General features: G+C 41.3%; 100 protein-coding genes, 1 tRNA gene and 2 pseudogenes (1 of these 103 running past the window's edge). 57 read left to right on the top strand and 46 right to left on the bottom strand.

Annotated elements, in window-relative coordinates; translation table 11 throughout:
- Positions 1–301: 301 nt before the first annotated feature.
- Together ACQ4LT_RS00820 and ACQ4LT_RS00815 are read right to left on the bottom strand one after the other, a co-directional pair.
- Entirely contained in the window at positions 302–799 is a 498-nt protein-coding gene (locus ACQ4LT_RS00820; RefSeq protein WP_445664100.1) for a DUF4920 domain-containing protein, read from the bottom strand.
- 21 nt (positions 800–820) lie between these two features.
- Positions 821–1,297, bottom strand: a complete 477-nt coding sequence (locus tag ACQ4LT_RS00815; RefSeq protein WP_445664099.1) for a GAF domain-containing protein — start codon at positions 1,295–1,297, stop codon at positions 821–823.
- 124 nt (positions 1,298–1,421) lie between these two features.
- Here ACQ4LT_RS00815 and ACQ4LT_RS00810 point away from each other — a divergent pair, with 124 nt between their 5' ends.
- On the top strand, positions 1,422–2,096 hold the full coding sequence (locus ACQ4LT_RS00810) for a MarC family NAAT transporter (RefSeq protein ID WP_445664098.1): 675 nt from the start codon (positions 1,422–1,424) through the stop codon (positions 2,094–2,096).
- 129 nt (positions 2,097–2,225) lie between these two features.
- Here ACQ4LT_RS00810 and ACQ4LT_RS00805 read toward each other — a convergent pair whose 3' ends face one another.
- Complete coding sequence (locus ACQ4LT_RS00805) at positions 2,226–2,993, bottom strand: type III pantothenate kinase (protein WP_445664097.1); 768 nt, start codon at positions 2,991–2,993, stop codon at positions 2,226–2,228.
- Positions 2,994–3,129: 136 nt separating this feature from the next.
- Here ACQ4LT_RS00805 and ACQ4LT_RS00800 point away from each other — a divergent pair, with 136 nt between their 5' ends.
- From ACQ4LT_RS00800 to ruvA, 4 genes are all read left to right on the top strand, one after another.
- On the top strand, positions 3,130–3,597 hold the full coding sequence (locus ACQ4LT_RS00800) for a DinB family protein (RefSeq protein WP_445664096.1): 468 nt from the start codon (positions 3,130–3,132) through the stop codon (positions 3,595–3,597).
- 46 nt (positions 3,598–3,643) lie between these two features.
- Complete coding sequence (locus ACQ4LT_RS00795) at positions 3,644–5,047, top strand: alanine/glycine:cation symporter family protein (RefSeq protein ID WP_445664095.1); 1,404 nt, start codon at positions 3,644–3,646, stop codon at positions 5,045–5,047.
- An 85-nt stretch (positions 5,048–5,132) separates the two neighbouring features.
- Positions 5,133–5,714, top strand: a complete 582-nt coding sequence (gene ruvC, locus ACQ4LT_RS00790; RefSeq protein ID WP_445664094.1) for a crossover junction endodeoxyribonuclease RuvC — start codon at positions 5,133–5,135, stop codon at positions 5,712–5,714.
- A 213-nt stretch (positions 5,715–5,927) separates the two neighbouring features.
- Positions 5,928–6,530, top strand: a complete 603-nt coding sequence (ruvA, locus tag ACQ4LT_RS00785; RefSeq protein ID WP_445664093.1) for a Holliday junction branch migration protein RuvA — start codon at positions 5,928–5,930, stop codon at positions 6,528–6,530.
- Between the two features lie 5 nt (positions 6,531–6,535).
- Here ruvA and ACQ4LT_RS00780 read toward each other — a convergent pair whose 3' ends face one another.
- Both ACQ4LT_RS00780 and trkA read right to left on the bottom strand, forming a co-directional pair.
- Positions 6,536–8,032: a TrkH family potassium uptake protein gene (locus ACQ4LT_RS00780; RefSeq protein ID WP_445664092.1), complete on the bottom strand. Its 1,497-nt coding sequence runs from the start codon at positions 8,030–8,032 to the stop codon at positions 6,536–6,538.
- The gene (trkA, locus tag ACQ4LT_RS00775; RefSeq protein WP_445664091.1) at positions 8,029–9,369 is read right to left on the bottom strand and encodes a Trk system potassium transporter TrkA; all 1,341 of its coding nucleotides are present in this window, start codon (positions 9,367–9,369) and stop codon (positions 8,029–8,031) included. The genes ACQ4LT_RS00780 and trkA overlap by 4 nt, the downstream gene beginning before the upstream one ends.
- A 262-nt stretch (positions 9,370–9,631) precedes the next feature.
- Here trkA and ACQ4LT_RS00770 point away from each other — a divergent pair, with 262 nt between their 5' ends.
- The 4 genes from ACQ4LT_RS00770 to ACQ4LT_RS00755 all read left to right on the top strand — a co-directional run bounded on the left by ACQ4LT_RS00770 (position 9,632) and on the right by ACQ4LT_RS00755 (position 12,855).
- Positions 9,632–10,312, top strand: coding sequence for a response regulator transcription factor (locus ACQ4LT_RS00770; protein ID WP_445664090.1), 681 nt, complete (start codon positions 9,632–9,634; stop codon positions 10,310–10,312).
- The gene (locus ACQ4LT_RS00765; RefSeq protein WP_445664089.1) at positions 10,309–11,403 is read left to right on the top strand and encodes a sensor histidine kinase; all 1,095 of its coding nucleotides are present in this window, start codon (positions 10,309–10,311) and stop codon (positions 11,401–11,403) included. The genes ACQ4LT_RS00770 and ACQ4LT_RS00765 overlap by 4 nt, the downstream gene beginning before the upstream one ends.
- 18 nt (positions 11,404–11,421) lie before the next feature.
- Positions 11,422–11,673, top strand: coding sequence for a hypothetical protein (locus ACQ4LT_RS00760; protein WP_445664088.1), 252 nt, complete (start codon positions 11,422–11,424; stop codon positions 11,671–11,673).
- A gap of 96 nt (positions 11,674–11,769) precedes the next feature.
- On the top strand, positions 11,770–12,855 hold the full coding sequence (locus ACQ4LT_RS00755) for a mannose-1-phosphate guanylyltransferase (RefSeq protein ID WP_445664087.1): 1,086 nt from the start codon (positions 11,770–11,772) through the stop codon (positions 12,853–12,855).
- A gap of 265 nt (positions 12,856–13,120) precedes the next feature.
- Here the strand turns inward: ACQ4LT_RS00755 and ACQ4LT_RS00750 are convergent, their stop codons facing one another.
- The 3 genes from ACQ4LT_RS00750 to ACQ4LT_RS00740 are packed head-to-tail and all read right to left on the bottom strand — an operon-like array spanning position 13,121 to position 14,996.
- The gene (locus ACQ4LT_RS00750) at positions 13,121–13,882 is read right to left on the bottom strand and encodes an MBL fold metallo-hydrolase (RefSeq protein WP_445664086.1); all 762 of its coding nucleotides are present in this window, start codon (positions 13,880–13,882) and stop codon (positions 13,121–13,123) included.
- 3 nt (positions 13,883–13,885) lie between these two features.
- Complete coding sequence (locus ACQ4LT_RS00745) at positions 13,886–14,194, bottom strand: hypothetical protein (RefSeq protein WP_445664085.1); 309 nt, start codon at positions 14,192–14,194, stop codon at positions 13,886–13,888.
- Positions 14,195–14,198: 4 nt separating this feature from the next.
- Entirely contained in the window at positions 14,199–14,996 is a 798-nt protein-coding gene (locus ACQ4LT_RS00740; protein ID WP_445664084.1) for a hypothetical protein, read from the bottom strand.
- A 69-nt stretch (positions 14,997–15,065) separates the two neighbouring features.
- Here ACQ4LT_RS00740 and ACQ4LT_RS00735 point away from each other — a divergent pair, with 69 nt between their 5' ends.
- A complete protein-coding gene (locus tag ACQ4LT_RS00735; RefSeq protein ID WP_445664083.1) occupies positions 15,066–15,581 on the top strand; it encodes a glutathione peroxidase in 516 nt (171 codons plus the stop codon).
- 77 nt (positions 15,582–15,658) lie between these two features.
- On the opposite strand, the gene apaG is transcribed toward ACQ4LT_RS00735, so the two are convergent.
- The gene (apaG, locus tag ACQ4LT_RS00730) at positions 15,659–16,051 is read right to left on the bottom strand and encodes a Co2+/Mg2+ efflux protein ApaG (RefSeq protein ID WP_445664082.1); all 393 of its coding nucleotides are present in this window, start codon (positions 16,049–16,051) and stop codon (positions 15,659–15,661) included.
- Positions 16,052–16,175: 124 nt separating this feature from the next.
- On the opposite strand from apaG, the gene ACQ4LT_RS00725 reads away from it, so the two are divergent.
- Positions 16,176–16,249, top strand: a tRNA-Asp gene (locus ACQ4LT_RS00725).
- Between the two features lie 355 nt (positions 16,250–16,604).
- Here ACQ4LT_RS00725 and ACQ4LT_RS00720 read toward each other — a convergent pair.
- Positions 16,605–16,748: pseudogene (locus ACQ4LT_RS00720) on the bottom strand (transposase); the annotation flags it as partial.
- A 395-nt stretch (positions 16,749–17,143) separates the two neighbouring features.
- On the opposite strand from ACQ4LT_RS00720, the gene ACQ4LT_RS00715 reads away from it, so the two are divergent.
- A complete protein-coding gene (locus tag ACQ4LT_RS00715) occupies positions 17,144–17,518 on the top strand; it encodes a hypothetical protein (RefSeq protein WP_445664081.1) in 375 nt (124 codons plus the stop codon).
- 2 nt (positions 17,519–17,520) lie between these two features.
- On the top strand, positions 17,521–18,771 hold the full coding sequence (locus ACQ4LT_RS00710) for a glycosyltransferase (RefSeq protein ID WP_445664079.1): 1,251 nt from the start codon (positions 17,521–17,523) through the stop codon (positions 18,769–18,771).
- Positions 18,772–18,823: 52 nt separating this feature from the next.
- On the opposite strand, the gene ACQ4LT_RS00705 is transcribed toward ACQ4LT_RS00710, so the two are convergent.
- Entirely contained in the window at positions 18,824–20,299 is a 1,476-nt protein-coding gene (locus ACQ4LT_RS00705; RefSeq protein WP_445664078.1) for a histidine kinase dimerization/phosphoacceptor domain -containing protein, read from the bottom strand.
- Positions 20,300–20,693: 394 nt separating this feature from the next.
- Between ACQ4LT_RS00705 and ACQ4LT_RS00700 the strand changes: the two genes are divergently transcribed.
- The 8 genes from ACQ4LT_RS00700 (at position 20,694) to ACQ4LT_RS00665 (ending at position 35,205) form a co-directional block, all read left to right on the top strand.
- Positions 20,694–21,530, top strand: coding sequence for a DUF4382 domain-containing protein (locus ACQ4LT_RS00700; protein WP_445664077.1), 837 nt, complete (start codon positions 20,694–20,696; stop codon positions 21,528–21,530).
- 224 nt (positions 21,531–21,754) lie between these two features.
- Positions 21,755–22,582: a DUF4382 domain-containing protein gene (locus ACQ4LT_RS00695; RefSeq protein WP_445664076.1), complete on the top strand. Its 828-nt coding sequence runs from the start codon at positions 21,755–21,757 to the stop codon at positions 22,580–22,582.
- Positions 22,583–22,863: 281 nt separating this feature from the next.
- A complete protein-coding gene (locus ACQ4LT_RS00690) occupies positions 22,864–23,991 on the top strand; it encodes a PAS domain S-box protein (protein WP_445664075.1) in 1,128 nt (375 codons plus the stop codon).
- On the top strand, positions 23,918–26,086 hold the full coding sequence (locus tag ACQ4LT_RS00685) for a PAS domain-containing sensor histidine kinase (protein ID WP_445664074.1): 2,169 nt from the start codon (positions 23,918–23,920) through the stop codon (positions 26,084–26,086). Before ACQ4LT_RS00690 ends, ACQ4LT_RS00685 begins: the two co-directional genes overlap by 74 nt.
- A 921-nt stretch (positions 26,087–27,007) precedes the next feature.
- Positions 27,008–29,944, top strand: a complete 2,937-nt coding sequence (locus ACQ4LT_RS00680) for a PAS domain S-box protein (protein WP_445664073.1) — start codon at positions 27,008–27,010, stop codon at positions 29,942–29,944.
- A 115-nt stretch (positions 29,945–30,059) separates the two neighbouring features.
- Positions 30,060–31,406 (top strand): sensor histidine kinase, encoded by a 1,347-nt coding sequence (locus ACQ4LT_RS00675; protein WP_445664072.1) that lies wholly within the window; start codon positions 30,060–30,062, stop codon positions 31,404–31,406.
- A gap of 15 nt (positions 31,407–31,421) precedes the next feature.
- Positions 31,422–31,856 carry a response regulator gene (locus tag ACQ4LT_RS00670; RefSeq protein WP_445664071.1) on the top strand — a complete coding sequence of 145 codons (435 nt, stop codon included), beginning with the start codon at positions 31,422–31,424 and terminating at the stop codon, positions 31,854–31,856.
- 10 nt (positions 31,857–31,866) lie between these two features.
- A complete protein-coding gene (locus tag ACQ4LT_RS00665; protein WP_445664070.1) occupies positions 31,867–35,205 on the top strand; it encodes a PAS domain S-box protein in 3,339 nt (1,112 codons plus the stop codon).
- A gap of 20 nt (positions 35,206–35,225) precedes the next feature.
- Here ACQ4LT_RS00665 and ACQ4LT_RS00660 read toward each other — a convergent pair whose 3' ends face one another.
- The 7 genes from ACQ4LT_RS00660 to ACQ4LT_RS00630 all read right to left on the bottom strand — a co-directional run bounded on the left by ACQ4LT_RS00660 (position 35,226) and on the right by ACQ4LT_RS00630 (position 41,324).
- Complete coding sequence (locus ACQ4LT_RS00660; RefSeq protein WP_445664069.1) at positions 35,226–36,353, bottom strand: hypothetical protein; 1,128 nt, start codon at positions 36,351–36,353, stop codon at positions 35,226–35,228.
- Between the two features lie 21 nt (positions 36,354–36,374).
- Positions 36,375–37,004: a hypothetical protein gene (locus ACQ4LT_RS00655; RefSeq protein ID WP_445664068.1), complete on the bottom strand. Its 630-nt coding sequence runs from the start codon at positions 37,002–37,004 to the stop codon at positions 36,375–36,377.
- Between the two features lie 14 nt (positions 37,005–37,018).
- Positions 37,019–37,561 (bottom strand): type IV pilus modification PilV family protein, encoded by a 543-nt coding sequence (locus ACQ4LT_RS00650; RefSeq protein ID WP_445664067.1) that lies wholly within the window; start codon positions 37,559–37,561, stop codon positions 37,019–37,021.
- Between the two features lie 298 nt (positions 37,562–37,859).
- The gene (locus tag ACQ4LT_RS00645) at positions 37,860–38,759 is read right to left on the bottom strand and encodes a hypothetical protein (RefSeq protein ID WP_445664066.1); all 900 of its coding nucleotides are present in this window, start codon (positions 38,757–38,759) and stop codon (positions 37,860–37,862) included.
- 19 nt (positions 38,760–38,778) lie between these two features.
- A complete protein-coding gene (locus tag ACQ4LT_RS00640; protein ID WP_445664065.1) occupies positions 38,779–40,047 on the bottom strand; it encodes a glycogen-binding domain-containing protein in 1,269 nt (422 codons plus the stop codon).
- Complete coding sequence (locus tag ACQ4LT_RS00635) at positions 40,044–40,754, bottom strand: hypothetical protein (protein ID WP_445664064.1); 711 nt, start codon at positions 40,752–40,754, stop codon at positions 40,044–40,046. Before ACQ4LT_RS00635 ends, ACQ4LT_RS00640 begins: the two co-directional genes overlap by 4 nt.
- Positions 40,755–40,760: 6 nt before the next feature.
- Positions 40,761–41,324, bottom strand: a complete 564-nt coding sequence (locus ACQ4LT_RS00630) for an RNA polymerase sigma factor (protein WP_445664063.1) — start codon at positions 41,322–41,324, stop codon at positions 40,761–40,763.
- A gap of 274 nt (positions 41,325–41,598) precedes the next feature.
- On the opposite strand from ACQ4LT_RS00630, the gene ACQ4LT_RS00625 reads away from it, so the two are divergent.
- The 3 genes from ACQ4LT_RS00625 (at position 41,599) to ACQ4LT_RS00615 (ending at position 44,378) form a co-directional block, all read left to right on the top strand.
- Positions 41,599–42,867: a sensor histidine kinase gene (locus tag ACQ4LT_RS00625; RefSeq protein ID WP_445664062.1), complete on the top strand. Its 1,269-nt coding sequence runs from the start codon at positions 41,599–41,601 to the stop codon at positions 42,865–42,867.
- A 65-nt stretch (positions 42,868–42,932) separates the two neighbouring features.
- A complete protein-coding gene (locus ACQ4LT_RS00620) occupies positions 42,933–43,256 on the top strand; it encodes a hypothetical protein (RefSeq protein ID WP_445664061.1) in 324 nt (107 codons plus the stop codon).
- 141 nt (positions 43,257–43,397) lie between these two features.
- Positions 43,398–44,378, top strand: coding sequence for an NAD-dependent epimerase/dehydratase family protein (locus ACQ4LT_RS00615; RefSeq protein ID WP_445664060.1), 981 nt, complete (start codon positions 43,398–43,400; stop codon positions 44,376–44,378).
- Positions 44,379–44,390: 12 nt separating this feature from the next.
- On the opposite strand, the gene ACQ4LT_RS00610 is transcribed toward ACQ4LT_RS00615, so the two are convergent.
- Positions 44,391–45,161 carry a sugar phosphate nucleotidyltransferase gene (locus tag ACQ4LT_RS00610; protein ID WP_445664059.1) on the bottom strand — a complete coding sequence of 257 codons (771 nt, stop codon included), beginning with the start codon at positions 45,159–45,161 and terminating at the stop codon, positions 44,391–44,393.
- Positions 45,162–45,272: 111 nt separating this feature from the next.
- Here ACQ4LT_RS00610 and ACQ4LT_RS00605 point away from each other — a divergent pair, with 111 nt between their 5' ends.
- The 5 genes from ACQ4LT_RS00605 (at position 45,273) to ACQ4LT_RS00585 (ending at position 51,916) form a co-directional block, all read left to right on the top strand.
- Complete coding sequence (locus ACQ4LT_RS00605; protein WP_445664058.1) at positions 45,273–47,003, top strand: SulP family inorganic anion transporter; 1,731 nt, start codon at positions 45,273–45,275, stop codon at positions 47,001–47,003.
- Between the two features lie 159 nt (positions 47,004–47,162).
- Positions 47,163–49,052 (top strand): tRNA uridine-5-carboxymethylaminomethyl(34) synthesis enzyme MnmG, encoded by a 1,890-nt coding sequence (gene mnmG / locus ACQ4LT_RS00600; protein ID WP_445664057.1) that lies wholly within the window; start codon positions 47,163–47,165, stop codon positions 49,050–49,052.
- A gap of 213 nt (positions 49,053–49,265) precedes the next feature.
- Positions 49,266–49,901, top strand: a complete 636-nt coding sequence (gene rsmG / locus ACQ4LT_RS00595) for a 16S rRNA (guanine(527)-N(7))-methyltransferase RsmG (protein ID WP_445664056.1) — start codon at positions 49,266–49,268, stop codon at positions 49,899–49,901.
- A gap of 90 nt (positions 49,902–49,991) precedes the next feature.
- Positions 49,992–50,933: a helix-turn-helix transcriptional regulator gene (locus tag ACQ4LT_RS00590; protein WP_445664055.1), complete on the top strand. Its 942-nt coding sequence runs from the start codon at positions 49,992–49,994 to the stop codon at positions 50,931–50,933.
- Positions 50,934–50,965: 32 nt separating this feature from the next.
- Entirely contained in the window at positions 50,966–51,916 is a 951-nt protein-coding gene (locus ACQ4LT_RS00585; RefSeq protein WP_445664054.1) for an L-lactate dehydrogenase, read from the top strand.
- A 64-nt stretch (positions 51,917–51,980) separates the two neighbouring features.
- Here ACQ4LT_RS00585 and gyrA read toward each other — a convergent pair whose 3' ends face one another.
- Complete coding sequence (gene gyrA, locus ACQ4LT_RS00580; protein ID WP_445664053.1) at positions 51,981–54,437, bottom strand: DNA gyrase subunit A; 2,457 nt, start codon at positions 54,435–54,437, stop codon at positions 51,981–51,983.
- Between the two features lie 50 nt (positions 54,438–54,487).
- A complete protein-coding gene (gene gyrB / locus ACQ4LT_RS00575) occupies positions 54,488–56,413 on the bottom strand; it encodes a DNA topoisomerase (ATP-hydrolyzing) subunit B (protein ID WP_445664052.1) in 1,926 nt (641 codons plus the stop codon).
- Between the two features lie 287 nt (positions 56,414–56,700).
- Here gyrB and rpmB point away from each other — a divergent pair, with 287 nt between their 5' ends.
- The 6 genes from rpmB (at position 56,701) to tyrS (ending at position 59,764) form a co-directional block, all read left to right on the top strand.
- Positions 56,701–56,946, top strand: coding sequence for a 50S ribosomal protein L28 (rpmB, locus tag ACQ4LT_RS00570; RefSeq protein ID WP_445664050.1), 246 nt, complete (start codon positions 56,701–56,703; stop codon positions 56,944–56,946).
- 83 nt (positions 56,947–57,029) lie between these two features.
- Positions 57,030–57,194, top strand: a complete 165-nt coding sequence (gene rpmG / locus ACQ4LT_RS00565) for a 50S ribosomal protein L33 (protein WP_445664049.1) — start codon at positions 57,030–57,032, stop codon at positions 57,192–57,194.
- A gap of 22 nt (positions 57,195–57,216) precedes the next feature.
- Complete coding sequence (locus tag ACQ4LT_RS00560; protein ID WP_445664048.1) at positions 57,217–57,387, top strand: DUF4295 family protein; 171 nt, start codon at positions 57,217–57,219, stop codon at positions 57,385–57,387.
- A gap of 101 nt (positions 57,388–57,488) precedes the next feature.
- Positions 57,489–57,944: a GatB/YqeY domain-containing protein gene (locus ACQ4LT_RS00555; RefSeq protein ID WP_445664047.1), complete on the top strand. Its 456-nt coding sequence runs from the start codon at positions 57,489–57,491 to the stop codon at positions 57,942–57,944.
- Between the two features lie 11 nt (positions 57,945–57,955).
- The gene (locus ACQ4LT_RS00550; protein WP_445664046.1) at positions 57,956–58,522 is read left to right on the top strand and encodes a CvpA family protein; all 567 of its coding nucleotides are present in this window, start codon (positions 57,956–57,958) and stop codon (positions 58,520–58,522) included.
- Positions 58,523–58,528: 6 nt separating this feature from the next.
- The gene (gene tyrS, locus ACQ4LT_RS00545) at positions 58,529–59,764 is read left to right on the top strand and encodes a tyrosine--tRNA ligase (RefSeq protein ID WP_445664045.1); all 1,236 of its coding nucleotides are present in this window, start codon (positions 58,529–58,531) and stop codon (positions 59,762–59,764) included.
- 2 nt (positions 59,765–59,766) lie between these two features.
- Here the strand turns inward: tyrS and ACQ4LT_RS00540 are convergent, their stop codons facing one another.
- On the bottom strand, positions 59,767–60,120 hold the full coding sequence (locus tag ACQ4LT_RS00540) for a four helix bundle protein (protein WP_445664044.1): 354 nt from the start codon (positions 60,118–60,120) through the stop codon (positions 59,767–59,769).
- 147 nt (positions 60,121–60,267) lie between these two features.
- Here ACQ4LT_RS00540 and ACQ4LT_RS00535 point away from each other — a divergent pair, with 147 nt between their 5' ends.
- Positions 60,268–61,035, top strand: a complete 768-nt coding sequence (locus ACQ4LT_RS00535; protein ID WP_445664043.1) for an exodeoxyribonuclease III — start codon at positions 60,268–60,270, stop codon at positions 61,033–61,035.
- 72 nt (positions 61,036–61,107) lie between these two features.
- The gene (locus ACQ4LT_RS00530) at positions 61,108–61,554 is read left to right on the top strand and encodes a MarR family winged helix-turn-helix transcriptional regulator (protein ID WP_445664042.1); all 447 of its coding nucleotides are present in this window, start codon (positions 61,108–61,110) and stop codon (positions 61,552–61,554) included.
- A gap of 1 nt (position 61,555) precedes the next feature.
- On the opposite strand, the gene ACQ4LT_RS00525 is transcribed toward ACQ4LT_RS00530, so the two are convergent.
- A complete protein-coding gene (locus tag ACQ4LT_RS00525; RefSeq protein WP_445664041.1) occupies positions 61,556–62,782 on the bottom strand; it encodes an FtsX-like permease family protein in 1,227 nt (408 codons plus the stop codon).
- Positions 62,783–62,939: 157 nt separating this feature from the next.
- Here ACQ4LT_RS00525 and ACQ4LT_RS00520 point away from each other — a divergent pair, with 157 nt between their 5' ends.
- Positions 62,940–66,155, top strand: a complete 3,216-nt coding sequence (locus ACQ4LT_RS00520; RefSeq protein WP_445664040.1) for a WD40/YVTN/BNR-like repeat-containing protein — start codon at positions 62,940–62,942, stop codon at positions 66,153–66,155.
- Between the two features lie 66 nt (positions 66,156–66,221).
- On the opposite strand, the gene ACQ4LT_RS00515 is transcribed toward ACQ4LT_RS00520, so the two are convergent.
- Positions 66,222–67,100: a mechanosensitive ion channel family protein gene (locus ACQ4LT_RS00515; RefSeq protein ID WP_445664039.1), complete on the bottom strand. Its 879-nt coding sequence runs from the start codon at positions 67,098–67,100 to the stop codon at positions 66,222–66,224.
- A gap of 110 nt (positions 67,101–67,210) precedes the next feature.
- Positions 67,211–68,575 (bottom strand): alkaline phosphatase D family protein, encoded by a 1,365-nt coding sequence (locus tag ACQ4LT_RS00510; protein ID WP_445664038.1) that lies wholly within the window; start codon positions 68,573–68,575, stop codon positions 67,211–67,213.
- Between the two features lie 148 nt (positions 68,576–68,723).
- Here ACQ4LT_RS00510 and ACQ4LT_RS00505 point away from each other — a divergent pair, with 148 nt between their 5' ends.
- On the top strand, positions 68,724–69,284 hold the full coding sequence (locus ACQ4LT_RS00505; RefSeq protein ID WP_445664037.1) for an adenylate kinase: 561 nt from the start codon (positions 68,724–68,726) through the stop codon (positions 69,282–69,284).
- Between the two features lie 179 nt (positions 69,285–69,463).
- On the opposite strand, the gene ACQ4LT_RS00500 is transcribed toward ACQ4LT_RS00505, so the two are convergent.
- Together ACQ4LT_RS00500 and dtd are read right to left on the bottom strand one after the other, a co-directional pair.
- A complete protein-coding gene (locus tag ACQ4LT_RS00500) occupies positions 69,464–70,264 on the bottom strand; it encodes an alkaline phosphatase family protein (RefSeq protein WP_445664036.1) in 801 nt (266 codons plus the stop codon).
- A 219-nt stretch (positions 70,265–70,483) separates the two neighbouring features.
- Positions 70,484–70,924, bottom strand: a complete 441-nt coding sequence (gene dtd, locus ACQ4LT_RS00495) for a D-aminoacyl-tRNA deacylase (protein ID WP_445664035.1) — start codon at positions 70,922–70,924, stop codon at positions 70,484–70,486.
- A gap of 457 nt (positions 70,925–71,381) precedes the next feature.
- Here dtd and purM point away from each other — a divergent pair, with 457 nt between their 5' ends.
- The 4 genes from purM (at position 71,382) to ACQ4LT_RS00475 (ending at position 75,211) form a co-directional block, all read left to right on the top strand.
- Complete coding sequence (gene purM, locus ACQ4LT_RS00490) at positions 71,382–72,386, top strand: phosphoribosylformylglycinamidine cyclo-ligase (RefSeq protein ID WP_445664034.1); 1,005 nt, start codon at positions 71,382–71,384, stop codon at positions 72,384–72,386.
- Between the two features lie 150 nt (positions 72,387–72,536).
- Positions 72,537–73,091: a hypothetical protein gene (locus ACQ4LT_RS00485; protein ID WP_445664033.1), complete on the top strand. Its 555-nt coding sequence runs from the start codon at positions 72,537–72,539 to the stop codon at positions 73,089–73,091.
- A 12-nt stretch (positions 73,092–73,103) separates the two neighbouring features.
- Positions 73,104–74,921, top strand: coding sequence for a TIM-barrel domain-containing protein (locus ACQ4LT_RS00480; protein ID WP_445664032.1), 1,818 nt, complete (start codon positions 73,104–73,106; stop codon positions 74,919–74,921).
- A gap of 80 nt (positions 74,922–75,001) precedes the next feature.
- Positions 75,002–75,211, top strand: coding sequence for a hypothetical protein (locus ACQ4LT_RS00475; RefSeq protein ID WP_445664031.1), 210 nt, complete (start codon positions 75,002–75,004; stop codon positions 75,209–75,211).
- A 336-nt stretch (positions 75,212–75,547) separates the two neighbouring features.
- On the opposite strand, the gene ACQ4LT_RS00470 is transcribed toward ACQ4LT_RS00475, so the two are convergent.
- A complete protein-coding gene (locus ACQ4LT_RS00470; protein WP_445664030.1) occupies positions 75,548–76,393 on the bottom strand; it encodes a carboxypeptidase-like regulatory domain-containing protein in 846 nt (281 codons plus the stop codon).
- Between the two features lie 202 nt (positions 76,394–76,595).
- On the opposite strand from ACQ4LT_RS00470, the gene ACQ4LT_RS00465 reads away from it, so the two are divergent.
- The 3 genes from ACQ4LT_RS00465 to ACQ4LT_RS00455 all read left to right on the top strand — a co-directional run bounded on the left by ACQ4LT_RS00465 (position 76,596) and on the right by ACQ4LT_RS00455 (position 78,446).
- Positions 76,596–77,354: an alpha/beta fold hydrolase gene (locus ACQ4LT_RS00465; protein WP_445664029.1), complete on the top strand. Its 759-nt coding sequence runs from the start codon at positions 76,596–76,598 to the stop codon at positions 77,352–77,354.
- A 48-nt stretch (positions 77,355–77,402) separates the two neighbouring features.
- Positions 77,403–77,933 (top strand): DinB family protein, encoded by a 531-nt coding sequence (locus ACQ4LT_RS00460; RefSeq protein WP_445664028.1) that lies wholly within the window; start codon positions 77,403–77,405, stop codon positions 77,931–77,933.
- Positions 77,934–78,020: 87 nt separating this feature from the next.
- A complete protein-coding gene (locus ACQ4LT_RS00455; protein WP_445664027.1) occupies positions 78,021–78,446 on the top strand; it encodes an energy transducer TonB in 426 nt (141 codons plus the stop codon).
- Between the two features lie 26 nt (positions 78,447–78,472).
- Here ACQ4LT_RS00455 and fabF read toward each other — a convergent pair whose 3' ends face one another.
- Both fabF and ACQ4LT_RS00445 read right to left on the bottom strand, forming a co-directional pair.
- Positions 78,473–79,723, bottom strand: a complete 1,251-nt coding sequence (gene fabF, locus ACQ4LT_RS00450; RefSeq protein WP_445664026.1) for a beta-ketoacyl-ACP synthase II — start codon at positions 79,721–79,723, stop codon at positions 78,473–78,475.
- 198 nt (positions 79,724–79,921) lie between these two features.
- Complete coding sequence (locus ACQ4LT_RS00445; RefSeq protein WP_445664025.1) at positions 79,922–80,287, bottom strand: nuclear transport factor 2 family protein; 366 nt, start codon at positions 80,285–80,287, stop codon at positions 79,922–79,924.
- 157 nt (positions 80,288–80,444) lie between these two features.
- Here ACQ4LT_RS00445 and ACQ4LT_RS00440 point away from each other — a divergent pair, with 157 nt between their 5' ends.
- Positions 80,445–80,795: an AtuA-related protein gene (locus ACQ4LT_RS00440; RefSeq protein WP_445664024.1), complete on the top strand. Its 351-nt coding sequence runs from the start codon at positions 80,445–80,447 to the stop codon at positions 80,793–80,795.
- A 62-nt stretch (positions 80,796–80,857) separates the two neighbouring features.
- On the opposite strand, the gene ACQ4LT_RS00435 is transcribed toward ACQ4LT_RS00440, so the two are convergent.
- From ACQ4LT_RS00435 to ACQ4LT_RS00415, 5 genes are all read right to left on the bottom strand, one after another.
- On the bottom strand, positions 80,858–81,454 hold the full coding sequence (locus tag ACQ4LT_RS00435) for a MarC family protein (protein ID WP_445664542.1): 597 nt from the start codon (positions 81,452–81,454) through the stop codon (positions 80,858–80,860).
- A gap of 18 nt (positions 81,455–81,472) precedes the next feature.
- Positions 81,473–82,051, bottom strand: a complete 579-nt coding sequence (locus tag ACQ4LT_RS00430; protein WP_445664023.1) for a DUF2911 domain-containing protein — start codon at positions 82,049–82,051, stop codon at positions 81,473–81,475.
- A 38-nt stretch (positions 82,052–82,089) separates the two neighbouring features.
- Positions 82,090–84,957 (bottom strand): TolB family protein, encoded by a 2,868-nt coding sequence (locus ACQ4LT_RS00425; protein ID WP_445664022.1) that lies wholly within the window; start codon positions 84,955–84,957, stop codon positions 82,090–82,092.
- A gap of 131 nt (positions 84,958–85,088) precedes the next feature.
- On the bottom strand, positions 85,089–85,754 hold the full coding sequence (gene trhA, locus ACQ4LT_RS00420) for a PAQR family membrane homeostasis protein TrhA (RefSeq protein WP_445664021.1): 666 nt from the start codon (positions 85,752–85,754) through the stop codon (positions 85,089–85,091).
- A 58-nt stretch (positions 85,755–85,812) separates the two neighbouring features.
- On the bottom strand, positions 85,813–86,238 hold the full coding sequence (locus ACQ4LT_RS00415; RefSeq protein WP_445664020.1) for a hypothetical protein: 426 nt from the start codon (positions 86,236–86,238) through the stop codon (positions 85,813–85,815).
- A 71-nt stretch (positions 86,239–86,309) separates the two neighbouring features.
- Between ACQ4LT_RS00415 and ACQ4LT_RS00410 the strand changes: the two genes are divergently transcribed.
- The 5 genes from ACQ4LT_RS00410 to ACQ4LT_RS00390 all read left to right on the top strand — a co-directional run bounded on the left by ACQ4LT_RS00410 (position 86,310) and on the right by ACQ4LT_RS00390 (position 91,359).
- Positions 86,310–87,878: a S41 family peptidase gene (locus tag ACQ4LT_RS00410; RefSeq protein ID WP_445664019.1), complete on the top strand. Its 1,569-nt coding sequence runs from the start codon at positions 86,310–86,312 to the stop codon at positions 87,876–87,878.
- A gap of 211 nt (positions 87,879–88,089) precedes the next feature.
- Positions 88,090–88,608 (top strand): hypothetical protein, encoded by a 519-nt coding sequence (locus ACQ4LT_RS00405; protein WP_445664018.1) that lies wholly within the window; start codon positions 88,090–88,092, stop codon positions 88,606–88,608.
- 4 nt (positions 88,609–88,612) lie between these two features.
- Positions 88,613–89,044, top strand: coding sequence for a hypothetical protein (locus ACQ4LT_RS00400; protein ID WP_445664017.1), 432 nt, complete (start codon positions 88,613–88,615; stop codon positions 89,042–89,044).
- 73 nt (positions 89,045–89,117) lie between these two features.
- A complete protein-coding gene (locus ACQ4LT_RS00395; protein WP_445664016.1) occupies positions 89,118–90,008 on the top strand; it encodes a DUF72 domain-containing protein in 891 nt (296 codons plus the stop codon).
- A gap of 259 nt (positions 90,009–90,267) precedes the next feature.
- Positions 90,268–91,359, top strand: a complete 1,092-nt coding sequence (locus ACQ4LT_RS00390) for a Gfo/Idh/MocA family protein (RefSeq protein ID WP_445664015.1) — start codon at positions 90,268–90,270, stop codon at positions 91,357–91,359.
- A gap of 132 nt (positions 91,360–91,491) precedes the next feature.
- Here ACQ4LT_RS00390 and ACQ4LT_RS00385 read toward each other — a convergent pair whose 3' ends face one another.
- Both ACQ4LT_RS00385 and ACQ4LT_RS00380 read right to left on the bottom strand, forming a co-directional pair.
- On the bottom strand, positions 91,492–92,802 hold the full coding sequence (locus tag ACQ4LT_RS00385; protein WP_445664014.1) for an Nramp family divalent metal transporter: 1,311 nt from the start codon (positions 92,800–92,802) through the stop codon (positions 91,492–91,494).
- A gap of 116 nt (positions 92,803–92,918) precedes the next feature.
- Positions 92,919–94,109 (bottom strand): RtcB family protein, encoded by a 1,191-nt coding sequence (locus ACQ4LT_RS00380; protein WP_445664013.1) that lies wholly within the window; start codon positions 94,107–94,109, stop codon positions 92,919–92,921.
- A 152-nt stretch (positions 94,110–94,261) separates the two neighbouring features.
- Here ACQ4LT_RS00380 and ACQ4LT_RS00375 point away from each other — a divergent pair, with 152 nt between their 5' ends.
- The 3 genes from ACQ4LT_RS00375 (at position 94,262) to ACQ4LT_RS00365 (ending at position 98,999) form a co-directional block, all read left to right on the top strand.
- Positions 94,262–95,401, top strand: a complete 1,140-nt coding sequence (locus ACQ4LT_RS00375) for a baeRF7 domain-containing protein (RefSeq protein ID WP_445664012.1) — start codon at positions 94,262–94,264, stop codon at positions 95,399–95,401.
- Positions 95,402–95,569: 168 nt separating this feature from the next.
- Complete coding sequence (locus ACQ4LT_RS00370; RefSeq protein WP_445664011.1) at positions 95,570–98,182, top strand: M14 family metallopeptidase; 2,613 nt, start codon at positions 95,570–95,572, stop codon at positions 98,180–98,182.
- Between the two features lie 127 nt (positions 98,183–98,309).
- Positions 98,310–98,999 carry a DUF748 domain-containing protein gene (locus tag ACQ4LT_RS00365; protein ID WP_445664010.1) on the top strand — a complete coding sequence of 230 codons (690 nt, stop codon included), beginning with the start codon at positions 98,310–98,312 and terminating at the stop codon, positions 98,997–98,999.
- Positions 99,000–99,090: 91 nt separating this feature from the next.
- Here the strand turns inward: ACQ4LT_RS00365 and metK are convergent, their stop codons facing one another.
- The 5 genes from metK to ACQ4LT_RS00340 form a co-directional block, all read right to left on the bottom strand.
- The gene (metK, locus tag ACQ4LT_RS00360; protein ID WP_445664009.1) at positions 99,091–100,239 is read right to left on the bottom strand and encodes a methionine adenosyltransferase; all 1,149 of its coding nucleotides are present in this window, start codon (positions 100,237–100,239) and stop codon (positions 99,091–99,093) included.
- Between the two features lie 161 nt (positions 100,240–100,400).
- Entirely contained in the window at positions 100,401–102,122 is a 1,722-nt protein-coding gene (locus ACQ4LT_RS00355) for a fasciclin domain-containing protein (RefSeq protein WP_445664008.1), read from the bottom strand.
- Between the two features lie 156 nt (positions 102,123–102,278).
- A complete protein-coding gene (gene ruvB / locus ACQ4LT_RS00350; RefSeq protein WP_445664007.1) occupies positions 102,279–103,292 on the bottom strand; it encodes a Holliday junction branch migration DNA helicase RuvB in 1,014 nt (337 codons plus the stop codon).
- Between the two features lie 72 nt (positions 103,293–103,364).
- The gene (locus tag ACQ4LT_RS00345; RefSeq protein WP_445664006.1) at positions 103,365–104,183 is read right to left on the bottom strand and encodes a tetratricopeptide repeat protein; all 819 of its coding nucleotides are present in this window, start codon (positions 104,181–104,183) and stop codon (positions 103,365–103,367) included.
- A gap of 103 nt (positions 104,184–104,286) precedes the next feature.
- A complete protein-coding gene (locus tag ACQ4LT_RS00340) occupies positions 104,287–104,832 on the bottom strand; it encodes an RNA polymerase sigma factor (protein ID WP_445664005.1) in 546 nt (181 codons plus the stop codon).
- Between the two features lie 152 nt (positions 104,833–104,984).
- On the opposite strand from ACQ4LT_RS00340, the gene ACQ4LT_RS00335 reads away from it, so the two are divergent.
- Together ACQ4LT_RS00335 and ACQ4LT_RS00330 are read left to right on the top strand one after the other, a co-directional pair.
- Complete coding sequence (locus ACQ4LT_RS00335) at positions 104,985–105,743, top strand: segregation and condensation protein A (protein WP_445664004.1); 759 nt, start codon at positions 104,985–104,987, stop codon at positions 105,741–105,743.
- An 18-nt stretch (positions 105,744–105,761) separates the two neighbouring features.
- Positions 105,762–107,471: a M28 family peptidase gene (locus ACQ4LT_RS00330; RefSeq protein WP_445664003.1), complete on the top strand. Its 1,710-nt coding sequence runs from the start codon at positions 105,762–105,764 to the stop codon at positions 107,469–107,471.
- Between the two features lie 96 nt (positions 107,472–107,567).
- Here the strand turns inward: ACQ4LT_RS00330 and ACQ4LT_RS00325 are convergent.
- The 4 genes and pseudogenes from ACQ4LT_RS00325 to ftsY form a co-directional block, all read right to left on the bottom strand.
- Positions 107,568–107,947, bottom strand: a pseudogene (locus tag ACQ4LT_RS00325) (GxxExxY protein).
- 174 nt (positions 107,948–108,121) lie between these two features.
- Entirely contained in the window at positions 108,122–111,034 is a 2,913-nt protein-coding gene (locus ACQ4LT_RS00320; RefSeq protein WP_445664002.1) for a CHAT domain-containing protein, read from the bottom strand.
- 330 nt (positions 111,035–111,364) lie between these two features.
- Positions 111,365–114,469 carry a CHAT domain-containing protein gene (locus ACQ4LT_RS00315; protein WP_445664001.1) on the bottom strand — a complete coding sequence of 1,035 codons (3,105 nt, stop codon included), beginning with the start codon at positions 114,467–114,469 and terminating at the stop codon, positions 111,365–111,367.
- 118 nt (positions 114,470–114,587) lie between these two features.
- Positions 114,588–115,343: the 3' portion of a signal recognition particle-docking protein FtsY gene (ftsY, locus tag ACQ4LT_RS00310; protein WP_445664000.1), read on the bottom strand. Its footprint extends 198 nt past the window's final position; the window shows 756 of its 954 coding nt (coding positions 199–954); its start codon lies off the right edge, out of view; its stop codon occupies positions 114,588–114,590.

Raw genomic sequence — 115,343 nt, 5'->3', positions numbered from 1 at the left:
GAATTTGAGACCCAAGGAGCTGCCGCTGATGGGCGAACTACAAGGTGTGGACTTATAAAAGTATGTCGACTCACTTTTTGGAACTAACTACATGAAATCCATAAAAAACTCGAAACCAGTATTCCTATCAGCGTTATCCGCGTCATATTATTATTGATTTAAATCATTAAAACGGAATGTCATGTTATTCAGGGATTTGCTTGCGTGCTCATAACATGAAAAAAAGTAATACAAACTAACTTGCAGCAACCTAATGGATAGCCGCGATAATATGATCAGTTGGAGTAAAGATAAGCTTTTCCTACAAATCGAATATTTTAACTGAGTTTGCTACTATGGTATACTCTTTTTCTGTCATCTCCACGTCGTCCGGGTCTTCTCCGGCATCTTCGGCATAATGCTTTGCCTGCTCTTCGGTAAGCTCTTTAACCTTGAATACTCCCGTCAACTGGACTTGCGATCCGGCCGCATCAGTAGGAATAAAAAAATTATAATCTTTGAAGGTTACACGGATATTCTCTTCGCCAGCAGAGAGCATAAAAAAGCATCCCTTCTTTTGGCAAACCTGTTTAATAACACCCTTCGTCGCCACTTTTTGACCTTTAAATATATTACTGTTCCTAACTAAATATCCTGGAGCAAAAAATTGGGTGTTTTCCGCAAATTCACTGCCATATACCTTATAGTTTTCCCCTGTCTCTACTGGTTCCGCCAATCGAGAGACTTCATCTGTGTTTTGGGCAATGCTGATATTTGCTATAAATAATATTCCAACAATGAGAGTAGCTAAGTATTTCATAATTTATTTTATCCCTTTGTTTCAAAATAGTGGTGAAACAATTTTACAAATCTTCTCCAACATTTTTCGGTGTTCTTCGGTCATTGAATCTTTCTTGTGCGAATCAATATCCAGTTCGGCAACAAATTCTCCGTCCTTCTTAACCGGCACAACAATCTCTGCTTCCACCTGTACGCTGCACGCCAGGTAGTTATCTTCTTTGCTCACATCCTGTACCATAAACGTCTCGTTAGTTTCTGCCGCCTGTCCACAAATGCCTTTCCCAAACGGAATGCGCGTGTGGTCGGTTTCTTCCCCCACATATGGTCCAAGCACTAACTCACGTTCTGAGTCGGGATCAACAAGGTAAAACCCAACCCAGTCAAAAGCTTCAACATTTTCAGCCAGCAATTCACAGGTCTGTTGTAGTTTTTGATCCCGCGACGTGCCATCGCGACCCATAATTTGGCTAACGGTATTAACAAGTGATTCGTAATTTTTTCCTTCTTTTTGCTTCATCAATAATCTATTAAACACTTAAAAATTGGAATCTAAATCTAAGATTAAATTTAACATTTGAAAAGCGTATTTCATTTATAAAAACTGTTCACCTTGTATCCTTCATTTCATATCTTTGGCACTTATGTTTGAAGATTTTTTTACCCAAAGCGACATCTTTACATCCTACTTATCGGGACCGATCACTCTTTTTATAGCCGCCTTTACTTCTATTATTTCGGTTGCAAACCCCTTGGCGGCCATGCCGGTATTTCTTTCGCTAACTGATCATAATAGCGATAATGAACGGATATACGTTGCCAAGAAATCATCTTTTTACATGTTCTTGGTGCTGATCATTTTTCTTTTGATCGGAACCTATATCATGAGCTTTTTCGGCATTAGCCTGCCGGGAATCCGCATTGCAGGCGGACTCATCATTTTGCGCGCCGCCTATGCGATGTTAAATCCGGATGTCTCAGAGAAAAAAATATCTGATGAAGCACAAGAAGCAGCCAAAGACAAGGAAGACATTTCATTTAGTCCTATGGCCATGCCCATGCTGTCGGGACCCGGAAGTATAGCTGTTGTTATCGGTTTAGCTTCACAAGCCAGGGGAGTTTTTGACTTGCTCATTACGAGCGGAGCTATTGTGCTGGTAGCGCTCATTTCGTATGGAGTGTTACGACTGGCTCCCTTTTCAGCAAAATATATTGGTCCCACCGGAATGAATGCCATTACTCGTATGATGGGCTTTATCGCCATGGCCATCGGCGTACAGTTTATCCTCAATGGCATTTCAAGTTTTTTTGGAGTGTAGAAAGGCAAAAGTGAGAAGTGAAACTGCAAATGTCAGATGTGAAATATAAATGGCAGGCGACAAGTGATTTATATTATAAAAAAACAACTGTGTTTTACTTCTGTCTTTTCACGTCTCACGTTTGTCATCTTACGCTTCCTGCCTTTTCATAATCAGCCGCAAACCGTCGAGCGTTAGCATTGGATCTATGACATCAAAATAATCGGTGTGTTCGGCGATTTTTTCTGACAGGCCTCCCGTAGCAATTACTTTTGCCGATCCCCCCAACTGTTTTTGCATCCGGTCAACCAATCCTTCTATCATACATAAATGTCCCAATACCAGCCCCGACTGCATGGCCTCCATCGTGCTACCTCCTATAACTTGCTTGGGAGGCTCCAGCGGAATCTGGGAAAGCTGGGCCGTCTTTCCCACTAACGCATCAATGGTAACTTTTAGGCCCGCACAAATAGATCCGCCAATAAATTCTCCGGGAGTCCGCACAGCCATCACGGTAGTAGCCGTTCCAAAGTCCACAACAATACAATCATCCTTGAACAATTCATAAGCACCAACCGCATCTGCAATAAGATCCGCCCCTATACTTTTACGATTTACACGCTTAATAGCCAAGCCCGTCTCCACCTCACCGTTCAGGATAAGCGCTTCCGTATGCGATTTCTTCTCAAACATTTCGCTGATTATTTGAGTTAGCTGTGGTACTACACTGCTAATGATGATCTGATCAAACTTATCAAAGGTAAGATCCTCCTCAGAGAACAAACTGTTAAATAGTACAACATATTCATCAGCCGTTTTTTCCGTATCGGTCTGTATGCGCCATTGGTGTCTCCAATTTCCATTTTCCGAGGCACCAATAACAATATTACTATTTCCAATATCGAGAGCGAGCAACATAGCTGTACAGTCCTTTGTTGATATAATATTATTAAGCAACTAAAATAGGATGGCTCCCAACTACTTCAAAATTTGTATTATATTATCATTTCTGATATGCTCACCTTACCGAGCAACTGCAATAAAAGATAAAATCATGCAATCAGCGGATCATCTGCTTCGATTATTTGAATACGATAACTGGGCTAATGAACAGGTTTTATTGACTCTTCAGGATCATCTTGGGTTTGAGGAATCCGAAAAAGCAGTAGCATATTTTTCACATATTGCCGGATCGCAACAGATGTGGCTAAATCGCATCAAGGGCAAATCTTTGGATGATATTAAAATTTGGCCTGATTATGGATTACCCGAAGCACTGCAAAACCTTAAGACCCTTAACCAACAATGGAAGAAGTTAATTAGCGGCCGCAAGGGTAATTTAAATAAGATTATCTCCTATACTAATTCAAAAGGGACTCCCTACGAAACTTCTCTTTCCGATATTTTATATCATGTGGTTATTCACGGTCAGCACCACCGGGCACAGATCGCTAAATTGCTACGAAATGCAAAAATTGATCCCCCGGCCACCGATTTTATCTTCTTTACTCGCACTAATTAGTATATTCACGCTCCAAAACATCAATTAATTAAATACGGTTTTTAGTTTGGAACTAATAGAACAGGCACTTAGCGCTTTTTCGAGTTTTATGTGGGGCATGCCGCTCGTTTATCTGCTGGTAGGCGGCGGACTTTTCTTTCTTATTTATTCCCGTTTTGCCCCCTTCAAATATTTTAAACACGCACTCAATATTCTCCGGGGTAAATACGATGATCCTGATGATCCCGGCGACATTACCCACTTCGAAGCCTTATCCAGCGCCCTGGCTGCAACGGTTGGGATGGGGAATATCAGTGGCGTTGCGGTAGCCATCTTTATGGGCGGACCCGGCGCACTTTTTTGGATGTGGGTCAGTGCCTTTGTAGGAATGGCGACCAAATTTTTCACTTGTACTCTGGCTATTTTGTATCGCGGAGAAGATTCCGAAGGCAAAGTACAGGGGGGACCGATGTATGTAATCCGCGAAGGACTTGAAAAAAAATGGGGGGATAACTGGACATATCTTTTTAAACCATTGGCGGGATTATTTGCACTGGCCGGTATCTTCGGTCCACTCCCTATTTTCCAAGCCAATCAGTTGACACAAATCTTACGAGATAGCATTTATATTCCACAAGGCTGGGTGGCTAAAAATGCTCATATGGGCGGTGATCTCATTACCGGACTTGTTCTCGTAGTACTCGTATCACTGGTTATCTTTGGCGGAATTAAGAGAATTGGGAAAGTTACATCCAAGTTAGTTCCGGCCATGGTTGTCATTTACGTGGGATGCGTAATCGCTATCCTGGCTGCTCATATAACTGAAATCCCTCACTATCTCGGCTTAATTGTTACCGATGCCTTCACCGGCAAATCCGTAATGGGCGGAGCGGTAGGATCACTAATCGTCATCGGTATTCAACGTGGTGTATTTTCCAATGAAGCCGGACTCGGTACCGAAGCCCTGGCACATGGTGCGGCCAAAACCAAAGAACCTGTCCGTGAGGGACTCGTCGCCATGCTGGGACCTGCTATCGATACAATCATCACCTGTACCATGACCGCCCTGGCCATTCTGGTTACCGGCGTTTGGAAATCAACCGAAGCCAACGGTGTTACGCTTACCCTTAATGCTTTTGACCAGGCACTTCCTGAATTTGGTACATACTTACTTGTCATTTGTGTTGTATTCTTTGCCATCAGCTCTATGCTCACCTACTCCTACTACGGAACCAAATGTCTCGGCTATTTAATCGGTGCCGACAAACAACACTGGTACAATTACTTTTACGTAGCTTCCATCATTTTTGGATCTATTGCTTCCATTGGTGCAGTTATCGACTTGATTGACGGCATGTTTGCCTTGATGGCCATTCCAACAATGGTTTCCACGATCTTGCTGGCTCCCAAAGTCAAAGAAGCCGCCACCAGTTATTTTAAACGGATTGACAGCTTTGAAACCTTCAAATAGAATACACGGTCAATACCCTTTTTATAGATGAGAAATCCATCGTAAATCTGTTATATTCAAATAAACTAACTGAATACACTGTTTTATGGCTGATGTCATCCTTGGTATTGATCCCGGCTCACGTAATACCGGCTATGCCATCCTCACCGAAGAAGACAATAAATTAGTAGCCCTACGCTGCGATGTACTAAAGATGGCACACATGGATGATCATTCCGATCGGCTGCAATTTATTTTCGAGGAAGTTTCCAAAATCATCTCCTCTTTTAATCCCGACACCTGTGCCGTAGAAACCCCTATTTATGGAGTCGATCCGCTGGCCATGCTTAAACTGGGACGGGCGCAAGCAGCAGCCATGTTGGCTATTACCAATCATAATATTGGGGTCACAGAGTATTATCCCAAACAGGTAAAGAAATCAATTACGGGAAATGGCAACGCCAGCAAAGAGCAGGTAGCATTTATGCTGCGAAAAACCGTAACGCTGCCCGATGAAAAACTATCCAAAGATGCTACCGATGCGTTGGCCGTGGCATGGTGCCACCTGATGAAGCAAAATAGTTTTAACCGGCAGGCTCCCGAATCCAAAAAGAAAACGCACCAGAATAACAGTAAATCGAGCTGGGCCGATTTTGTAGCAAATAATCCCGACCGTGTTAAAGATTAATTTGCACAGTTTCTTACAAACTTTTTAGGTCAAACAAGTCGTCTGGCCTATCTTTTCTCACAACCTTGAGCTTTATTCAAATTTAAATCGTCAAAGCGTGTCATTCTAAACTTGTTTCAAAATCTAAAAGCTTTTATTTAAAGTTACTAAGATCCTGAAATTAATTCAGGATGACACTGAACCTTATTTACATTTACATAAAACTTTTAGTAAATGATAGCATATTTAAAAGGAACCGTCCACGACAAGTCTCCCCAGAAAGTTATTGTTGATGTCCGCGATGTAGGCTACTTGCTCGAGATATCTAATCAAACATATGACGAATTGCCAGCCACAGGTGAAGAGGTTGAACTGCTGGTTTATCATCATGTAACTGATAACGATCAGCGACTTTTCGGCTTTGCCAATCAAAATGAGAAGGACCTTTTTGAGCTCTTGATTACGGTTAAAGGCGTTGGTCCAAAGCTTGGGCTTACTATTCTTTCCGGACTACCAGCCCAGGAAATTACGGGCGCTATTGTGCAAGAGGATAAATCGGCCCTCTCGCAAATTAAGGGGATCGGTAAGAAAACGGCCCAGCGCATGATACTGGAGCTTAAGGATAAAATGTCTGAAATGGTGGACGCTACCTATTCGCCAGACAGTGCCGCAAACCTCAGCAGCAACGTAAAGGAGGAAGCGGTTTCGGCTCTGCAATCACTTGGTTTTAAAAAGCGGGATGCCGAAGAGTCGATTGAGCTTGCTGCCAAGGGTGAGGATTTTGATGGCAACGTACAAAAACTGGTTAAAAAAGCCCTCTCACAAATGGACAAATAACTGTTCTAATTTCGCCAGTATTTTGGGATAAATATTACAAAAAGCGTAAACAGTTCTAGACGTCCGGCCCACATCAAAAAGATCATTACAGTTTTTGAAAGCGGTGAAAAGGCAAGATAATTATTCATGGGTCCGACCAACCCAAACCCGGGCCCAATATTTCCTATACAAGCTGCAGAGGCACTCATTACTTCCAACGTTTCCAGCTCAAGACCAATACGGTACGACTCTATCTCTATAATTAATGCTCCTACCATAAAGGTAAATACGTACAGCATAATCATTATCGTGACGCGTCGCGCTGTTTCATTTTTAATAATATTATCCCCAACCCGTATAGATTGTACTGCGCGCGGATAAATAGTTGTAAAAAGCTGTTTAAAGAACGTTTTTATAGTAACAATCCAGCGGAACACCTTAATTCCACCCCCGGTACTTCCGGCACAGCCTCCGATAAACATCATCATAAATAACAGCGTTTTTGCCATCGAGTTCCATGTATTAAAATCGTAACTCGCATATCCGGTCGTAGTTACAAAAGTCAGCACTTGAAATAAACTATGGCGTATAGCATCCTGTGGTTTCTCAAAAGTATTACCCGAAATCATTACAAATATTATTACTCCTGTAAGAAGGAGGATAAAACCATAAAAGAGAAATTCGGTATCTCGATACAGTTTGCGAGGATTACCGGTAAACGCTCTCCACATCAAGGCAAAGTTAACTCCTGCCATGAACATGAAGGGAATAATTATCCATTGAGCTGTTGATGAAAAAGCAGCTATACTTTCAGCTTCAGGTGAAAACCCACCAGTTGGCATGGTCGTCAGTGCATGCGCTACTGCATTATAAAGATCCATTTCAGGGGAAAGCCCAATTAGATGAGATCCATAAAGTAAGCATCCAAGCGTTACGGTGAGAGCAACATAGAGCAACCATAAAATCCTTGCTGTTTCTACAATACGCGGCGTAATCCGATCAAACTCCGTACCTGGCGCTTCTGCTTCAATTAATTCTGAGCCACCAACGGATAATCGAGGTAAAATGGCTATTCCAAGGACTATTATTCCCATGCCTCCAAGCCATTGCGTAATTTGCCGCCACAGCATGATTTCAGGACTATGTGTATCAAATGAAATAGAAGCCATTACGGTAGCACCTGTGGTTGTAAAGCCACTCATACTCTCAAACAAGGCATTAATTGGTATAGCCACCGCACCTTCTCCGGCCAGCAAATAGGGAAGCCCCCCAACCAGGGTTACCCCCAACCAAGTTAATGATACCAGCAGAAAAGTCTCTCGCAATCCGAGTTTGGGATTGGTATCAAGTCGTTCCAGCAGAAAGCCAACTACTAATGATGCTCCCATTGGAATCAAAAAAACTAATGGATTTTCACGACCAGCTACCGAATAGAAAAAAGGTACGCTTAGTGGTACCGAAAGCCACTTTAAAATAGAGCCAAACAAGCTCAAGACACATAAAATATTAACCTGTTTTCTCATAGTTTTTCTATCATATCTTCAGCCTCACCAGTCGTCAGAACAACTAATTGATCTCCTAATTTTATGGATGTATCCGACTTGGGAATAATAGTATGGTTTTGGCGAACCATTGCTCCAATAACGAAAGGTGGGTCAAAGCTTTTTTGCAGCTCTTCAATAGTTTTATCCAGCACTAGGCTTTCTGCATCAATTTTTATTTCAAAGACCTCCCCAATCTCGTGCTCTAACTCCGTTATGTTTCCTGTATAACTATCCTGTATATAGTTGGTAATGCTGAAAGCAACGACTTCTCTGGGATGAACTACCCGTGTAATATCCAATGACTCAAATAGTGACAGATACTGCTGTTCATGAACAATACTTACCAATCGAGGGGTTTCATATTCCTTTCCTATTAACGTCGCCAATATATTTATGGCATCATCGTCTGTGCTAACCAATAGCATATCAGATTCAGGAATATTCTCTTCTTCCCAAATTGAACGTTCGGTGACATCCGCCTGCAGCACCATGGCCTGGGACAAGTGTTCTGATAGAAACTGGGCCCGGTCGGGATCCTTTTCGAAGATGCGAATACTCAACGGGGTATCTTCCAATAATAGCGCCGTTTGATAACCAATATCACCACCACCGAGAATATCAAACGTATCTTGCACCGGCTCCAACTCCGTGGATGCTATTGATATTCCAAATTCATCCACTTTCTGAGGTGCCCCAAATACTGTGATGCGATCTCCTTCCTCAAAAGTAGTATCCTTTGATATCAACCTGAAATCACTGTCCCGAAAAATTCCGGTAATATTAACTCCAGAATATTTATCACATTGCTGAATGGTTTTACCAATTAACTCACTGTCACTTTCCAACCTAAATTCTGACATTTTAACTTTTTTCTGGCAATACAACTCTTCATTGATTGATTCTTGCCGAGTGGACTGGAACCAGAGAAGATCCGTAATTTGTTTTGCTGTTAAGTTCGATCGGTCAATCATCGCATCAATACCAAATGCGCCTTCTCTTGTATCCCAGATGTTTGCAAAAGATGGGTCAGATACACGGGCAATCGTAAAACACTCAGTAAGGAGTTTAGCCATACTGCCAATAAGAACATTGGTGTGATCTTCGGAGGTCGTAGACATCACAATTTCAGCATCTTCTATACCCGCTGACTTCAATACCTCTTCCTCAAGTCCATTCCCAGAAGTTACATCAACTTCAAAAGGTATGCGATCCAAGTTACTGGCATCTTTATCAATCATTGAAATCTCATGGTTATCACTGAGATCTTCCATCACACTCATGCCCACCTGACCTGCACCAACAATTAATATCTTCATAACAATTTAATTTATACCACTGATAGACCAGTGGAACAGATAATAAATCAACAGCTCCATCACACTAAACTAAAATGATGAGAATTATATCCTATAGGGTTACCATTTCAAAATCATAAAAAGCTCTATCATCGCAAAAGAAATAACAATTATTTAACAGGCTTGCTGTTTCAATTGCGGAGGGGGCTTTGTACTATTGCGTCTTAATATTTAAGCAACGTTTTACTTACCTTAATTTAATACAGTAATTAATTTTTGAGCCGTGGCTGACAAACAAACCATCTTAGTAGTCGACGACGAACAAGATCTTCTCGATTTAATTGAATATAATCTCAAGAAAGAGGGGTTTAATGTGCTAAAAGCCGAAGACGGCAAAGAGGGTATGGAGATGGCCCGCGAGCACAACCCTAACCTGATGCTTTTAGACATCATGATGCCCAAAATGGATGGCATGGAAGTAGTTGAACGCATCCGCGCCGATAAAAATCTCAAACATATTCCTATCATTTTTCTGACGGCCCGTGGCGATGAAAAAACAGAGGTTGAGGGGTTGGACAAAGGAGGTGATGACTACATCACAAAACCGATCAGCACCACCAAATTGATCTCCCGCATCAAAGCTGTATTACGTCGATTTGAGGAAACGAGTCAAATGACAGATAAAATTAAGGTGCACGATATTGTCATTGATAAAGATCGATATATTGTAACCAAAGGTGATGAGGAGTTTCAAATGCCGCGCAAAGAGTTTGAGCTTCTGTACTTTTTAGCCAGCCGAAAAGGCAAAGTTATGGATCGACAAACGCTGCTTGATCAGGTGTGGGGTAATAATGTTTATGTCGTCGATCGTACAGTGGATGTTCACATCCGTAAAATTCGAGAAAAGATCGGAAGTAAGTATATTGAAACGGTTAAAGGAGTCGGTTACAAGTTTAAAGAATGAGGAAAAAACCTTTTCAAAAATCGTCTCGTCTTGCATTCCACAGTGCCTTCTACTCGGCACTGTTAATTGGCTGCGCTATTGGTGTTGCAGCTCAATTTTTGTTCAATACGACCTTAACAAACTCACTTCTTCTCGGCGGTGGAATGTTCGTACTATCGGGAATTACCATTTACCTGGTTATCTATACCCAGCAATTTGCCCGCCTGAAAACTCTCAATCAAATCAATAAAAATATCCTGAAGAAGCGTTTTCGGGATTACGAAGAACTTAATACGAAAAATCACGACGAGCTGGATTATCTGATCAAACAATCGGTGCGGGCCAGCAAAACAGTAGAGCGGGAAATACAACGCCTCAACAGAATTGAAAATTATCGCAAGGAGTTTATCGGGGATATTTCTCACGAGCTTAAAACACCTATTTTTGCAATCCAGGGCTTTATCGAAACCCTACTAAACGGCGCGATTGATGATGAGGAAGTCAACCAAAAATTTCTTGAGAAAGCGATGCGAAACGTCAATCGTCTTATTTATCTCACTAAAGATCTTATGGAGATCTCCAAACTTGAGACTGGTGAATTAAAGTCTGATATCCAAAATATTAATATCAAAGATCTGATTATGGAGGTTATTAACAATCTCCAATACAAAGCCGAAAAAGCCGACGTCTTACTTAAAACGGATATCTCACAAGATTATACTGTCAGTGCCGATCGCAGCCAAATTAAACAGGTCCTCATTAACTTGGTAGATAACGCCATCAAATACAATGTTAAAGGAGGTAAAGTTACCGTTGGCATTAAACCATGGTCGGAAGATGAAAGTCGCGTATTAGTATATGTGAAAGATACGGGCATTGGAATTAGTCAGCAACATATTGAACGAGTCACTGAACGGTTCTTTCGTGTAGATAAATCTCGATCTCGGGAAGACGGCGAAGGTACCGGCTTGGGACTGGCGATCGTAAAGCATATTATGCAGGCTCATAACGAAGAGCTGTTTATCGAAAGTACTCCCAATGTCAGCTCCTCATTTAGTTTTACGCTCAGCAAAGTTGATCTTACATCTGCAGAAGCTGAGCTTACCAATTAAGTATCACCAACTACTCTGATGAATAATCCAGAAACCACAATTCTTTTTCTTATTACCGGACTCATCACCGCCTGCGGATCACATGAGGCGATGCCCATTCTACAAAAAGCCCGGATGAAGGTTGTAAATAAACAATACCTCGAGGCTATTTTTACCGCTGAAAAAATTGTGGAGCACTATCCCGGTACGGCCTTTGAAGAATCTGCCCGAGAAATTATTTATCTCATCAATAAACATCATCTCGACGAAGAGTACACCGTCACCGTTTAAATATAGAATAATGCCGGGCAAAATTTCTTCACACTTGTTGGGATTTTCGATACCTTCCCTTTCCAAATTCATCAACACTAATATCCATTTACTTTTATGTTACATGCCGTAATTATGGCTGGTGGATCGGGCACCCGATTCTGGCCGCGAAGCACTGAAGCTCGTCCCAAACAATTTTTAAATATTTTCGGCAATCGCACCATGCTGCAAGATACTGTTGATCGGATTAAACCGCTGGTTGCAGCCGATCGCGTCTGGGTTATCACCAATGATAAATATGTAGATTTGGTGCAAGAGCAGCTCCCTGATGTTCCAGCCAACAATATCGTGGGCGAACCGGTGGGCAAAAATACCGCTCCCTGTGTTGCAGCGGCGGCCGCGCTTATCCAGGAAAAAGATCCCGATGGGACCATGGTTGTACTGCCTGCGGATCACCTAATCGGCAAGCCCAAAAAGTTCTTATCTGTTTTGGAAGCAGCCCAAGCCAAAGCCCAGGAACCCGGCGCACTCGTGACTATCGGCATTAAGCCCGATCATCCCGAAACCGGATACGGGTACATTGAGTTTGATTCCGGCTCTTCTGAAAAAGAAAAAGGACATGAAATTAAAAAAGTAAATCAGTTTCGTGAAAAACCCGACCTGGAAACAGCTAAAGAGTTTATTGACTCCGGCAACTTTTTGTGGAATAGCGGAATGTTCATCTGGAAAGCATCGACTATTCTGGAGAAGTTTAAACAGCATCTTCCTACCATTTTTGATGAGGTAAAGAAACTAAAACCGGCAGTAGGGTCAGACAATCAAAAAGAGGCTGTTGATGAGTTTTATTACGGCTGTACCTCTATTTCCATCGATTATGGGATTATGGAGCAGGCCGATAGCGTATTTGTTGTTCCCGGCTCATTTGAGTGGAATGATGTAGGAAGCTGGAGAGCGGTTTACGACTTGAGAGCCAAAGATGAGGAAGGCAATGTCATTCAAACCGATACCTCGGCTACCGCTGATTCCAAGAATAATCTTATCCAAAGTGACAGTGGCAAAATAATTGCGCTTGTGGGCGTCGAAAACCTGGCGGTTGTGGAAACGAACAACGCCATTTTGGTTTGCGATCTGGACAGTTCTCAGGGAGTTAAGAAAGTCGTTAATAAGCTACGCAAAGATGATGATCTGAAGCGATTTGTATAGTGGGGATTGTTCTCCAATAAATTCCTCCATGCGCTGCACTTAATCGAGATAACAGCAAGTCTTCAATTGAATTATTACCTCGACTGTCATTTCGAACGAGCATAGCGTAATGAGAAATCTTTGTTTTTATTGTATAATTTCAATTCAAAACATAGATCTCTCCCGCTGGTCGAGATGACATAGTCAGCATTTAGGATATAATTAATCTGCCCTATTTGTCATTTCGAACGGAAGTGAGAAATCTATGTTTAGATCATTAACAAGATCACTCAATGGTGAGTGTCAGCTGATCATAAGCCAAACGCACATGATCGGGTAGTCGCTTATTGGATTCCTCATGATTTACATACGAATTCATGTGACAGAGATAGGTTTGAGGAATATCAAGCTCATTGGCAATATCCACTGCTTCGGGAATGGTCATATGTGTGGGGTGCTCCGGTTTCCATCGCAGTCCATCCAACACCATCACTTTTGAGCCGCGAATACGCTCTTTCGTTGACTCATGCAACTCCTTGACATCTGTAATATAGGACACATCATTCACACGATAGCCCAATACGGTAACTTTACCATGAGTAGCCGGCAGTGGAGTAATTTCCAAATCCTGAAAGGAAATCGTATCACTAATCTCCTGCAGATTGATATCCGTTGCGCCAGGATAGCGATTAGGACCAAACATATACTCAAAGCGACGCCTTATAGCATCCAAACAAGTAGAACTGCCATATACCGGAATAGTTTGCTCCTGCTTATAACAAAACGGCCGCAGATCGTCGAGCCCTGCAATATGATCCATGTGCTCGTGAGTAATCAGCACCAGATCGATTTCTGAAAGTCCGGCCCGAATGGTCTGCAATCGGAATTCAGGACCCGTATCAATTACAATAGATGACTCGTCAGTTTGTATCCACGCCGAACAGCGCCAACGGATGTTACGCGGATCTCCATCGATTTGCTCTTTACCAAAACCTCCGGCCGTAGGTACGCCCATGGAAGTTCCGGTACCCAAAAACGTTAACTTCATCGTCTAAATATCAATATCCATTTCTTCAATTTCACTGCCCCTGTACTTCTCAAATCGATCCCAAAGTTCCTCAAGCTGCTTGCGAATTGCCGGTTTAATATAAATATCCGTTAATTCCTGCTTTTTATCCTTAAGAACGCGAGCCAGCAACCCTACCTGTTGCTGCTCAGGCTTCTTCTTGTTTAGAACCACCAGTTTTTGTCCCTCCATCACACAGGAATCACCTTGAAATGTTCCCTTTTCCTTACGAATAGTATAGCCGAGTTGCTCAATCAACTCTTCAAGTTCTAAAAGCAGTTTTTCGGTTTTCATCAGCTTAAAACGTGATTCCTATTTCAACACTATGTCCACTTAGATCGTAATCATAAACTTCATCTTCTACATCATAGCTTCGAAAATCATATTTGTAGCCAATTGATAATCCCAAATTGTTATACAGTCGATCAAAATAAAGCTTTCCAAAAGCATCTACTACGCCAATTGATCCCCCAAAAAATCCACCTGTTGCAAAAGAGAATCCATAACCCGGTATTGCTCCAAATTTTACACGTGCCTTTTTAGTGGGACGCAATTCACCGCGGAAACCCACGCCACCGGATATCATCCCATACTGAAATCTATTAACTGTTTGAGGATTAAATGTTTCATTACCTGTTATATTAGTATATCGGGATGATAATCGAAACGGTATTTTCAAAAGTAATATTTTACTACGGTATAGATTTATTCCAAAATCAAAATTACCCCCCGTATGAAAATAGGACGCCTCATCAACACCGGTAACTTTTCCACCTGTAGAAAGAAATAAATCAAGATCTGTAGTATTATAACCCAGCTTTATTACCGGTCCGGAATATTCAAATGCTCCCGGTCTAATTTGACTATTAACATTCTGTGCCCCCTTATATATAGCCTCCATCGATTCTAATCCAATATAAATCTCTGAAAGGGGCCCACTGTTTCGAGGACCAGTTTCGCCCACCGAGAACATTTGTGCCTGCAACGGTGTTGTGCTTCCTGCTATCAATACAAACAGCATTGATAAGAAGACGGCTAATATTTTATATCTTTTTTCAAAAAACAGGGAATTCTTTTTTGTAGCTTTACATTTCATATATATCATCCATTAAATAAGTGTGTAAAATCTATGAAAACCGTAGGACTCTTAATAATACTTTTATCAATGTCATTACATACTACTGATACAACTACAGATTCCGTTTACGAGTTCAAAACTACAAACATTGACGGAGAAGAAACATCATTAAATAAATATGAGGGAAAAGCTTTATTAATCGTTAATACGGCTTCGGAGTGTGGGTATACACCACAATATGAAGGTCTGCAGGCATTATATGAAAAATACAGCGATGAAGGACTTGTGGTATTAGGTTTTCCTGCCAACAATTTTGGTGGACAGGAACCGGGAACGGATGAAGAGATTAAACAGTTTTGTAAAGTGAACTATGATGTAAGTTTTCCGATGTTTTCGAAGGTATCGGTCAAAGGCGATGATCAACATCCCTTGTTCTCTTATTTAACAACGGCTGAAAATCCTGACTTTACTGGTGAAATAAAATGGAATTTTGAGAAATTTCTGATCGATAAGAACGGCAAATTGGTCCATCGCTACCGAAGTGACGTTAAACCACAGAGTGAGGAAATTTTAAAGGCAATAGAAAAGGAATTAAACAGTTGATATAATGTATCCCTAATACATCCCATCACCATCCCGACGGAGGACCGTAACTGATACTTGCGGTCCTCCTTTTTTATTTAGTTTAATGAATGTGATATAAGTAAAAATTCTGGTATTCGAACCTTTATTAATTTCCCATTCCTACGCTCCATGGTGTAATACCCACGCATACTGCCACGATACGATTTTAGCACACAAAAACTATTGTATTCATGCTCTTCACCCGACCCAATTGTTGGTTGTAATCCAATAATGCCTGCTCCATCAACTTCGTGATCTTGTCCGCCGGAGTCTTTAATTTGCCAATGTCTTCTTAACAATTGTACTGGCTGATCTCCCATATTTCGGATGGTAACGAAGTAAGCAAATACATGTTTATTAACAACAGGGCTGGATTCCTCTTCCAAATAGGTGGGCTTTACCTCAACACTAATATCGTGAGAAACCTCGACAAATGTGGGCTGATACATAAAATAGTTGGGCTTTGTTTTTTACCTATGGTAATAAAATCCCTATGTGAATCAAAGGATTGAAAATAGCGTAGATTGTGCTTGACATAGGAGGTAAAAGGTCGTTATATTTGGGCTCTCATTTGGTCCGGTAGTTCAGTTGGTTAGAACGCCTGCCTGTCACGCAGGAGGTCGCGAGTTCGAGTCTCGTCCGGATCGCAACACACTAAGCCGCTGGCTCGCAAAGAGTTAGCGGCTTTTTTATTTTTTAGGATCCCTCCCATTATTAGTTATATATTTATTCTGGTACTATAATGGTACTAGGTAAAACCACGCTCCTTATCCTCAGAGATATTAAAACTCCTTCGATTACCACCGTAATTATTGTGCTCGGCATTTCCAATCTCTCCCAGCTGCAATTAACAATATTATATAAACATATTATAGCAACTAGTCTTTACATAACATGATTACGTAATGTAGATTTTGCTCTTTGTATCTTTATTTAAGACACTTATTCCTTGAAACATAAAGATTTATACTATCATCTAGTTGAGATAATTATAGGTTAGGTCAACCCACCAAACTTCTTCTTCCAATTGTAAAAGGTTGCCTCGCTGATGCCCATCTTACGACAGACTTCCCCAACCTTGGTTCCGGTCTCGGCCTGATGGAGCGCAAAGACAATCTGAGATTCGGTAATTTTTGATCGTTTCATGGCAATTATGATTTGGTTGTAAGTTAGCACAATTGCCCGAAAACTCTACTTTACAGTGGACCAGTTTTTAGGGAGGAGGTCAATACTACAAAGTAGTGTTGGAGGGAAATAGGAAGTTATTTCATGGTGCTAATTCACTTCGTGACCCTATAAATTTTAAGAGACAACTCATTTCCCCTTGGTCTCAAATTTGTATTTCTAACTACCGATAATTGAAGAATATTCTAACCACACGCATATAGGAAATAGCTCTCTGTATTTACCCTAATCAAGTGTATAAGGGAATCCTTTTTACATCTCTGTATTTATTAAAAAAACATAATTCACTAATTGTGAATATATAAAATATATTAGATCGACAATTTATATAGTTTATAAATAAACAAAAGGGGAGTATGAATATTCGATTACTCTTGTTATCAGTCTTTTTGATAATAAGTATAACAGCAAATGCGCAATACAGAGCCCTCACACTTGAAGGCGGGGCAGGCAAAGGACTTGACAGTAATACAGAATTTTATGGGGGATCAGTAAATTTCCACTGGGGCTTTAATGAACATTGGTATCTCCTCAACTGGAATGGCATATCATATGATGTAGAACAGCCTTATCAACGATGGCTGGCATCTGAGGTATCGATGAATAGAGCTTTTGGGAAAGTAAATAATTATGGAATAGGTGCAGGTATTCAATATCGAAACTCGATGGTTGACGGTATTGATGGGTATTATGCTATTCTAAAAGTGCGGAAAACATTTTTATTTAAATAACTATGAACCTTTTTTGGTGGATACTTGGCTACGTAATTATTGTAACAGCTTTTCAGGTCTTTTTAATATTACGAGGAGCCCTAAGATATAATGATAAAAAGGACTTAGACCTCGATTTTAATCCGAAAGTTAGCATACTAATTCCTGCATACAATGAAGAAAAATCTATTATATCTTGTATTCAGGGAGCATTAAAACAAGATTATCACGATTTTGAAGTGTTAGTAATTGATGATGGAAGTGCAGACAACACGCTTCAAAAAGTGAAAAACTTCATTGATAATAATGATTACGGTAATTTAAAGGTAATTCATAAAGAAAATGGGGGAAAACATTCTGCACTTAATCGGGGAATTGAGGCATCAACAGGTGGTTGGATACTGGCAGTAGATGCCGATTCCTTTATTTTGCCAAGCACTATATCAACACTGGTTAGCAAGAAGCGAGTAGATACGGTTGCGATGACCGCTGGTATTGGATTCGTAAATAACTGTATTATCAAAGATGGTGTATTAGTAGATAGAAACGTTTCAAATAATCTGCTGGTTCTATCTCAAATGCTAGAGTACATACGGACATTTGTGATGCTGAAGATGTCCATGGACAGCATTAATGGGACAATTATCATGTCGGGGGCGTGTTCGTTCTTCAATAAGAAATATATCCAAGATATAGGTGGATATAGAAATAAGATCACTGAAGACTCTGAATTGACACTGCGGATTCATGCAGAAGGAGGAAAGGTTCAGTTCATAAACGATGTGTTATCATTTACGGAAGCACCCGAAACGGTAGGGGTGCTACATAAACAACGAATGAGATGGATTCGGGGATTATTAAATGATATGTGGGAATATAAAGGGAAGATGGATAAAAGTAGATCTGTCAAAAGATATATGATCCCCTATTTTTATATGTTAGATGTGATATTCCCTTGGATAGAATTATTGGGATGGAGTATGTTTTTTGCTTCGTTGTTATTTATAAATGAACTCTCCTTATCTGTATCATTGCTATTTTTATTAGCATTATATTCCCTGTTTTTAATTAATAACGTTGTATTACTTACCGTAGGGTTTAAGAAAATGGTAACGTCTTTTGACTACGGTGGTAGATGGAAACTGTACCTCATTGCATTCTTCGATATCATATATTATCGACCCATCATTATTTATTTTGTGGTCAATGCACACATAAAAGAGTTTTTCGATGCAAACTATAGTTGGGGAGATATGAAGCGTAAAGGATTTTAATTATAGAGAAGATGTGAAAAAACAAGCCAAAAATGAATTTATCCTCTTTTAATTAGTTCAATGGAAAACGAAATGTGAACGTACTTCCATTTTCACTTTCAATATCCCGTTCTGCCTCAAGCTGGGATGCAAACGTATCAATAAGCAGAGATCCCAGACTGTCAGTTTTATTATCAAAATCATCGGGTAATCCAGGCCCGTTATCTGATATGACGAGAGTTGCTTTATCTTGATGTTTGCTGAGCTCCACTTTCAACATACCTTGATCCTTCGAATCAAAAGCATGTTTAAATGCATTAACGACCAGTTCATTAACCAGCAATCCACAGGTTACGGCTTTATCAACCTTCATTTCTAATGGTTCAAGTGAAAAACGTAGCTCAACATCCTCCTGCTTATCAGAGAATGTTTGGTAAATAGCCTCAACCAGTTCTTGAAGATAGTTATCAAGACGTACCGATCGATATGATTCGGTTTGGTAGAGTTTATCGTGGATTAATGCCATCGATTGTATGCGAGACTTGCTGTCTTCTAATTTATCTTTAACTTCTTCGAGACTGGTTGTATCCATTTGTAAATCCAAAAGCCCAGCAATCATAGCCAAATTGTTCTTAACGCGATGATGGATTTCCTGCATCAGAATTGCTCTATCCTCAAGGGCCTGCTGTAGATCTTTCGTTTGGGAGCGAACTTGTTTTTTTAGTGACCATACCCATCCTCCAATAATTAGGATCAGGATTCCCGCTCCCCAAAGCAGAAGCATAACATACCTTTGGGGCATTCCCGAATATTGCAAGTCCTCCGGAGTTCGAGGCAGGATTTCATAGATTGTATTTCCTGATTCTTGGAACGTATAGGTATCCATAATTCCTGTTATGTGTATACGATCCCCAACACGAAGCATATCGAAATTAAAATCCTGCCGATAACTGTGTGCATCATCTACAAAAACCGTCAGAGAAGAGCCAGACGTATCCGAATGAGATATGGTTAAGGATGTATAATCAGAGCTCATGTTTTTGCGTGTAACAACTGCTTCCCCTTCTACAAGCATCCCCAAATATCGTTTGGGGCTCTTAAAGGCATCCTGAACAGGAATAGGAGTTGGATTTCGCGAATCAGTTTGAACAATTCTCAAACTGTCAACAACTACTTCCGGTTTTCCATAATACAGTTCCAATTTGCCCGCTACAATTAAACTATCCCCGCTGGTAATCTCTTGTTTTAGCGTATCAGAAAATACAAGTATGCCCGACTTGGTATCCTGTATATACACCGTCAAGTTCTGATCGCTAAATACTGATGACGCTACCGACGCTCTGCCAGAAACGGTAATATATTGATTCAGAAAATCGAATTCTCCATCGTTATTGGCATCAATCAATGCTTCGGATACCGATTTCACCTCCGTCGAATCAGAAATGCTTGCGCCCGCTTCTATTGGCAACAGTAGCATTATTCCCATTGCAACTGAGAATAGTCGCAATAAAAAGGAATACACAAATTCCTTCTTTCTTAGATCTCCCATCTAATACTACCCGAATATTTAATTGTTCAAAGCACTCCTAAATGCCTTATAAAAATTTGCGTAAAAACATACTAATAACTCCTAAATATTAAAAATTATTAATATTTAGCATGCCACGTGACTTTCAGATGACCCAATGAATCAGTTCTCGACTCTATTTCCCAACTCTACAAATAATAAAAGTATCTTACTTGCAAAATGGACATAACCAACACCCGGTAGAATATTAAAATTATTAATGATTTATAGTGAGTTTATTTATGGTCAGCATCTCTATAACAATTACTCCAAAATTAAATAAAATTTCTTTGTAACGATTGGCTGTAAAGCTCGTCATATGGACGAAATAAATCATAAAACCATTCTTTACAATTTACAAGTAACCAATAATATTATGATACAACAGAAACTACTTAGTATTCCAATAGCACTTATGTTAACGCTGTCAATTATCCTGGTCGGATGTGATGGATCGGGGACCGGGACAAGCGGCGAAACCGGTACCTTGGAAGTACAAATGCATGATGCTCCCGCTAATTATGACGAAGTCAACGTATTTGTAGAAAGCGTTGAAGTAAATAATGCTGACACGGACACCGGTTGGGTGGAAATAAGCAGTCCCCAGCAAAGCTATGATTTGTTGGAACTTGTCAACGGTGCCACAACTGTTCTCGGATCTGCAGAGTTGCCCGCCGGAACGTATGAACAAATCCGACTTATTCTAAGCAGGGAAAACAACAGTGTGGTCGTCGATGGCAAAAAGCACAGCATGTTTGTCCCAGGTGGAACAGAAACAGGTATTAAGCTAAATGTAAATGCTGATATTGAGCCTGACATTACCTATACCCTGCTGCTCGATTTTGAAGCTGGTCGTTCTGTGGTCGAACGTGGAAACGAGCAGTCCGGCGGCATAGAATACCTACTTAAGCCAGTAGTTAGCGCAACGAATGAAGCAGTAACTGGAAATATTGCCGGAACTGTTGAACCTGCTGACGCAGAACCGTTTGTATATGCAATAGACGATATTAATGCAACAGATCCTGATACGCTTTCTTCCACAAAGGCGAATGCGGATGACGGCTCATTCAAACTTATCGGTCTGGAAGAAGGTACCTATGACGTTTCAGTAAATCCTACGAATACAAACTACCAACCAAAGGATATCACAGGAGTTGACGTAGCCGTAGGTGGAACTGCTGAGTTAGAAATAATTGAGTTGTCCCAAAACTAAAGATGCTTCTCATACAGAAGCTTTTTTAGCCCTCAAGGAAAGGCCTGCAAATAGCATTGTAGGCCTTTTTTATTTCAGGAGTCTACATCCTTACTGAACCAAATCCATATTAAATTTTAGTGCAGTTTATTAGCGAAATAATCATGTAACCATTCGCCTTTACGGTCGTCATATAAGTAGGGAAAAGATACCTGAAGCAATTCAACTCAATAAAAACTTATATTATGTTACTAAAAAGAATAACACTTTTACCCATTGCACTACTCATAGGCTTATCTATGATGTTTGTCGGTTGTGGTACGGATTCCGATTCTGGATCAGGTACGATGACCGTTGAGATGGCTGATGCCCCGATCGATTCTGCCGATGCCGTAAACGTGTTCATTGAACGCGTGGAAGTAAACAGAGTAGGCAGCCCGGATGGCTGGGTCACGTTAAACGAACCGCAGCAGGAATATGATCTGCTGGAGCTTACTAATGGAGCCACCACTGTTATTGGTAGCGCTGAACTCGAAGCTGGGACCTACCCGCAAATTCGACTAATCCTGACTAAAAGTGGCCACAGTGTCGAAGTGGATGGCAGTACTTACGATATGTTTATACCCGGCGGTCCGCAAACAGGTATAAAGCTCAATATTAATGCAGAAATTGAAGAAGACATTGAATATGTCCTGCTGCTGGATTTTGATGCCAGCAAATCTGTTGTAGAGGCCGGTCAAAATGATCAGAATCCATATATATTAAAGCCCACAATAAAAGCAAAGGAAAAAGCTATTACCGGGAATATTGAAGGTACGGTCAATCCCCCTGAAGCTGAACCTGTTATTTATGCTATAGACGATGTCAATGCAACAAACCCCGATACTCTTGCATCTACTATAGCAAACACCACCGATGGCTATTTCAAGCTTATTGGCTTGGAGGAAGGTACTTATGACATATCAGTCAACCCAAGAAATGACGAAAACTACAGTTCAACTACAGTTGAGGATAAAGATATCACTGCTGGATCAACGAATAATATTGGAACGGTCGACGTACCGCAGAACTAACGTATAAGTTCTATTTATCATTTTATAGGCCCGCACTTTTCATTAAGTGCGGGCCTTTTCTATTTATATATCTTGTACTGGTCATCCTTTCTCTTGGCAGGTGACCATATTCTTGACACAGAAAACAAGAAACAAATACGAATTATAATAGCTTATAGGAGGTTATTCTATGGCTACCTATTGGATTTAAAGGCAAAATCTATTATGGTACATGCCACATAATTGTAAATAGATGTAAATCCTATTTTGGGGAACGCTGCTATTTTAAATAGGAGGATTTTATGGATGAGGTTCACAAAAAACAAGCCTATCAACTGGCAAACATTGGGCATTGGGAGTTCGACGTCCAGAATAATGATCTCCACTGGTCTGATCAGCTGAAACGGCTCCATGAAGTGGAATTGGATTATGAGCCAACCTTAGAGGCCGCCCTCTCATTTTATAAAGAAGGCGAACATCGCTCTAAAGTACTAAAGGCTGTTAAGAAAGCTATTCAAGAAGGCGAGCCGTTTACCGTTGAATCCCAAATTATTACAGCCAAAGGCAATTTGAGGTGGGTTAAAGCAATTGGCGAACCCAAAATAGAAGATGGTCGCTGTGTGCGAGTCTTCGGCAGCACCCAAGACATTACAGCACAACGGAAAGACAAAAGACAGTCTCAAAAAACATTACAAGAATTTCGGGAAATCATAGAACATAGTACCATTATGTTCTATCGGCACGATCCCAATCATAAACTTACGTATGTAAGTCCCCAATCAGAACAATTTTTAGGATGCCCTCCTGAACAGGCCAAACAAGAGTGGACTGATTTTCTAACTGACCATCCTAAAAACAAGGAGGGCCTGAAAAACACAGAAAAAGCAATACAAACGGGAGAGCCTCAACCACCATATGAACTCCAATTGAAACGAAAAGATGGAAAAGTAATATGGGTTCGAGTAAACGAATCACCTGTCGTAGAGAATGCAAAAACGACAGAAATCATAGGTTCCTTAACCGATATTACGGACCTGAAAACACAACAGGATGAGCTCAACAAACTGTCAAGAGTAGCCCGACAGACAAGCAACATGGTAATTATCACCGATTCAGATGAACGCATTGAATGGGTTAACAAGGCTTTTACAAACATTACCGGCTACTCAATAGAAGAGGCAAAGGGAAAGAATCCCGGAAATTTATTGCAAGGTCCAAATACTGACCCTAAAACCGTAAAACGCATTGCTCACAAAATTGATAGCCAACAGTCGTTTTCCGAAGTAATACGAAATTATACCAAAGACGGTCAACCCTACTGGTTAAAAATGGACGTTACCCCCATCACCAATAAAAATGGGGGACGTTATACAGTTCTTTTCCATCCAAGAAGACATAACCCAACAAGTAGAAACAGAACAACAACTTAAACGGGAGCGCGACCGGTTGGAAGAAGCTCAAAAGATTGGGAAAATCGGAGATTGGTTTTTTGATGCGTCGACAGAACAAATAACATGGTCTGATATGGTATATGAAATCTACGACCGCGATCCTCAAAAAGGGCCTCCACCCTATGAAGAACTTTTTTCATATGTCCCCGAGGATACCCAACGGCTGCTTCAGCAACGTATCTCACGGGCGTTAAGTGACGGCATTCCCTATAGTTTTGACACAAAGCTATTTACCGAAAAGGGGAACGAAAAATTTGTTCATCTCGAGGGTATTCCAATCAAAAATGAGAAAGGAGAGGTTACACATCTGCATGGTATTGCCCAAGATATCACAGAAAGAAAGAAGGCAGAACGAGAAAAAACTCGCATTCTCGAACGTATTGACGATGGTTTTTTTGCTATGGATGACAACTGGATCGTCACGTATTGGAATACCAGGGCCGAAAAGATTCTGGGTATGCCCCGAGAAGATATTATCGGGAAAGTTCTTTGGGACGTTTATGAAGAAATTGTAGAGTTAGATTTTTACAACCAATATCATAAAGCCGTTGAGGAACAGGTCACGGTACACTTTGAAGCATTTTATCCACCACAACAAATGTGGCTCGACGTGAGTGCCTATCCTTCGGAAGAGGGGCTATCGGTGTATTTCAAAGATATTACCCCACGAAAACAAACACAGCAAGAACTCCAGGAAAAAGAAGCTCAGCTGCGTAACATCGCAAATAATATAGACGGTATAATACATCGATATCGGTTGTATCCTGACGGCAGCGATGAGTTTGTTTTTGTCAGCGAGGGTGTTGAGGAGTTACATGAAGTAACCCCGCAACAGGTGATGGATTCGCCTGAGCTGTTATGGTCGCAAATTGTTGATGATCATATTGATATGGTTAGAGAATCCGTTCAAAAATCGGCTGATCAGCTCACACCTTGGGATCAGAAATGGAGGATAGAGACCCCCAGCGGTAAAGAGAAATGGATTCACGGCCGAGGCATCCCTCAAAAACTCGAGGACGGCACCATACAATGGGATACCATTTTGCTGGACGTTACCAATCAAAAAGAATTAGAACAAAATATTAACAGGCAAGTTTCGCTCCTTAATGATATTTTAGACAGTATCCCGGGTCTGTTCTATATGGTCGGCAAAGATTTAACATTTGCAAGAGCCAATAAGAATGTAGAACGGCTTTTTGACTTAACCTCAGAGGAATTGCAAGAGACGAACGCTCTAACACTGGTAGCACCACGAGAAAAAAACAAGGCCAAAAAACTTATTGGAAAGGCCTTTCAGGAGGGATACGCAGAACTCGAAACCGTATTAGTTGGTGGTGATAATAAAGAACATCACTATTACATGAATGGGAGTCGAATTAACCTGGATGGAAAATCCTATGTAATCGGCAGCGCAATAGATATTACTGATCGCGTGGAAGCGGAAAAGGAAAATATAGTGTTACTCCAAGAAGTCCACCACCGTGTAAAAAATAACTTAGCTATTATTTCCGGAATCCTCTCGTTGGAGCTGGATGAATTATCCAACGAAGAATTTAATCGCCTTCCATTAGAAAGAAGCATAAACCGAATTCATTCTATCGCGAAAGTTCATGAACTTTTATATCAGGCCTCCAACTTTTCGCAGGTTAATGTTAAAGAGTATATCTCTGACCTTACCAATACTATAACCGACACTCTACAGGTAAGAGATCAGATCGACATAAATATTGATGTAGACGATATCGACATGAATATAAATGAAATTATTCCCCTGGGAATGTTGCTCAACGAGCTATTGACAAACTCACTCAAATATGCTTTTAAAGATAAACAGGATGGCCTTATTAATTTAACAATCACCAAGAGTGCTGACGAGGCCTACAAAATCTATTACAGCGATAATGGTAGAGGGTTTAGCCAATCTGCCTTTGAAAATTCTGAAACCTTGGGACTTACCATTGTAAATATGTTGCTTAAGCAATTACAGGCAGAATATGAGGTCCATACCGAGGGAGGTTTTACCATTTCTTTCACATTCAGCCAAAAAGTGACAGGAGCGCATTCCAATATATAAGTTTTGCAAACATCTATAATTTGTGACTTTTCATTTTCTTATAACATTGTCACCCATGATATAAGATCACATTTAACTTTCGATCACGGTAAGACTCTTGCAATTGAATACAACGTTAAATTAAGAATTAACGACCATTTACAAACATTAATTTCCCTTAATGGAATAATGTGCTTATTATCTATAAGTGTTTATCATTAACCTGCTAAAAGGCTATTACCTCTTTGCATATTACGACAATCAGCAATCGTATATTTAACTATAGCAATATAGCTCTCTAATTATAGCAGTACTTCCATACTTAGGACAATATATCATGGACACTGATCAAAAATTCAGGAAATTTTATCAAACAGATTGCTACAGGGGATTTCGTAAGGTTAATAAACGTTTTGATCAATTCTCAAGAACGACATTCCTAATTTTTTCGAACGGTAAAAAAAATATTTATGCCAGCGGTATATATACCGAAGAAGCATTAGTTAAAGCTTTTAAGGCTATAGACCTATATCATGCGAAAAACAAGCATGCAAACAACAAACATGTCGAAGCCTAACAGGAATTCCTGCGGATAATTTCTGATCTATTATATAATAACCCACTCAGTTTAAAAGTAGTAGTTACATGCGATAGTTAACTCTACTTCCTTTCCATGCATAACCCACCTTTTTGAATTCGAATAAATAAGCGGAACCCCTTCCTACTGTCCACTTTATGCTCAAGCGCTTCCATTTAGTCCACAATATATTGATCACTTCAAGCCCATGAGGATAAAAACTTATCTAAGACCTCGATACCCTGCAGCCGACCTGTTCCCCTTTTAAAATAATTTGGACAAATACCATTTGTGCTTTATAATCATATTAAAGAATCTTAAGGTTTGTTAATAAGAGTGGGTCTTCCAACAGCGGGACATTTGACATGAGCAGGGTATCCCAAATTCTACTTATCACGGATAATAAGAGCGATGTTAATCTCATCCAGTTCGAGCTGGATAAAATTGATATACCTGTACAGCTGAACGTTATTTCCAAAGAGCTGCAACTCAAAAAACGTCTCAAAAGTAATCCCCCCAACCTTATCATCTGTAACTACAAGCAACCTTCCCTACCCGGAACCGAAGCACTCAACATCGTCCGAGCCAATCATCCTTACCTCCCCTTTATTTTAATATCCGAATCTACCGGTGAAGAGAAAGCTGTTAATGCTATTCTCGAAGGAGCATCAGACTATGTAACAAAACAAAATTTGAGCCGGTTGGGACCTGCCATACTCCGTGAAATGTCCAGCTACAAAGAGCACAAAAAACAAAGCGCTCAACTCGAGAAAACCCGCAATCGGTATGAGTCTCTAATACAATCGGTTAACGGTATCGTATGGGAAGCCGATGCAGATACCTTTGAATTCCAATATATAAGCTCGAAGGCAAAAGAATTGCTGGGATACGATCCGAAAGAGTGGCTCAGCAAATCCAACTTCTGGCAAGAGCATATCCATCCTGATGATCGCCAGCAAGCTATAAATTTTTGTCGGGATAAGACCAAACAAGGTATAGACCACTCCTTTGAATATCGCATGCTTGATGCCGATAATGAAATCGTATGGCTTCGGGATTATGTAACCGTTATTACAACTAATGGTGAACCCGATCATCTGCGCGGGCTCATGATGGATATATCTAAAGAAAAAGAAGCCGAGCGCCAGCGCGATAAAGCATATAAAATAGCAGATATTGGTCATTGGGAGCTTGATTTAATTAATGAAGAGATCTTCTGGTCGGATGCTATAAAAAAGTTGCATGAAGTAGACGACGATTTTAATCCCGATTTAGAAGAAGCTATCAATTTTTATAAAGAGGGGGAACATCAGAAGCGAATAACTGATGCCGTTGAACAAGCTATACAAAAGGGAGCCCCTTTTGATCTTGAGCTGAAAATTATCACTGCTGAGAATAATGAACGCTGGGTTCGCGCCGTCGGAGAACCTGAGTTTCGAAATGGACAATGCGTGCGAATTTTTGGTAGTACTCAAGACATCACCGAACGTAAAGAAATAGAACTTAAATTTCGTGATGTGGTAGAACATAGTACCAATATGTTTTACCGGCACGATACCGATCACGTGCTCAGTTATGTAAGTCCGCAAGCACAAGAGTTTCTGGGATATCCCCCTGAAGAGGCCAAACAGCGATGGACCGAATTCATCACTGACCATCCTATAAACAAAGAAGGGTTAAAACATACACAGCGAGCAATCGAAACGGGAGAAACTCAACCTTCCTATTCATTACAGCTAAAAAAAAGAAATGGTGAAAAAATATGGGTCCGCGTCAATGAGGCCCCACTGATAGAAAATGGAGAAACCATAGTTATTGTTGGCTCCCTTACCGACATCACCGAGCAGAAAAAAGCAGAAGAGAAAATCAAAGAAGCCAACAAAAAATTAAAATCAGCCCAGGATATTGCCAAGCTCGGATATTGGGAGCTGAACTTAGAAACCAACGATATTTACTGGTCGGATCAGACTTATAAAATTTGGGAGTTTAGTCCCAATAAGGATATCACCTTTGATCTTCTTTTGGAAAGGATGCATCCGGAAGATCGCGAAGATTTCTTAGAACAAGATGAAAAGGCTATTAATAATGGCGTCCCTTTAAACCTTGAACATCGAATTGTACTACCGGACGGCTCCCAAAAATGGCTACATGTTATTGCCAGTATAAACACAAGGAGCAATGGTCGTTCCTTTTACGAAGGTACCGTTCAGGATATCACCGCAGAAAAAGAAGCTGAACGTGATAAAATAGAAACCTTACAGCGTATCAGCGATGCCTTTTTTGCTGTAGATGAAGATTGGATCGTCACCTATTGGAATAAGCGCGCCGAACAGGTTTTGGGTACATCCAGTGAAGATATTGTCGGCAAAAATTTATGGGATGTTTATGATGATGCTATCGAACTCGACTTTTATACCCAATATCACAAAGCAGTTGACGAGCAGGTTACGGTCAATTTTGAAGAATTTTATCCCGGGGTGGAAAAGTGGTTTGAAGTAAGTGCCTATCCCTCAGAAACCGGACTATCGGTATATTTTCGCGACATCACTGAGCAAAAAGAAAACCATGAGCAACTTAAACAGCTTAATAAAGAATTGGAAGAACGCGCCGATGAGTTAGCAGCCGCCAATGAAGAGTTGGAACAATTTGCCTACGTGGCATCACACGATCTGCAAGAACCCCTTCGCATGGTTTCAAGCTTCCTTGAGCGTTTGGAACAAAAGTACAGCAATCAACTCGACGACAAAGCACAGCAGTATATTAATTTTGCTGTTGACGGAGCTCATCGCATGCGGCGTATTATCTTGGATCTGCTTAATTATTCAAGAATGAATCAAAATGATTTTGAACGTGAGCAAGTAGATCTAAATGATCTGTTAGAAGAAATAACAAAACTGGAACAGACCCTTATTGAGGAAAATGAGGCTGACATTATATTCAACAATCTTCCGGTTATTAAGGCCTCTAAAACCCCAATTCAGCAGGTTTTTCAAAATCTAATTAACAATGCTGTCAAATACCACAGCCCCAACATAAAACCCGTAGTTACGATTGATTCAAAAGAGACTGATAATTACTGGGAGTTTTCCGTTTCTGATAACGGTATTGGTATAAGGGAAGAGTTTCAGGATAATATTTTTACGATCTTTCAGCGCCTTCATACCCAGGATGAATATGCCGGAACGGGAATTGGATTATCGGTATCAAAAAAAATCATAGAAAAACACGGTGGGGAAATTTGGGTAGAATCAGAAGAAGGCGAAGGGAGTACGTTTTATTTTACAGTTCGCAAGCCTGTTTAGTTATATAAGATTCATATGAACAAATTTTCATCCCTTAAATTCAGGTTTCGGTGTACATTAACAACTTAGCGGGTTCCAGCTTAAACCCAATCAGACCTTAAATACTACAAAGCTTTTGAAAAAACTCTGGATTACATATAAAGCCATTATATACGGTAATTGTACTGTTCCCGCAATTCCGCAAAGCTCGATATACTACTGGAAAAACCAACTTTTCGCAATCACGGTCATGTTTTTACTCCCCATGAGCATAATTGTGCTGGTCCCCGGTATTTTTATGGCCTATAAGTTCTCCTTAACCGGGATGCTACTCTCTGATTTTGTTACCGTCGCTACTATTTTAGCTGTCGCTTTTATGCCCGGCATCTCAGTTTTTGCTCGAAAACTCCTCTTCAATGGCGCACTATATACAACGTCTGTAGTTATGTTGCACTATCTCGGTTCTAACGGTCCCGGGCTATTATATCTGTTTGCCATTACTATATTTGTTTTAGTCAGTCTCGATCAGCTATATGGCTATCTTACATTAATGCTAAACACTCTCATCTGTATCTATTTTGGCATTGCTCTCTATTATGGTTTTGCCAGCTCCATTTTACTAAAAGAATACCAACTGGATTCATGGTTTGCCGTTTCTTCAAATCTCGTTTTTTTAAGTGGTATTGCCGTTTTTCTAATTCCTACATTATTTAATGGGCTGCAATCAGCTTTTAAACAACAAGAACAACTAAAAGATAAACTGGAAGATTCGATAGAAAATCTAAATTCCAAAAATAAGGAGCTGGAACAGTTTGCCTATACGGTCTCTCACGATCTCAAAGAACCGCTGCGTATGGTACGCAGTTTTATGGAATTGCTAAAAAATAAATATGGCAAGATACTTGACAATAAAGCACACGAATATATCCATTATGCCGTAGAAGGAGCCGAGCGAATGGGTGATAACATTGATGATTTATTGGAATACTCGCGTATTGGCAGAAAATATACTACCATAGAACAAACTGATTTAAATTCGCTGGTTGATGGAATCCTCAAAAATTTGACCTCTGATATCGAGGAATCGCAGGCACAAATTTCCATTGCCGATCTACCCACTATGCATTTAGTTCCCGTTTCCATTAAAATACTTTTCCAAAACTTGTTGACAAATGCTCTTAAATATCATCCGGAAGGGCAGCGGCCTGTAATTACTATTGAGGCAGAAGAAAAGAATAACTGTTGGCAGTTTGCGGTAACGGATAATGGTATTGGTATAGATGCAAAATACCACGAGCAAGTTTTTGCCGTCTTTAACCGGCTCCATATGCGCGATGAATTTCCCGGTAGTGGCATGGGATTGGCAATCAGTAAAAAAATTGTAGAACAGCATGATGGTCAAATATGGATAGAGTCGAACAAAGAACAGGGAAGCACCTTTAAGTTTACCATCTGCAAAATATTACCCGGCAAGAAAAAATAATAAATACGTTTAGCTATGAACCCAATACATATACTGTTAGTTGAAGATAATGAAGGGGATATCGTGCTAACCACCGAGGCCCTTGAAGAGGGTAAGGTTTCTAATTCTCTATCAGTCGTTAAAGATGGCTGGGAAGCTATTCAATACCTGGAACAAAATGAAGGATATGAAGATGTTGAAGAGCCAGATTTGGTATTATTAGACATTAACCTTCCCAAAGTAAATGGACATGAAGTCCTAAAACATATTAAAACTTCAGATGTGCTGAAACATATTCCTGTTATCATGCTTACCACCTCTTCGGATGAAGTTGACATCAATAAATCGTACCAAAACCATTCCAACTGTTATATCACCAAACCGGTAGATGTTAATAAATTTTTAGAAGTTGTATCTACGATTGAAGAGTTTTGGATTTCCGTTGTACAACTACCCAGCAAAGTAAAATAGCTTATTTTTTATGCCCAAATTAGAACAAGAAATACAACTTTTAGTTATCGAGGATAATCACGGCGATTTCGTGCTTATCCAAGAGTATTTACACGAAGAAGCCGGGCATCCAAAAATCACTCATACCTCCACTTTTTCCGATGCAAAAGATATTCTTGAAGAATCTGATTTATTCGACGTTATCTTGCTGGATCTTACATTGCCCGACGCCAGCGGAAAATCACTGGTGCGCAATATTGTAGAATTATCTGACGAAATACCCGTAATCGTCCTTACCGGACATGAAAACAAGGAGTTCGGCCTTAAAACATTAAGTATGGGCGTTGCCGACTACCTGCTCAAAGATGAGCTCACCCCATTTCTGCTTTCAAAAAGTATCTCGTATAGCATTGAACGCAATCGTATTAATCGCTCTCTTCGGCAATCAGAAAAACAGTATCGGGATCTTTTCGATTTAAGCCCTCTCCCAAAATGGATATATGATGTGCAAACACTGGAATTTATTGATGTGAACCAGCATGCAATTGAGCATTATGGATATAGTCGTGAAGAATTCTTGTCGATGACAATTAAGGATATTCGTCCCAAAGAAGAAATACCCCATTTGGAGCATGCACTGGAAAGTTCGTTATCAGATGAGGGAATTAATAAAAGTGGTATCCATACCCATCAAAAAAAGGATGGAACAAAAATTCAGGTAAACATCCGTAGCACTCTTGTTAATTTTAACGGCCAAAAGGCCAAGATGGTTGTGTCTAATGATATTACCGACCGTCTTGAAACAGAAAAGAAGCTGGCACTAAGTGAAAAGCGGTTTCGGTCATTAGTACAAGAAGGATCCGACTTAATTGCTATCCTTGATCCTGAAGGCAACTATAAATATGTGGCCCCTACCTCAAATGCTATAATCGGAATACCTCCTGAGGAGTTTATTGGGACAAATGCCCTCGATTACATTCATAAAAATGATCAGCAGCGAGTTGCCAACGCCCTTGAAAGTCTGGTTGAGAAAGATCGAGTAGAACTTGACCCTTTTCGATTTCAACATTCAAATGGGGAATGGCGATGGATTGAAAGTATTGTAACAAATATGCTCGACAATCCGGCTGTAAATGGATTAGTGGCAAACTCGCGCGATGTTACCGAACGCATTAAACGTGAACAAAAACTGCAAGAGAACCTGGAACTGTATGAATATGTAACCAAGGCAACCGACGATGTTGTTTACGATTGGGATATCACCGAGGATATTCTCTACTGGGATGACAGCTTTCATGATAAGTTTATTTACGATATTGAAGAAGGTACCTATTCCATTGATTACTGGGCTCAAAATGTACACCCTGAAGATCTCCCCGAAGCCCAAAAAAGCTTAGCCGATATTCTGCAATCATCTGAGTTGAAGTGGGAACAGGAATATCGCTTTAAAAAGCAAGATGGGACCTATGCAACTGTTTTTGAACGGGGCTTTATTATTCGAGACGAAAATGAAGAGGCCATCCGCATGATCGGGTCGTTGCAGGATATTACCGAACGAAAGGAGTATGAGGAAAAGCTTGAAGAGCTGGCGCTGGTAGCTTCAAAAACAACAGATGTTATCTTCATGACTGATCCCAATGAACGAATTACCTGGGTTAATAACGCTTTTGAAGAAGTTATTGGCTATCAATTTGATGAGGTTATTGGAAAATCACCCGGAAATATTGTTAGAGGTCCTGATAATAACCAACAAACAATGATGCGTATTTCTAATGCCTTTAAAAAACAAGAAGCACTTCAAACAATCGTTCTTAATTACTCAAAAACGGGCGATAAGTATTGGTTTGACCTAACCCTTGATCCTATTTTTGACAGTGAGGGAAATTGTGAGGGATTTATCGGAATACAGAAAGATGTTACCGATCAAATTAAACATCAGCAAGAACTTCGCAAAAGCGTTGAACGCTACGAAATTGTATCAAAAGCCACAAGTGATACTATTTGGGATCTCGATTTGGAAAGCGACACCATCGAATACAATCAGAATATCTACGGCATGTTTGGCTATGAAGAAACGCAGGTTAAAGACATTGCCGACTGGTGGCGTAATAAAATCCATCCCGACGACCGACAGGATATCCTTGACCAACTTGATAAAGCTATAAACAACACCGATCGCCTTCAGTTAGAATATCGTTTTGAGGCGGCAGATGGTTCCTATAAATATATCTATGATCGCGCTTTTATAGTCACTGATAGTGACGGCAATGCCATCCGTATTATCGGTGCTATGCAGGACATAACCCAGCAACGCGAAGAACGTAAATGGCTGCAGCTTTTTGAATCAGCTATTGCCAGTACGAAAGAATTAGTTGCTATTATTGAAGGTCTACCCAGCAATCCACCGGGTCGCGAGATATTGTACGTTAATGACGCCTTTTCAAAAATGACCGGCTACTCGAGAAAAGAAGCCAAAGGCAAAACATTACATATGTTAAATGGCCCAAAAACGAATCCAAAGGAACGTCAAAAGCTGGGACAACATATGGATAAATGGGAATCCTGCGATGCAGAATTTATCAACTATAAAAAAAGTGATGAGGAATTCTGGATTCGGATCTCTATGACACCTGTCCAGGGTCCTGAAAATTCCCTTTACTGGGTTTGTGTGGGAAGAGATATTACTGAGCGTAAGAAAGATGAAAAACAACTACGTAAATCACTCAAAGAAAAAGAAACGCTGCTTCTCGAAATTCATCATCGAGTAAAAAATAACCTGGCTGTTGTTGCCGGGATGATGCAATTACAAGCATTTGATGAGGAAAATATACAATTCAGAGAAAAGCTCTTCGACAGCGTTGCACGCATACAAACGATGGGGTCAATACACGAGCTACTATATCAGTCCGAAAGTTTTTCGAATCTTAATTTCGGTGATAACTTGAGAAAATTAGTGAAAAATATTTCAGAAACATTTCAGACCGATTTTGAGCTGGATGTAAATTTCGAGGTTAATTCTATTACCCTAAATATCAACCAGGCTATTCCTTCTTCTCTTATTGTAAACGAGGTAATTACCAACATTTTAAAACATGCTTTTGAGGATGACACTCAAGAAGGTAAAATCACTGTTTCGGCCAGGGAAGATAATGATACCATAACGTTATCCATCAAGGATAATGGCAAAGGACTGCCCCCTGATTTTGACAAAGTTATGAATAATAAAACATTGGGCTTACAACTCATTAACACCCTTGCCCAACAGCTTGGTGCTGATTATTCTTATGAAGCTATAGAAGGGGGAGCCAAATTTATGCTTTCATTCCAAAAAGCCGACCTTAAAGGCATTGGCAGTGCCCATCTTATGTAGTATTTACTAACAACGCGACCCTAATTTTTTGCAAGGCTTGTCTCTTCGGATGTAACAACACGAGTATATTTATTCTGCTTAACGGTATTAGCGGCCCCCATCTTGGCATATTTCTCACCGGCACAAGTATAATTTATTGAAATATTACCGCCTATATCTACTTCTATTTCATTGGTATCATCAGGATTGGTATCACCCACCAATACAGAACCATTAATAGTGGGGGTACCGTGTCCATCAAAAAGCTTCGCATTTTCAAATATTACCAACCCGTTAAATTCAAAATTACCTCTGATGCTAACGGTATTTCCATCTTGATCCTCATAATCCATATGGGCGCTATCTTTGATAACCATTATGCCATACCCCTCACTTTGCTGTCCTGTTAGTTTAACATTCCCATCAATGAAAAAGACCCCGGGATCTTCAGCAGTTCCCAAGTTTTCACTGTAATCGGAGTTGACCGTAGTTGCATTACTCGAATTTTCAAGTCGCGCAATAAGTTCATCTGTAGGCTCATAATCTAACTGATTATCTACTGCAATATCCCCATCCAGGTTCAAATCATGGCTTTGCAACCCATCTTTTGTTGCTGAGTTATTTACCGCAATTGGTGGCCTGCTATCACTGCAATTCGGATCTGTACCATTAATTTCATGAGCACTCCCATCCACGGTTAATGAACCATACCCGGTGGGCAGCTGAAGTGCTCCGGTAAAATCGGGTACCAGATTACTAAATGGAGCTACTACATATACACTTTTTACATCGGCCTCATACTTATTATCAAGCGTTGCTTGAGAAATTACTCGCACCTTATCCTCTTCGAAATAGGGATTCGTTTCCCAGTCACTATTTAAAAACTCTATTGAGAGCACAATATCAGCACCATTGATTGTCGAAGGAGTCCACGTATTGCTACTGTTTCTGTCATCAACATACTGCTGATCCATATTTTCGATGCCTTTTTCATTGATCTCCTGCGTCACAATTTGAATAGCAGTATGGGCCGCATTCAGTGCCTGTGTTTTTTGGGCATACTCAACCGTTTTTTTTGTCAGCAGTTTACCCTGACTTGACGTTCCCATTGCTACAATGCCAAGCGCAACCAACATACCGGCACATATTATTAACATTGCTCGTCCCATAATAACACCTCTTAATTATTATTAAATATCTTCTAAATTTGGCGGAGAAAAACGCTTTTCCCAGATTGTACGCACAAAGCCACCTGCGCCCGTATTTTGATTTATTTTAGCTGAACTTTGTAGTTCTAAGGTAATATACAACTGAACCACATTTGTCAATTCTGACGATGACAAGGGGGGACTCATCGCATCACTAAGCGACTTGCCATACTCATCAAAATATTTAATTTCAAAATTAGTAACACCCAGCCGGATCGGAGTCTTTTCAATATTTCCGGTATCAAGATGTTCAACCGTCCGCACTAACTCGTAAGCGTTTGGGTTTCCGTTATCCAAAGAGGCCCCTGGAAATTCCCACGTGATTTTTTCCACATTCGTATTCTGATTACTTTCCGTATCATCAATATTACTGTAAAATACAATTCTGTTACTTTCCCCAACCTCAAGTATAGGAGTGGTTTTACCCTCCCGATTATATCCCATTTTTTGGATATCATGCGTTATAAACTCTTGCACACCCTTAGCTTTTTCCCGGGTTGTTTGTGTAAGCGTCAACTCGGTGGAACTATTGGACAAAGACATATTCATGGCAAGAATCCCTATCAAAAGAATTCCGCCAATAACATAACTTGTCACCAAACCTATATTCATAACACTATCCCCTGCTAATCAGCATAGTAATTTCTAACAAATTCCAGACTGTATAATGTAAGATTGCCAGAACTCTGCCGATTCAAGTATTTGCTGGTTATATACACCCGTAGTTTCTTAAACGTCGTTTGTGTATTCGTTGAGTCGTAATTCGTCTCATCCACATAAAAAACTTCTGCCCGAATGTTAAACTCTCCATGCTCGGTTTCTATCACATCTTCCCATCCGTTATAATCATCAAAATCATCAAACTCATGGCGACTTACCTTTCCATCACCATTCTCGTCATCATTGGCTTCTGGTCCCAAAGTAGAAAGAGTTGCAAAATCACCGGGAATATCTGCAGGCGGTGCCGCTGCCCCAACAGAAACTTCATCAAATTCTTTGGTACGTCCCTCTTCTATAATATCTTGTGCCAAGGCAACAACTTCCTGTTCCAGCTCTCCCTCTATCTGCATGTAGGTATTCCGCTGAATCATACTGGTGGCACTGAGCAGTATCAGCGAAAAAATAACCATCGCCCCGATTGTCTGTAGTACTTCTCCGTAACCAACCATAACTTATTATTTATATATAGTGTAACTGCAACATTAGAAAGTTTTAACATTAAGTCAATACTATCTGCTTAATTCTAATGTTTGTTTTTTTAAACAGCAAGCCTACCGGACAGTACCTTCTGTATAGTCAAAATTATTACCCTAAGGCTTAATTATTCCTGTTAAATTTAGATGTATGATGATCCGTATATTGAAAATATTACCGGCTTTTGGGATAGGCTCACTTTTCTCTTGACAAACAGCATCAATATGGAACCTGCATGACAAAGAAATCTATATAGAATTTTTCGAAGGCCAATTAGCCATTACCGGAATTATTTCCTCTATTTCCCTTACCGGGATTACCATCCATTCCCGTGGGGATATTGCCCGGCGGTCCACCTCCTATATTTCCATCAAACAAATTTTTCATAATATCTCGCGCCGGAACTCCTTTCTGTAACTGATTTCCAACACCTTGGATAATGTTTGATGCGGGAATTTGACTCCGCTTCTGTGCCATATTTAAAGCCATGGGCAACTTTTGAAATTCCCTCGCTTCAAATCCACCCTTTAACGCCCGAACAATAAATGACCGCGTAAGTTCGGGTTGGTCCTGCATAGGCAAATCAGAAACAACATCCATTGCAGAAACAATATTGGGACCATTTGTTTTTGACAACACTGACTTTTCCCCTATATCTGAGAGCAGTTGGCTTATATTTTCCGGCGAAACATTTTGTGCTATAGCTCGTGAAGACGATTCCACAAGCCTATTGCGCATAGTTTGTCCCATTCCATTTTGCTCTCCCATTATTTGCTTTACTTCCGGCTTTGCTATCCACGGATCAACTACTCCGGCTGCCTCACGGGTAGCACTCGTCATTCTATTAATATAAGGAACGATTCGCGCATCGGGCACTCCTTTCGATAATCCTTCCAGTACTTTTTGCAACACATGGTTTGCCGGTAAATTATCCTCAGCAAGTTGTACAGCCGGCTCAATCATATTTTCCAGCTGTTGATTACTTAGCCCTCGTGCTTCTTTTCTTGCCTTAAGATCTTCAATTACACCTTGCTCGATTCCTGCATTATTTGCCCGTTCTGCCAATTTATCCAGGGCTTCTGTTTGGCCAAGGGCCGTATCAGGAATACCCAAATAGGCACAACCAAACACCAAGAGTGCGATAACCTTTATATGTATATTTAAAACCTTCATTATATTCGTTTCATTTAAATTATTGAACTAATAACAATGCATTTTGTCCGCCAAATCCATCTTCGACGGTATACGTCTCGCTGGAAAACTTAATCCAGCTTTCTTCTCCGCCCTCAATACTAAGCACTTTATATTCATAAGAACCGGCATCCAGCGCCAACTCTGCTCTGTACCGATCTTTCCTTACATTTACAAGCGGTATTCCTGGTTGTGACCAGTTATTAAAATCACCCACTAAATAAATACGTCCATCTCCCGAATATGAAATTTCCACTCGCTGTATCTCTTTTTCCTTATTCCATTCCGGCGACACTTTGCCTTTTTCTTTTCTTGATTTTGGCTGCAGCGTCATTCTAATTCCGCCAGAAACTTGAATATCATTGATATTCTGGTCGGTTGCAGTTGTGTTATAACGTAATCCTTCAGCACTCACAAAAGCCGTCAGCTTTGGGTTGATGGGGACACTGCCTTCAATTCCCAGCCGAAATATGCGGTTTGTCTCTTCTATGGTTTCTGTTGTCCCGGTTGGCCCGCCTCCTACAGGTGGAAATCCCCCACCTCCGCCACCGGTGGTTACCGTTTGCTCATTTTGATACTGTTCGAGACCAACTTTAAATCTAACTTTTGACCCTTTTTTAAAAATTCGGCTCGCAGCCACAAATGAACTAAATCCTTCCTGTATATCTGGAAAGGAATCAAAATTACCATATAGCCCTGTAGATAATTGCCAATTAAAATTGGGCCAGGTTTCAAACTCAAGAGCATATAAATCAGATCGGTCATTGATAGAGGTCGACACACCATCAACCATATAATCTTGATACGAACGAAAGTTTGAACCCGCTTTCACTTTCAGCTGACTAAATGGTGTGGGCGACCAACTTATCGTAGGCTGGGCCCAAAACATGCTCCGACTAAAAGAGGAATTAAAATAACTGCCCCCCATTTCTATTCCACCACTTACCGAATGACTAAATTGGTGCTGATATTTTGCCAAAGCCAATCCGCCTTTCCACGTATTTATCCCGGAAAAGAAAGGTTCTAAGACCCCAATTCCCGTTAATTCCACCATATCCTTATTACCAAGCCAAGTGCTTTGGCCAATTCCCGAGAGCACTCCAAAAGAAGTATTTTCAGCACGATCCCACTCTGCATAATAGGGATTTAAATAGGTATTCGTTGAATATCCCACCCGAGAGTCAACAGAAAAAACAGTCTGCCACTCTTGGGCTAACATTTCGTTTGATATAGAAATTAATAACATCACAATAATGAGACCTATTCTCATAAGTAGATAACTGCATTTTTGTTACCAAATCCATCTTCGCGCTGCATGGGGGCCATTGGATCGGTAACCCATTTCTCTCCGTCTTTCACAAACATATAACGGTGCTCTCCTCTATTCATCGAAACCAAGCCGGTCCAAACCTGTTCTCCATTCACTTCCTGTTTCTCAAGAGGAATAGGTTCCCAGCCATTAAAGTCACCGGCAACTTCTATGGATTGCGCATTTTCATCTATATATACAAAGCGAACCCATACCTGACCTTCACTATCAGCAACCTGCTGTATCGTCTTTTGCGTATTTTTGTTTGCAGGTGGTACCTCTTGGGAAATGTTAAAATAAAACGGCGTTAATATCGCTATCATTAAAGTCATTGCTGCTGCAGCACCATATACCGGCCGCAGATGTATCTCTTTAGGCATCCATAATCTTTGCATCCAACCTTTAACCTGCTCTGCTATCGAAATATTCGGCTCGGGTTGCTCAGCTTGCTCAATGTTATACATCACCCGATCTGTAAATCCATCAGGAACTTCCGGTTGGTTATACGCATCTGTCTTATTAATAGTACCTTGAACTGATCTTTCGAAAGAAAGCATTTCCCGCAACTCCGGGTCTTCTGCTATAATATGGAGAGCCTTTCCCTCCTCCTCACCGGATAGCTCCCCATCCAGATATTTTCGAAGTATTTCTTCCTTATCCATATTCATAATGCTCTAATCATATTGGTTTATATAATCTTTCAACTCCTTACGCGCCCTGTGCACACGGACTTTCAGTGCTCCTTCATTGGCATCTAATCGCTTTGCCATGGCTTTATACGTCATATTATCACGATATTTCATTAAAAATGCCTCCGCATACATAGGCGTTATTACAGAAAGCGCCTTTTCTAATATTACTTTCTGTTCCTGTTCTTCAATATCATCATCGGGTAAATCCTCTACTTTCATATTGGCTTCAAGCTCATGGGATTCCATCTCACCAAATTCTTTATTTTCCCGGCGAATATTTTTGGCGTAATCCAAACAGTGATTTCTTGCCAAAGTATAAAGCCAGGAAGAAAATTTTGATTGCTTCTTAAACGAATCCAGTCGCTCATAAGTCTTAACAAAAATCTGCTGAGCTAATTCTTCCCTGTCAGCCTTTCTATTCACAAATTTGCCAACGATGCTAAATACCATTGATGCATACCGGTCAACAAGTATCCTGTAACGATCTTGTTGACCGTCAAGAATATCTTGTATTAGTTGAAATTCTTTTTCCTTGGAATCATCCATCTAACAAAAACATGTATCAGAGCAGAATTAGACCAGTACAAATCCTACTCGGTTATGTGACGACTAACTTTTAAAATGGTTACTAAAAAAATGTAAGCGAATAAGTAATATTTCAGACCTTTAATTTCATAAAATAGTATAACATTAATGAAACCAAATTCTATACCACTTAAACAAACCCAATTAAAGGGATCAGCAATGCTCATTTAGGTTAATATTTCAAATTTGTGGCCGATAAACTATTATACTTTATATATAATGTAGTTTATTAATTATGAGATTTTATAATATTCTGCTAAATAGCAAGGCAATTACTTTAATACTTCTGCTATTTGGATATGGTTGGGTTATAGGATCTGATTTAATTGCTGCACATATCAGTGATAATACCTTTAGCTTTATTCACATACAGATCGCTAAAGATCTCATCTTTGTAACCATTGCCTCCTCGGGCTTATACTTATTGCTCTACCTCAAAGACAAGGAGCTGGAGGAAAACCGCCGATATACTAATTCCATTTTGGAAACCATTGATGTAGGTATCCTTGTAATTACCGAAGATGGTATTCTCGATAACGTTAATAGTGCCTTTGTTAATATATTCGGTTATCCAAAAAAAGAAATTATTGGTCAACATTTTACCAAATTACTTGGTGAAGAAAATTTTGAAAGAGGCAACCATTATTTTCAACAAATGATCGAAGGGAGGCCCCTACCGAATGAAGAATGGATTTTTTTCGATAAATCCGGCAATCCTATTACTTTACTCATTGATGCCCATATTCTACAAACTGATGAAGAGAAATTCCTCATCTTAAGTGCCACTAATATTACCAGTCTAAAAGAAACGCAAGGCAAGCTCGAACACTCCCTGAGAGAAAAACAAGTTCTTCTATCTGAAATCCATCACCGGGTAAAAAATAATTTAGCTATTATTTCGGGACTAATGCAGCTACAGGTTTATGAAGAGGATAATCCCGGCCTAAAAGAAAAACTACTTTCTTGTATTACCCGTATCCAAACCATTGGATCTATCCATGAGCTTTTATATCAGTCTAATAGTCTTGCACAATTACGCTTTGATAGAAGTATACAACAAATGGTTACAAATTTGCGTGATATGTATGATCAGCTTCGAACGATAGAATTAATTCTCAACCTATCTCCCGTTACTATTAATATTAACCAGGGGGTACCTGCATGCTTAATCATTAATGAAATTGTTACTAATGCCTTACAACATGCATTTTCTGCCAAAGAAAAAGGCTTTATTTCTATAGATTTATCCAGAAGTAAGGGGAGAGTACTTATCCTAACCATTACTGATAATGGGAAAGGCTTGCCCGATCATTTTACATCAATATCTCAGAGTGGGTCTCTTGGCTTTCAACTTGTTGATACACTTTTAAAACAACTTGAAGCTAAACATCAGGTTGACTCTACAAAGCAAGGCACCAAATTTACAATTTCATTCGATAAAACATCTAAAAAGGGAAGCAGTAGTGGATTGATGAATCAACATACATATTCATCTTTTAATTAACGTTGTACCCTTTTCAATTTTCTGTATTTTAGAGTTGTAAATATTTAAGAATCAAAAATACTATTATGACCCAAGAAGAAATTAATAAGGGCAATCGCCTGATCGAAGATCTGATGGGATCGACTATTAAAATAGACCAAGATGATGTGAAAGACATCCCACTGGCTTTTCTGCAACTCGAAGATATGAAATTTCACCAAGCCTGGAAATGGCTCATGCCGGTTGTTATAAAAATTGAAGATGACCTGGACTATTCCATCCTTATTAAGGATAAAGCCTGCATGGTTGTAGTCGATGATGATACTACCTTTGAATCGGAGGCCGAAACAAAAATGGAAGCTGTTTGGAAGGCTATTGTTAAATTTTTGGATTGGCATAAAGATCAATAAGACTGACATTTATTTTGCTTTAGGTCCTAAGCTCTCACCCAGTTTAGGACTTTTTTTTGTGATTTTTTTGCCTTAATCTCATTTTCTAAACAATTGATTAACTGTTATAACCTCAACACTCTATAATTTACCCCCATCTTTATGGCAAAGAGTGCTTTTGTAACGGGCGGCACCGGCTTTATTGGCATCAATTTGGTTAAACAGCTTGTTGAACAGGGTTGGGATGTCACAACATTGCATCGGTCTACCTCAGACCTATCAACTCTGAAACAGTTGCCTGTTAATTTAGTTGAAGGTTCTATTACTGATCTTTCTTCTCTTCAAAAAACAGTGCCCAACGATACAGATGTTGTTTTTCATCTGGCCGGTGATACAAATATGTGGTCACAAAATAATGATCGTCAAACCGAGGTTAATGTCACAGGAACCAAAAATATGGTTCAAGTTTCCGCCCAAAAAAATGTGCCAACCTTCATCCATACCTCAAGCGTTTCGGCTTGGGGTGCCATGGACGGGATAATTACCGAAAAAAGCCCTCAATACGGTAGTCAGTCATGGGTTAACTATGAACGTACCAAATGGCTTTCCGAACGCGAAGCGTTAAAAGCTCGCGACCACGAGATAAAAGTGGTTATCATGAATCCGGCTATGGTTGTTGGACCCCATGATGTCAACAATTGGGGGCGCCTGTTTTTTGCTTTGCGGGACAATAATCTACCCGGCGTTACGCGCGGAAATTTAAGCGTGGCTCATGTTAAAGAAGTAGTAAAAGCTCATATCTCAGCCGTTGAACAGGGCAGCGATGGAGAACGCTATATTTTAGGAGGCCAAAAGTGTACCTTTGCTGAATTTGTATCTATTATCGCAGAAGTTTCCGACATGTCTGCACAGCCAAAAGTAATTCCCGATCCTATTCTCAAACTGGTTGCTTATTTTCAAGCTGGCATTTCTTACTTCACCGGGGCAGAACCCGAATTTACTCCGGAGCTTGCAAAACTTATGACCCGAAATGTTGTCTATTCCAGTGATAAGGCTAAAAAGGAGTTGGGCTATTGCATTCCTCCTGTTAAAAAATCTGTTCAGGACTGTCATAAGTGGTTGGTCCAGGAAGGATTGCTGTAAATTATCTTTTTATTATGATGAGATAAACGCCCGCAATGCTTTAAAGTACCCCTCAAAATTGCCCGTATCATGACGGGTCAACTTTTCTGCCAACGGATATCCCAGTATCCATTCTCCATTTTTAATCATCTTGCGGATAGCGGGCGTAAGCTGCAACTCACCACTTGCATCATGCTTTGTTTCTTTAAGAATTTCAAAAATTTTATTGTCCAATACATATCTACACGCTGTTGCCCACGGCTCAACGGGAGTTTCCAACGGCTTCTCTATAATATCTGTTAATCGAATCCCTTTCTTGTTTCTTGATTTTTCAAGATCAAACCTTACGACTCCTCTTGATGATACCTCTTCTTTATCTATAGGATAGATTGCCAATACTCCCGAAACATCTCCTTCTTTTTTTAGTGATATAAGATCTTTTAAATATATCGATCTTCCCGTCCCTTTTAGTGGAGCATCAGAAAAGACCACAATAAAATCTTCATTTTTTACAAACGATTCAGTTTTTAAGATAGCTCCACCGGGGCCCGACAAAGAATCATCAAAGATAAACTGTACTGAAGCATCCTCTTGAAAATAGTCGATCATCTTTTGATCATCGCTTTTTGCAACTACAGCGATATCATTTATTCCTGCTCCCTTAAGCTCTTCGATAATATGCTGTAGCACCGGCTTTTTTCCCAATGGCAACATTGGCTTCGATATATAATTGGTTAACGGACGCATTCGAGTTCCTTTTCCCGCAGCCGGAATTACAGCTTTAGTAATTTCTGTCATGGCCATATTATCTACTTCTACTTTTATAGTTGGAATGATAACAGATTTTTAATTGCTAACTAAAAATGAGAGCCACATAAAATGTGACTGTTAATAAACTACTGATCGATCATTAATATGAAATACAGCGATAAATCGCTGCTGGATCGATATATCCCCATAACCGACTGGAGTAAAGATTACCAGTTTTCTTATTTTAAAAAGGATTTACGAGCAGGGTTAACAGTTGGCATTTTGCTTATCCCCCAGAGTATGGCTTATGCCATGCTGGCGGGACTACCTCCCGTTTATGGTCTTTACGCTTCCATTGTCCCATTATTAATCTATGCTATTTTTGGTACTTCCCGGCAATTGGGCGTTGGTCCCGTGGCCATCGTCTCCATTCTTGTTGCCACCGGTGTAGGTAACATCGTCGAAACCGGCAGTACCCGTTATATACAGTTAGTATTGGCTCTCACCCTCCTTGTAGGTATCACCCAATTTCTCATGGGAGTTTTTAGGCTGGGCTTTTTAATGAATTTCATTTCAAAACCCGTGCTCAGCGGATTTACTTCCGCCGCTGCTTTTATCATCGGGTTCAGCCAGGCCGGCAATTTATTTGGACTCGACCTGGTAAGGAGCAAATATATATATAGTGTAATAGCTGATTTAATATCCCATTTGGCTCACATCCACTGGCCAACATTTATCATCGGCGCAAGCACAATTGTCTTTATTTTGGTATTAAAAAAGTGGAATCCTTCGATTCCAGCTCAGCTTATTGCGGTTATAGTATCTATTTTCCTTGTTTGGGCTTTTCAGTTAGATCAGATAGGGGTTGAAACAGTGGGTAGTGTAGAAAAGGGTTATCCCGCCCCTGTCCTACCGAATCTTTCCGAATTTCCATTTTGGGAGTTATTACCTACAGTATTGGCTATCGCTTTTTTAAGTTATACCCAATCCATAGCACTGGCAAAAGCAATGGTTCGCCGAAATCCCGATTACAAAGTTGACTCTAATCAAGAATTATTCAGCATTGGCCTTTCAAATATGGTAGGTTCTGTTTTTCATGCTTTCCCGGTTGCCGGCAGCTTTTCAAGAACTGCAGTAAATGATCAAAATAAGGCCCAAACAAGCATTTCCTTACTAATCAGTGCCCTTCTTGTGTTACTTACGGTCTTATTGTTAACACCCCTTATCTATTATCTGCCTCAAACCGTATTAGCTGCTATTATTATTACTGCCGTTCCCAGCCTTGTTGAAGTGGGTGAAGCAAAATTCCTTTGGAAAATTCGCAAGCGAGAGTTTATCCTCATGATGATAACCTTTCTTGCAACCCTTGCCCTGGGAATCCTTGAAGGGATAGGCATAGGAGTTTTAATATCACTTGGAATTGTTATTCATCGAAGCAGTTATCCAAATATTGTTATGCTTGGTCGACTACCCGATACCGAACACTATCGCGATTTGGAAAGACATCCCGAAGGTCTCACTCAAACTAACACCATCATTGTTCGCATCGACGCATCCCTGTATTTCGCCAATATCCCTTACATGAAAGAAAAATTAGAACAGCTTGAAATTGAAAGTGGCAAAAACCTTGAGCAAGTGATTATTGACGCTATCGGAATTAATAAGGTAGATTCGAGTGCACTCCATGCTCTAAAAGAATTAACAGAAGAATATAATAATCGGGATATTGATGTGATTTTTGCCGGTGTAAAAGGACCAGTTCGTGATTTATTTAAAAGATCCGGACTGGAAAATATTATTGGTCCTGAACAGTTTTATCTAAACATAAATCGAGCTGTTGATAGCCTTAAGGATGAGGAGGAAGAACCCTCTCACCTCGTAGAAGATCAAGAATAATTATTGGTTTTATTGAGTGTTAAATATTTTGCTCAAAAACCCTTATTTTTGGAGACTCTCAAGATTATCGCTGGTTATAGTACAGGATTGAGGCGACAACAATCATTTCCACAAACTTTCAACATATAAGTGTAATAAAAACATACACTTAGATATATTATGGATTCTCTTTTTCCAAAATACGATGTTATTGTAGTAGGTGCTGGTCACGCAGGCAGTGAGGCCGCAGGTGCTGCTGCAGAAATTGGAGCTAACACATTACTTATAACGATGAACCTTGATGCCATTGCAAAAATGTCTTGCAATCCGGCAATCGGTGGTGTTGCCAAAGGACAATTAGTACGAGAAATTGATGCCCTGGGCGGACTCATGGGCAAGGTTGCTGATAAGTCCGGCGTTCAATTCCGTATTCTCAATACCAGCAAAGGACCGGCAATGTGGAGTCCACGCTGCCAAAGTGATCGCGCTCTTTATAGCAAGACTATGCGTGAAGAGCTCGAAAAGAAAGAGAATCTTCATTTTCGTCAGGACAACGTGGTTGATGTGCTTACCACTGAAAATGGGCAAAGAGCAACGGGGGTAAAAACTTCAACCGGACAAGTTTTTGAAGCCGATGCTGTTATCCTCACTACCGGTACTTTTGGCAATGGGTTGATGCATATCGGAGAAACCAATTTCGGCGGCGGACGTTCAGGCGAACGTGCTTCAATTGGAATTTCTGCAGCCCTTGAAAATCTTGGCTTTGAAGTCGGCCGTCTTAAAACCGGAACGCCTCCCCGTATCGACGGACGTTCTATTGATTATGACAAGCTCGAAATTCAGTACGGGGATGAGGATCCCTATGCATTTTCCTTTATGACCGAGTCCCTTCCATCCCAAGAAGAACAACTCACCTGCTGGATTGGCAATACCAATGAGGAGGTGCATGATATGCTCCGCTCCGGATTTGACCGAAGTCCCATGTTCAATGGCACTATCGACTCAACCGGACCGAGATACTGCCCCTCTATTGAAGATAAAATTAATCGATTTTCTGACAAAGATAGTCACCAACTATTCCTTGAGCCCGAAGGATGGAATACCTATGAGATGTATTTGAATGGGTTTTCTACATCTCTTCCCGAGGATGTGCAGTACAAAGCACTACGTACTATACCCGGTTTTGAGGATGCCGTTATGCTTCGTCCGGGCTATGCCATAGAATATGATTACTTTCCTCCGTATCAAATTCGGCGAAGTATGGAAACAAAAATTACAGAGGGACTCTTTTTCGCCGGACAAATTAACGGCACCACCGGCTACGAAGAGGCTGGCTGCCAAGGACTTATGGCCGGCATAAATGCGGCCCGCAAAGTGCAGGGAAAAGAAGAGTTTATTCTCAAAAGATCCGAAGCATATATCGGTGTGCTTATTGATGATCTTATTACCAAAGGTACCGAAGAACCTTATCGGATGTTCACTTCTCGCGCAGAGCATCGTATTTTATTGCGTCAGGACAATGCCGATCTTCGTCTCACCGAACTTGGCCATAAAATTGGGCTGGCTTCTGATGAGCGCTTTGAAAAATTCAAAACAAAGAAAGAAGCCATCGATAAGATCCATGACCTTTTTGCTGATTATACGGTTTATCCCGAAAAGATGGATCCGATGCTCAAAGAACAAGGCACCTCTACCCTATCCCAACCAGTAAAAGCAAAAACGCTTATTCCGCGTCCGGAGCTCTCTATTTTTAACCTGATGAATGCCGATCCGGAACTCAAAGAAAAAGCTCACGAGATTACTACTGACGAACTTGTTTATGAGCAAGTTGAAATTCAGATCAAATATGCCGGATACATCGAAAAAGAATTTGAAATGGTTGAGGAAATGAAGAAACAGGAAGATACTCTTATTCCTGATGAACTCAATTACGACAAAATAAACAGTCTCTCATCTGAAGGACAGCAAAAGATGGAGCGCATTAAGCCCGAAACGCTGGGACAAGCCAGTAGAATAAGCGGAGTGACACCGAGCGATATTTCCGTTCTTATGGTTTATTTAAATAATTAGAGCAATAAACCTGCTGTCATTTCGAACGAAGTGTAAAATCTATATTTTCCTCCCTATGTATTTAAAATAGGGATCTCTCCCCTGGCGGTCGAGATAACAGTTTAACTGATAGGTACTCTAAAATACCACTAACAATTAAAACTCTTAATTAATAGAGTAACCCGGCCCTGCTCATAAACACAGGAAAACGTAATTAAAACCAATAGGTTTCACGTGAAACAACATAAAATTATTCGAAAATCTGTTCCACGTGAAACGTTTTCCCAAATTGACTCGCTTATTGAAAAATTCCATGATGAGCTTCAATCCTATTTGGATCAATTGCTCTGGTGGAATGAACGGGTAAATCTTATCAGCCGAGACGTTCCACGTGAAACTATCTGGGAGCACATCAGGCACTCTTTGATGCTTTCAGAATTAGAAGACTTTCAAAAAAATAAACTCTTCATCGATGCCGGAACCGGCGGCGGTTTACCGGGGATCCCCTTGGCCATTGCACATCCCAATAAACATTTCGTGCTCAACGATTTAGTTACCAAAAAGTGTCTGGCGATGAAGCAAATCGCACAAAAAATTAACCTGGAAAATATTGGGATTATAGACGGATCTATTGAGGACTTGCACCATGAGGAGAAATGTATTCTTATCTCAAAGCACGCCTTTAAAATTGGAAATCTAATTAAAATGACCGAACATTTACCCTGGGAAAAAATGATTTTTTATAAGGGATTAGATTTTGAAGATGAACTAAAAGACCTTTCGGAATCACTCAACATCACCTGTTTTGATCTTTCCAATGGTTCTGATTTCTATAACGGTAAAGCGATTATCATCATAGATAAACCTTAACACCTCCCTTCTTTTATTCGCTGAGAAACTCTGCGGTTTCACTTATATTGGGACATTCATCCACTGCAAACAAATCTATCCGAACAATCAATGAACAGTTCCGAACGCAGAATGAAGCTCATCCTCATGCTTCAACAATCCAACAGTCGTATTACCGTAGATAAAATTGCTGAAAAATTTAACGTGAGCCGAAGAACTGTTTTCCGGGATTTCAATGCCCTTTCAGAAATGAATGTTCCCGTCACCCATGACAAATATCACGGATACGGTATTATGCAGGGATATAAAATTCCACCGCTGATGTTCACCAATAAGGAACTGGCTACCATTATGGTGGGATTAAATTTTGTCAAATCTCAGGTCGACCAAAAACTAATTGAAGATGCGAAGGGCGTAGAGCTCAAAATAAAAGAAGTCGTTCCAGATAAGCTTCGTGATTTTATGGAATCCCTGGAAGAACGAACTGTAGTGGATCCCTACCTCAATTTCGGCGCTGAAAAGATGAAGGGCGGCGACTGGTATGTTATCAGTAATGCCATCGCTAAAAATAAAACCATACGCTTTAACTACCGGGCCAAATCGACAGAAGAAATCAGCAGCCGAAAAATCGATCCTTATATTATTGTTTTTTATCGCGACCACTGGAATGTGATCGGCCATTCTCATAAAAGAGAAGATATCCGAAATTTTATGCTTGATCGCATGTCTGACATCGAAATTCTGGACGAAGATTTCGTCCCACATGGCAAAATCGACGTAGAGGGGCTTATTTTTCGATCTGACGAGAGTTCGGAAAAAATAATAGTAGACGTATGCGAGAAAGCATTAAAGCGATTTCAGGCGAATCTGCCGACAAAAATTATTAGGAAAAACAAAATTAAACCTAATTTTTTTAGGATAGAGTTTTATTTTGATAATTTGGATTTTATCAACAAATGGCTACTGCAATTCCCAAAAGAAGTTAAATTGGTTTTCCCAGAAATATTATTAGAAAAAAGGGAAAAATTATTAAAAGAAATGATAGATAATTAAATATTATCATAGAATTATAAAACAAAATTTATATGATACAACGAAGAACAGTTGGAATAGTAGGAACAGGAAATGTTGGAGTGGCCGCAGCCTATGCCCTCTTCAATCAGCGAATAGCAAGCGAAATCATTTTGATCGACCAAAATAAAGAGAAAGCTGAAGGGGAGGCAATGGATCTGATGCATGGTCAGCTTTTGGTTGGAAATGTTAAAGTTCGCTCTGGAAATTACGAAGACCTAAAAGATACCCAGGTCATTGTTATCTCTGCCGGAGTAGGCCAAAAATCTTCAGATGATTCCCGCCTTGATCTCCTTAACAGAAATGCTGCTGTTTTTAAAGATATCATTTCAAAACTTGATAAACACGCACCCAATGCCATTCTCATTATTGCTACAAATCCAGTCGACATCCTCACCTACGTTTCACAAAAACTAAGCAGTCGAGATCCACATCGTATTATTGGAACTGGAACTCTTTTGGATACTGCCCGCTTCCGTGCCCTTCTCGGTGAATACTATGGCGTTGATCCCCGATCAGTACATGCTTATATCTTAGGGGAACACGGCGATTCAGAAGTACCCATCTGGAGCCAATCCAATATTGGCGGCAAACCTATTGAACACAATACCATCATGGATAAGCCCTATAACAGAGAGGCACTCGATACCCTTTTCCAGAAAGCCAAAAATGCTGCCTATGAGATTATTGAGCGAAAAGGATTCACCAATACTGCTATTGGCGTCGTAATCGCACGCATCGTTGAAGGCATATTAGAAGACGAGAAAAGTGTAATTCCCGTTAGCGTCACCTGGGATGGTGAATACGGTATTACTGATGTATGTATGAGCTTGCAAAGCGTTATCGGTCTCGATGGTGTTAAAGATCGGATTACCCCAGATCTTACCGACGAAGAAATACAAGGGCTTACAAAGTCAGCAAATATTCTAAAAGAAAGTTTGTCAGGAATTAAAGAGATAGATTAAAAATAAAAAACCCTGTCAGAGTTCGAATTCTGACAGGGTTTCCTTCAAAATTTAGACACAGTTGTTATACCGTCTCGTCTTCCTCTTCATTAACGACACGCGTTACGGCTGCAATCTTTCCTTCAGTATCGAGACGCATAATTCGAACGCCTTGGGTGTTTCTCCCCATCGTTCGGATACCGTCACAACTCATACGGATGACTTTACCGCCCTCGGTAATTACCATCAGATCATCTTTATCCGAGACATCTTTGAGAGCAATAAGTTCACCGGTTTTCTTTGTGACTTTTAGCGTGATAACTCCTTTTCCACCACGGCTTTGTTCCCGATAATCTTCTACCAGCGAACGTTTGCCGTAACCGTTTTCGGATATCGCCAGAACAGTAGCACCGTGAGTATTTTTGATAACGACCATATCAACAAGTTCGTTATCTTTACCCAGATCCATTCCTTTAACTCCAGAAGTATTTCGGCCCATATCACGGACTTCATCCTCGTGGAATCGAATGGCGCGTCCTTTTTTGTTGGCAAGAATAATATTGCTTTCACCATTCGTAAGAGCAGCTTCAAGTAATGAATCATCGTCATTTATATTAATGGCAATAATTCCGTCTCGGCGCGGACGACTATAGGCTTCGAGGGTGGTTTTCTTAACCTTGCCTTCTTTCGTAGCCATGATAATATAATTGTTGTTAATGTATTCCTCATCGTCCAGGGTTTTCACTGGCACAAATGTCTTAATGGAATCATCCTTATCAATATCGATAAGATTAACAATCGCACGTCCGCGAGCGGTTCTTGACCCTTCCGGAATCTCGTAAACCTTTAACCAGTAACACTGTCCTTTCTCCGTAAAGAAAAGAATGTAATTATGGTTGGTCGCTACAAATAGATGCTCTACATATTCATCATCTTTTGTGGTGGTTCCTTTCATTCCCTTTCCACCGCGCTTCTGTCGACGATAACCACTAACCGGCATGCGCTTGATGAAGCCTTTATTAGAAATAGTCACAACTACATCTTCATCTGCAATCATATCCTCAACACTAAAGTCATCGGCAGAGTGAACAATTTGTGTACGACGCTCATCACCATACCGATCTTTGATTTCCAAAAGCTCATCTTTAATAATGGCCTTCTGGCGATCACGGTTGGAGAGAATTTCACGATAGTCTGCAATTTTATCTGCAATATCGTTGTATTCCAGCTCAATCTTATCACGCTCAAGACCAGTAAGCTTTTGCAGACGCATATCCAAAATAGCCTTAGCCTGGATATCCGTAAGTGCAAACTTGGAACGCAGTGCCTCATTAGCTTCTTGCGGACTATCGGAAGCACGAATTGTTTTGATAACCTCGTCAAGATCATCCAGTGCAATCTTGAGTCCCTCAAGTATATGCGCTCGTGATTCCGCCTGATCCAGATCATAAAGCGTACGTCGAATAATAACTTCAACGCGATGCTCTACATAATGATAAATAAGCTCTTTCAGTGGCATTACTTTGGGACGCCCTTTTACAAGCGCCAGACTAATAACCCCAAAGGTCGTCTGCATCTGTGTATACTTATAAAGCTGATTGAGCACAATGCCTGTATTGGCATTTCTTTTGAGTATTACCACAATGCGCATTCCGTCACGATCAGACTCATCACGGATCTCAGAAATTTCATCAATTTTATCGTTTTGGGCCAGCTTGGCAATCTTCTGAACCAAGGTAGTTTTATTGACCTGGTAAGGAATCTCAGTAATAACAATTTGTTCACGTCCGTGACGCAACTCTTCTGTTGTGCAACGAGCACGAAGGGTGATTTTACCACGACCGGTTTCATAGGCTTCCTTCACTCCTTCATAACCGTATATAATGCCACCCGTAGGAAAATCTGGAGCCGGAATATGTTCCATAAGCTCCTTGCATTCGATGTCCGGATTGTCCAAATAGGCAACAATACCGTCAATGGTTTCCGTCAAATTATGGGGTGCCATGTTCGTGGCCATCCCCACTGCAATACCCGAAGCTCCGTTTAGCAGCATATTCGGCAACATCCCCGGGAGGACAGTAGGCTCTTGCAAGGTATCATCAAAGTTATCATTAAAATCAACGGTATCCTTATTAATATCCGTCAACATCTCTTCGGCAATGCGCTCCATACGAACTTCTGTATAACGCATAGCCGCAGCAGAGTCTCCGTCAATAGAACCGAAGTTCCCCTGTCCGTCCACTAAGGGATAGCGCAAGGAAAAATCCTGAACCATCCGAACAATCGAATCGTAAACGGCAGAGTCGCCATGTGGGTGATACTTACCGAGTACCTCACCTACAATACGAGCACTCTTTTTATAATTTCTGTTGTGAAGCATGCCCAACTCACTCATTCCGTATAAAATACGACGGTGAACTGGTTTTAGGCCGTCCCGAACATCAGGCAGGGCACGAGATACAATAACCGACATCGAGTAATCGATATAGGCCGACTGCATCTCATCTTCTATCGCAATAGGTATAATTTTATCTCTTGCCATGGATAATAGTTAGTACAGTGTTAAAATTAGATTCTTGAAAGTGCTTAGATTTAAATATCAAGCGTTGCGTATTTTGCATTACGCTCAATGAATTCCCGTCGTGGTTGTACATCAGAGCCCATCAACCTGGAGAACAGTTTATCAGCAGCGGCGGCATTATCTACCGTTACCTGCTGCAGTGTTCGCGTTTCGGGATCCATTGTGGTTTCCCAAAGTTGCTCCGGATTCATCTCACCAAGTCCCTTATAACGGGAAACATCAAATTTATAACGGGATTTTCTGTGCTCTTTTACCAACTTGCGGCGTGTTTCATCATCCCAGGCGTAGTCAATATTGCCTTGACTGTCCGTAATTTTGTAAAGCGGTGGCATTGCAATATATACATGACCACCTTCCACAAGTGGTTTCATATATCGATAGAAAAACGTAAGCAACAATGTTCTAATGTGGGAACCGTCCACATCGGCATCTGTCATAATAATGATTTTGTGGTACCGTAATTCATCGAGATCGAAATCTTCTTCAGAATGGCCCACCCCGGCTCCTAAAGCCGTAATCATGGCCTGAATTTCATTGTTCTCCAAGATCCTATTAATCTTCGCTTTTTCGGTATTCAAGATCTTACCTCGAAGCGGAAGTATAGCTTGGAAGCTTCGGTTTCGACCCATCTTGGCAGAACCGCCGGCCGAGTCACCCTCGACCAAGTAAATCTCACTTTGCTTGGGATCTTTAATAGAACAGTCGGCCAGCTTACCGGGAAGCCCACCGCCGCTCATCGCACTCTTGCGTTGAATCAACTTACGAGCTTTCTTCGCAGCCTCTCGGGCTTCGGCTGCAAGAATAACCTTCTCCAGAATCTTCTTGGCAACCTTGGGATTGCGTTCGAGATACTCATTCATCTGTTCGTAAACAATGACCTCTACAGCACTTTGTACTTCAGAGTTACCGAGTTTTGTTTTCGTCTGACCCTCAAATTGTGGCTCCGGAACCTTTACACTAAGCACGGCCGTCATTCCTTCTCGAAAATCACTTCCTGAAACGCTGATATCACTCTTTATCAGATTATTATCCTTTGCATACTTCTTAAGCGAACGAGTAAGCGCACGACGAAAGCCGGAAATATGAGTGCCGCCTTCACGCGTGTTTATATTATTAACGTATGAATGCACATTTTGAGAATAGCTACCGTTATATTGAATAGCTAACTCAACGGGAACCATATCAACCTCTCCTTCAATCAGAATGGGTTCTTCCATCATGGTTTCCCGATCCTCATCCAGATACTGAACAAAATCTTTTACTCCACCTTCGTAATGGAATGTTTCAGAAAGATCTTCTTCACGCTCGTCGCGAAGATTTATCGTTATCTGCGGATTCAAAAACGCTAACTCGCGCATCCGCTCAGCAATAATATCCCACTTAAATTCGGTTGTCTGATTAAAAATCTCCGGATCAGGCGTAAACGTAATGGTCGTACCGGTTTTATCAGTCTTGCCTTTAACCTTAAGTGGCTGAACTGTAGCCCCATGCTCAAATTCCATCACATAAATTTCGCCGTCACGATGAATTTCGGCATAAAAGTGAGACGATAGTGCATTTACACAACTAACGCCAACACCATGCAATCCACCGGACACTTTATATGTATTTTTATCAAATTTACCTCCGGCATGTAGCTTAGTTAATACAACTTCAACAGCAGGTAATTTGATTTTGGGATGCTCATCAACCGGAATTCCACGGCCATTATCAGTAATCGTGATGGAACCGTCTTCATTGATGGTAACATCCATCACGTCGCAATGACCTTCCATGGCTTCATCGATGGAGTTGTCGACTACCTCATTAATAAGGTGATGAAGTCCGCGCTGACCGGTATCCCCGATATACATCGCCGGACGTTTTCGAACGGCCTCCAAACCTTCTAAAACCTGAATATTTTCCGCCTTGTAATCTGATCCTTTCTTTTTCGCCATAAATGTGGGTATGAATGGGGTTTAAAATAATGATGAAGACGCCTGAAAATAGGGCATAAATAGGCAAAATCAAAGTAAGCGATGGGGTTTATTGACAAAAGCCGAGATATGCTCGTAGATCAAATTTATCCCTCTGTTAGAAGTCTTCCTAAAGTTCCTGTTTTTGTTTCCCCAGAACGGCTTAATATGTGAAAAAAATATCTCTAAAAGAAACATTGATATTTTTGGGGAATAAGCCTATTTTTCCAGTCTATCTGAGAAATGTAAAATAACGTTTTATTCGTATCATGGCACGCAAAGATGACATTACCGGAAAAGGAGCACAAAATGGATATCGCTCCTCAAATGCAAATAATAAAACTAAGCATAAGTTTCAGCAGAATCTGCAAAAAAAGAAGTTTTATGTCCCCGAGGAAGATAAGTGGGTTACACTGAAAGTTTCTGCTAAAACGCTTCGCACAATCAATAAAAAAGGTATCCATGCCGTGCTGAAAGAAGCAAGAAAAAAAGGAACTCTCATTAAAGACGTTTAAGTTAGTTAACAGTTAGGTATTATTATTGGTTGAACTCCATTCATCACAAATAACAACTAACTGATAACCAGAAACAAAAGATTATGGCAAAAGGAAACAGAATACAAGTGATTTTAGAATGCACCGAAGCACCGGGTACATCTCGGTATCACACTACAAAAAATCGGCGAAATTCTCCCGATCGACTGGAGTTAAAAAAGTACAACCCGGTTCTTCGCAAGCATACCGTTCATAAAGAAATTAAATAAGTAATACCCAAGAATCAGCATCATGGCTAAGAAGAAAACTTTCGGAACCAAAGAAGAAGAACAAAAGTCGGACGACCGGCGCATGGCCAAAGTTATTGTAGCTCAAAAAACAGCTAACAATAAGTATGGTTACAAGGAAGCCATTATCGATGAAGAAAACGTGCGGGACTTTATCAACGAGAATAAGGACTAACAGTTTTTTCTTTATTTGATAAAAAGGTTGCATCCGCATGAGTGGGTGGAGCCTTTTTTTATGAGCTTGTTCGACTCTCTATAATTTTAAAATCCATTTTTATGGCTATTAAAGACCAAATCATGGCCGACCTTAAACAGGCTATGAAAGATAAAGAGCAAGATAAACTGCGCGTACTCAGATCAATTAAGTCTAAACTGTTGGAGCGAGAAATCAGTGAGCGCAAAGACGGTGAAGGAGAAATCTCTGACGAACAAGCCATTGAAGTGCTCATGAAAGCCGCCAAGCAGCGAAAGGAATCCATCGAGCAGTTTGAGAAAGGTGATCGTAATGATCTGGCTGATTCTGAAAAGGAAGAGTTGAAAATCATCAACTCCTATCTTCCAAAAATGCTTTCGGAGGAGGAAGTGCGCGATATAGCCAAAGAAAAAATTGAGGAACTTGGTGCTGAAGATATATCTGACATGGGCCAAGTTATGGGCGTTCTGATGCAAGAGTTAAAAGGAAAGGTGGAAGGATCTGTAGTTAGTAAGGTTGTAAAAGAGGAACTTTCCTAAACTCCGCTCATATGAACCTGATTGATTTCCTAATTCTGATTCCCATTGCATACTTTGCTTACCGCGGATTTGTCAATGGAATCATCAAGGAAGTGCTCAGCATTGTCGGTATTATTTTAGGTGTTTTTCTTACTTTTCAATATATGGATCCGGTTAGCGCAGCAATAAAACCACTCTTTGAAGAAGGCGCTTCTTTTGTTCCCTTTATTTCGGCTATTATCATTTTTGTTAGCACATTATCACTTGTTCACCTTATAGCATTTTTAAGCAAAAAGTTTTTAGAAACCATTAAACTGAATTTTGTTAATCGCATTGCCGGTGCTGCATTCGGCCTTTTGAAGAGCGGTATTGTGATAAGTGCAATACTGCTAATTCTTGCCGGGTTTACTATTCCTTCCGAAGATGCCCGACAAAATTCAGCAACTTATCCTTACATTATTTATTTGGCACCCTGGGCTTATGATACGGTTGCTACCGTTTATCCCGGTGCCGAAAATTTTACAACGACTATACAAAATACTCTCGAGCAATATAACCCAATTGAAAACTTTCCCTTTTTAGAACAGAGCAACTCCTAACGATTTATGAATTTTTTACCTGTCGACGAACAACTGGAAGTAATTAGAAGAGGTACGGTTGAAATTGTACCTGAAGAGGAGCTTGTAGAAAAGCTCAAGAAATCAAAGAAAGAAGATAAACCCCTTAAGATTAAGCTTGGTTGCGATCCTACGCGACCCGATCTCCACCTTGGGCATTCAGTCATTCTGCGTAAGCTGCGACAGTTTCAGGATCTTGGTCATGAAGCTATTCTTATTATTGGTGATTTCACAGCCCTCATTGGTGACCCCACCGGACAAAATGAAACGCGTCCGGCCCTGTCTCCTGAAGAGATTAAAGAAAACGCCGCAACATATCTCGATCAGGCAACGAAGATTTTAGACAAAGACAAAACCTCTATCGTTTATAATTCAGAATGGTTGGGCAAAATGGATTTTGAGGATGTTATTAAGTTAACCTCAAAGCTGACGGTTGCACGCATGATTGAGCGCGATGATTTTTCCAAACGCTACGAAAACAATCAGCCTATTTCCTTACACGAATTTCTGTATCCACTGGCGCAGGGACAGGATTCCGTCCACCTCCAATCGGATGTGGAGCTTGGTGGCACCGATCAAAAATTTAACCTTCTTGTTGGACGCGAACTCCAAAAAGATGACGGTCAGGAGCCCCAAATTGCACTCATGATGCCTTTGTTGGTAGGTACCGACGGTACAAAGAAAATGTCTAAATCCTATGACAACTATATCGGCATTACGGAAGGTGCCAATGATATGTATGGAAAAGTACTATCCATTCCCGATGACCTAATATACTCTTGGTTTGAGCTCCTTTCAGATATCGATGTAGACGAGCTGCCAAAATACAAAGAGAAAGCAGAAAAAGATCCACGCAATACCAAGCACGAATTAGCGCTGGTGATTACGCGCATGTATCACGGTGAGGAGGCCGCCCAGGCTGCCCGAAAACACTTCGAAAAAACAGTTGTCGGTGATGAAATTCCTGACGATGCTCCCATCCTTGAATATGAATCTGGAACCGAAGTACGTCTGCTGGATATTGTTTCGGATGCCGGTTTTACAGACAGTAACGGACAAACCAAACGCCTGATCAAGCAGGGCGGTATTTCTATTGACGATGAGAAAGTTTCTGATAAAGGATACAGCGTGACCTTTGAAGATGATACTGAGTTTACGTTGAAGGTAGGCAAGCGGAATTATGCGATTGTAAAGACCAAGTGTGAAGTAAAAAGCAAGAAGTGACATTATCGGCTTGTTTTAAGTTTTGATAGCATAGCAAAACACTCATTTAATAAGTCCGAAAGTTCTTTAATATCATTTTTCTTAATGAATCCAAGCTCAAGTGATATTTCAATTTGGGCATCTACTTCAACTAAAGAAGCACAAGCAATTTCGTAGAATCTTCGTTTCTCTTTACTTGTCCAACGGGCTTCTCCTTCTGAAATATTAGAAACAACCGAAACCGCTGCTCTCCTGAGCTGACTTACAAGACCAAATTTTTCTGCTTTGGGAAAAGTATTAGTTACCTGATAAATCGTTTTTATTAACGCTATTCCCTTTTCCCAGATAATCATCTTTTTGTGACTTAAATCTAACATACACTAAAGTTTAGTTATCATTACTTATAAGACCTCTTGGAACACACATCCTTACATAACTTCTTGCTTCTCACTTTTTTTACTCCAGTAATAAAATTAGTTCTCATAAAAAACTACTAATCTTAAATAAGAAACTATCTTTAATCTATGCTCAAAATATCATCCCTTAACGTTAACGGTATTCGTGCGGCGCACCGCCATGGTTTTACGGATTGGATCGATCAAACCGATCCCGATATTATCTGTCTGCAAGAACTCCGGGCAATGGAGCACCAGGTTCCCGGTCCAGTTCAAAAGCTTGATTATTATGAAGCCTATCATACTGCCGAAAAGAAAGGGTATTCGGGCGTAGGAATTTTATCAAAGCAGAAACCTATCCGAATAGAAAAAGGAATGGGCGTGGACTGGATCGACAGCGAAGGACGTGTGATGATGGCTGAATTTGAGAACTTATATGTCTTTTCCATTTATGCTCCAAGCGGAACTACGGGTGATGAACGCCAAGATCTAAAGATGGAGTTTCTCGATTATTTCCTCCCCTTTGCGCAAAAGTTCCTCTCCAAAGAAAAGCCGATAGTAATGTGTGGTGACTACAACATCTGTCACAAAGCTATCGATATTCACAATCCCAAGCGAAATAAAAACACTTCGGGATTTTTACCCGAAGAACGACAGTGGGTTACCCGCCTGCTCCAAACCGGTTTTGAGGATGTGTACCGCAGCCTGCATGAAGGCGAAGAAGACCTGTATAGCTGGTGGAGCTATCGGGCTGCATCCAAAGAGCGAAACAAAGGATGGCGCATTGATTATCACATGAGCTGCCCTAAAATGCTGAATGCCGCTCAAAAAGCCACTATCGAAATGAAATGGGATTTGTCGGACCACGCCCCCGTGACAATTAGTTACGACCTTTAATAGCTTTCCCAGCATCATTATTATATATTTTACTCTGCGCTATTTAATATTCAATAATTTAGGTTAGAAGTAATGGGCACACATTACCAAGGCAGCGAAAGAGAAGAAAAAACACTAAACGCATTTATCAAGTTAATGCGTGCCACAGATTCCATAAATAATCGATTGAACCGGCAGCTTAGCGATGTTGGATTAACCATCAGTCAGTTTGGAGTGTTGGAAGCCCTGCTGCACCTGGGCCCGCTAAATCAAAAAGCGCTGGGGGAGAAACTTCTTAAAAGCGGTGGCAATATCACGCTTGTGATTGATAACCTGGAAAAAAGCGGATGGGTTGAACGTCATCAAGATCCCGAAGATAGGCGCTCGATGTTAATTCATCTTACCGATGAGGGAAAAGAATTTATATCCGATTACTTTCCCAAACATCTGGCACGTATAAAAAAGGAGTTTGAAGTACTTTCCGACAAAGAGTTGGAACAACTAAGTAGTATCTGCAAAAAGTTAGGCTTACAAGAATAGGTCAGTCATACCGGATAGCATCGGCCGGATCTACCTGCGCAGCTCTCTTTGCGGGATACCAACTGGCCAACAGGCACAGCACCAAACTTCCTGCTAATACAATGCTAATATCTACATAGCTTATACTTACCGGATATGCATCGATAATAAAAGCCGATGAAAGCTTTATGAGGCCATACTGCTGCTGCAGCCAGCTGAGCAACAAGCCTACCCCCCCTCCAATAACACAGCCAATAATACCGATATAAAATCCCTGGCGGACAAATATATTTTTAATATCCGACGGGGTAAAACCCATCGTCAGCAATATTCCAATATCCCGGTTTTTCTGAATGACAATCATCGTGAGTGATCCTATAATATTGAGCACGGCTACCAGTACGATAATCATTAAAATGATATAGGAGCTCCATTTTTCGAGATACATCACATCATATAACGGTTTCTGTAAATCGTACCAAGTAGATATTTTATACTCTGATCCCAGCGAAGCCTGCAATTTCTCTTTTACGGATTCTGCTTGATCGGTGTTAGATATTCGTAAATCTACACCCGAAATGGTATTCCGCATTTCAAATAAGCGCTGTGCTGCTTCTTTATCAATAAAAACTCCGGGGCTTTCGGTAATTTGAAGCTGTGAATAGCTACCCCTGATTTGGAACCGGAAACTGCGGGGAAGTGAAAATTGGGTGAGCGATTTGCGCATGCCGGCCGCACTTAACAAAACAACTTCATCATCAACTCTGAGATTTAACTGATTCATCACCTGCCCGTTAATCAACATCCCCGGCCTTTGATTCCGAACAGATAAATCCAGCGTACCTTCATTAATACTTTCTTTAAAATTGTTCACCTCAAAATATTCATCGGGTTCTATTCCCTGTACCTGTACCACTTTGTCATCACTGTGCTCAAATGCCAGCAGGGCCTTCCCTTCTGCATATGATGCTATAGCCTGGACTTCCGGAATATCAGACAGCTTCTGCTCCATATCTTCTGTAAAAAGAAAAGAGTTGGAAGCCGTGGACTCTATTCGCAGGTCGGGATCATTCTGAAGAAGAAATCCCTGAATCACATCAAAAAAACCATTAAACACCGAAAGCACGACAATAAGAAGTGCCGTACCAATCGTCACCCCGATAATACTAATTATGGTAAGCGTAGAAATCAGCGAGATATGCTTCCGCGAAAATAAATAACGTCTGGCTATAAATCCGGTTGTTTTCATAAGCCATGAAAATAACGATAATGCTGAAAGATTACACCTCCCAAAAATGTAATATCTCACTTCGATTCACATTTTTTTACCTAACAACACCCGCAATTTTTTATACATTGCTTTTCCTACGATGGGATTAGCTAATTTCAACACAATACAGGGATATATGTTACGAACTAATAAAAAATATAAATGGGCCATAGGAACAGTTATTGTTCTGCTTTTTATGGGGATTTCGTTCTCAGCTGAGGCGCAACGCTTTGGCGGAGCAGATCAAGCCGAAGATGTTGATAAAGTATCATTTGAAGAACCCTATTTACAGAATTTAGAATATCGAAATATCGGACCCTTTCGGGGTGGACGTTCAGTAGCTGTTACCGGTCATCCCGACCAGCCGGATACTTATTATACCGGATTTACGGGAGGCGGCGTCTATAAAACTACCGATGGCGGTAATAACTGGTATAATGTATCCGACGGTGATTTTAAAACAGGATCAGTCGGTGCTTTAACAGCTGCACCATCTAATAGTAATGTTATATACGCAGGTATGGGGGAAACTTGCATCCGCGGAAACATGTCGGCCGGTGATGGTATATACAAGACTACTAATGGTGGAAAAACGTGGGAGCATATCGGCCTGCCGAAGTCACACTTTATTGGTGAAATTGCCGTACATCCCAAAAACGAAGATGTTGCATGGGTAGCCGTAATGGGACATGCATTTGGCACTGAAGGCAATGAAGAACGCGGCGTCTATAAAACAACGGATGGCGGCAAAAGCTGGGAAAAGGTTTTATATCACAATCGCTATACCGGTGCTGTTGATATCGAAGTTGATCCAACTAATCCCAATATATTGTACGCTTCTCTTTGGGAAGCATATCGCAATCCCTGGAAAATGTCGAGCGGTGGTGAAGGCAGTGGCCTTTACAAAAGTACAGATGGAGGCCAAACATGGACCAATATTTCAGAGCGTCCGGGCATGCCCAAAGGACTGATGGGCAAAATTGGCGTAGCTATTTCTCCCGTCAATCCCGATCGTGTTTGGACTATTATTGAAAATGATAATGGCGGAGTTTTCCGTTCTGATGACAGCGGTAAAACCTGGAACCGTGTTAACAGTGATCGTAATTTGCGACAACGTGCCTGGTACTACACTCATATTATTGCCGATACCGAGGACGAAGATGAAGTGTATGTACTAAATGTAGGATTTTATAAATCTACCGACGGTGGGGAATCTTTTGATAGAATTGGTACTCCACACGGTGACCATCATGATCTTTGGATCGATCCTAATAACGGAAATCGAATGGTTGTTGCCGATGACGGCGGTGGACAAGTTTCCTATAATGAAGGGCAAAGCTGGTCATCATATCACAAGTACGCTACGGGGCAGTTTTATCAAGTTATTACTGATAATGAGTTTCCATACCGTATTTACGGAGCCCAACAGGATAACAGTACCGTAGGCATTAAAAACCGTACGTCCGATTACGGCATTGAAACGCGAGACTGGCACCCCGTTGCCGGCGGGGAAAGCGGCTATATTGCGCCCGACCCGGAAAATCCGAATGTGACTTACGGCGGTAGCTATGGAGGTTACTTCAACAAGTTTAATGAGTTTACTGATCAAAGTGACCGCATTGATGTGTGGCCCGACAATCCCATGGGCGCGGGCGCCAAAGATCTGAAATATCGCTTCCAGTGGACCTTCCCGATCTATATTTCACCGCATAATCCTAATTTACTTTACGCTACATCACAGTTTGTGCACCGATCAGATAATGAGGGAATGAGCTGGGAAACTATTAGTCCGGATTTAACGCGCAACGATAAATCCAAGCAGCAAGAGTCCGGCGGACCTATTACCAAAGACGATACCAGCGTGGAGTATTATAACACCATCTTTACCTTCGCGGAATCACCGGTAGAGCCCGGCGTTCTGTGGACCGGCGCTGATGACGGACTCATTCATATTAGTCGCGATAATGGCGACAGCTGGACCGAGGTTACGCCCGAAGGCATGCCCGAGGCGATGGCCAGCATCATTGATCCATCGCCCCATGATGCCGGAACGGCCTACCTTGCAGCTACGCGTTACAAGTTTGACGACTTTCAGCCAATGCTGTATAAAACAAATAATTACGGGCAAAGCTGGACTAAAATTACGAACGGTATCCCCAGCAAAGATTTTACACGCGTGATACGTGAAGATCCTAATAAAGAAGGTCTCCTTTATGCGGGGACGGAAACGGGTGTGTACGTTTCCTTTAATGACGGGGAACTCTGGCAACCGCTTCAACTTAACTTACCCGCTGTACCTATTACCGATTTAGCGGTGCATGAACGCGACAAAGATCTGGTTGTTGCTACACAGGGACGCTCATTTTGGGTGTTGGATGATTTATCTGTGCTACATGAGCTTGGGGATCAAGTCACACAATCCGATTACTACCTCTATCAACCGGAAACAACCTATCTGTTTGGAAACCATACTGAACCTGAACCCGGCCAAACACTGGGCGAAAATCCCAAAGACGGCGTAGTGGTACACTACAATCTCAACAGTGAAATCTCTGACCAAGAAGTACAACTGCAATTTGCCGAATCGGATGGTGATATCATTCGCACCTTCTCTAATAAAGAAGATCTGGATGGCAACGAAGTAAAAGAATCAGAGCAATTTCATGAAAAAGAACATGATGTTCCCTCTAATGTGCTAACCACCAAGCAGGGACAAAATACCTTTGTTTGGAATATGGAATATCCCGGAGCAACTGATCTCGAAGGACGACAAATTTTATGGGCCGGATCTACCGATGGTCCAACAGCTGTGCCGGGTACATACGAGGTGCGCTTAATTGTTGATGATCAAATAATCATGAGTCAAAACTTTGAAATCACCAAAGACCCACGTATTGATGTTACACAGGATGATTTCGAGGCACAGTTCGATCTGCATCAGACAATTATCAGCAAGCTGGATACTACTCACAAAACCATTAATCGCATTCGGGAAATACGTGAAGAGCTGGATGCTATAAAGTCCGACTATGCCGGTAATAAGGACGTGCAAAAGCGTGTTGATGCCATGCTTACAAAGCTATCAGATGTGGAAGGGGAATTAATGCAGACTAAAGCCGAGTCGTTCCAGGATGTGCTTAATTATCCCATTAAACTGAATAACAAGCTGGCTTCGTTGGCTAATACTGTGGCAACCGGCGATGGACATCCAACAGAACAGCAATATGAGGTTTATGAGCATCTGGCAGCACAAGTAGATGCACAGTTCGAGCGTATTGAACCCATATTACGCGGGGATGCTTCGAGTTTAATTGAGGAAATGGAGAAAGAAGCCATTCCCATCGAGAATTAATAAATACGCCTACCCTTCTCATCTCAAGTAGCATCACGGTCTATCGTGGTGCTGCTTTTTTATTTTTTACCCCCTGTCATCAATGGGCAATTTTACCGAACTACGCATATGCAAATCACGCTGGGGAAAAGGAATCACAATATTGTATTTACGGAAAGTTCGTACAATCGCCTGGTTGAGCTCATTCCGAATTTTGGGATAGTCTTTAACATTAGGTATCCAGGAACGTAGCTGCATATTCCATGAGGAATCTCCAAATTCGTTTAGATATACTTCGGGTTCGGGGTTTTTCATAACATTACTATTATTGGCAGCTACTTCATTGAGTGCCTTTAAAACCGTATCCAAATCTGAGTCATACGAAACGCCTACATTCACATCCAGTCGGTAAGTGGGATCTCCGTGCGAATAATTGATGACATCTTTAGATACAAACTCCGAGTTGGGTACTACGATAGAAATATTATTTACGGTCCGCACCATGGTCGAGCGAATATTGATCTCGATAATATCTCCCTCAATTTCACTTACAACGACACGGTCGCCCACGCTTATGGGACGCTCAAAAAGAATTATAAGACCCGAAATAAAATTTGAGGTCACATTCTGCAGGCCAAAACCAATACCAACAGAAAGGAGTCCAAATATAACTGTAAGACTGCTCAGGTTAATCCCCACAAAGTTAAACGAGATCAACACCCCAATAGTGATAATAGTATATTGCGTGATTCGAGAAAGGGTGTAACTCGTGCCTTCATCAACTTTAAAGCGCTTAAATATTTTACGATTTATCGCTCGACGGGCAAAAATTCCTGCGATGATAAAAAAGGTTAAAAGCAGAAAAAAAATAAGAATAGAAGCTGTTGTTACCGGCACTCCACTGATGGTAAACAGCTGTATATTTAAAACTTCGCGGATGTAACTAAAAAACTCTTCCCAACTCATAGTGACAGTAATTTATTGATATATATAAATACAAACAGGGAGCCTGTCTAAGATCAATAGACTCCCTGCCTCAATATATAGCGAAAATTGATTAATAAGCAGTTTATCAGCTATTTATTTGTTAGATCCTTTTCGTGGATAATATAATCCCACAGTTTTTTTCCATCTGTTCCATAGGTTTCAAGAATTAATCGGCGATTATCTTCATCTCCTTTAACATGAACCATCCCAAAGTTTTGATCATCATACACCAACGTACCGTCTACGCGTTGAGGATTCTTATATTCCTCGGATTCTTGCAAATTCCCATACGTCCCGCTACTTAATGGTGACGAAGTAAATTCATAAATAGGATACAAGTCCTCCCGATCTGTTTTTAACAACTCGGTAAAGTGGCGATCTCCCGAAAGGAATAAAACACCCGGAATATCATGCTTATCTAAAAAATCCATAAGCTGCTCATATTCCTCATCATACGCCACCAGCGACTCATGTTCGTTCATCTTATTGGTTACCTGATTCCCAACCACGATAACCTTAAATGTCGCATTACTGCCTACGAGACTATCCATTAGCCATTGCAACTGTGCCTCCCCGAAAAAATCCTTGTCCTCTTTCTTAAGCTGATTGGGGGCCCGGTGATAGCGGTCATCCATTAGGAAAAACTCAACATCACTGTATTTATATTTGGTAAAAACGCCATCCGTTTCGCTGGTTCCATAACCTGGATTAACCCAATATCTCTTGAAAATTTCCAGCGCTTCTTCGCGCATTCGATACGATCGATCCGAATTATTAGGACCGTAATCGTGATCATCCCACGTTGCAATGTTTATAGCATTCGCCAGCAACGGCTGCATTTCCGGAGTATTACGTGCATCTTTATAACGATAATCCATTCGTTTCTTAGAATAAAAATCGGGTTCTCGGTAGTATACATTATCTCCCAACCACAACATCATATCCGGTTGCTGATTATTGATATGTGTTAGTATTTCGGTGCCCTTTCCATAGGGTGTGCCCGGACGATCAAACTCAGAATCATTGACATACAGACACGATCCCATCGCGACGGAAAAATCCGGTGCCGGCTTGCGCCATTGCCAAAGCTGTTGGGTTGTAAACTCTGTTTTATACGGTAAATCAATCTTTTGCCCATCTATCGTAAGCTCATATTGATAAGTCGTTCCATAATCCAAATCCGTAAGTTTAATTTGCGCAGTATTAGACTTCAGGGCTAAGGTTGAACTGCTAAAAACATGCTTAGCAGCTTTCTCTTTGCTCTTATTCCAATAAGTCAATTCAAATGAAGTCGGTTTCGTTGTTTGTATCCATAGATTAGCTTCCTGCATTTCCACGTAACCCAACATGGGACCGGCCTCTAACTGAGGATCTTGTTGTGCCTGTGTCGAATGAGCTACAAAAAGCAGCAAAACTATTAATACCGACCGCAAAAATTTTGGTAAGTAATTCATATATCCTATTTAGTTTGAGATTAAAAAGCCTGGCTAATCGAAAAAAGTAAACACTTCATTAACTTTCGTTTTACCGTTGAATATACTTGATGATTGCACTATTTTCATCACCACTTAATTAAGAAGCATTTTAACTCAATAAAAAACTATGCGCATCATCATTTTCGGCCCTCCAGGCGCCGGCAAGGGTACACAGGCCAAGCTCATTAGTGAAGAATACGGAATTCCCCATCTTTCCACTGGCGAAATTTTTAGATCAGCCATTAAAAATGAAACGCCCCTCGGCAAAGAAGTAAAAGCTATTTTAGATGCAGGAGATCTGGTTCCCGATAATAAAGTAGTAGAGCTTGTAGAAGAAGAGCTTAAAGACGACAAATATAGAGATGGTTATATTCTGGATGGATTCCCCCGTACCGTTCCTCAAGCAAAGGCTTTCGATAATATTTTAGAGAAAAGAGGCAAAACCTTAGATGCTTTTTTACAACTGGATGTCCCGGAAGAAGAGTTAATCGATCGAATTTTAAGTCGTGGTGAAGGTCGTTCCGATGATTCTCCAGAAAAAGTAAAAAATCGTCTAGCTGTTTATCGTGAAGAAACCAAGCCCGTTATTAATTACTATAAAAAACAAGACGCCGTTAAAACCATAGACGGTGTCGGCTCTATCGAAGAAATATTCGAAAGAATAAAAGAGACCTTGGATAACAAATAATACTTCTTTCAAAATTAAATGCTTATCCCCCTTAGATGATAAAAGGGGGATTTTTATTTAATAATATTATTGCAAGAATTCTTTTACACTCACCGACATTTGTTATAACACTAAATATGTTAACCCTGTTTACAATGGTAGGAGTACATCCTGAGTAGTTAATACAAATAACTAAACAATTAGTTATTTAAAGTTTCTAAAATATCAGGTGTTATATCCAGTATACTTTGTGCATCAGTAAAATTATTAGCACCAGGTCCATATGCAAAAAGAGGTACTGAATTGAGTGTATGTGTTTTTATGGATAAATCTTCCACATTGCCATGATCACTGGATAACACAATAGTGGTTTCTCTTGATTTGTTACGGATTAAATGCCATAAAAATCGATCATACGTTTCTAAAAAGTGAGTTGCTTTCTCTATCTCTTGGCTGTGCCCAGCTTTATCCGTTAAATAATATTCATGCAGTAACAGATCATAATCTTCAGATTGCTCCAATAATCGATCTGCAGCTTGTTCCGGTAAAATTGTAGGTACGTTTATATTAAGTCGTTCCCTCCACGCCTGTTGTGTTAACTCAGCAGTTAGTGCTTTTCCCTCCTTTACTTCTTGAGTGGTATTTAAATTAATACCAGCACTTTTAGTCATAAGAGTGGTACAGCTCCAGCGATCTCGTTTTTGTGCTTTTTTAAAAAATATATCTGGATAAGCATTTATAAAATTACAGGTATTTCCCTGTTGCTTGGCCTTTAAGAACAGGCTCTTATCTTTTAAAAAGGGCTTTATGCCCGAATGAGGAAAGGGGCCGAAATGCTTTCCTATCTTTTTAGGCGCATTTTTCCCCGTGAATAGTGCCGTCTGACCGGTTCCACTCTGGGGCAACCCTTCTACTCCTAAGCGGGCATCTACAAATTTAAACAAATGGTTAGTTTCGTTAAGTTCGGCTGCTTTTTCGCTAAACTCCTGATCTCCGGCCATACCAGAAAACCCACGGTAGGTAGATTGGGTAAAGGGATTTACACTGTTGGCTTTCCCAAGCCCAACTCCATCTATAAATAGAAAGATTACAGACATAATTATTTTAATATCCCATGTCATCCTGAATTCGTTTCAGGATCTTCTTTATAAGAGTATTTTTAAAATGATGTAGTAAATTCAGCATGACACCTTTCTTTATAATCAAAAGTATAACATAAATTACCGCTCCATAACCAATGTTACCGGACCATCGTTATGAAACTGCACATCCATATAAGCACCAAACTGACCGGCTTCAATATTGAGATCCGAATGCTTTTTAAAGTAACGAATCATATCCTTATATAATTTCTCGGCTTTCTCCGGACCGGCTGCCTCAAAATAACTGGGTCTATTCCCCTGCTCATAATCCCCATATAGGGTAAACTGAGGCACAACCAGGATCTCTCCTTCTACGTCCTGTACTGATAGATTCATCTTCCCATTCTCATCATCAAACACGCGTAGCTTTAAAATTTTCTCGGCCAGCCATTTCATCTGTTCCTCAGTATCATCTTCATGAACACCAACCAATAACATTAATCCGTGGTTAATAGAACCAACGCGCTCTTCTTGCACAGAAACACTCGCTTGGGATACCCTTTGTAGTACTATCTTCATATCTATGTCTGTTAATAACTCTGTGGATAAGTATGTGTATAACTTCTTCTTAAAATAAGTTCACCAAAACCAACAAAATTTCTCCACAGCTTTCAACAACTGAATATTATTTTCCACAAGTTATAAAGTAATATTTCCGTGTCGATAACATTTTTCACTTGACACTCACTTATCTATAAATTGTGGAAAACTCAAAATTAATTCTGTTAAGTCCTTGTTTTTATTAATATTCTTATCCACAAAATAATCCACAATAGAGATTTAATACCTTAAAATTTGTGTGTTAAAAAGTTTTCCACTTATCCACAGTAACTACTATGTACTACTAATATTATTTATTTAATACTATTAAAGGTTTCCGGTGGATAATGTGGAGAAATATTTCTTAAAAAGGATTGCCAAGTTGGCTATATTTATCTGAGTCAATAAAGTGAACTAACTTTTCTATCTACCCGTAATGAGTAAAAAGAAATTTACCTATAAAGATGCCGGTGTTGACATCAAAGCCGGAGAAGAAATGGTTGAATCGATCAAAGGACTTGTAAAAGAAACCCACAGTGATGCGGTGTTAGGCAATATCGGTGGATTTGGAGGATTTTTTCGCCCAGACTTAGGCAGCTATCAAGATCCGGTGTTTGTCAGTAGTGTTGATGGAGTAGGTACTAAACTGATTGTGGCATTCAAATCAAAAAAATACGATACCGTAGGACAGGATTTAGTAAATCATTGTGTAAATGATATTGCTGTTTGTGGTGCTGATCCCCTGTTCTTTCTAGATTATTTTTCTACCGGGAAATTAGAGCAAGATGTGGGTTACCAGGTGGTTAAAGGATTTGCTCAGGCTTGTAAAGAAAATGGGGTAGCGCTAATTGGTGGGGAGACCGCCGAAATGCCGGATATCTATAGCGAAGGAGAATTTGACTTGGCGGGAACTATCGTGGGGATAGTGGATCGTGAAAAAGTTATTGACGGCTCAGATATAAAAAAAGGAAATGTTTTATTGGGATTCCCCAGTACCGGCCTACATACCAACGGATACTCATTGGCGCGAAAAGTACTCTTTTCCGAATACGAGGTTACCGACCATGTGGATGAATTGGGTACGACCGTAGGTGATGCAATGTTGGCCGTGCACAAATCCTATCTACCCATTATTCGTAAATTACGAGATTTGGGTGGTGTGAACGGCTTTTCTCATATTACTGGTGGAGGTATCATCGGAAATACAGAGCGCGTAGTTCCTAATAAACTAACTATTCAGTTAGATTGGGATGCTTGGGAACGTTCGGCTATTTTTGAGCTTATTCAGGATTTGGGTAACGTCCCTGAAGATGATATGCGAGCAACGTTTAATCTGGGGATTGGGCTTATTGCTATTGTGGATCAAAATAAGACAGATGAGATAAAAGAAATAGTCGCCGAAATGGATGAGGAAGTTATAGAGATGGGGAAAGTAAAATAGAAATTTTGTTTTAAGTCACTATTAAACCTCTTTTATTCTGAGGGATAGAAGAATCAATCGCCTTACTTGTAAGAGTTTATTAGTAAAAAATGTTTTAAAAAGTTTGGAATAACTGAGCAGGTCATCTCCTCATATTATTAAATAAAAACTATGAGAATAGTACTATTTTTACTCCTTTTTGTATTTACCGGAGAGTCAGCACTATCCCAGTCTGTTGATCGCGTATTTAAGGATATATCCGAAAAAGAAAATCATTATGAGATTCATGTCAGTGATGGTACCTATCGTTTTCAATTTTATACGCCGGATATTGTAGAGACCTCTTTTATTCCTGAGGGGGAAACATTTCAGGAAAAGTCGCATGCCGTAGTGATGTCCGCCCGGCAAGTAGATATAGATGTATCTCAAACAGATTCATCAGTAGTATTCCAAACAAAAGGAATAACAGCTCGCATCCAAAAAGCACCCTTCCAAATTGCTTATTACCGTGGAAATAAGCTGCTGATTAAGGAGAATGGCTATAGCAAAGATTCTCTTGAAACTATACAATTTGGGATTACCGAAGAGGAGCCCCTATATGGCGGGGGTGCCCGGGCTTTAAATATGAGCAGAAGAGGTTATCGTTTGGAACTTTATAATCGAGCACATTATGGATATGGTGACCGTAGTGAGTTGCTGAATTATACGATGCCCGTAGTATTGTAGTCCAGACAATATTTGCTGCACTTTGATAACGCCCCGATCGGCTATTTAGATCTTGACAGCAAAAATAACAACACCCTTGCCTACGAAACGATCAGTGGAAGAAAAACCTATCAGGTGGTAACGGGAAGCACGTGGTTGGAGATTATTGAGAACTATACGAATCTAACAGGTAAGCAGCCGATGTTGCCGCGCTGGGCCCTTGGAAATTTTTCCAGTCGATTTGGTTACCATTCACAAAAAGAAGTATTAAAGACAGCCAGACTTTTTAGGGATGAGGAAATCCCGATGGATGCAATTATCCTTGATCTGTTTTGGTTTGGAAAAGAGATGAAGGGCAATATGGGAAACTTTGCTTTTCAAGCCGATTCGTTTCCAAAACCGCAGCAGATGATTGACGATCTTCGCAATGATTATGTTGAGACTATTTTGATCACCGAGCCGTATGTGCAAACAACATCTAAAAGATGGGATGAAGCCGTTAAAAAAGATGTATTAGCAAAAGATTCATTAGCCCAACCGCTTACTTTCGATTTCTTTTTCGGAAATACTGGGATCATTGATGTATTTGATAAAGAGGGATATAACTGGTTTAAGGGTATTTATAAAAATTTGCTGGACATGGGTGTCACGGGCATGTGGGGAGATTTGGGCGAACCTGAAGTTCATCCGTCAGAAGCTATACATGCTACAGGTACGGCTAATGAAGTTCACAATATATACGGACATCAATGGGCAAAGCTGGTTGATGAAGCTTATCGCGAATATGATCCCAATATGCGTCCTTTTATTTTAATGCGTGCGGGCTATTCCGGTTCTCAACGTTATGGTATGATCCCATGGACGGGCGATGTAGCTCGCAGCTGGGGAGGATTGCAAAGTCAGCCCGAAATTTCGCTGCAGATGGGGATGCAGGGCATCGGGTATATGCATAGTGATCTGGGTGGTTTCGCGGGTGATAATCTGGATGATGAGCTTTATGTAAGATGGATGCAATACGGTGTTTTTCAACCGATCTATCGTCCCCATGCCCAGGAAGCCGTACCCAGTGAGCCAGTTTTTCGGAGTGACAGTTCCAAGGCCTTATCCAAGAAAGCGATAGAGTTGCGCTATCAATTGTTGCCGTATAATTATCACTTGGTGTATCAGAACCATACAACGGGGGCGCCATTAATGCGACCCCTGTTTTTTGAGGAGCCGGAAAATAAATCGCTTTTTAATTACGATGATGCTTACTTATGGGGGGAGGATTTCTTGGTGGCTCCTATAGTGAAATCCAACAAAAAAGAAAAAGAGGTGTATTTCCCGAAAGGATCCAATTGGTATGATTTCTATACAAACGAAAAATTTGAAGGAGGGCAAAAAACGACTGTTGTCCTAAACGATACGACTATTCCCACATTTGTACGTGGAGGTGCATTTATTCCCATGACTGATGTGGTACAGCATACTAAAAAGTATAGTGGGAATAATCTTATTCTTCATTATTATGCGGATGAATCGGTTAGTAGTTCGGCTTCGAAGATGTATAATGATGATGGGTTGACGAGAAATATTATTGAGAAAGAAAAGTATGAATTGCTGACATTTAAAGGGGTAAAAGATCAAAATAACCTAAACTTCTCGTTTCGAGCTAAAACTGGTGAGAAGTATGCTTCATCAGAAAAAAATATTGAACTGGTGATTCATAACTTAAATAACGAGCCCAAAAAGGTAACGGTTAACGGGGAAAAAGTTTGTATAAACTGGGATCAGAAAAAAAACCGAGTAAGTATTCCAATCCTTTGGGATACGAAGGAAACGGTATCAATAAATATAGATCGAATTAAATAGAAAATTTGAATATTAGCAGATATTATCGATAATACTTTTAGACTATATCTTACAGAGAACATTAATAATAGCGGGTAGTTATGGATGTTATTGGCGGGTTGTTGGTAGATTTGAGTTTATTAGGTGGAATTATACTATTCATTATGAGTTTCTTTAAGAAGTACAGGGAGTATCGATATAAAATGATAATTTTTGGATTAATATTAATTGTTATTTGGTGGGCATTTATTGATACGACTTCATTACAGGAGGCTGCTCAGCAAGGAAAAGAGGCCGCCCAGGGTATATAATGATAAAAATATTTAGTTCATTTGCACGATGGGTTACTAAAAGCTCAATATAGGAGAACGAGTTTTATTGATGGTTTACACATCGGGAGGATATTGTCCCATGTGTGCCGTAGCTCAGAGATGGGTATAAATTGGGCGAATAGTGTATATTAGCACCTCCAAATAGTTAACTAATTAGTTAAATTAGAGTGATGTAAATTCTGTTCAGTACTGCCGTTATCGATAGGTAAAGTTCTTCCAAATATTGAAGAAGAATAATCAGTACGAAAATTGGCGGTTAAGGTAATAGACTTACATTGTTCGTTTCATCATCAGTAAAATACTGATATAGCCAATCTAATACTCTACTTTAACGCTGTAAATCAAGTCGGTAGATGATTTTTTCCATTCAGCCAAAGAGTGGTGACGAATATAGGTATCCGACTCAAAAAATGGGTTCGTAGCAATCATTGGAATAATCCGTTCATCCTGCGGTGTTAACCATTCAAATACAACAAAAAACTCCTCAGAGTCCATATAAAGATCTTGATTTCGGAAATCACAAGTGGCCCACCCCTTTTGAGTAGTTGTTGTTATATTTATTGTTTTGGGGATTAGAGGCTGAGCTGGCATACCTGTTTCGTAATTTACTTCTGTAAGGCCGCAGCGAATATGAACGGAAGTATTGGTATTTCTTTTTAGAAAGATACGGGAGTAAAGGATTTGCAGCGGTAACTGCTTTTCCCAGTTAATTTTAAAAGCAAAGGCTGCACCGAGCCGCTCGGGGTGGGTCCAAATACCTAATGATGCACTAAATATGGGTGGTATCTTCTTGCCGATCCACTTTGTTTTTTTGTTTCTGTCTGTAACGGTTATTGATTCCATCTGATAAATTTTTGGAGCAAGATAAATAGTGATATCGTTATTATTTTTAATTGATGGAATAGTATATTTTTTTGTTTGATATCCGATAGCTGAAACTTGCAGCGTGTCTTTTTGTAGTTTTTGGGATAGGTTTAGTGAAAACGATCCATCCATGCGTGTCGCAGTACCGATATTCAGATCCGGAATACCAATGCTTACAAGAGGAATAGGATTTTTGCTTTCTGCATGAACGACTATTCCCTCAATCGTAAATGATGACTGGGCTATAGAAATGTTTTGAAAAAGGATCAGGAATATAAGTGTAGTAGCAAATTTCATAAAAAAAGATACGCAATCAGAGATATGAAAGTTGCAGATTGGAAATTTATAGACGGCTAAAGCAAAAATTACGGTATAATATTTGATAAATAATGATATTAGCTTAGAACATTGCTATATAAAAGAGCTTAAAAAAATAGTATCATCCTGAATTTATTTTGGGTCCTTATGCAGGATATCGAATATGAGTTTAAAATAGATTATGATGAATAACAGAGAGAAAATACCTTTAATATTACTGCATGGTGCACTGGGCACATTGGAGCAATTCGATTTTTTAGTACCTGATCTGAAAGAACATTTTGAAGTCCACCGGCTAAATTTTGAAGGCCATGGCGAAGCCGGTCCTACAGATAGTCCTTTCCGAATATCATATTTTACAGAAAATGTGTTGGGATACATGGATGAGCATAATATAGACCAAGCTTATTTATTTGGATATAGTATGGGCGGATATGTTGCGTTGGTTTTAGCAAAAGATCATCCCGAAAGAGTAAAAAGTGTGGGAACACTCAGCACTGTATTGCAATGGGATGAAGAAATAGCAGAACGGGAGTGCAGATACCTGCGTCCCAAGAAGATGAAAGAAAAAGTGGCGCACTTTGTCAATCAGCTCAAAGAACGCCACTTGTCCGGCTGGGAGCGAGTAGTAAATAGCACGCGGGATATGCTGCAGTATCTGGGCGCGCATCCGGAAATAAAATCAGATGAATGGGAGTATATAGACTGTCCCCTGCGTTTTTATGTGGGTGATCGGGATACCACGGCGAGCCTCAGTGATACGGTTGATATTTACCAGAAAACAAATAAATCTGAGCTAATGGTCTTGCCTCAAACCGGTCATCCCATAAGTGAAGTAGATAAAGAATTATTGGTAAGCTCAATGAAGACATTTTTTAGAGAAAGTGATAAGCCCGATCCCAATGGGCAGGCTCAGAAAAAGAATGGCAGCAGAAATTAATAGTAAATAAAGGATCAAAGATTTAAATCCCAATAAAAAGGATCTGTTATGAAAAAATGCACAGGATTTTTACTATCAATAATGGTGATGTTGTTTTGGATACAGCCTCTTCAGGCTCAGGAGTCCAATAATTTCAAAGATCAATTTAAACGGCATTTTGATTACGTCTCCCGGGTTCTTTCACTGGCCAAAGCAATGCCCGCTGAAAAATATTCCTGGCAGCCTGAAGATGAGGTAATGTCTGTAGAAGAGGTTTATACCCATATTGCCCGATATAACTTTTATTACTTGGAAAATTCACTTGGTATTCCCGCACCCGAAGATGTGGATGTAGAAAATATAGAGTCTATAACGGGTAAAGAAAATGTAGTTCAAATGCTGGAGCGATCTATAGAGCATGTGAAAGAAGCAATAAAAGAAATGCCGATATCCAAGCTGAAAGAAGAAACACAAATGTACGGCAATACCGTAAATGGTCAGGCGGTATTAATGCAGCTAATTACCCACAAAAGTGAGCACGTGGGACAATCGATCGCTTATGCAAGAATGAATGGTATTGTTCCTCCGTGGAGTGAATAAAATTATTTCCTGAAATTTATAATTATTCTCTGGTCATTAATTTTCGTAACATCCTTCAAAATATTCTGACCACCCAATAAATTGACTATGATATCAAAATGGAGCGTTGTTCTTACGGCGGCATTGCTGTTACTCATAAGCTGTAAGCCGGCAGAAAAAGCAGTGGAAACAGACTCAGAAGTTGTAACCGATAACAAAATATATGGACAACAGCTTATCTTAGAACCCGGGGTTGAATTTCCAAAGTTGAAGGGAGGGCTAAAGCGTGTTCAGCGTATATTGGATTATCCCCCTGAAGCGCGAGAAAACAGGATACAAGGCCGGGTGGTTGTTAGTTTTGTTGTCAACAAACAAGGGAAAGCCCAAGATTTAAAAGTTGACAAAGGATTGGGTTACGGTTGTGACAGAGCCGCCATTAAAGCCGTTCAAAAAGCTTCATTTGAACCTGCAACAAAAAATGGCAAATCTGTTAATTTTAAATTTGCCTTGCCGATTACGTTTAGGCTTAACTAATTTATTTCAAGAGCTGCTGTAGCAGATCATACCTTTTTAAAAACTACAATCCCATTATGACCACCAAATCCGAAGGTATTGCTCATCACCATATCCACCTGTTTCTCTCTGGCTTCATTCCGAATAATATCAAGTGATGATGGAATTTCCTCATCAATATTTTCGGTATTGATGGTTGGAGGAATCACATTATCGTTAATAGCTTTAATGCTGGCAATGGCTTCAATCGCACCGGCGGCACCGAGCAAGTGACCCGTCATTGATTTTGTAGCTCCTATTGTTAAGTGGTCGGGAGATTCTCCAAAAACATTAACAGTTGCTTTAATTTCGCTGATATCACCGACCGGTGTTGAAGTAGCGTGTGTATTCAAATAGTCTACCTCCTCAGCATTGTGTTCACCGTCTTGCAGCGCCTGCTTCATAGCTGCAGTCGCTCCCTTTCCTTCGGGGTGTGTAGCCGTCATGTGATAGGCATCGGCCGTCATCGCTGCACCCGTAACTTCAGCATAAATATCAGCACCCCGAGCCTTGGCATGTTCATATTCTTCGAGGACAAGCGTAGCAGCTCCTTCTCCCATCACAAAACCATCGCGATCTTTATCGAACGGACGTGAGGCGCTCTTGGGATCGTCGTTGCGCTGCGACATGGCGCGCATGGCTGAAAATCCGCCGAAAGAAGCTTCGGTAATTCCTGCTTCGGAACCGCCGGTGATCATGACTTTGGCTTTGCCCCAGCGGATGTAATTAAGTGCATCCATGATAGCGGTATTAGAGGTAGCACAGGCCGAAACAGTAGCGTAATTTATTCCCATGAGTCCGTATTTCATAGAGATAAGGCCCGGTGCCATATTGATAATCAGTTTGGGGACAAAGAAAGGATTGAAGCGCGGATTGAAATCGCGCTGTGTATAATTTTTTACCTCCTCTTCGAAGGTTTTCATTCCTCCCTGGCCGCTGCCCCAGATAACGCCCGTATCAAACGGATCCATTTCCTCAAAATTGAGTCCTGAATCTTTTACGGCCTGATCGGTGGAAACCAGCGCATATTGGCTGTAGGGATCTGATCGACGGATCATATTATGTTCCAAGTGATTAGCAGGATCATAATCTTTGAGTTCACAGGCAAAATGCGTGCGAAATTGTGAGGGGTCGAAATGGGTGATACGATCGGCGCCACTTACGCCATCGATTAGATTGGACCAAAATTTATCGACAGTATTTCCAAGGGGTGATAAAGCTCCCAATCCGGTGACAACTACGCGCTTTGGTTTACTCATTGTGAGAAAAAAAAATTTATTTGAAGTAAATATCTGTGGTAAAAATTGATGAGATGAAGCGCGTGGAAATTACGGATTCTTTCTCCCTCAACCAATTTGATATCAAAAAAATAGAACTGGAGTAATAAAAAGGAGGCTTTAAAAATACAAAAGCCCTCCAATTTTTGGAGGGCTTTTTTTCAGAGAGCAAAAAAATTATTAGCTATCTTGCGTGCCATAAAAACGCTCGGTATCAATTTTATCGCCATCCCAGTGCTGTACTGCTACCTGTTCAAGATCCATGGGACCATCAGTACCTTTAAACGTAACGGTCATCGTAGATTCTACAGCGGTAATTCCTTCTTCTTCGTTAGATGTGATACCTTTAACATCGATACCGTGAAATTCTTCAACGCTGCTAAAAAACTCGTTTTCGCGTTCACGATTGGCATCTTTTCCTTCAACAGCCGTGCCGTCTTCCAAAATCATCGTGACATCTTCGGCATAATATTCTTCAAAAGCATCCATTGCTGTTCCCTGTGCAATGTGATCATAGATGTCAGAAATCTTATTAAAATAACTCATAAATGTCATATAGTTTGATATTAAAGTATTTGTGAGTTGATATAACGGTGCTCGATAAAAAATCGTTTACGAAAAAAGAATATTTTTTGGTTGCAGGGACGGACACATCAATCTATCTTTACTTATAACATAAAACAGAATATAGAGTACAAAACTTATGGCTACAGTTAAGCTCATCGATATTGCACATGGACGCAGCGGCGATAAGGGAGATGGAAGCAATGTGGGAGTGATTGCCCGTCATCCGGATATATATCCCTTCTTAAAAGAAAAACTCACGGCCGATGTCGTCAAAGAGCACATGAAGCACATTTGTCAGGGAGAAGTTGAGCGTTATGAATTGCCCAATATAGGTGCACTGAACTTTGTGCTGCACAAAAGTTTGGGCGGGGGCGGTACGGTATCTCTAAAGCTGGACGCACAGGGTAAAACGCATGCCTCAATGCTGCTGCGAATGGAACTGAATGTACCCGATGAGCTGCTGGAGAAAGTGAAGGAAACAGCGTAAATATTTTGCTATAATTTTTGGTGTCTGATGTAATCAAATATCCCGCATTTATAGAATTAGTACTATCCAGCCATCTTACTAATCCCATCGTAAATAAACTGTATAGAAAGGGCTGCCAGAAGCACACCTAAAAATCGACGGAGAATCTCATCTCCTGTTCTGCCAATAATCTTTTTGAGATATTTAGATGTCAGCATCAAGACAAAGGTAAGCAGTAAAATAGAGAGTATAGCTGCTATAACCGAAAGGTTAGCGGATGTTTCTGAAGCGTTGGAAAATAGAAGAATGGATAAAGTGAGTGCGCCCGGTCCGGCCAGCAACGGAATAGTCATAGGAAAAACTGATATATCCTTTTTGTGAGTGGTATCCTCGTATTCTACAGCTTCAGTAATCATATTAAAAGCGGTATAAAACAAAAGTAGTCCACCTGCAATACGCAGCGAATTAATGTTTATACCCAGCGGATCGAGTAGTGGTTCTCCATAATTACCGAATACAATGAGCAGAAAAACTGATATTAAAATTGATTTTACAGCCATCATCCGGTGATGATGCTTTTCCCCTTCAGGAATAAGGGAGTGAAAAACCAGGGCCGCACCGATGGGATCGATAATCACAAAAAAGCCGGTTAAGGCATTAAGGAATACAGCTAAATTAATATTGAGTTACGACTCTTTTTACGAATTAATAAATTCAATGGGAATTTTAACCTCCGTCTGATCCCATTCCATAATAATGTTGGTTGAATCTTGCTGTATATCAGCAAAGCGAATAGTAAAGGCTTCGGTTACTTTTTCTGTGGATTGGGAGGGAACATCAACTCGAAAAGCATCGTGGGCTGAGTCGTAATCAAAAGCACCCCATTGGCCAAGTTCATTGTTAAGGATGATCGTCCAGCTGTCTCCTTTTCTCGGAATGCTGAAAAACGAATAAGTCCCAGCAGGGACTGTTTTTCCGGCCAGGCTAATTTCTTTCGTGGTTGTCAGTTCGGTTGCTTCGTTGGCGCCGGTTCTCCATACCTCATTATAGGGAACCAACTCACCAAAAATTTGGCGATCTTTTTTATAGGGTTGGCCATACACAATTTTGACATATGTATTGCTCGGTTCATGGGTTGTTTGAGCGATAGCAATGGGACTTTTTCTTCGATCGGGATCAGGTTCTTGTGGCTCGGGCTCTCCGCATCCGGTTAATAGCAGAAGTCCGATCAAGAGACTTGGAATTACTTCTCGGAAAAAAGAAAATAGTAGCTTCATGATATCTTGGTAAACTTAAATTATGGGGAAGTATATAACTAAAAATCTCCTATAAAAAATTGTGTCTGGTTACGGGTGGGTTCATAGCCAAAGCCGAAACCAATATTAAATCTTAGATTGGATATTTGAAAGTTAGTCCGCACGCCAATGCCAAAAACAGTGCGGGAACTCCGATACCAGTTAGAAAATGTGGGATCGGTAACTGTATTTGAAAAGGCGACTAAATAGATGTTGCTTAAATATAAAGGAAGTAGCAAGCCTCCATTATCTACATAAGTAATGGGAATAGTATAGCGTGTGTTAAGGCTCAAGAGATTGTGGGAACCGGGGAAAACAAGGTCAGAAAATCCATCAGAAACGATGGATTGATTATCAAAAAGAAGTCCCGATTGTGTAAGACCGCGCACTCCAATTCTTAACGATTGATTCCACCGTTTAAGCGGTGCAAGAAAGCCATAAATTCCTGCCTGCAGAGCTGTAGCATCGGGGGAAGAAAAAGTAATTTCATTATTCGAGTATTCAAATGTAACCTCATCACCAGACAAATGATGCTCCAGCTCTGAAAACAAAACAATACCTGTATTGGGTTGCATGTCCCGAATATTTTGCTGAAGACGATAATTAATCTGTGTATAAATATTACCAATGGTGATATTAGCAAACTCAGAGATAGAGTTGTTAAACCCTGCATCAAAAAAGCGAATCTGTGATCGACGAATTTCCGGTTCTACAAATAGCGAAGTACTATAGATATTTTGATTCAAATCTATCCGCATAGGAACACTCAACGACAAACTCCTTTCCTGTCTGCTCAATACACCGATGCCCGAAGCCGATCGGTACGAAGGCTCATTAAAGGCACGCAGTTTAAAACCCGGCCAAAATGTTTTGTTTTGGTAGGCGATATCGTACCATCCTCGTTCTTTAAAGTAAGAGATATCCGCCGAGTAGGCCTGTGTCGATAACGTATTGACACTGTGGAGCGAGATCCCGGCCTGATATCCATTATTGTTCGATACTTCTTCTGCAAAAGGCAAAATCGTCCGCGGTTTCAGCCAGCCCAATCCTGATGAATATGAGTCCGTTTGCCAATTTTTTGAAGCCTGTGCAACAGAATCGGAAATAATATCTTCACCGATCGCTCCTTTTGGCAGTGGATTTTTCCAAACAGTCTTGCTTACCGGATTATTTGAAAATGAAGTTCGCTCCAGTACACCCGGGAGGCGTTTGTTCTCTTCTTGTCTTACAAATGCAATCCGATTACCATCCGGACTATAACTTCCCTCAAAGGCGTTAAATTTCGAATTAGTTACTTGCAGAATGTTCTGCTCCGATAGGTCATATTCGTATAGCTGCATGGTACCCGAGAAATCAGCGCTAAACAAAATTTTATCATCCTCGGGATGCCATTCGGGATCAAAAACAGATCCTTCCTCGAAGGCCACATCGGGCTTCCCTTTTAGTTGCTCGGTAACGTCATTCCGTTCTGTAACCCAGAGAGCTTGCTGTCCGTTTTTGTTGGATACAACAGCGAGTTGCTCGTGTTTTGGGTGAACAGTCACGGCTTTAATTTCGTGATCAGATGCCGAAAAAACCTCTTGCTCATTGCTATAGTCTGAGTTGTCCAGCGCCACCAGCTTTGACCGACTCGGATGTGATTTGAGGGCAAGCAACTCATTCTCGTAAAAAGTAGGGTCGTACAGCCGACCGTTTTTAGTTAACTGCTTTTTCTGATGGGTATCAAAATGGTACTGTACTAATTCAGTTTTGGACGTATTGTCGTAAAGCGGATTAGTTTCGTAATAGCTAAAGATCATCTGAGAACGATCGGAGGATAGATCATACCGGAAATCACTAACTGAATTTGTGGTAACCAGACGGCGCATTTTTTTATTGGTCAGATCATAGGTATAAAAACCGGAACGGGCATTGTAAAACGATCCGTAAAAGATAAGTTTAGAATCGGAGAGCCATTTTGGACGCCGAATTTCTGGCCCTTCGTACGGCAAATCCAATTCCAAGAAGTGAGAGCTGTTTTCGTTCTCCGAAAGTCGGCCTTTATGATAGTATTCGAATCGGTTGTAAAGCTGTCCCGGCCACAAACCGGTTGTATGACGCAGGGCAACGCCGTAGCCCAAGAATGGGAAATCCATATAAAAATCCAGTGTTTCTCGGGTAATTTTATCACCAAATTTGGTGTGGAGCCAGTCGGTAAACTCATAACCTCCAATATAGTGCCGCCCAAATGGTCGCGTGTAGCTGGAGGTCTGCATTAGCTGACCCATCGACCAGCGTTGCCCGCTTTTAAAGGTAGCATCAAATTGATTGGTAAAAACAGGGTAATTGCCTCTACCGCCGTCCTTGGTAATCTGTTCTGTTTCGTGATAAACGGCAATACCTTCGAGCATGCCCATTGGAATGGCAGCGTGAAACATGCGTGCCAGGTCGGGTGAAAACAGGCTGACGAAACGTGGGATATTGTAATCTCCAAGATTGTTAAATTGCAGGGCATGTACCAGTTCATGCGGTCCTACATTTGCAAGCCAATTTCCCGTTTGGGGATTCAGTGACTTGCCTTTGATGGGGGGGAGCTCAATTTCCGAGCGGAAGTTATAGGGCGTAACAAATCCGTTGGAACGATCATTATAGTTGTTTAAAATGATGGGAAAGTTATTGAGCTCACCCCCTACAATATCTTGTACTTTTGGATACTGTGTTTCTAATATTTGTGCCAGCTCAAAGGCTTGGGACTCATTTTTCTGAGCATAAATAAACTCAAAATGAGGGGTATTTAGCTGTTGCCAGTTTTGGTTAGGCGGACGATGCTGAGTGGTATAAAACTGAGCAAAAGAGGAAGCAGTGAATAGAAATATAAAACAGAGAATTGATAGTGCTTTACGAATCATGCTTCCGTTTTAGTGATTATTTAAAGATAGAATCTAATAAATATTAGGAGCAGCCATCAATATAATAAGGTTTTATGACCTACTTTTAATTTCTTCTTACAGGTAGGAAAGAATGGTGATTTAGAAACTATTTATCCCACGTATTCGGGGAGATAATGGTAAATAGCCCAGAAGTGCGAGAATGTTCCGGCCATTACAAACAGGTGCCAGATTTCGTGATGACCAAACCAATTGGGAATAGGATTCGGTTTTTTAATGCCATAGATAACAGCGCCCAGTGTGTAGGCCAGTCCGCCAATACCAATCCACACTAAGAAAGCCATCGGCAGTTTTTCCATAAGGGTGGGAAAAATAATAACGGCCAGCCAGCCCATCCCCAGATAAAACAAGGTAGAAAGCCAGCGAGGGGCGTTCATCCACAGAAACTTTTTGATGATCCCAATAATTGCCAGGCTCCAAATCGTAGCAAAAAACCCCCACTTCCATCCTCCTTCGAGCACCAGTAGGCAGATGGGAGTATAGGTCCCAGCAATGAGCACGTAAATCATGCTATGGTCGAGCTTTTGGAGCAGTTCGAGGGTCTTCCTTTTGACGGGCAAGGCATGATAGAGCGAACTTGCCGTATAAAGCAGGATCATGCTAAGCCCGAAGATTGAAAAGGCAACGAACTGACTTACAGAACCGCTTTTAAGAGCTTCATAAATGAGAAAACCCAATCCTATAACAGCTAAAAATGCACCGATCCCATGGGTAAGGGTATTAATAGGCTCTCGAATGTATTGCTGTAGTTTTTTCATGGATTCTTAATCTGTCCAAAGATACAAAATTGCATCACCCAAAAGAATAGTGAAGAAGTTAATTTTCTGAAGATTCCCAATTGTCAATTTCAATATAATGTTGTTCACCCTCTTGGTTACTATATACCAACCGATCTGATTTGGAAACCGTTTCAGAAGTTTTAGGAAGCTTGGAGGAAGAACGGATTATTTTCCCCGTAATTATCAGATTATCCTCAACAGTATCGCTAAGGGATGCAGAGAGTGATTTTCTGTTGTTGTAAATAATGTGTTCGGGAGTATAATTGGAAGACCAATTCTTCACAGTAATTTTTAGATCTGTCCCCACTTCCGGAAGATCAGAATTGCCCATGGGTGATCGCGACCAGTTATGATAGGTTGCGTTTAAAATCTGAATATTTCCATTACTTGCTGTATTTTCTGTAGATGAGCATCCAAATGAAAATAGAAATACGGAAGTTAATAGTAAGGTTAAAAACTTCATTGGAATAAAAGTGGACTGGAGTTAGTTTTACAAGTGTATAACAGCTCTTTCTTAATTTTAGTACAAAAGTTATGAAAAAATTGCGATTTATTTGGGTTTTGTTATTTGCGGTAGTAATTGGGTGCAGTGATTCAAGTCCAACTGATCCGGATCCTGGAAATGAAACTAATGAAGAAGCATCGGCCGAAAAAGAGTTTGTATGGGATGCCATGAATTATTGGTATTACTGGCAGGGGGATGTTACTGAACTCGGGGACGATTATTTCGATAATGACACCGATTTCAATAATTATCTAAAAGATTTTTCGGATGCAGAGGCGTTATTCGAATCTTTACGACATCCCGATGATGATTTTTCCTTTTTCATCGATGATTATGAAGAATACCAAGACGAACAGGATGGCATTTATGCAGCATTAGGGTTTAATTATGGCTTCTACTATAGAGACCAAGAGCGAACAAAATTGGTGGGATATGTCCGCTATATTATTCCGGGATCTCCTGCCGAAGATGCCGGCCTTAAACGGTTAGATTTGTTTACGAAAGTAGATGGCACAACAATTACGGTAAATAATTATCTTGATCTTTTGACAAACGACTCAGCCCACGAGTTAACGCTGGCTAAGATTGATACTTCAGGAGGAGATATTGAATACGTAGATGATGAGACCGTGACAGTAGAATCTCGGGAGGTTATTGAAGATCCTATACTTACAACTAAGGTGGTGGATACCAGCGGTGTGAAAATTGGCTATTTGATGTATAATTCGTTTCAAACGAATTCACACCAAGATCTCAACGACGTATTTGCTGATTTTAAAAATCAGGGTGTGAATGAGCTTGTATTGGATTTACGCTACAATGGTGGGGGATCTGTTATAACCAGTCAATTGCTTTCGAGCATGATTTCCGGACTGGGAAGTTCAACAAAATTTGGAGAGTTCTCATACAATGAAAAACGGGCTGAGAATAATAACCGTGAGGTATACTTTTTAGATGAAGTACCATTGGAAAATGAAGAGGGTGATATTGAGCGAGATAGTGAAGGGGATTTTGTTAACTCCGAATCAATGAACAGCTTGTCGTTGAATAATGTGTATGTATTAACGAGTTCGGGAACGGCATCAGCCAGCGAAACCGTAATTAACAGCTTACTTCCTCATAGAGAGGTAATATATATAGGGCTTAAAACGGTAGGTAAAGATGAAGGATCTTTTACGCTGTATGATGCGCCTGCTCCTTATTTGGATAGTGATGAGGCTAACCCCGACCACAAGAAGGCTATCCAACCTATTGTAGTAAAAATTGTCAATGCTGATGGAGAGGCATATCCTAACGGTTTTGCTCCAGATTCATATGATCCAAATATATCAGGTGGTTGTCCTGATGATCTTAATGATAATTGTGTAAATGAATTAACTACAGAAAACTTGCAAAAGAAACCTTCACTTGGTGATCCGGAAGAGCCTCTTTTTTCACGAGCAATTGATTTAATAACAGGCCAACAAGCAAAAAGAAGAACAGATGCCAACCAGGTTAAAATGAAAGAGGTAAGCTTACCTTCCGGATTTGATGCATTTAAGCCTCATAGACAGGGTATGCACGTTGAGCCTTTTATGATGCCAACAGATGAGAAGTAATAAATAGGAGATATAATAATTGCAAAAGGGGAATCAGCAAAATGTGGCTGGATCCCCTTTTTATTTGCTTGTTGCCTTATCAAATAACTCAATACCCTAATAGATAGAAATGTAAAAACATATTTTTATTGATAATACGGGCTGATAAAGTTTATTTTCTTATTTAGATTTATTCCATTTAAAATTTTAATTGTAAGTTATCATTTTGGAAATGAAAAAATTAGTACCTAAAAAAATATCAGCATATTTATTAGTAGCTGTAATGTTGACTGCCGTGGCTTGTGGTGGTAGTACAGAAAAAGAGTCCGGCTCTGACCAGAAAGCAACTGCTACACAAACGGATACAGCATCCACACCGAAAACCAAGCTAAATATTAATACGGAAGGCGAAAAAGCTTTTAAAACCATCCCGAATGTTGGAGATAAGATGGTACACGAATTTGAAGAATATCGTCCCTACATTAGTATTCAGCAATTCCGAAAGGAGATCGGTAAGTATGTTGATGAGAAGCAAGTAGCGGCATATGAACAGTATATTTATGTGCCTATTCATCGCAATGACAGTGATGCGGCTACGGTAATGCAGATTCCCGAGCTCGATGAATCGGAAGCTGATGAATTGGTATCGGGTCGTCCTTATGAGACAAATGAGGCATTTTTAGATGCATTGTCTTCTTACGTCAGCGAAGAGGCGTTGTCTAAGGCCGAACGTTACCTTAAGTCAGAATAAGGACATGACAGATAAAGTAATATTACAGCGACTGCGCCGATTTTTATTCGGTGTAGTCGCTTTTACTTTGATCGGAATTATTGCTGAGTTAATTCTTCTTGAGCATACCGAAGAAAGACTGCAGTGGGTTCCTTTTATTGTTTCTGTGGTAGGAGGAATTTCGGCGGGCATGGTATGGTTTAAGCCGGATGCGACTACGCTTAAGGTGTTCCGATGGGTAATGGTTGGGATGATTGTGATCAGTTTTTTTGGAGTCTACTTTCACTTTCAGGGAAACCTTGATTTTACTCGTGAAATAAACCCCTCTTATTCGCTTTCGGAATCAATATGGCCGGCAATAAAGGGATCATATCCACTTCTGGCGCCCGGGGTGTTTTTCTTGGTAGGAATTCTTGGGTCAGCAGCAACATATAAACATCCTAAACTGGAGCAGTAGCGCTTAGACAATTTTTGTACAGTCTTGTTTAAATTCCGCAATAACTAATTAAAACAGGCAGAAAACATTATTTATGAAATTTGGAAGCGTTGATAATCCCGGAAATCAAAACCTTTCACTACCCAAAGATCATCCCGACACAAAAAAGGTGCTTTCTGCTTATGATGATTCTGATACCCCGAATGTATTTGTGGGATGTGCAAAATGGAATAAGAAAGATCTGAAGAATTTTTATCCCAAAGGTGTGGGTGATGGGCTCGAATATTACGGTAAGAATTTTAACTCTGTTGAGCTCAATGCTACCTTTTACAACACCTTTGATAAAGATCAAATTGCCACCTGGCGCAATAAGGTACCCGATAATTTCAAATTCTTTCCAAAGGTAAATCGCTATATCAGCCACTTGAAATGGCTGAATGGAATTGAAGAAGCTACCGATGATTTTTATGACAGCATCGTACATTTTAAAGATAAGTTAGGCACCACTTTTCTGCAGCTGCGCGGGAACTTTAAGCCCAAATATTTCGATCGGGTAGCTAATTTCGTAGAGTATTGGACTCAAGGTGTACCACTGGCTATTGAATTCCGCCATCCCGACTGGTTCGATGATTCCGGAGTGGCCGATGAGTTATATCAGTTGCTGGAAGAACACAATGTTGCCAATCTTATCACGGATACGGCCGGTCGGCGCGATCTGCTTCATATGCGACTTACGAACAACGAAGCTTTTGTTCGATACGTAGGCGCCAATCACGAATCCGATTATAGTCGGCTTGATGACTGGGTGGATCGGCTGCAAAAATGGAATGAGCAAGGGCTGGATAACATCCACTTTTTTGTCCACCAGAATAAAGAGAGAAAATCCCCGGAGCTGTCTGCCTATTTTATCAATAAGCTGAATGATGCTCTTGGTACCGATTTGGAAACTCCCAGGCTTCCGGGCAACCAAAATAATCTGTTTTAAAAAAAAGAGTACTTTGTAAAACTACCTATGTCATGCTGAACTTGGTTCAGCATCTGAAAGAAATTGTTCCTTAAAAACTTGCATAAACTAATTCTGTTCCAAACCCTGAAATGAATTCAGGGTGATACATAGGTTTAGTAACAGGTCTCATCATTATGATGATATCAGCTTCATTTTTTCATTACCATAGCCGCTAAATGATAATTGGTCGTTATTCGTTAGAATAATCGTAATACGGTATTGAATAAAAGAGAATATTATGGCTAAAGACTTCTCCAGGAAAGACTTTCTTAAAACCGCGGGAACGGCCTTAGCTGCTGCTTCATTCGGATTTCCGAACATCTTATTATCCAAACAGAAAGAAAAGCTGGGAGTAGCTTTGGTAGGATTGGGCAGTTATAGCACTGGTCGTCTGGCCCCCGGTCTGCAAAAGACGGAACACTGCGAACTGCGTGGAATTGTAACGGGCTCACCGCATAAGATTCCTAAATGGCAGCGCCAATATGATATTCCTGATAGCAATGTGTATAACTACGAAAATATGCATGAAGTGGCCAATAATGATGATATCGATGTTATTTATGTAGTGACACCGCCGGGTCTTCATGCCAAGTATTCTATTATCGGGGCCGAAGCCGGCAAGCATGTATGGTGCGAAAAGCCGATGGCCATGAACGTCGAAGAATGTCAGTCAATTATTAATGCGGCCAATAAAAACGGTGTTTCGCTATCAATAGGTTACCGTTTGCAGCACGAGCCCAACAATCGAACGATTATTCGATATGGAAGAGAAGAAACTTATGGAGCCGTTCAGGAAGTAAAAAGCGGGGCTGGTTATAACGGAAGACACTCATCCGATAGCTGGCGACGTGATCCTGATCTGGGCGGCGGCGCGTTGTATGATATGGGCGTTTATCCTATTAATGCATCTCGTTATTCCACAAATATGGAGCCGATTGCAGTGCGCGGGAAACAGTGGTCGGAGCGTGATATCTATAACGAAGTGGATGAGTTTACAGAATTTGAACTCGAGTTCCCCGATGGCGTTATGGCTTTTGGGGAAACCAGTTTTGGCAAATCAACAAATTATTTAAACGTGGATTGTGCAGATGGATGGTACCGTCTGAAGCCCTTTCAAACATATAGCGGGGTCAAGGGAGAAACCAGTGACGGTAAAAAATTACCACCCGATCCTCATCACCAGCAGGCAAGACAAATGGACAACGAAGCTCTGGCTATTAAAGAGGGCCGAGATCCTATCGTCCCCGGTAAAGATGGATTACGAGATATTCGAATTGTCCAGGCAATTATGGAATCATCCCAAAACAGCCAGAAGCGAATATCACTTTAAGAGCTGTGGTTATGTTAGGATGATTAATTTTGAAGCTTTAATGCTATGGGCAAACGATATTGGATGTGTACCGAAACACCGCGCTGACGGCTGGGTTTAAAATTCGATTGTTTTTTTGATGAAGAAGATGCTTTACATCAGAATTTTCCAGTATAGATATACGAGAGCAAAGCCAGTCAAAAATACCAGTCCACTCCAGCTGAGCCATTTGAGCCATGGTTTAGGAGTGCAGTTATCGGGCATATGTTCAGCTGTAACCAAACGATAGTTGAGGTAGGCCAAAACCGGTGCTGTTAAAAAGGAAAGCGTAGTGGCGAGATCTACCATCAGTGTAAAAGAATCCCCTAAAAAGTAAAGTACGCCCAATGATAGTAATGAGATTAAAACAAGGAGTATACGATAGAGGGACAGACTATCTTTATCCTTAAAGGTATCCGGCATAAGCACTTCGAGCATGCGCCGGCTCACGCGGGGATAGGCATCGGTGACGGTGAGCGTGGTACTGAACATAGTGGTAAAGGCTGCAATGATGATGACGGTATAGGCCCAGTTGCCCAGGCTTTCGGTATAGAGCCCAATAAGTTGTCCGGCAAAAACTGCACCACTGCTGGCGTACTCCTCTCCACTGCCATACATCACGAGAGCACCGAGAAGTAAGAAACCCAGTGCTAATACAGCAGCCCCTATGTATCCGATATTAAAATCGAGTAGTGATTCTTTGAGTTTGGGCCGATACTGGGTTTGCTTTTCGCGCTCCAGTGTCCACAGCGAATGCCATGCGGCCGCATCAATGGGGATCGGCATCCATCCCATTAGGGCAATTAAAAACGATACGCCGGCCACATCCCATATATTCGGATAATAGCTGGCAACTTCGTGTTGTCCTCCCTGAAAGAGAGCTGCACCCAAAGCTACTATCGTAGATACAGCAAGTACAATCATAATCAACTTTATGGCGCCGTCGAGGGCAGAATATTGTCCCGAAATAAGCAGGATAATACAGATTGCCAAAATTATGGCACTCCACAGCAATGGAGAAAGGGCAATACCGGTAAGCTCGGCAGCTAAGCTTGCGCTAACGATGGTGACCGCAGCTTGTACGGCAAACATGGTGCCGAGGGTAAAGATCACAAAGATACCAATGGCCCATTTGCCCAGCCTGGTGTATCCTTCGATCATGCTTTCGCCGGTGGCAATGGCATAGCGCGGACCATATTCCAAAAAAGGATATTTAAAGAAGTTGGCCAGAATTAAAGCCCAGATTAACGCAAAACCATAAGTAGCCCCGGCACGTGTGGATTGTACGAGGTGTGAAACGCCGATAGCTGCTGCCGCCATTAGCAGTCCCGGGCCTAAACTCTGTTTTATCCCTTGCCAACGATTTGCATCCCGGGTTTTATTTTCTTCTTTATCCCGCACAGCAGATTGTGACTCTTCAGCCATAAAAAACCTGTGGTTAGAAAATTTTTCAAATTGAAAAGAACAATAAGAAAATTGGAAATGAAACAAAAAGAAAGGGTTTTCTCACTGAGGATTGGATAAGGTGAGAAAGAGTAGGGTTACATCATAGCATTTGGAATGAATTGTTCGGGGCCGTCCATGACTACTCCTATAGGATTTAGATAATGATTGATGTTGATTGTATCCTGATGATAATTCAGCACATCTTTAAGCTTACGGTATACTTGAGGTGCCTCATCAAGTCCGCCGCCACGCAGCTCAACACCTTTTTCTTGAAGGCGGTCATAAATCATGTCGGGTTTTATCGCAGATTTAGACAGGTTACGTCCCCGGTAATCACCTTTTGCCTGCGTGCGTGACATCAATCGTCCCGCCCCGTGGATAGTCGAGTAAAGTGCTTTTTTACTTTGTTCTGAGTCAACTCCTTCCAAGATGACGGATATATCCCCCATACTGCCACCGACAAAACCACGCTGGCCGGGGAATGCTGGCGTAGCCCCTTTTCGAACCACAACCAGCTCTTGTCCATCGTGTTCTTCTTTCCATGCAAAGTTGTGGTTGTTATGAACTTTATCCAAAATGGTAGCATTAAAAGCTTTTGCCAGTGTATGGCAGACCCATTCGCGTCCGGCATAGGCATAGCGACCGGCAAGGTTCATGGCGGCAAAATAGTCTTGCCCCAGCGGCGTATCGAGATCGAGAAGCACTTCCTTTTGTTCAAAGTTGGCATTCCAGCTTTTACCTTGTGAGAGATTCATAAACCCCTGAGCCGTTTTATAGCCAAAGCCGCGACTGCCAAAGTGAATACCAATCCAGATATGATGATCCTCGTCGTGGAACAGATCCACGTAGTGATTGCCCGAGCCAACAGTACCGAGTTGCTCACGCGCAGTCTGTTTTAGTGATGAGGTTATTTTTTTATTTGGGTAGGCATCCCATTCGGGAGCATCAAAAATAGAATGACCGACCGGGGCATCGGGATTTTGTTTGCCCAATCCGAACTGTATGTGTTCTTCAATAATGTCTAAAGCAGCAGAAGTGTCAAACGTAGATAGGGTTTTGTCCAGTTTTACAGCCATGTTGCCACAGCCAATATCAAAACCGACACCAACCGGAGATACTTTATTCTGATAAGCCATAACTCCACCGATCGGCATAACGTATCCTACGTGGGCATCGGCCATAAGAGCGCCGCGTTCGGCGCGCATCAACACATTTTTAAATTGCTCAAGCGTATTTTTATCGGGTTGACCAAAGATAGATTTTTCTCCGGTTAATTGAGAAACCATTGTAATATCTATAGCTTTATTCGTTATACTTCCTGTAGGAAAATAACAGGAATTAGTTTTAAAAACGATTAGCTGGCTTTGAATCTTTAAATACATAAAACTGTTTTTAGATAAGAAGCTGGTAGTTAATTAAATATTATTTGGAGGTATTTATGATTACGCGTGAAAACATCCTCGATCTTGCTAAAAAAGAAAGTGACCAATGTGTATCTATTTATTTACCCACGCATAAAGCCGGTGAGGAGGTTCAGCAAGATCCTATCCGGTTAAAGAATTTGCTCACACAGGCTGTTGAGCAATTAAAAGACAGAGAGGTGAGAGGAAAAGAAATTGATGAGTTGCTGGATGAAGCAAGAAAGCTGTTGGATAACCCTCAATTCTGGCGGCATAACGATAAAGGCTTGGCGTTGTTTATAAGTGACGAGGATTTCGAATATTATCGTATTCCGCATGCTTTTAAAGAACGGGTGATGGTAGACGATCACTTCTTAATTACCCCGCTGGTACCTATGATTACCTTGGAAGGTACGTTTTGTATTTTGGCACTCAGTCAAAAGAAAATGCGACTACTAAAATGTACGAGAGCCAGTGTTGAAGAGGTTGAGCTCGAAGAAGCACCCAAAAGTTTAGAAGAGTTTTTGAAGTACGATGTTAATGAAACTAATCTTCAACATCATGCCGGTCAAGGGGCTAACGCCCAAGCAATATTCCACGGTCAGGGCGGATCGCGCGATACCAATACCGAGGAAATCATTAATTACTTGAAGACTGTCGAAAATGAAGTAACTTCTATTCTTCGTAAACGCAATGATCCCCTTATTTTAGGCGGAGTGAATGAGGCGATTGCTGAATACAGAAAAGTCAATAGTTACAGTCGACTGCTGGACCAAACTGTTTCTGGGAATCCCGATCCCAAAAGCAACGAAGAAATAAAAGATGAGGGCTGGAAAGTTATAAAATCGTACTTCTTGAAAGGGATGTACGAGGATATTGAACGCTTTGGTGATCTTTCGGGATCGGAAAAACAGTCCGATAATTTATCCCAAATTGTAGAGGCAGCTTACTACGGAAAAGTCGAATCGCTGTTTGTACCGATTGGAGAGCATAGCTGGGGCTGGTTCGATATGGAACGCGATACGGTACACCACAGTGCAGAACCCCAGAACGGGGAACACGATTTGATAAATATGGCTGCCATCAAAACGTTAACCCAAAGCGGTAATGTATATGCACTCGATAAAGAAGATATGCCTAACGGCTCTTCTATTGCAGCTATATTTAGATATGCGTAATTCATTCAGCTAAGTATGATCGGACAGCTAAATTCGATCCCTTTAATATTTCTTTGAAGTATAGGCATCGACTATAAAGTCGATGCCTATACTTTTTTTAAAACATTTTTCATTTATAACCTTTACACTAAGGCACAAATCATTTTCGCTAATTAAAAGGATCAGTTTATGAAATTACGCACTATTGTTATTTCACTATTGGCTTTGCTCATAGGTACCGGAGTTCAGGCTCAAAGTCTGGACGATGCCGAGGCATCCATGGATTACTATCTCCCACAGAGTGTTGAATACGATGAATCCATACCCACGCCACAGGAAGTACTGGGGATGGTTCCGGGGGAATGGCATGTTCGTCATGATCAGCTTGTACAGTACATGCACGCTGTAGCTGAAGCCTCTGACCGAGTAACGCTTCACAAATTCGGAGAAACGTATGAAGATAGGGACTTGGTTTATTTGACGATCACCTCTCCTTCGAATCACGATAATATCGATCAGATTCGAAAAGAGCATGTCGCACTTACAGAGCCGGAACAATCTGATGAACTAAACACAGCCGAAATGCCCATTGTGTTGTATATGGGATACAGTATCCACGGTGATGAATCGAGTGGTTCGAATGCGTCGATGCTCGTGGCTTATTATATGGCTGCGGCTCAGGGTAAAGAAATCGAAGAAAAGTTGCAGAATAGTGTCATTTTATTGGATCCAAGCCTAAACCCGGACGGATTGAATAGATTTGCCAGTTGGGCCAATACGCATAAGAGTAAAAATATGGTAGCTGATCCCAATAGTATGGAGCTAAATCAGCGCTGGCCAAGTGCTCGTACTAATCATTACTGGTTTGATTTAAATCGCGACTGGATGTTGGTACAGCATCCTGAAAGCCAGGGACGCATTAGTAACTTCCATAAGTGGAAGCCTAATATTTTGACCGATCATCACGAGATGGGCACGAACTCCACCTTCTTTTTTCAGCCGGGTATACAGTCGCGCACCCATCCCATTACGCCAGAAAAGAACCAAAATTTGACGAAGGCTATTGCCGATTATCATGCGGAGATTTTAGACGAAAATAAGCGACTGTATTATTCCCAGGAAAGTTTCGATGATTTCTATTATGGCAAAGGGTCAACCTATCCCGATGTAAATGGAAGTATCGGGATTTTGTTTGAACAGGCCAGCTCGCGTGGATACGCACAGGAAAGTGTGCACGGCGTGTTGAAGTTCCCCTTTACGATCAAGAATCAGTTTTTGACTTCGCTTTCTACCTGGGATGCTTCGCAGAATTTACGGCAGGAGATCCTGAATTATCAGCGTAATTTTTATAAGCAGGCCAAACAAGCCGGTGAAGACGCCGATATTGAGGGATATGTATTTGGTACTGACGAAGATCAAGCACGAACTTATCACTTAGCCGAACTGTTACGTCGCCATAAAGTAAATCTATACGATTTGAATCAGGATATTACGGTTGACGGAGAGACCTTTAAAGGTGGATCTTCATACGTTATTCCATCTGATCAAAAACAGTATCGGTTTGTGAAAGCGTTGTTTGAGCGTCGTACTACGTTCACCGATAGCTTGTTTTACGATGTCTCGGCATGGACCATGCCCTACGCTTTTAATCTTCCGTTTGCTGAACTGGAAGGTCGTGATTACAGTGATGATCTTCTCGGTAACAAAGTAGATGGATTGCCGGAGTTTCCTAACGGAGAAGTACTGGGCGGAAAAAGTGATTATGCCTATGTGTTTGAGTGGGATGAGTACTATTCACCGCGAGCGGTAAACCGCCTGCTTGATGCGGGAGTGCGCGTAAAAGTTGCTTCGAAGCCATTTACAGGTGTTACGGCAGATGGTACGCACAAATTTGATTACGGAACAATATTGGTGCCTTTGGGGCCGCAGTCGGTGGACCGAGATAAGATTCACAAGCTTGTTCAACAAGCTGCAGACAATGATGGACTAACGGTCTATTCGGTTGGCACGGGACTTACCCCCAGCGGAATTGATCTGGGCAGCGGATCGTTTGAGGATCTTGAGAAGCCATCTGTTGCGGTGCTTTCCGGAGATGGAGCCAGTCCGTATGAAGTGGGCGAAGTGTGGCATCTCTTGGATCAGCGCTTTGATATGCCACCTACGCTTTTCCCCATGGATCGCGTAGGACGAACTGATTTGGATCGCTATAATGTAATAGTGATGGTAAATGGCAGTTATGATAGATTATCTGATCGGGCCATCGAAAAGATTAAACGCTGGACCCAAAATGGCGGAACGCTCATCACAACAAAATATGCCAACAACTGGGCTGAGCAAAATGGGTTGGCAAATATAGAATTTCTCGATGAGGAAGAATCCGAAGAAGAAAAGCAGGTTACGCCCAAGCCGTATGCCGATATGAGTCAAGATCGCGGCGCGCAATATATTGGTGGTACCATTTTTGATACCAAGCTCGATCTGACCCATCCGCTGGGATATGGCTACAATGATGAGGATCTGACGGTCTTTCGCAATAGTACCCTCTTTGTTAAGAAGGCTGAAAATCCCTACGCCACACCGCTTTATTATACCGAAGATCCGTTGGCCAGCGGGTATGTTTCTGATGAAAATCTGGAAAAACTATCCGGCACAGCAGCTGTTGTGGTAAGTGATGTTGGCAGTGGACGTGTAATCTCAATGACCGATAATCCAAATTTCAGGGCTTTTTGGTTTGGTACGAACAAGCTGTTTATGAATGCCATCTTTTTTGGCCAAACTATTGACGGCGGATCGGGTAATTAATAGAAGTCAGTAGCGTATTAACTTCTTTAGGCATGGAAATAATTTCAATTTCCATGCCTTTTTATTTTCTCAAATATTTTGATCGAACCCTGTTATATTCCAACAATCAAAAAAAGAATTGGGTCATATGAGTTTATTTAAGTCAAAATTAGATTTAAAACCTGTTTTTCAGGTCCTTTTTGCCATTATTATAATTGGTGCTGTAAGTGCACTGATCCTTTCGTTGAGTGTCGATAATATGGTGGAATCCAGTCTGGAACGTACCACGGCAGAGGCATTGAATACCTCTGTTGATGTTGAAGAGGTATCAATATCTCTCTTGAATGGTTCAGGAACCATAACGGGATTCATCATTCACAATCCGGAAGGGTTTAGTGATAAACCCGCCGCGAGGCTAAAACAGATTTTTATCGAGATGAAGATATCCTCTATTCTTTCGAATACCGTTATTGTGGAAGAAATTAGGGTTGAAAAGCCGGAGCTTTTTTATGAGCAAAAAGAGACAGGTAATAACTTTGATACGCTTACCGAGAATATGGATGAATCAACCTCTTCGGATACAAACCTAATTGTAGATTATCTATTGGTAGAAAATGGTCAGGTTACATTAACGGCGGATATTGGCAAAGAGAAATCCGTAATGGCCGAATTTTCTAAAATTGAAGTAAAGGGTATTGGTCGCAGTGGCAATAATACCATGGAGCAGACGATACAGCAAATACTTAGACCTGTTTTGGAAAAGGCGTTGCAAGAAGCAGCTACCCAAGGATTAATGGATAAAGCAAAAGACGCCCTGCAAGATATGCTCGATGGATAACAGATCTTCTTACTTACATAAAATTAAAAAAAGAGACATCTACAATTGAGATGTCTCTTTTTTAATGAATAACAATTGGGAAGCTAAAAACTTACAGAGCATTTGTTAGCTTGTCAGTATAATCCAGTTTCTCCCAGGGAAACTCGTCACGACCAAAGTGCCCGTATGCGGCCGTTTCAGAATAAATGGGTCGTTTTAAGTTAAAACGACTGATAATGCCAGCCGGTGTCAGGTCAAAAGTCTGTTTAATCGCTTGAGCTAATTCAGCATCTTTTACTTTGCCGGTTCCATAGGTGTTTACATTCACAGAAACAGGCTCAGGGATACCGATAGCATAAGCGAGCTGTATGAGACACTCACCGGCCAGATCGGCGCCGACAACATTTTTAGCAATATGTCGAGAAGCATAGGCCGCACTGCGATCTACTTTCGAGGGATCCTTACCGGAGAAAGCTCCGCCGCCGTGTGCGCCACGTCCGCCGTAGGTATCAACAATAATTTTACGTCCGGTAAGACCGGTATCTCCGTGTGGTCCACCAATCACAAATTTTCCCGTCGGATTTACGTGGAGAATTGTTTCTGCATCCATTAACTCTTCTGAGATAACTTCTGGGATAAGATGTTTTTTCAGATCCTCTTTGATTTTAATTTGATCAACTCCCGCATCATGCTGGGTGGAAATGACAATCGTATCCACTCTTTTGGGATTTCCTTCATCATCATATTCAACAGTGACCTGGCTCTTGCTGTCGGGAGCAAGATAGGGAAGGAGCGCTGTTTCTTTGCGAATATGCGCCAGCTCTCGAAGTAAATCATGGGAGTATTGCAATGTCATGGGCATGTAGGTGTTTGTTTCATCAGTAGCGTATCCAAACATCATGCCCTGATCGCCGGCGCCCATTTTTTTGTCTTTTCCTTCGTCAACGCCTTGAGCAATATCCGGACTCTGCTGGTGGATGGTTGTCAAAACCCCACAAGATTCCGAATCGAAGCGATAAGAATTTTTTGTGTAGCCGATATTTCGGATGACATCGCGTGTTATTTCTTGAACATCTACATAGGCATCGGTCGTAACTTCACCCGAGATAACGGCAAGTCCCGTTGTTACCAATGTCTCAACGGCCACCCGGGAATCGGGATCCTGTTCGAGCATGGCATCGAGAATAGAATCAGAGATTTGATCAGCGACTTTATCGGGGTGACCTTCTGATACAGATTCGGAGGTAAAAAGGTTTTTCATTTGAGTAAAAAAGTTCGTGTAAACAATGATTATTAAGAAGCCTTGAAGCTACAAAAATCTGTATAATTATGCAGAATGATCTGTCAATAAAGAAAGCCGCACTCCTTTTAATAGAGCACGGCTTTTTCCAGGGATTGTACAGTTAAAAAATAGTACTATTTTTAGCTGGGGAGCAATACACCGTCAATAATATGGACTACTCCGTTGGTGCCTTGCAGGTCAACCGTTGTCACGCTATAGGTATTACCGGCCTGGTCAGTAAGAGAAACGCTTCCGTTTTCATTAACGGTAATTTCAAGATCGGCTCCATTTACTGTGGTTGCAGTTCCTGATGATATGTTTCCAGAAAGCACTTCTTGTGGGAGTACGTGATACTCAAGAATATCTTGTAATTCCTGATCGGAAAGGCCACTGGTATCCACTTCATCAAATGCTGCATTAGTAGGGGCGAAAACAGTAAAGGGACCATCTCCTTGAAGTGTTCCGGCCAACCCGGCCTGAACAACTGCATCTTCTAAGGCTTGCAGGTTATATCGCTTAGAAACAATACCTACCACATCCTGATAACTATCGGGAAGCAGTACATTGTCGATGGCATGTATCGTGCCATTGGATGCTTCAACATCTGCTGTCACGACGGTTGCAACATCGTTGACTACGACTTCACCATCAGCAGTGACAAAAAGGTTGCCCCCTGCTAATGCCTCAACGGATTGTTCGGCTTCCAAATCAGCAGCAAGTATATTGGCATTCACCACATGATATTGTAGTATTTCAGCAAGTTGATCGTCAGAAAACCCACTGAGATCAACACCGGAGAAAGCATCGTCGGTGGGGGCAAATATAGTAAACGGACCGGCTTGTTGTAATGCTTCGTCCAGCCCTGTTTGTCCGAGCGCATCAACGAGTGTAGTAAAGTTTCCATTATCGATGGCTACATCTACGATATTGGGGGCAGGGTTCAGTACACCATTAATAATATGAACTACGCCATTAGTTCCCTGCAGGTCAGCTTCAGTAACTTCGTACATTTGTCCGCTGTTGTCGGTAATGGTAACGGTACCGTCGGCCGATTCAATAAGGAGATCTTCTCCCTGAAGGGTTTCTACTGTTTGCGTAGCCTGAAGATCATCAGAAAGCACTTCGGATGGAATTACATGATACTGTAGTACATCAGCTAAACTTTGATCGCCCAGATCAGCATTGCTAAAAGCGGCATTAGTGGGAGCAAAAACCGTAAACGGTCCGTCAGCTTGTAGTGCAGAAGCAAGGTTTTCACTCAATACGGCATCTTCAAGAGATTGCAAGCCATAACGTTTTACTATAATGCCAACGACATCAAGGTAGGCATCCGGGAACAATACTTGATCGATTGCGTGGATAGTACCATTTGATGCTTCAATGTCAGCATTAACTACCGTTGCATTGCCATTAACAACGACATTGCCGCCAGTCGTTATAAAAAGATCTTCGCCGGCAAAAGTTTCAACGGCTTGTTCGGATTGAAGATCTCCAGAGGCTATTTCCGATCCAGCTATAACGTGATAGCTTAGTATTTCTGTAAGCTGATCATTTGAAAGGCTGGAGAGAAGCCCGTCAGGTAGGTTGCCAAAAGCATCATTGGTAGGAGCAAAAACGGTGAATGGGCCGTCTCCTTCCAGTGTCGAAACCAAGCCAGCATCACTTAGTGCAGATACAAGGTCACTGAAATTATCATCAGATTGAGCAACTTCTGCAATATTACCGGTTTCATTTGGAGGGTCGGTTGGTCCGTTATCATCGTCGCCACATGCCTGCAGCGTAAAAATAAATAGAACGGCAATAAAACTGTTGAACAAAAATGTTCGCAGTTTTTGTAAGGGATTGTGAGTTGTTGTTTCCATTGTGATATGTGATTAATTAAGGATAGTGATACTCGATAATCACATATCAAGGAAATTGGTTCCCTAAATTATTAAATATATATGTTTAAATAATTTAATATTATTAAGTGAACGGAGGGTATAGGGGCAATGTTTATTAGTTATTTTTCTATATGTCTAATTAAACAAATCGCCTTCTTTTTTATCAGGATTTACTCCTAAATACTCAAAAGCCTGACGGGTTGCTATTCGTCCCTTTGGCGTTCGCTGGAGAAAACCTTCCTTAATCAAGTATGGTTCGTAGACTTCTTCGATAGTACCTTTATCTTCACCTACAGCAACGCCCAGGGTTCCCAGTCCCACCGGACCGCCCTCATAGTTTTCGATAATGGCTTTCAAAATGCGGATATCCATTTCGTCGAGTCCATTCTCATCAACGTCGAGGGCGTTGAGGGCCGTATCGGCAATTTCATCATTGATGGTATCCATATCTTCTACCTGGGCAAAATCACGGGTACGCCGTAATAGCTTGTTGACGATTCGAGGGGTGCCCCGACTACGGCGCGCAATTTCGTGTGCCCCGGTTTCTGTGATACCCATATCTAAAATGCTGGCGGTACGAAGTGCAATGCGTTGCAAAAGTTCTACATCGTAGTAATCGAGCCGCATATCGATTCCAAAGCGGGCACGAAGTGGTGCAGTAAGTAATCCCTTTCGGGTAGTTGCTCCCACCAAGGTGAAGCGATTGAGCTCTATTTGGATACTGCGCGCATTGGGACCCGAATCAATAACAATATCCAGCTGATAATCTTCCATGGCTGAATACAAATACTCCTCTACGACAGGATTTAGCCGATGAATTTCATCAATAAAAAGGACGTCCCCCTCTTCGAGATTAGTAAGCATACCGGCAAGATCACCGGGTTTTTCAAGAACAGGTCCCGTGGTAGGTTTAATCTGAACCCCCATCTCATTTGCAATAATATGGGCTAACGTCGTTTTTCCCAAGCCGGGAGGTCCGGAAAGGATAACGTGATCTAATGCTTCATCCCGTTTTTGGGCCGCCTTAATAAAAACCGAGAGATTCTGGATAACCTTTTTTTGTCCGATAAACTCGCTGATACGGGTTGGCCGCAGCGTGCGTTCAAACTCTTGGTCATTATCAGAAGCGTCTAACAGTGGGTTTTGCAAAATAAGTATGAAATGAGTTAACCGACTTTTACAGCAAGTAAATTAACTCATTATTTGCAAAGTTTCGAAAGCTTATTCGCCCTCTTTCATCTGTTCTTCAAAGTTATCGTAATCCACATTGCCCAGTTTATAATCCAGTTTTTTAAGCAACCTGAAAGAGGGTTTGCGATAAATGCCATCCATGGAATAAACTTTATGAATAGCCTCTCGTGCTTTTTCCGGTTGTTCAATATTGATATAAGCATTGCCCATATACCAATACGCTTTCTCTTCCAAGATCTTTCTTTTGGTATCTCTTTTTATGACCGCCTTAAATGATTCAATTGATTCTCCGAACCCTCCGCTGTTGTATTGTATAATTCCCTTATTCAGATAAGCTTTTGTAGCGGCTGACTCATCACTGTAATTATTGATAATTTCATCGTAGGCAGCAATGGCTTTTGATATATCCCCGGAAAGTGCAGCTTCGAATCCCCGGTTCAGCAGCGAATCCGATGGAAGTGTTTCTGTTTTCTGACTACGAAATACTTCTGCAGAAGAAAGATTCTCTGCCAGATTAAATTGGCTGGGAACTTCACTCTGTAATGATTTATTTGTATCAAGTTGAAAGAAATTAATCGACACAACCAACAGTGCTACTGCAGCAGCGGCTGCCATCCATTTCCAAGAGCTCTGTATTGAATAAATAATACCGTTTTCTTCGGCAGAGGTAGAATGATTATTGGAAGAGCGTTTTTTGAGAATAGACTGTACGCCTAACTCAGTTTTTAAAAGCTCGATATACTCGGGGCGCTGGAGCAGTTTTTCCCAAAGCTTCTGGGCTTCTTCCTCCGAGAGTTTGCCCTTTACATAGGCATCAATTTTTTGTTCCAGCTCTATGTCTCTTGACATTTTGTTCATTCTCAAACTCTTAATTGTATGCTTTAAACAGTGTTAACCCGTGGTTTGTTCTCAAGGTCTGTAAGTAAGACCCTTGAGAACCCCAATCCTTACATTATAATTCGCTTTTTTCTTGATAGCAGTCGTTAAGTTTCTGAATAAGCCGATGTTTCCGGGTCCAGACGTTGTTAACACTGATATTAAAATGCTGGGCCACCTTTTTTGCATGGGAGTCAGGGTGATCAAACCAGTACTGCATAAACTCCTGATACTTTTCTTTAAGTTGATTCAGGCACCACTCGAGCAAGCGTTCCTGTTCCTCATCCAGCAGCGACTGCAGCTGGGTAGGAGCCTGTTGATGCTTATTGGGAATTTCATCCGTTGCTTCGGGACGTTTTTTCTTCTGCATTTTGAGGTAATTATTTCTGCATATTGACAGAATATACGAGACTACCTGATCGGGGTTGTTCAGCCGGTCCTCCTTTATTACTTCAAGGGAGGTAAGAAGAGAATCTTGTGCACAGTCCTCCGCATCAGATCGACTTGCATTCATGTGAATGCGCAGAAATGCTATTAGCCTTGGGCGGAGCGCCTCGATGATTTTATTTGTCTCTTGAGTGTTGTTCTCTTTGATGGCTGATACTAAATTCGCGTAGTCCATGGTCGTTAATCTAAAAAGCCAATGTTGATGTAAAAACTATAAAAAGTTAGGCAATAAACAACAGTTACATTAACTTTGAGTAGAAAAGCTATAAATAATTCCTTTTTATCCCATTAGAACTATGTGGGAAGCCCAAATCCGAACGGTGGTTAATGTATCGAGTTCAACTTAAAAATTTTGAAGGTCCGCTCGACCTCCTTCTCTTTTTTATAAAGCGCGATGAGCTTGATATCTACGATATTCCTATCTCTTATATCACCAACCAGTTTTTAGAGTATATCAATTTAATGGAAGAGCTGGATTTAGATGTTGCCAGCGAATTTATTTTGATGGCCAGCATGCTGATGTCGATCAAGGCCAAGATGATGCTTCCACAGGAGGAATCCGAAGAGGAGCTCGATGAGCACGATCCCCGTTACGAATTGGTACAGCGGCTGCTCGAATATAAGCGTTACAAAGAGATGGCCGGCAAAATGGAAGATGTGGCTGAAGAAGCCCAGAAGTCATATTTTCGCGGATATACGGAGGTCGATCAGGTGGATAAGCAGGCCAGCGGCGAAGCCCTGAAGGATGTAACCATGTTTGATTTGATGGCGGCCTTTAATAAGGTATTGGCCGATATCAAAAAGCAGGAAAGTGTACACCATGTTGAAAAGATAGAGTTTACCATTGAAGAGCAGAGTGAGTATGTGCTGGATCGCCTGCAGCAAAATGGACGCACATCTTTTAGGGCGATGTGTAACGAGCTTAACAACCTCACAAAGATAGTGGTCACCTTTTTAGCGATTTTAGAAATGTTAAAAGAGCGACAGATCAACTTGTATGTTGAAGATGATGATCCAACGGAGTTTTATCTGGACTTAAAACCTGTTGATGAAATTATTGGCACACCCGAAACGAATAAGAATTAAAAAGAAAGAGCGTTACTTATGAAGATGCACTTGCAATCTGTTCTTGTTGGGCTATTGATATTTACCGTAGGCTGTGCAGGATCAGAGCCGTCGAGTCAGAATCAACCTTCGGAACCTATCACCGATACCGAGCAGTTATTAGCCTTCCAACAGGAGATCTCAGCGGATTATTTAAAACCCCGTTTAACGGCTTTTGCTCACGATTCTATGAAGGGGCGCGAAACGGGGACCCCTTCCGAGAAAGTGGCTGCTGAGTATCTTGCTGATGAGTATAAACAGCTGGGCCTTAAACCGGTTGGTGATAACGGAAGTTATTTTCAGGATTTTGAACTCAGTGCATCAAAAAGCGACAGCATTATTTTTGAAGTGTATAAAAAGGATGACTCTGCAAGAGAACGAATAGATCGATCGGTGGCCAGCAGTAATCAAACGGCCCATTTTGCACGATTATTTGGTGGTACTGATACGTTAAGAGGACCGATTATTTTTGCAGGATTTGGTATCAACGATCAGGAACGCGGGGTAGCTCATCTGGATAGTGTTGATCTAAAAGATAAGTGGGTAATGGTATTTCAAAAGCTTCCAAAAGTTGTGGATGGGGATACCCTTATAAACCCCAAGATAGATGCCCGGGCACGGTTTCAGATGATTATGGATCGGGGAGCAGCAGGTATCTTGACTATACCGGCCCAAGAAGATCAAGAGTTTGAGGTAGTAGCTCAAAAAATGCAGGGTAGCTTTGGAGAAATAGGACGTATGAGTTTAGCTTATCGGGATAAAAGCGGGGGTTCTTCAAGCGGAAGAAGGGGGTACAACCTTATAAAACCAGAATTAGCTGCAAAGTTACTGGGATTGAACTCCGTGGAAGAACTGACAGATCATCGGCAAAAGTTGATTGATAATATTACTGATTTTCAAGCCAAAGAGCTGGGTTATGAATTGACGCAAATTCCCCATTCATCCAAAGAAACAATTAACTCCCGAAATGTTTTGGCCTTTTTTGAAGGAGCCGATCCAAAGCTGAAAGATGAAGTGGTGGTGCTGACTTCGCACTACGATCATGTAGGTATAGGGGAGCCCGATTCTACCGGTGATCGAATTTATAACGGCGCAGACGATGACGGAAGCGGAACTATTGGACTTTTGAATATTGCCAAAGCATTTGCAGAGGCTGAAAAAAATGGCATAAAACCCAGACGCTCTATTTTATTTTTAAATGTATCAGCGGAAGAAAAAGGATTGCTTGGATCGCGCTATTATTCCGATCATCCGGTGTTTCCGATGGAAAAAACAGTGGCAAATTTAAATACCGATATGATTGGCCGGATCGATTCTACGCACAAAAGCGAAGGCATTGAAAAGTATGCCTATATCATTGGTGCGGAACTGATTTCTTCGGATTTGGATAGCCTTATTAAGGTTGCGAACAAGCAGTCAGGACAGATAAAGCTGAATAAAAGATACAACGATCTGAACGATCCCCAGCAGTTTTACCGTCGCAGTGACCACTGGCATTTTGGCCGAAAACAGGTCCCTTTTGCCTTTTTCTTTTCGGGTGTTCACGAAGACTATCACCGTCCATCAGATGAGGTGCATAAAATTCGTTTCGAAAAAATGGCAAGCATCCTGCGGACGATGTATGCTACAACGGTGATGATCGCTAATGCTGACAATCCTCCTGCTGTTGATAATCAGCAGTTTATTGAAATTACCAAGAGTGATAATTAAAAGAATTGAACTAAGATGGGGAAGGATTTTAGGATAGCGGGGATGAACATTCCAAATTGAGGCACCTTAATCCTTGTAATACTTTAATCTGATTAATCAGGATTCTAAAATTTTGTTGTTAAAAAGGCGGTTATATTGCAGAAAGTGAGAGCCAAAGTTAATGAGAAGTCCAGTTTTTAGATCGTAAGCTTCGAGATAGTTTAATGCCTGAGCCAAGTGAACGTCTTGAAGTTGAATAACGGCTTTTATTTCAAGCAAAATATCTTCTTCAATGATAAAGTCAGCTCTCCGGGTACCTACCTGAACATCTTCAAAAAAATTTCCATTTCCTGTTCACGCCAGTAAAATAGGTTTCTCTTTTTAAATTCAAGAGCTAAACAACGCTGATAAATAACCTCTTGGAATCCATTGCCCAGTGTGTTATGGACTTTCATCGCACAGCCAATAATATCATGGGTGATTTTCTTACATTCCATCTCTCTCTGTGATTTAAACAGTCAAATAAGTAAGATCCTGTGAAGAGCAAATCCTTACAAAGATAATTTTCCTTTCTGAATTGTGGCTAAACTTACTTGTTACCAATTATAGATTTTGAACCGGGATTTATAAGATTAGAGGATGAAATGATGTCTGGCATCTAAATAAACGCTTTACCGACCTACAACAATAAAAGGCGCCCAGTATACAGGATGATTAAACAGGGGATGTTTAATCATTTTTAGTTTGGCTTCGCGCATGGCTTTGGCTTTGGCTCCGAATGGAATGGATTGCTCCCATCCGATCCAGCGCAAAGCTCCATCAACCCAGCTCCTGCTGGTGTCTTGTTGAAGAAGCGACTTGTAAAATTCGTTCATAAAGGAAGCCGTCGATCGGTCATAGACATTCCAAAGGCTTACTACAACGGTTGAAGTACCGGCATAGAAAAAGGATCGCTGCATGCCCAGCATACCTTCACCGCCAACCATTTTGCCCAGTCCCGTGTTGCAGGCACTTAGTACAACCATATCAGAATTAATATTCATCCCGAAAATTTCGGAGCTCCGCAGCATGCCATCCTCGGCGGATGAAGCCGAAATATCGCTGTCGGTAGAAAGGGCCAAGCCGCTGCGATTGGGTTGATTTTCGTCAATAATACCGTGTGTGGCCAAGTGGAGATACTGGTAATTATTCTGGCGCAGTAATCTTTTTAGTGTTCCTTCTGATACTTGCTCATCTTTTAGGATAGAGGCATTTTTAAAGTGAGTTGCAATGGAATCAACCTCGATAAGCGTGGACGGGAGGTTGTTTAGGTTATCCCGTTGTAACCCACGTTCATTATTGCGAACAAAATTGGATCCTGCAACAGCCAACAAATCTTTCCGGGTCGGGGTTTCCGGATCTTTTAAGAGTGTAAGGCTGGTAAGAGAAGGCACGTACTTGATATTAAAATTTTCAATCAGGTACTGATCGCCCTGCGAGATAGCCTCAAACGGGAGATAGGCAAGCGCACCATCGGGAACTATGGTCAAATTTGAATAGTTTTCAAGGTCACCTTCAAAAGGTTTGAAAAGCAAATTATACAATAGCGTAGACTCTGATCGCAATTTCGTACGCGAAGCGTTGGAAAGGATAGCATCCTTAAAATCGGTCACCATGGTCGTCAGCTCGGTAGCAAGCTCCTCGGTATTGTTCGACCGTGATATCGTTTCAACACGAACATTGTTACGGCTTATCATAAAAGCCAACAGCTCGTTACCGGCCAGTGCGTATTCTAGGATGGCCGTTTGCCCGTCAACGCTGTTTTGGGCCTGCTGAAGGCTAATGGGCTTGGGGGATTGCAGCGCTTTTAGCCGGGGATGCTCACTCCGCAATTCATTTTCGTATGAGGCATAGTCGAGTTCGGCATCCCGTATTTTTTGTCGCAGCTCTTCCCGTTTTTGAGCACTTACGGTACTTTCAAGCTGGCTGTAAAGCTGATCAATCCGGTTTCGTTTCTGATTGCGTTCAAGGCGGATCTTCTCCGGCAGCTGCTCATCAATATTCTGGGAGGCCTTGGCAAGCTCATCGCTGAGTGCTCGGGCCTTGGCCTGTTCAACCAGTTTATAGGCCCGGGCAACATCCGAAGTGTAGGTTAAGACCCAAGATGCCACCTCGGTGTAAAAATCGGAATGTTTGCCAAAATATCCTGACTTTAGATCCGAAAGGGCCCCGGCGTTGGACCGATGTTGTTCAATAATATTAATAGCTTTTTGCCCGTAGGTAACGGCGCTGTCGGAGCCAAGTTTGTGATACTGCCGGGCCAGGTCTTTGATGGGCGCAAGCTGGCGACGGGGCGACAAATACTGGCTGTAGCTGTGGGCTTTCTTGAAGTGTTGGAGAGCTTCCTCGTCTCGATTTTGCGCTTGGCCAATCCGCCCCAAATATGAGGTAGCTTTCTGCAGCATATCGTAGCTGTCGGTGGAATCGCCCATGGCTTTAAGCCGGTTGGCATAGGAGATAGCCTGCTTAAAATCTTCCTGACCAATGGTTAACTTAAGCATAGAATTAAGCGAAGAAGCGATATCATAAGGGTTGCCTATTTGTTCCCTAAGCTTAAGGGCTTTACGATAATAGCTGGCTGCCTCCTTTTTATTACCTTGTTCCCAGTAGAGCTGCCCGATATTATTTATTGTGGTAGCAATTGAACCGGGACCGGAGGTTTTTTCGCTTATGGCGAGGCTCTGTTCGTAATAACCAATGGCTTTATCATATTCACTCAGCTTCTTGTAAAGTAGTCCCAGGTTATTAAGAATGGATGCCGTAAGTTTGGGGGTCGACGCCTGTCGGCTATTGTCCAACGCCTGTTTATAAGAAACCAATGCCTGATCATAATTGGCAAGATTTCTTTGCACTCTACCAATTTGGTTATAAATATTTGCCAGTAAATGTACACTTCCGATTTCTTGGCGAATTTTCAGACTCCGGTTGTGATATTCAAGGGCTCTGTCATAGAGAGATAATTCGACATAAACTCTTCCAATGTTGGATAAGGTAATGGCTTTAAACCGTTTGTTTTTGTAATAATTAAGGGCTTGCTGATAGTTTTCAAGAGCACTGGAATAATCACCTCTGTTAGAGTAGACACCTGCCAGGTTATTATATACGGTACCAATGAGCAGGCTGTCACCTGATTCTTGAGCTAATGGCAGGGCCTTGTTGTAAAATTTCTCAGCCTGATCTACTTTTCCCATTCTTTTAGACGACCATCCCATGCTGGTGAAAAGGTCACCGCGATTGTATGTGTCATTGGCCGGGTGGTCTGCCTTCAGCAACTTTTTATAGAGTTTCATGGCCTGCTCATTTTTTGAGCGGTAAACCATGGCGCTGGCGTATTCCTTTCCGGCCCGGAGCCACGATGCGGTATCTTGGAACTGCCGGTATAAATTATAGGCTTCTCGGTAGTAGAACTCTGATTCCGCCATTTTACCCTTGTCGTCGTATTCCTTACCCTGTTTAAAAAGAGAGTCGGCAAGCTGTATGCTTTGCCCCATACCCGATAGAGGGAAGCAGATAAAAAGTGTGAGGCAAACGAAAAGCCGTTTCATACCCTAATAGTTAATATCACCAAGTATTTAGATGTGTGCTAAGAGCCTTGAATATATACACAGAATCTGGCAAAAGGTAAAAAGTTTGGTGTTGAGTATTAATTGTAGATATTAAAGAGCTTCTTCATTGAGGAAGGATGTTCACTAATAATCCCAAAAAAATCAGGAGACCATTATGTTAGATTTCAACGAAGACCGATTTTCATTGGCTATGCCCGACCCGGATACATCTGGTGGTGGGGATAAAGATGACGATGATACGGGCAGTGTTACCTAATTAAACACTACAGTTATTTTTTAGCCATGTCTTGTATTAAGGCATGGCTTTTTTTATTGGCCGATATAAACAAAGGGCGCCCAGTGCTTTGGATGTGCATATTCGGCTTGGTCGATCATCATTTGTTTGGCTTTTTGTAACGATACGGGCATTATAGCATCATTATGGTGCTGGGCGTAGAAGTTACGCATTAATTGTGCTGTAGATCGGTCGTTTACTCTCCACAGAGAGACCAGCAGGTTTCGAGCTCCCGCATATTGGAAGGCCCGGCTGAGCCCAATGATCCCCTCTCCTCTTTTAAAGGTCCCCGTGCCGGTATTGCAGGCACTGAGCGTAACAAGATCGGCCTGCAGCTGCAGATTATAGATTTCCGAGGCGTATAATGTCCCGTCTTCTTGCTCATCGGGCATAGAAAAAAGTATTCCGGACTGTTCTGAGTCCTCTTCCTGCAGAAAAGCATGGGTGGCGAGATGGATGTATCGATAGTCGGTAAGCGGTTGCTGTTTGAAGGTTGATTCGGTGGCTTTTTGATCTACAAATAGATCGGCCTCACCGGTGGGTGATTTGAGGAATGAAAAGAAACTGTCGGGACTATTAAACAATTTTCCTAAATGCTGGACTTCTGTTTTGTTAAAAAGCAGCGGAGAGATGGGGCGATCAACATCGGGATAGACTTCTCTGCGTTTAGAAGGGGTAAAATCTTTAAAGCTGGGTGCAAAGGCGGCAAGGGTTTTCTTTTTGGGAGACTTTTCCTGGTGGGCGCGAAGCTCCAGGTATCCCGCCGAAGGGGCGTAACTCACGCTATACTTGTTGAGCAGGTATGGCAAGTCATGGAATCGCCTGTTTTTAGTTTTTGGTACCGGGCGGGTAAGTAGTGCTTCAAAAGGCAGGTAATGCAGCGGACCCGAGGGAATGATAAGGAGGTTGTCACCCGTAATATATTCTGTTATAGGTTCAATAAGTTGCTGATACAGCTGATGAGCCTGATTTGCAAAAGTATCTACTGTAGTGGTTTGAAGGATTGTTTCTCGAAAATCGGTAATGGTTTTATCAAGCAACGAGTCGGTGGCAACCTCTTGTACTTCAAAATATTCTTTGGTGATTACAAAGGCATACAGAGAGGTATCCCCAAAGAAATACGAGATCATCGTTTGGGATGGCGTTACATGATTTTGCTGTATCTCTGATATATTAGCAACGGGCGGTTCGTATTTTAACCCATAGTATTTTGGATATTTGTTCTCCAGTGTTCGAACGTGTTGATGTAATGTTTTTTGGGCGTGGAAAAGGGAATCCTGCAGGGAGATTCTTTTGAGGGAGTCGCCGGCCATTCCCCGAACCGTAAAACCGGAAAGCTCTTGCTGCAACCCGGTAACGGATTCGAGTAACCGGTTTTCGCGCTCAATAAGTGAGTCGGGGATCTGTGCAAAACTTTGATTATTCAGCTCCTGTATTTGCTCCAGCAGAATCTGGTTCCGACTCTTCTGGGCGAAATAGAATAGATGATGTTTGTGGTCTGTTTCTCCGGTTTGTTCAAGCAGGGTAAGGGCGGTCGTAAAACCTTTCCGGTAGATATCAACTGTCCGCTCTCTGAGCAAAAACTTGGATTGGCTGCGGTCCAGCGATCGTTGCAGCTCATCGATGAAATCCACGGCCTGTAGGTAGGTTTGCAGGGATTGGTGCAGCTGTTTGGGGTTTTCATTTTGATTGCTTGCCTGGTAGTGAGCTTCGCCTTTAAATCGCAAGGTATTAAGCATCAGCTCGGGATAAACGACATTTTCGAGCGAGAGTTCCTGGAAGGGATCTTCAGCACTATAATTGGTGAGAAGCACTTCCATCGCCTGACGGTAATAATTGAGCGCCTGCTGATGGTTACCCATATCAGCATATAATTTACCGATTTTAGTGTAGGTATCTCCAATAAATGGGTGATCGGGCGACAGCATCCGGCGGTTGATATCTAAATCTTGAAAGTAGAAATCGAGCGCCTTTTCGTAAGCTTCTTTCTGTCCATAGGCCTGACCCAGGTTGGCATAAACATTGGCCAGCTCAGGATGTCCGTCAGGGAAACGATGTTGGTAAATCTCTTTGGACTTCTGATAGTAAGTTATGGCTTGATCATACTGTCCTATATCGGAATGGGTTGCGCCCAGGTTTTGGTAGCCGATGGCCACTTCCGGATGGTTAGCGCCAAGGAGCTTTTCTTTGACTTCCAGTGATTTATTGAGGTAATTGGCAGCTTCCTCCATCTCACCCATTTCGGAATAGACTACGCCAACATTGTTGTATCCGGCCGCAACCAATCGGTGATTTTCTCCATGGAAAGAGGCCAATACATTGGTGGCATTTATCATATAATCGAGTGCCCGCTGGTAATCACTCTGATAATAGTACACCAGCGCCAGGTTATTATAGAGGATGGAGAGGTCGGGATGGGGATGCGGAAGTCGCTGCTGGTCTATTTTAAGTGCCAGCCTAAAATATTTGAGTGCCTGTTTATTGTTACCCATTTTCTGATGGGCGGTGCCGCGGCCGTTATAGATGCGGCTTAGCAGTGCTTGATCTTTAAGCTCATTACGGTGATAGCGGTCTTGGGCATTAGAAAACTGTGTAATGGCCTTTTTGTAGTTACCTTCCGATGACAAGACTTCTCCTATGCCGGTGTTCATTCGGGCTTTAAAAAGTGTACTATTCTCAACCGAATCTGCCAGCGTCAACCCTTTTTGATACCAATCCAGTGCGGTTTGGTATTCGGCATTGGACTCTGCCAGAACCCCTTTTTGATGATAATAGCGGAGCTCAAAAATGTGATCATCGGGAAAGTGTTTGGTGGATAGAGTCCAGGCTTTTTCAAGAAAGGTTGTGGCCGCTTTGTTATCGTCTTGGTCGGCTTTGTTTAGGCTGATCTGGAAAAGCGCGTCACGCTGGTTTTTTAGATATGACTGTTCCTTAAAAAAGTCAGCTGCCTGTTGATAATAGTGGGTTGAGGAATCGTATCGGGCTGCATGCTGCAGGGAGTCTGCCTTTTGCATGAGTTGTTCTCCAGAGTGGACATCATCGACACGCTCTTGTCCCCATCCCAACAATGGGATTAATAAGAGAACTACAGATAAGAAAATGCCCCGAGAAGCAGTCTTTGCCCTTTTTGTAGCATCCATTACAAGAGGATTGGCTATAAAATGCCGTACAGGCAAATGGTATCACTAAAAGTTGAAAAATAAAAATAAAAAAAATGGAACAGTGATTTTGCAGCGGCTTTTTCTGTAAGAGCAGACGTTAGTCCTTGAACATAGAATTGACAAACAGCTCTCGGTCAAATACCTGCAGGTCTTCGATCTCTTCACCAACGCCGATATATTTTACGGGTACGTCCAGTTCGTTTGAGATACCGATAACAATTCCACCTTTTGCGGTACCATCCAGCTTAGTGAGTACCAGACCGGTGATATCTACAAAATCGGTAAAGGCTTTGGCTTGCTGCATGGCATTTTGTCCGGTAGATGCATCGAGAACCAGCAGTACCTCGTGGGGTGCACCATCAACTACTTTGCCCATCACACGTTTTATTTTAGCGAGCTCGTTCATCAGCGACTTTTTGTTATGCAGGCGTCCGGCCGTATCTACCAGCGCAATATCAGCATCTTTAGCCTTGGCCGATTCCACCGTGTCGTATGCAACAGCAGCGGGATCGGCATTTTGTCCCTGTTGAATAATGGGAACTCCCGCACGTTCACTCCATATTTTAAGCTGGTCAACGGCTGCAGCCCGAAACGTATCGGCGGCACCGAGCATTACATTTTTGCCCGCCTTTTTATAGAGGTGAGCCAGCTTGCCGATAGAGGTGGTTTTACCAACGCCGTTTACGCCAACAACCATTACGATGTGAGGTTTTTGGGGAAATTCAGCATCAAATTCGGCGGGTCTGTCGGCCGAATGATCTTTGAGGAGGGCAATGATTTCTTCCCGAAGAATACGTTGCAACTCATCGCTGTTAAGGTATTTGTCTTCAGCAACGCGCGCTTCGATGCGATC

The organism is Fodinibius sp. AD559, assembly GCF_052712805.1.
Note: the sequence above shows the minus strand (reverse complement) of the source record. Positions and strands in the feature narration are given on the sequence as shown.

Bases quoted from the DNA above. Each gene is read 5' to 3' on its own strand.
- ACQ4LT_RS00390 (WP_445664015.1), top strand. From the start codon at position 90,268: ATGGCTAAAGACTTCTCCAGGAAAGACTTTCTTAAAACCGCGGGAACG.
- ACQ4LT_RS00505 (WP_445664037.1), top strand. From the start codon at position 68,724: ATGCGCATCATCATTTTCGGCCCTCCAGGCGCCGGCAAGGGTACACAG.
- ACQ4LT_RS00810 (WP_445664098.1), top strand. From the start codon at position 1,422: ATGTTTGAAGATTTTTTTACCCAAAGCGACATCTTTACATCCTACTTA.
- ACQ4LT_RS00760 (WP_445664088.1), top strand. From the start codon at position 11,422: ATGAATAATCCAGAAACCACAATTCTTTTTCTTATTACCGGACTCATC.
- ACQ4LT_RS00650 (WP_445664067.1), bottom strand. From the start codon at position 37,561: ATGGTTGGTTACGGAGAAGTACTACAGACAATCGGGGCGATGGTTATT.
- ACQ4LT_RS00475 (WP_445664031.1), top strand. From the start codon at position 75,002: ATGGATGTTATTGGCGGGTTGTTGGTAGATTTGAGTTTATTAGGTGGA.
- ACQ4LT_RS00690 (WP_445664075.1), top strand. From the start codon at position 22,864: ATGGATGAGGTTCACAAAAAACAAGCCTATCAACTGGCAAACATTGGG.
- mnmG (WP_445664057.1), top strand. From the start codon at position 47,163: ATGGATTCTCTTTTTCCAAAATACGATGTTATTGTAGTAGGTGCTGGT.
- fabF (WP_445664026.1), bottom strand. From the start codon at position 79,723: ATGAGTAAACCAAAGCGCGTAGTTGTCACCGGATTGGGAGCTTTATCA.
- ACQ4LT_RS00535 (WP_445664043.1), top strand. From the start codon at position 60,268: ATGCTCAAAATATCATCCCTTAACGTTAACGGTATTCGTGCGGCGCAC.
- ACQ4LT_RS00715 (WP_445664081.1), top strand. From the start codon at position 17,144: ATGAATATTCGATTACTCTTGTTATCAGTCTTTTTGATAATAAGTATA.
- trkA (WP_445664091.1), bottom strand. From the start codon at position 9,369: ATGAAGATATTAATTGTTGGTGCAGGTCAGGTGGGCATGAGTGTGATG.
- ACQ4LT_RS00615 (WP_445664060.1), top strand. From the start codon at position 43,398: ATGGCAAAGAGTGCTTTTGTAACGGGCGGCACCGGCTTTATTGGCATC.
- ACQ4LT_RS00780 (WP_445664092.1), bottom strand. From the start codon at position 8,032: ATGAGAAAACAGGTTAATATTTTATGTGTCTTGAGCTTGTTTGGCTCT.
- ACQ4LT_RS00395 (WP_445664016.1), top strand. From the start codon at position 89,118: ATGAAATTTGGAAGCGTTGATAATCCCGGAAATCAAAACCTTTCACTA.
- ACQ4LT_RS00585 (WP_445664054.1), top strand. From the start codon at position 50,966: ATGATACAACGAAGAACAGTTGGAATAGTAGGAACAGGAAATGTTGGA.
- ACQ4LT_RS00375 (WP_445664012.1), top strand. From the start codon at position 94,262: ATGATTACGCGTGAAAACATCCTCGATCTTGCTAAAAAAGAAAGTGAC.
- ACQ4LT_RS00695 (WP_445664076.1), top strand. From the start codon at position 21,755: ATGTTACTAAAAAGAATAACACTTTTACCCATTGCACTACTCATAGGC.
- ACQ4LT_RS00425 (WP_445664022.1), bottom strand. From the start codon at position 84,957: ATGATTCGTAAAGCACTATCAATTCTCTGTTTTATATTTCTATTCACT.
- ACQ4LT_RS00680 (WP_445664073.1), top strand. From the start codon at position 27,008: ATGAGCAGGGTATCCCAAATTCTACTTATCACGGATAATAAGAGCGAT.
- rpmG (WP_445664049.1), top strand. From the start codon at position 57,030: ATGGCAAAAGGAAACAGAATACAAGTGATTTTAGAATGCACCGAAGCA.
- ACQ4LT_RS00560 (WP_445664048.1), top strand. From the start codon at position 57,217: ATGGCTAAGAAGAAAACTTTCGGAACCAAAGAAGAAGAACAAAAGTCG.
- ACQ4LT_RS00655 (WP_445664068.1), bottom strand. From the start codon at position 37,004: ATGAATATAGGTTTGGTGACAAGTTATGTTATTGGCGGAATTCTTTTG.
- ACQ4LT_RS00710 (WP_445664079.1), top strand. From the start codon at position 17,521: ATGAACCTTTTTTGGTGGATACTTGGCTACGTAATTATTGTAACAGCT.
- ACQ4LT_RS00530 (WP_445664042.1), top strand. From the start codon at position 61,108: ATGGGCACACATTACCAAGGCAGCGAAAGAGAAGAAAAAACACTAAAC.
- ACQ4LT_RS00735 (WP_445664083.1), top strand. From the start codon at position 15,066: ATGTCATTACATACTACTGATACAACTACAGATTCCGTTTACGAGTTC.
- ACQ4LT_RS00630 (WP_445664063.1), bottom strand. From the start codon at position 41,324: ATGGATGATTCCAAGGAAAAAGAATTTCAACTAATACAAGATATTCTT.
- ACQ4LT_RS00485 (WP_445664033.1), top strand. From the start codon at position 72,537: ATGAGAATAGTACTATTTTTACTCCTTTTTGTATTTACCGGAGAGTCA.
- ACQ4LT_RS00370 (WP_445664011.1), top strand. From the start codon at position 95,570: ATGAAATTACGCACTATTGTTATTTCACTATTGGCTTTGCTCATAGGT.
- ACQ4LT_RS00765 (WP_445664089.1), top strand. From the start codon at position 10,309: ATGAGGAAAAAACCTTTTCAAAAATCGTCTCGTCTTGCATTCCACAGT.
- ACQ4LT_RS00320 (WP_445664002.1), bottom strand. From the start codon at position 111,034: ATGAAACGGCTTTTCGTTTGCCTCACACTTTTTATCTGCTTCCCTCTA.
- ACQ4LT_RS00385 (WP_445664014.1), bottom strand. From the start codon at position 92,802: ATGGCTGAAGAGTCACAATCTGCTGTGCGGGATAAAGAAGAAAATAAA.
- ACQ4LT_RS00685 (WP_445664074.1), top strand. From the start codon at position 23,918: ATGGGGGACGTTATACAGTTCTTTTCCATCCAAGAAGACATAACCCAA.
- tyrS (WP_445664045.1), top strand. From the start codon at position 58,529: ATGAATTTTTTACCTGTCGACGAACAACTGGAAGTAATTAGAAGAGGT.
- ACQ4LT_RS00365 (WP_445664010.1), top strand. From the start codon at position 98,310: ATGAGTTTATTTAAGTCAAAATTAGATTTAAAACCTGTTTTTCAGGTC.
- dtd (WP_445664035.1), bottom strand. From the start codon at position 70,924: ATGAAGATAGTACTACAAAGGGTATCCCAAGCGAGTGTTTCTGTGCAA.
- purM (WP_445664034.1), top strand. From the start codon at position 71,382: ATGAGTAAAAAGAAATTTACCTATAAAGATGCCGGTGTTGACATCAAA.
- ACQ4LT_RS00670 (WP_445664071.1), top strand. From the start codon at position 31,422: ATGAACCCAATACATATACTGTTAGTTGAAGATAATGAAGGGGATATC.
- ACQ4LT_RS00805 (WP_445664097.1), bottom strand. From the start codon at position 2,993: ATGTTGCTCGCTCTCGATATTGGAAATAGTAATATTGTTATTGGTGCC.
- ACQ4LT_RS00405 (WP_445664018.1), top strand. From the start codon at position 88,090: ATGAAAAAATTAGTACCTAAAAAAATATCAGCATATTTATTAGTAGCT.
- ACQ4LT_RS00705 (WP_445664078.1), bottom strand. From the start codon at position 20,299: ATGGGAGATCTAAGAAAGAAGGAATTTGTGTATTCCTTTTTATTGCGA.
- ACQ4LT_RS00800 (WP_445664096.1), top strand. From the start codon at position 3,130: ATGCAATCAGCGGATCATCTGCTTCGATTATTTGAATACGATAACTGG.
- apaG (WP_445664082.1), bottom strand. From the start codon at position 16,051: ATGTATCAGCCCACATTTGTCGAGGTTTCTCACGATATTAGTGTTGAG.
- ACQ4LT_RS00755 (WP_445664087.1), top strand. From the start codon at position 11,770: ATGTTACATGCCGTAATTATGGCTGGTGGATCGGGCACCCGATTCTGG.
- ACQ4LT_RS00330 (WP_445664003.1), top strand. From the start codon at position 105,762: ATGAAGATGCACTTGCAATCTGTTCTTGTTGGGCTATTGATATTTACC.
- ACQ4LT_RS00520 (WP_445664040.1), top strand. From the start codon at position 62,940: ATGTTACGAACTAATAAAAAATATAAATGGGCCATAGGAACAGTTATT.
- ACQ4LT_RS00400 (WP_445664017.1), top strand. From the start codon at position 88,613: ATGACAGATAAAGTAATATTACAGCGACTGCGCCGATTTTTATTCGGT.
- ACQ4LT_RS00555 (WP_445664047.1), top strand. From the start codon at position 57,489: ATGGCTATTAAAGACCAAATCATGGCCGACCTTAAACAGGCTATGAAA.
- ACQ4LT_RS00550 (WP_445664046.1), top strand. From the start codon at position 57,956: ATGAACCTGATTGATTTCCTAATTCTGATTCCCATTGCATACTTTGCT.
- ACQ4LT_RS00605 (WP_445664058.1), top strand. From the start codon at position 45,273: ATGAAATACAGCGATAAATCGCTGCTGGATCGATATATCCCCATAACC.
- ACQ4LT_RS00740 (WP_445664084.1), bottom strand. From the start codon at position 14,996: ATGAAATGTAAAGCTACAAAAAAGAATTCCCTGTTTTTTGAAAAAAGA.
- ACQ4LT_RS00415 (WP_445664020.1), bottom strand. From the start codon at position 86,238: ATGAAGTTTTTAACCTTACTATTAACTTCCGTATTTCTATTTTCATTT.
- ACQ4LT_RS00620 (WP_445664061.1), top strand. From the start codon at position 42,933: ATGACCCAAGAAGAAATTAATAAGGGCAATCGCCTGATCGAAGATCTG.
- gyrB (WP_445664052.1), bottom strand. From the start codon at position 56,413: ATGGCGAAAAAGAAAGGATCAGATTACAAGGCGGAAAATATTCAGGTT.
- ACQ4LT_RS00665 (WP_445664070.1), top strand. From the start codon at position 31,867: ATGCCCAAATTAGAACAAGAAATACAACTTTTAGTTATCGAGGATAAT.
- ACQ4LT_RS00540 (WP_445664044.1), bottom strand. From the start codon at position 60,120: ATGTTAGATTTAAGTCACAAAAAGATGATTATCTGGGAAAAGGGAATA.
- ACQ4LT_RS00380 (WP_445664013.1), bottom strand. From the start codon at position 94,109: ATGGTTTCTCAATTAACCGGAGAAAAATCTATCTTTGGTCAACCCGAT.
- ACQ4LT_RS00660 (WP_445664069.1), bottom strand. From the start codon at position 36,353: ATGGGACGAGCAATGTTAATAATATGTGCCGGTATGTTGGTTGCGCTT.
- ACQ4LT_RS00440 (WP_445664024.1), top strand. From the start codon at position 80,445: ATGGCTACAGTTAAGCTCATCGATATTGCACATGGACGCAGCGGCGAT.
- ACQ4LT_RS00590 (WP_445664055.1), top strand. From the start codon at position 49,992: ATGAACAGTTCCGAACGCAGAATGAAGCTCATCCTCATGCTTCAACAA.
- ACQ4LT_RS00625 (WP_445664062.1), top strand. From the start codon at position 41,599: ATGAGATTTTATAATATTCTGCTAAATAGCAAGGCAATTACTTTAATA.
- ACQ4LT_RS00355 (WP_445664008.1), bottom strand. From the start codon at position 102,122: ATGGAAACAACAACTCACAATCCCTTACAAAAACTGCGAACATTTTTG.
- ACQ4LT_RS00410 (WP_445664019.1), top strand. From the start codon at position 86,310: ATGAAAAAATTGCGATTTATTTGGGTTTTGTTATTTGCGGTAGTAATT.
- ACQ4LT_RS00745 (WP_445664085.1), bottom strand. From the start codon at position 14,194: ATGAAAACCGAAAAACTGCTTTTAGAACTTGAAGAGTTGATTGAGCAA.
- rpmB (WP_445664050.1), top strand. From the start codon at position 56,701: ATGGCACGCAAAGATGACATTACCGGAAAAGGAGCACAAAATGGATAT.
- trhA (WP_445664021.1), bottom strand. From the start codon at position 85,754: ATGAAAAAACTACAGCAATACATTCGAGAGCCTATTAATACCCTTACC.
- ACQ4LT_RS00645 (WP_445664066.1), bottom strand. From the start codon at position 38,759: ATGAAGGTTTTAAATATACATATAAAGGTTATCGCACTCTTGGTGTTT.
- ruvC (WP_445664094.1), top strand. From the start codon at position 5,133: ATGGCTGATGTCATCCTTGGTATTGATCCCGGCTCACGTAATACCGGC.
- ACQ4LT_RS00700 (WP_445664077.1), top strand. From the start codon at position 20,694: ATGATACAACAGAAACTACTTAGTATTCCAATAGCACTTATGTTAACG.
- ACQ4LT_RS00315 (WP_445664001.1), bottom strand. From the start codon at position 114,469: ATGGATGCTACAAAAAGGGCAAAGACTGCTTCTCGGGGCATTTTCTTA.
- ACQ4LT_RS00335 (WP_445664004.1), top strand. From the start codon at position 104,985: ATGTATCGAGTTCAACTTAAAAATTTTGAAGGTCCGCTCGACCTCCTT.
- ACQ4LT_RS00445 (WP_445664025.1), bottom strand. From the start codon at position 80,287: ATGAGTTATTTTAATAAGATTTCTGACATCTATGATCACATTGCACAG.
- ACQ4LT_RS00515 (WP_445664039.1), bottom strand. From the start codon at position 67,100: ATGAGTTGGGAAGAGTTTTTTAGTTACATCCGCGAAGTTTTAAATATA.
- ACQ4LT_RS00640 (WP_445664065.1), bottom strand. From the start codon at position 40,047: ATGAGAATAGGTCTCATTATTGTGATGTTATTAATTTCTATATCAAAC.
- ACQ4LT_RS00750 (WP_445664086.1), bottom strand. From the start codon at position 13,882: ATGAAGTTAACGTTTTTGGGTACCGGAACTTCCATGGGCGTACCTACG.
- ACQ4LT_RS00340 (WP_445664005.1), bottom strand. From the start codon at position 104,832: ATGGACTACGCGAATTTAGTATCAGCCATCAAAGAGAACAACACTCAA.
- ACQ4LT_RS00610 (WP_445664059.1), bottom strand. From the start codon at position 45,161: ATGGCCATGACAGAAATTACTAAAGCTGTAATTCCGGCTGCGGGAAAA.
- ACQ4LT_RS00455 (WP_445664027.1), top strand. From the start codon at position 78,021: ATGATATCAAAATGGAGCGTTGTTCTTACGGCGGCATTGCTGTTACTC.
- ACQ4LT_RS00345 (WP_445664006.1), bottom strand. From the start codon at position 104,183: ATGTCAAGAGACATAGAGCTGGAACAAAAAATTGATGCCTATGTAAAG.
- ACQ4LT_RS00460 (WP_445664028.1), top strand. From the start codon at position 77,403: ATGAAAAAATGCACAGGATTTTTACTATCAATAATGGTGATGTTGTTT.
- ACQ4LT_RS00510 (WP_445664038.1), bottom strand. From the start codon at position 68,575: ATGAATTACTTACCAAAATTTTTGCGGTCGGTATTAATAGTTTTGCTG.
- ACQ4LT_RS00525 (WP_445664041.1), bottom strand. From the start codon at position 62,782: ATGAAAACAACCGGATTTATAGCCAGACGTTATTTATTTTCGCGGAAG.
- ACQ4LT_RS00500 (WP_445664036.1), bottom strand. From the start codon at position 70,264: ATGGCCGGAGATCAGGAGTTTAGCGAAAAAGCAGCCGAACTTAACGAA.
- metK (WP_445664009.1), bottom strand. From the start codon at position 100,239: ATGAAAAACCTTTTTACCTCCGAATCTGTATCAGAAGGTCACCCCGAT.
- ACQ4LT_RS00465 (WP_445664029.1), top strand. From the start codon at position 76,596: ATGATGAATAACAGAGAGAAAATACCTTTAATATTACTGCATGGTGCA.
- ACQ4LT_RS00470 (WP_445664030.1), bottom strand. From the start codon at position 76,393: ATGAAATTTGCTACTACACTTATATTCCTGATCCTTTTTCAAAACATT.
- gyrA (WP_445664053.1), bottom strand. From the start codon at position 54,437: ATGGCAAGAGATAAAATTATACCTATTGCGATAGAAGATGAGATGCAG.
- ACQ4LT_RS00635 (WP_445664064.1), bottom strand. From the start codon at position 40,754: ATGAATATGGATAAGGAAGAAATACTTCGAAAATATCTGGATGGGGAG.
- ACQ4LT_RS00815 (WP_445664099.1), bottom strand. From the start codon at position 1,297: ATGAAGCAAAAAGAAGGAAAAAATTACGAATCACTTGTTAATACCGTT.
- ruvA (WP_445664093.1), top strand. From the start codon at position 5,928: ATGATAGCATATTTAAAAGGAACCGTCCACGACAAGTCTCCCCAGAAA.
- ACQ4LT_RS00430 (WP_445664023.1), bottom strand. From the start codon at position 82,051: ATGAAGCTACTATTTTCTTTTTTCCGAGAAGTAATTCCAAGTCTCTTG.
- ACQ4LT_RS00820 (WP_445664100.1), bottom strand. From the start codon at position 799: ATGAAATACTTAGCTACTCTCATTGTTGGAATATTATTTATAGCAAAT.